This is a genomic window from Paenimyroides aestuarii (genome assembly GCF_024628805.1).
Taxonomy (GTDB): Bacteria; Bacteroidota; Bacteroidia; order Flavobacteriales; family Flavobacteriaceae; genus Flavobacterium; species Flavobacterium aestuarii_A.
This window is the reverse complement of the sequence record NZ_CP102382.1, coordinates 1,267,172-1,382,514: the sequence shown is the minus strand read 5'-3', so window position 1 is coordinate 1,382,514 and position 115,343 is coordinate 1,267,172. Positions and strand designations below refer to the sequence as shown.

Here is a 115,343-nt window from a genome sequence, read left to right as displayed (position 1 = left end):
TGTGTAAATAATCAGTTTTTTACAGATTATAAATCAAAATAAAATGACTAAAAAGTACCCGTAATGCATTATAGAATTGCCACAGATGCACAGATTATTATATTGCTTTTAGCAAATCATAAAAATAATATATCTTTAATAGAATGTGTTGCATTCAATTATCTGTGAACATTCATACATAGTAGCATTAATTTGTAAAATTACATCTGTGTATCTGTGGTATCAAAAACAAATATCTGAATATCATTTTGTTATGTTTTTTTGGAGTAATACAATACGAGCTAAAAAGGTTTAAAAATTAAATTGTTAAATGCTGTTAAAATCAATTTAATATAATATTAACATTAATTAGTTCGGTAACTGCCGAACTAAAAGTATTTTTGTAAAAATTTATTCAACATGCGGCAGCTTTTAGCGTTAGATCTCTTTAAAGAAATATCCGAACATTATGAGGTTTATTATAAACTACCGCCTTTAACTGCCCGTATTTACACGCTTTTTATCTTTAACAATTGCAAAGACGGCTTAACTTTTGATGAGCTTGTAGAGATTTTTCAAGCAAGCAAAAGTTCTGTTTCTACCAGTTTAAATGTTTTAATAGAACACAATTATATCGAACAAATAAAAAAAGAAAACGAACGCAAACGTTATTTTAGAAGCAACCGAAATTTATTTTTAAAACGTTTAGATGATGTTTTAAAACGCTTAAAAAACGAAAAAGAAATCAATATAAAATTAAAAGAATACCGACAGTCAACTTGCAGAGATTTGTTCAAACAGGAAGCTTTTGATGTGTATATTGACCATTTAAGCGACGTGACCCAATCAATAGAGAAAACAATTCAAAACCTAAAACTCCATATTAAACCAAATGAAGAATAATTCCCTAAAAGCCCTATTTATGGTGCTAATTGGAACAGCAACAATTGGTTGTTCCAAAAAAGAAGAAGCGCCACAAGCAGCTGCCCCTGCTTTGGATGTGGTTGCTGCAACTACCAAAGATGTGGTTGGATACACCACTTTTCCGGCTACTATACAAGGAAAAATAAACAACGATGTTCGTGCAAAAATTCAAGGTTACATTCAAGAAGTCTATGTACATGAAGGACAAGCGGTGAGCAAAGGACAACCATTGTTTAAACTAGAAGCCAATATGTTGGCTGAAACAGCAAACGCAGCCAAATCGGGCATTGCGGTTGCTCAGGCAAATGTAAATGTAGCTCAAGTTGAGGTTGATAAACTGATTCCTCTGGTTCAAAAAAACATCATTAGCAATGTGCAGTTGGAAACGGCTAAAGCCAATTTGGCGTCGGCAAAAAGTGCGTTGGCACAAGCAAAAGCTAACTATGGTAGTGCAAGTACCAATGTTGATTATTCGGTGGTTCGCGCACCAATAAGCGGAATTGTAGGACAATTACCACTAAAAAAAGGAAGTTTAGTAGGCCCAACCGATCCAACGGCTTTAACCACCATTGCAGACATCAGTTCGGTTTATGCTTATTTTTCTATGAATGAAAAAGAATATTTTGAGTTTTTAAATGCAACCCCCGGAACTTCTTTATCCGAAAAGATTAAAGATTTACCGGAGGTGGAATTGCAATTAGCAGACGGAAGTATTTATTCTGAAAAAGGAAAAATTGAAACTGTGTCGGGGCAAATTGATGCCGCAACTGGAACGGTCCAATTCCGAGTAGCCTTTTCAAATCCCAATAAATTATTGAGCAACGGAAACAGCGGCACCATTCGTTTACCTAAAAAATATACTAATGTTTTGGTCGTGCCTGAAGTAGCCTCGTACGAACAACAAGGAAAGGTGAATGTTTACAAAGTGGTAAACGACACTGCTGTATCAACAGTGATTGATGTGGTGGATCGTGTGGATAACATGATTATCGTGAATAAAGGCATTAAAACAGGCGATGTTGTAGTGGTGAGCGGCGTGGGAACTTTAAGAAACCAAACAGCCATTAAGCCTAAAAAAGCCAATTTCGACACTATTGTAAATGCTATAAAACCTGTTTTTTAATAGAAAAATATCATGCTAAAAACTTTTATTGAAAGACCCGTATTATCTACGGTTATTTCTATCCTAATAGTCATTTTGGGTGTTTTGGGTTTGACCGTTTTACCGGTTACTCAATACCCCGATATTGCACCACCAACTGTTCAGGTAGCGGCTTCGTATCCAGGAGCAAACGCCCAAACGGTTCTAGAGAGTGTTATTGTTCCCATTGAGGAGCAAATTAATGGTGTGGAAGGTATGGATTACCTAACTTCTACTGCTAGTAACGATGGTTCGGCATCGGTTCAAATTGTTTTTAAACAAGGTATCGATCCTGATATTGCTGCCGTAAATGTTCAAAACCGGGTGGCGCGAGCAACGCCTTTATTGCCTGCTGAAGTTACGCGATCGGGTGTTACCACTCAAAAACAGCAAACTTCATCGTTGATGTTTTTGTCGTTTTATTCTGAAAATGAAAACTACGATGCCACTTATATTCAAAATTACATGAATATCAACATTATACCCGAACTTAAAAGGGTAAATGGTGTGGGCGACGCAACTGCTTTTGGGGCAAAAAACTATTCCATGCGTGTGTGGTTAAACCCTGTAAAAATGGCTGCTCACGGTTTGGTACCTGCCGATGTGAGTGCAGCAATCAACGAACAATCATTAGAAGCTGCAGCGGGTCAGTTGGGGGAAAACTCTGGAGAATCGTTTCAGTACATCATTAAATACAGCGGTAAGTATAAAACCGAAACGCAATATGAAGATATTGTGATAAAATCAATGGATAACGGCCAAGTGCTTCGTTTAAAAGATGTGGCTGATATTGAATTGGGTGCACAAACCTATGGCGGATATTCAGAATTGAACGGAAATCCGGCGGTTGCAATGGCAATTTATCAAACACCGGGATCCAATGCGCAAGATATTATCAACGAGATCAAAAAAGAATTAGCTACCATTGAAAAAAATCTACCGGAAGGCATTAAATACAAAATCAATTTAGACTCCAATGAATTCTTAGATGCATCAATCGAAAAAGTGGTGCACACCTTAATCGAAGCATTTATTTTGGTATTTATTGTGGTGTATATCTTTCTACAAGATTTTAGATCTACTTTGGTGCCTTTAATTGCGGTACCGGTATCAATTATTGGAACTTTTTTCTTTTTGAATTTGTTTGGATATTCCTTAAACCTTTTAACGCTGTTTGCGCTGGTGCTCGCCATTGGTATTGTGGTGGATGATGCCATTGTGGTGGTAGAAGCTGTGCACGCAAAAATGGAAGAAACTGGCGAAGATGCCACAACTGCTACAACAAATGCAATGAGCGAAATATCGGGGGCAATTGTTTCCATCACCTTGGTAATGTGTGCGGTGTTTATTCCGGTTACGTTTATTACCGGACCAACAGGGGTTTTCTATAAGCAGTTTGGAGTAACGCTAATTGTAGCAATTGCTATTTCGGCTGTAAACGCTTTAACATTGAGTCCGGCGTTGTGTGCTTTGTTTTTAAAACAACACACCGATGCGCATGGCAAAAAACAAAATTTTGTGAAGCGATTTTTTACTGCCTTCAATAATGCGTTCAATGCAATGACTAATAAATATGGTAAATCGTTTCAATTTTTGTTCAAACACAAATGGGTGACTTTTATCATTTTGGCAGCTTGTTTAGGCGGAGCATACCTTGCAAACAAAACCATGCCGGCAGGATTTGTACCAAGTGAAGACCGCGGATTTATTATGGGTAATGTGGAATTACCCGCAGGTGCGTCGGTTGACCGTGTGTATAAATTAGAACGAGAATTTAGTAAACAAGCCGAAAAAATTCCGGGTATTGAATCGGTAACTGTTATTTCAGGTCGAAGCATTATTTCTGGTTCAGGATCTAACTATGGTTTTATGTTGATAAAAATGGAACCTTTTGCAAAACGTACTACAGATGATAAAGCAACTGATGCAGTAATCGGTAAATTGTTTGGGTTAGCAGGGAAAAACTTCCCAGAAGCCAAAATGATTTTCTTTCAACCACCAAGCATCCCCGGATTTGGTTTTTCAGGTGGATTTGAATTGAAATTACTAGACAAATCGGGGGGTGATTTAAAAGAATTCGATAAAACTACTCAGGCATACATCAACGCGCTGATGCAACGTCCGGAAATTATGTATGCACAAACACCTTTCAACACCAATTATGCACAATACGAAATTAAGTTAGATATTGTTCGTGCCAAACAATCGGGGGTATCGGTGAGCAACATATTTTCTGCTTTGCAAGGATACATTGGTGGTAATTACGTGAGCGATTTCACCCGTTTTGGTAAACAATACCGCGTGATGTTGCAATCATTGCCTGGCGATCGTAAAAATATTTCCAATCTAAACGGAATGTTTGTTCGTACGGCTTCTGGGGCAATGGCACCTTTAAGTCAGTTTGTAACCTTAGAAAAAGTATATGGTCCGCAATCGGTCAATCGTTTTAACTTGTTTACATCGGCAAACGTATCCGGAGCACCAAAGCCTGGTTATTCTTCGGGCGATGCCATCAAAGCCGTTCAAGAAGTTGCCGAACAAAATTTATCAACCAATTACGGAATAGATTTTACTGGATTAACCCGTGAAGAAATCAATGCCGGTTCACAAACTATCTTAATTTTTGCCTTGTGTATCGTTTTTGTTTATTTCATTTTGGCTGCACAATATGAAAGTTATATGTTGCCTTTTGCGGTAATTTTATCGTTGCCAACAGGTATCATGGGTGCTTTTATATCCCAAAAAATCGCTGGTTTAGAAAACAACATCTATTTCCAAATTGCACTGGTCATGCTCGTGGGATTGCTCGCCAAAAATGCTATTTTAATTGTAGAATTTGCGTTGCAGCGAAGAAAACACGGCGAAACTATTTTACAAGCAGCTATTGATGGAGCCAAAGCACGTTTACGCCCGATTTTAATGACCTCATTTGCCTTTATTTTAGGGTTGATGCCATTGGTTTTTGCAGGCGGTGTGGGATATATTGGTAACCGTTCTATTGGAACCGGTGCCGCATTTGGTTTGTTGATAGGAACTGTTTTGGGAGTGTTTGTCATTCCGGTTTTGTTTGTAATTTTTCAAGCATTACAAGAGAAAATTAAACCTGTAAAATTCGATCAAAAAGCAATTCAAGAATAATCATGAAATCGCACTAAAAACTTAAAGTTTGCGAAAGCAAACACCATTAAGAAATAGCGATTCCATATGATCCAAAAAAAAATAATATTTTTCATATGAAAATTATATATAAAACAACTTTTGTGGCAATTACGGCTGTTTTGTTGCAGTCTTGTATCGCTACAAAAGAATACCAAAAACCAGAAGTTTGGAACAACGCCTCGTTCAATACAAACGAAGTGGTGAAAGACAGTGCGGCAGAAAGTGTAGTGCCATGGCAACAGGTTTTTACCGATGCATTGCTGCAACAGCATATACAAACTGCTTTAGAAAACAATTTAGATATTCGTGTGGCGTTAGAAAACATCAATCAAGCGCAATCGTACCTTTCGCAAGGCAGAATGGGTTATATGCCCACATTTACCATCGGCACAAACTATACCCATTCGGTAAACTCGATCAATACACAGTTTGGTAGAATTTTAGGGCAACGTCAGCGATTGGATCAGTTTGATATTACCGGAAGCTTAGGCTGGGAAGCCGATATTTGGGGGAAAATTACCAGCAAAAAATTGGCTGCCGAAGCCACCTATCTGCAAACGGTATCGGCACACAAAGCTGTGAAAACGCAGCTAATCGCTATGGTTGCATCGACCTACTACAACTTATTGGCTTTGGATGCACAAAAGCAAGTGGCGCTGCAAACCATTGAAAACCGCAACAAAAGTTTAGAAACCAATAAAGCGTTAAAAGACGCCGGTCGCGTAACAGAAGTTGCCGTGAAACAAACCGAAGCACAAGCGTTAAGTGCGCAAGCTTTGTTGTTGGATATTGAGAACAACATCAAGCAACAAGAAAATTCGTTGAGTATTTTAAAAGGTATGTTTCCTCATGCCATTGAGCGTGCTGCTTTTTCAGATTTGCAATTAAATGTAAACATAACCGAAGGTGTTTCTATTCAAACATTAAATAACCGTCCTGATGTGGTGGCTGCCGAACTAGGTTTTAGAAACGCTTTTGAGTTGACAAATGTTGCTAAAGCCAGTTTTTATCCAACATTAAAATTAACGGCAAGCGGCGGATTACAATCGGTTGAGTTTGAAAAATTGTTTGATCCTACGTCGTTTTTTGCAAGTATTGTTGCCGGAATTGCACAACCTGTTTTAAACGGCAGACAAATCCGTACGCAATACGAAATCAGTTTGTCTAACCAAGAAAAAGCTTTTTTAAATTATAAGCAAACGGTTTTAGATGCCAGCAAAGAAATTTCAGATGCGCTGTATGCCATTGATATCAACAATAAAAAATTAGTTTTAAAGCAGAAAGAAGCTGAAGCTTATTCCACGGCTGTAAATTACTCGCAAGAATTGTTGAACAATGGTCTGGCAAGCTATTTAGAGGTTTTAACCGCAACAGAAAGTGAATTGAATGCGCAGTTGAACATTATTACTACGCAATACAATCTATGGAATGCCAACATACAGCTATACAAAGCGATGGGGGGTGGTGTAGAGTAATTTTTTCTATTTATATAAAGTGATTAATGCAGCTAATTTTGGCTGCATTAATTTTTTTTGAACATGCTACAAAGGTTGAATTTTATGTTTTTTTGTTTTTGTATCTTTGAAAGAAAACAACATGCGATTTCTTTTGTTTTTATTATTTTTTCCTTTACTCGCTTTTTCGCAAGAAACATTCTCGTATAAAAGTAATAAACAACAGTTTTTTAACCTGCGTCCGGGCACCGATAAAACATTTCATTACATTCAAATGGATAAACAAGATATTACAAACAATACGCTGTTTGTGATTGATGAAACAACAGAAAAATTAGTAATTCCCGAAAATGGATATTATGAAATATCGGCAACATTTCATTTTAATCCAAGCACAAGTATGATAAAGATGAATAGAGGAGGTGTGAATTTTGGCGTTGTTCAAATTTTCAATGGGGTAGAAGCATACGTTGCAGCAACCCGAAAATCGTTTGACCAAGACAATCAAGATGAGTTTTCGCGGATAAACGTGTACCCAACCATAGTTTATCTGCAAAAAGATGCGGTGATAGCAGGTGCAATTAGCGCTGGATTGTTAGGAAACCCGTTGCTGAGCTGTGAATTGGGTTGCAACCGAAAAAATAAAAATTGCACCTCGTTTGCAATGACTATAAAATTAATAAGCGATCAAGATGGATTTCAAAGATATTATTAAGTTTTTTATTTTGTTGGTTGGATTTAACGGATTTGCACAAGAAAAATCGTTTTATATTCGAAGCATCCGAAGCATTCATCTGGAAAACACGCCGTCGGTTCTGCAACAATTAAAGTTTCAGCCGGTTGATGTGGTGTACAATAAAATTACCCAATTTTTAAACGATAAAATTACTATTTCGTCATCGGGTACGTTTGAAGTTTCTGCCTTTGCAAACATCAATCCGGGTGTAATGGGCAGTTCGTCTAAAGACAGTATTCACATGGAATTGTATCTGATTAAGAATGCACAAATGCCCACCGAAGAAATTTTGGGTAAAACCGAATTTAGATTCAGCTACGGAAATTTTGATGTGGCAGCCGGACTTTTAATCGTCCCAACCGAAGTACAACTGCAAAAAAACGATGAAATTTCCCTTTGGGTTCAGATTCTACCAACATCAACTATCGATATCAATAAAAGTCCGAAATACGATCACGTAACCAAACCCACCGGAATGCAACAAATTGCGGGAATGCGGATTGAGAAGCTTTTATAACAAAGGCGACAGCAACCTGCAAATCGAAGCAAATGCTTTGTAATACCATTTTTCATTTTTCCAGATTTCGGCTGTAAACAGTGTGCTTCCTAAAATATCCTTTTCAAATTGCTGGGTTAATTGTTCGGCAATGGTTTTGTCTAAAACAACCGCCGAAAGTTCGAAATTAATTAAAAAACTGCGTGCATCTAAATTGGTGGTTCCAACGTAGCTTAACAATCCATCGATACATATTGTTTTGGCATGAATAAAGCCTTTTTCGTACAAATAAACCTTCATGCCACGATTCAAAAATGGTTTAAGGAACGATAATGATGCAGCCTGAACTATTGCGGAATCACTTTTGGAAGGAAGCATCAACGAAACTTGTACTCCTTTTGAAACAGCCACCAACAAAGCGGTTTTAAAGGATTCGGTAGGAATAAAATACGGCGTGCACAGCTGGATGCTTTTTTGTGCTGCCAAAATACTTAATATCATAGCTTCCATCACATACGGAGGCGTATCACCGGGCGATGAAAAAGCAAACGTTACGGGCAATTTTTTTTCAAAAACGGTTTGAACTTTTGGCAGATAGTTATCATTCAAAGCAAACGATTTTTCTGAAATACTTTGCCAATGCAGCCAAAATTGGGCTTGCAGCATTTTAGTTGCATCGCCTTGAATTCTTATCGCCGTATCACGCCAATACAGGTTAAATTTATTTGGATTGATGTATTTATCTGAAATATTAATGCCCCCAACATATCCGATAACTCCATCAATAACAATGATTTTTCTATGGTTGCGGTAATTGCTGTTTGCCAAAGACGAAAAGCGTACAGGCAGAAAAACTTCCAATTGAAGGCCTAATTGCTGATAAAAATTTTGCTTTTTTGCCAAATCGGTCGATCCAAAATCATCAATAATTACACGAACTTCAATACCTTGCTGTGCTTTATCAACCAAAATATCTAAAATTTGCTTGCCGATTTGATCTTCCTCAAAAATATAATATTCTAGATGAATATGATGTTTTGCTTGTTGCAGATCCGCCAACAAAACAGCAAATTTTTCTTCGCCGTTTGTCAAGAGCGCTGCTTGGTTGTTTGATGTAGGAATTGATGTTTTTGTGTGCACCAAATATTCAAACACATCATTCAAATGATTGTCATAGGTTTCGGTAAGTTTAATTTCGTTTGAGATAAAAGGGGCTAAATCGCTCCAGCGTTCTTCAAATCGATTTTTATAGCGACTGTCTAATCGCTTAAAATATTTTTCTTTTTTAAATTTCTGTCCGAAAAAGTAATACAACAACACCCCACCAAGCGGAATAAAAACAATGACCATTAACCACGCAATCGTTTTTTCGGGTTTGCCGTTTTCTATTAAAATGGTGATAAACGCAGTGGTGTTTAACAAAGTTAACGGAATCCAATACCATTCTTTAACAAATTCCCAAATTGTAAGTAAGTTTTCCATAACTTGTTGTTGTTTTATTCTAAATTAGCTAATTGTTAATACATTTGCAATGAATTTTTTTACAAAATGGTTTAAAAAACCTACAACAGAAAGCAACACACATCAAATGAAAAAATATTTAATTGTAGGCCTAGGAAACATTGGTGCCGAATATGTGAATACGCGCCACAATATTGGTTTTAAGGCAGTAGATTTTATGGCAAATGAAGCCGGAGCGGGTTTTGAAACCGTGAAATTGGGAGCTTTGGCACAGATTAAAGTAAAAAACAAAATTTTACTTTTGCTAAAACCCAACACATACATGAACTTGTCGGGTAAAGCGGTGCAATATTGGATGGATAAGGAAAAAATTGCCAAAGAAAATGTTTTGGTTATTACAGATGATTTAAATTTACCATTTGGAACCATACGCATTAAAGCAAAAGGGTCAGATGGCGGACATAATGGTTTGAAGAATATTCAGCTGATTTTGAATAGTTCAGAATATCCGCGTTTGCGTTTCGGAATTTCAGATGAATTTAAAAAAGGACAGCAGGTTGATTATGTGTTGGGCGATTGGACCGATGAAGAAACAACTGCATTAAAAGAACGTTTAAACGTGGTTTCGCAAGCGGTGAAAGAATTCGCTTTGGCGGGTTTAAACAATGCAATGAATAATTATAATGGCAAATAAAAATGAAAAAAATTTTATCACTACTTACAATCGCTGCTTTGGCAACAAGTTGTAACACTGTAAAAGGCGTAGAATCTACCAATTGGTTAGGCAAAAAAGTAACGATGGTTTCTGTTGCGCCCGAAAATGGAAAAGTATCAGCAACACGCGAATTTGAAAAAGGCTTGAATTTGAATGGCTTTGAGCAGTTATATCCGCAAACTAATTTCAACCCTGAAACGGTTTTGATACAATACAGCTACGATCGAAACAAAGCCAAAGAAAATTATGCCGACGATTTTTACAAAGAAGAATTGTTTATGGAAATTCCGGCAAAAGCCTTTAAAAAAGAATATAAAGACGAGGATTTGCAAGATGTAAAATTAGTTTATGGCAAGCATTGTTATTGCAAAGGCGAAGCAGGATATTACAAAATAACACAAGGCACGTTGAAAGTAGATCATGCAGAAAAACACACCAAAGTGAAATTATCTTTCAAAGCACCTCACAGCTCTGTAATAGAACAAGTTGAGTTTGTTGTAGAATAAGTTCTAAAGTGTCTGGAAAAGACACTTTTTTTTATCTTTATCTTTATGAAAAAAATTGTTGCACTTTTTATAATAGGATTTTCCTGGGCAGGATTTTCTCAGACTACTCCTGAGCCAATAGTCAGCCAAACAGACTTTTTAGATGAAAAAGAGCCTGAGAATCAGAATAACGACAGCATTTTGATTGGAAATACTGATGAATACTTAACAACTACCGGCAAAACCATACAGCGATTTGTAGCCGACAATTTCAGCTATCCAGACCAAGCTTTAGATGAAGGAATTACAGGGACAATTTACGTAGATTTTGTAGTAGAAAAAAACGGTACCGTTCAGCAAGCTACTATTAGCAAAAGCGTTTGTAAAGAATGCGATTTGGAAGCGCTTCGCGTGGTTAAAAAAATACGACTGAATCCCATCTTAATTAATGGAAAACCAGAACGTGTTCGGTTCAGAATTCCTATTCGATTGGCTTTAGAATAGTTTTTTAAGAAAATATAATGTACCTTCGCAACCATAAAGAGAGGTGTCCGAGTGGTTGAAGGAGCAAGCCTGGAAAGTTTGTATGTAAAAAAATCTCATATCTATCTAGTTTAGTCCATTTGGAGACCAAATAAAGGCATAAAACAAACCTAAAACGCACATTCAAAAAAGATTATAATTGATGTGATATACTTATAACGACTTTTCAGTAGGGATGAAATAGTTTGGAGAGCTGTCTTTCAACGCAAAGAAGATAAACGTGTTTTAACTTATCCATAATTCATCTGAAAAGATAATCGAGGTGTCGCCAAGCAATGAAAATAGAAACATTTAAAAATCAAATATAAAAATATCTTAAAAAAAAGCTCTCTAGAAAATATACTATTCTCATATTTCCAACTTTGAATCTATAAATCAAGACCGATTTATTTAGCTTTTAATATTTAAACAATAGACGAGCAAAAGATTTGACTTCAAAATCTTAAAGCTTTTTGGCATTTTTAATTAAACACTTTAAAATGAAAAACAAGTTTTTACTAATTGCCCTAATAACATTATTTGTTTTTTCTTGTAACAAAAACAAGACAATGAATAGTCAAGAAGACTTAGTAATTGATAAAAGATTTAAGGTTAATCTAAATATAAAAAAGGATACTGCTTTTAAATTTCTAAATACTTTACCTGAAACATATAACTTTTTAGATAAGGTAATACCTAATGCAAAAAAATCAAGCAACGTACATTTTAATTGTGGCAAAGATGTTGAGGCGACTGAACATTATTTCTCAGTACTAAATAAAGTTGACGCTTTTAAAAAAGGAAATGATTCTTTGTATATTCAAATAGGTACCGCAGATGGTTATTCAGGTTATGGATTAAATTTGGTAATAAGTGGTAATTCTTACACATCAAGGTATTATAAATTCTCTGATATGCTTGCCTATGATGATAAAGAACCTCAACACAAAACACTTTATCAAAACCTTGTTTTGGACAAAGCGAAATATAATTTAAATGACAGTATTTACGGATTTATCAGTTTTAAGTCACGATATATCGATGAACGTAACGACACTTTGTATGTAAGCGCAAAAGGTCATTTTAGAGGAATAGTTAGAGAAGGTGAATTTTAATTGAATACTCATTTTTTAAACTCTGTTTGTTTTTCACTATTTTTGTAGGCTGAAAACCATAGAGTCATGATTCAAAATCCAAAACGATATACCATTACGGCAGCTTTGCCATATACCAACGGACCGATACATATTGGGCATTTGGCGGGCGTTTACGTTCCTGCCGATATTTATGCTCGTTTTTTGCGCCAACAAAATAAAGATGTTGCTTTTATTTGTGGAAGCGACGAGCACGGTGTGGCTATTTCCATGAAAGCCAAAAAAGAAGGCATTTCTCCGCAAGAAGTGATTGATAAATACAACAAAATCATTAAAGATTCTTTTCAAGAATTTGGAATTTCGTTTGATAATTATTCGCGTACTTCGGCTAAAATTCATCACGATACGGCTTCTGAATTTTTTAGAAAATTGTATGACGAAGGAAAGTTTATCGAAGAAGTTACTGAGCAGTTGTACGATGCCGAAGCAGATCAGTTTTTGGCAGATCGTTTCGTAACCGGAACATGCCCAAAATGTAACAGCGAAGGTGCATATGGCGATCAATGCGAAAAATGTGGAACATCGTTAAACGCAACCGATTTAATCAATCCAAAATCAACCATTACGGGCTCTACTCCTATTTTAAAGGAAACTAAGCATTGGTTTTTACCTTTAGACCAATACGATGCGTTTTTGCGTGAATGGATTTTGGAAGGGCATAAAAACGATTGGAAGCCAAATGTGTACGGACAAGTAAAATCGTGGTTAGACGATGGTTTGAAACCACGTGCTGTGACCCGCGATTTAGACTGGGGAATTGACGTGCCTGTGGACGGTGCCGAGGGCAAAAAATTATATGTTTGGTTTGATGCGCCTATTGGCTATATTTCATCGACCAAAGAATGGGCTGCCCGAGAAGGAAAAGATTGGGAACCTTATTGGAAAGATCAAGATACCAAATTGGTGCATTTTATTGGAAAAGACAACATTGTGTTTCACTGCATTATTTTCCCGGCAATGTTAAAGGCAGAAGGCAGTTATATTTTACCTGATAATGTTCCGGCAAATGAGTTTTTAAATTTAGAAGGAAATAAATTATCTACTTCTAAAAATTGGGCTGTTTGGTTGAATGAATACTTGGTTGATTTTCCGGAAAAACAAGATGTGCTGCGCTATACTTTAACGGCAAATGCGCCAGAAACCAAAGACAATGATTTTACATGGAAAGATTTTCAAGCAAGAAACAACAACGAATTGGTTGCTATTTTTGGGAATTTCATTAACCGTGTGGTGGTTTTAACCAATAAATATTACAACGGAATTATTCCTACACCAAATGCATTTAACGAGGTTGATGAACAAACATTGGCTGAATTAAAAGCGTATCCAGCAGTGATTGAAAGCTCGATTGAGCGTTACCGTTTCCGCGAAGCTTTGGGCGAGTTGATGAATGTAGCTCGTTTAGGAAACAAATATTTAGCCGATGAAGAGCCTTGGAAACTGATTAAAACCGATGAAGAGCGTGTGAAAACACAAATGTATGTAGCGTTGCAAATTGCTGCTGCATTATCTACTTTGGCAGAACCTTTCTTACCATTTTCGGCAGCGAAATTGAAAAATATGTTGGGTGTTTCTGAACCGATTGCTTGGAAGAAAATTGCAGAAACATCAGATCTAATTCCGGCAGGTCATCAAATTGGTCAGGCAGAATTATTGTTTGCGAAGATAGAAGACGAAGAAATACAAAAACAAATAGATAAATTGGAAGCTACAAAATTGGCAAATGCAGCCGAAGCAAAAACTGCTGAACCCCAAAAAGAAACTGCGCAATTTGAAGATTTTACAAAGATTGATTTGCGTGTAGGAACGATTATCGAGGCTGAAAAAATGCCAAAAGCTAATAAATTATTAGTTTTAAAGGTTGACACGGGTATCGATGTGCGTACGATTGTTTCTGGAATTGCAGAACATTTTACACCAGAAGAAGTAATTGGCAAGCAGGTTACTGTTTTAGTGAACTTAGCACCAAGAAAGTTGCGTGGTGTAGAAAGCGAAGGAATGCTTTTATTAACCGAAACCAAAGAAGGTAAATTGGTGTTTGTAAACCCAGATGAAGCCGGTGTTTATAACGGAGCAACGATTGGATAGCATTCCATCATCAAAAACACAAAAGCCGTCTCTCACTAAAAATTAGAGGCGGTTTTTTAATGCGCTTTTTAAATACTTCCCTCGTTTTATAATAACAAACAATGCTTTTCAGCTCAGAATGCACTTTACAGATTTCGACTACCTTAGTTGCTTTTGTAGTGATTTTAAAGTACAAACTACTTCTTAAGAAGAAAAAAGCCAACTTATGCAGTTGGCTTTCTCTTTAATTTGCTAAGATATTTATCTTATTGTCTTTTAATTCTAATGTTCCCGATTTAATTGGCAAGTAAAAAGTATTATTGTCAATTTTTTCAAATCGGTTTTCAAATTGTGGTTCAAATTGTAAATTGTTACCAGCAATTTTAATTCTTCCTTCGATTAATAAAGAAACAATTGGTGCGTGGTTATTTAGCATTTGAAACTCACCATTTATTCCCGGAACCGACACTGCGGTAACTTGACCTTTAAATAGTGTAGCTTCTGGAGAAACAATTTCTAAAATCATATTTTTTAGTTTTTAGCTTTTAGTTTTTGGCTCTTAGTGGCTGTGCACTGCAAACTTTCTACTAAAAAAATTATTATGATTCAGCTAACATTTTTTGACCAGCTTCAATTGCATCTTCAATTGAACCTTTTAAGTTGAAAGCTGCTTCTGGTAAATGATCTAATTCACCATCGATAATCATATTAAATCCTTTAATTGTTTCTTTAATATCAACCAACACACCAGGAATACCAGTAAATTGTTCTGCTACGTGGAAAGGTTGTGATAAGAAACGTTGTACACGACGTGCGCGGTGAACGGCTAATTTATCAGCTTCTGATAATTCTTCCATACCTAAAATCGCAATGATGTCTTGTAACTCTTTATATTTTTGTAAGATAGCTTTAACGCGTTGTGCACATTCGTAGTGCTCTTTACCTAAGATTTCAGGAGTTAAAATACGAGAAGTAGAATCTAATGGATCTACTGCCGGGTAAATACCTAGCTCAGAAATTTTACGAGACAATACCGTTGTTGCATCTAAGTGGGCAAAAGTTGTAGCAGGCGCCGGATCTGTTAAGTCATCCGCAGGAACGTAAACCGCTTGTACCGATGTAATAGATCCTGTTTTTGTTGATGTAATACGCTCTTGCATTGCACCCATTTCAGTTGCTAAAGTTGGTTGGTAACCTACTGCAGAAGGCATACGACCTAATAATGCAGACACCTCAGAACCAGCTTGTGTAAAACGGAAGATGTTGTCAACGAAGAATAGTACGTCTTTACCTTGACCGTCACCAGCTCCGTCACGGAAATACTCAGCAATTGTTAAACCAGACAAAGCTACACGTGCACGTGCACCAGGTGGTTCGTTCATTTGTCCGAATACGAAAGTTGCTTTAGAATCCATCATTCCGGCTTTATCAACCTTAGTTAAATCCCATCCTCCATTTTCCATAGAGTGCATGAAATCATCACCATATTTAATAATACCAGATTCTAACATCTCGCGCAATAAATCGTTTCCTTCACGAGTACGCTCACCAACACCAGCAAATACAGATAAACCTCCGTGACCTTTTGCAATGTTGTTGATCAACTCTTGAATTAATACGGTTTTACCTACACCGGCACCACCAAACAAACCAATTTTCCCCCCTTTTGCATAAGGTTCGATCAAATCAATTACTTTGATACCTGTAAATAAAACTTCAGATGATGTGGATAAATCTTCGAATTTTGGAGCAGGACGGTGAATTGGCAAACCGTTTTCACCAGTTTTTGGCAACGCTTCTAAACCGTCGATAGGATCACCTACCACGTTGAATAAACGCCCGAAAACTTCTTTACCAATTGGCATTTGAATTGGCGAACCCAATGCCACAACCGTGGTTCCACGGCTTAATCCGTCTGTTGAATCCATAGAGATTGTACGAACGGTATCTTCACCAACGTGCGATTGAACTTCTAAAACTAATTTTGATCCATCGGCTTTAGTAACTTCTAATGAATCGTAAATTTTCGGTAATGCAGCAGATGTAGTATCAAAAACTACGTCAACTACTGGTCCGATAATTTGTGCAACTTTTCCTGTAACTTTAGACATTGCTTATGTATTTATTTAACAGCTAATTATCAATTGTGAAAAAACAACTTTTTTCGATGTGCAAAGATAGTTTTTTTTTGGAATAATTAAAATGTATTTCGGGTTTTTTACTTTTGCTTTTTAATAGCTTGAAAACTGGCTTTTTAATTGCCACTAAAATAGCTTCTTAACCTTAAAGCCAGCAAGTGCATGCCACTCGTTTCAAAACAGTATTTCTTTTTAAAACATTTGCTGTAAAACTATATGAATATATGTTCCTTTTTAATAACTAACCGTATAAACCTCGTTGGTTGTAGAACCGTTTTCATTATAATTTACCGACATCCGAGTTGGGTAGCCATCGATAATATGTGCTATCGGATATGAATAAGTTTCAGAGGAATTGTATGTTGTTCCATTGAAAACAGCAACTTCTGTAACTGTGATGGGATTGTTTTCGCCAAAAAAATGCAAATCGAAATCGCTTAATAACAACACCCACTTTGGCGAAGTTATTCCGCTTAAAACACCTTTATCACTATTATAACTCGCTGTGGTTGTGGTATTTTCATCGACAATTTTCACGACATTGCCTTTATTGTCGTAGGTAAACGTAGTTAAATCCCCATAAAAATTAAAATTTAAAACTTGCCCTTTATCGTTAAAATTCACCAAAATATAATCATTATCTTCATCGGCTACTTTTGCTTGGGTAGCACTTGGATAGGTAATTGTATAGGAATTGGTCTCCGTGCTTATTGGGTCATTATAAATCGTCACAAACTTAGTTACCTTTCCACTGCTGTCATAGGTAAAAATGGTTTCGGTGTATGCTGTTTCAGAATCTTTATCAATAACTTTCACCAATTGTCCGGTGGTACTGTATGAGAACGATAAATTGGTATCTACACTAGTTATTGATTTGGGTAATTTTTTTACTTCTGCAATATTGTCATCGTTTTTACACGAAACAAAAATTGCAGCGGTCATTAAAACAGCGGGTACTAAACTCTTTTTCATAAATAATTTTATTCTGTTGCTGGATATACTAAGCGAATGGGTTTGTAATAAGTAGTAACGCGTTGGTTGATATCCGCTGCTTTTACTTCAATAATATAATCGCCCTCGGCATAGGTTTCGGCAGCTGATTTCGCAGGTAAAATCACAGTTTGCATTTGATCTATCTGTGTATAATAACCTTGCAAGTCGAAATGTTTTTGCGGTACGGTAAACTCTTGCGGTAGAAAATCTTTTGAGTATATTTCATACGCATATTCATACACACCTGTTTGATCTGTAAACAAGAAACGCATTGTTAAATCTTCTCCAAATTTGAATTCCTTATTATCCGGAATATTTGTAATTTCGATCGTTGGTCCAACTGTATCAGGATCTTCCCTGTCGCAGCCTACAAGCGTAAAAATAGTTGCTAATAAAAAGACTAGACTTATTTTTTTCAAAAATTTCATAATATATTTCATTTAATCTTCAAAGATAAACGATTAATTTTATTTTTTTTATTCTTTGGGAAAGAATAGTAGGTAAAACAAACAACTGCTACATTGTTGTAAATATATTATATTAGACGACAAAAATAACGTTTTTACTTGTTCGTCGATTAATTTTTTTAGTGTGACTATCTTTTAAAACATTGTTAAATTTATACCAATTTTATGTTACGAATTTATTGTCTGACTAATTCATGAGTATATTGGTTTACCTCCCTTTTTTTAATAGAAATTTGTATTAATATTAGGCATTTATGATGAGCAAGAAAAATCGTTGTTATAGAATTTCAAGTATTCGTATATGTTGCGACAAATGTATTCATATCTTGTAATGCACTTAATTGCTCTTTTGCGGTTTCCGAACCACTCCTCCCTTATTATTAACCTGAGTTCGATTAATCAGAACATTGTTAACTGATTTGTTTTTAGTTCATTATATTGTATTGAAGGTTTTTTAGGAAAAAATGAATAAGCAATTAGACCCGAAATAAGGTTTGTAAGAAAGTTTCCTATAGATCTATGTCTTGAATGTTCAATTTGACACATATTTTTCAATTCATCGTTAACTGTTTCAATAACAGAACGTTTTCTCAATAGTATTTTGTCAGACAAGGTCATTAAACAGTTTTTCATATTGTTTTTAAGTTGTGTGATTAGATGAACACCATCAACAAATAATATGTCTGCAATTTTTTTAGAGATATACCCTTTATCTGCAAAGAGTTTTCCGAAAATCCCTTTGAGAAATCCTTCATTTTTAAGAGGTTCACGGTCATCTACATTGGCTTGTGTAATAGTAAAGCTTAGAATTTCACCCTTTTCATTGATAATTAAGTGAAGCTTGAACCCATAGAACCACCCCATAGTGGACTTGCCTACGGTAGCTATATCTTTGAACACTTTATTGTTTTTGATTCGCTTGTTTTTACAAACCCTTACTGGAGTGGAATCAACAAATGAAATACCTGTACAATTGCCCATACAGCAGGTTTTTAAAAACATTGTGAGCGGAAGTATGTTGGATTGCATAAGCTCTGTAAATCTATTGTAAGACACTGTTTTAGGAAACTCAGCTTGCATATGTTTTTGAATATAGAAAATGTAAAAGTGCTTAAAGCATCTGAAACCGCTCAAATGAAAAAGAATCATAATACTTATTATTTCACTGGGTGACATCATTGGGGGTCTTTTAGATTTGTTTCCAATACTGTTTTTTTCAAGAAAAGGAAAAAATTGCTGGCAAAATTCATCAACAAGACAAAAAATTTCTGTAATTTTATCGAAATTAATCATAAGAAATAGTTGTTTAAATGTTTAACAATCAGATAATTAAATATACAACTATTTCTTTTTTTATACAATATATTTATCCTAAATAATAATAATCGAACTCAGGTTATTACATTCAGTCATATGATGATAAAACCTTTTTGAAACAACTTTATTTTTAACAAAAAAGATACGTCTGTTTACTTTATTTTTTTGTTGATACCCAAACAACGATTGATTTTCCCGGATGTCTGCTTAACCATTTTCCCATATTTTTCTTTTCAAAATAGTCATGCGTATAAAAAGAATATTGAAAAGGCTGCGGATGTTTCTTTGTACGGGCATTTTTGTAAACACTACTACCACTGTAATATGCAAAATCTTCTGGTTTATAGTTATTTAATTTTTCGTTGCTTACATTTACATCGTCAATCCAAATGGCATATTTGTTTTTATTTTTATATTGTTCCAATTCTTTTTTGCTGATTTTCATTTTATCAAATCCTTCTTGTTGTTTAAAAAGAAAATCATATTGTTGCAATTCTTCTTTGGTGAAATCTTGATATTTTTTAGAAAACAGTATTACATCATTAATATTTTCTACAGCTCTAAATCCGTCATCTAAACTTCTTTTTGTTTCATAAACCGTAATTTCTACATCTTTAAAATATTCGGCATCACTAACTTTTGTATCAACAGAAGTAAAACTGCGGTTAACATCTTTTTTAACTTGAAAGGGATTTAAGTTTTTGCCCACATTGTTAAACTGCGATACATTGTATTGTTTAGTTGTGTTTGTTTCATTTACTTTTGGTTCTTGAAAAGCAACTTCTTCTTTCACACAAAAAGAGTAGAATAAGAAAGCTGATAATACAATCGCTCCCGCCACAAAAAAGGTGCTTTTAATTTTCGATTTGGTTTTGTTCATCATAATTAATCGGTTTTTAATGAGTAAAAAATTAAAGTTGCTTGCCAAATAACTGTTTTTAAACAAGCTTTCTTTTTGCAACAACAAATATTGATACTTTGTTTTATTGCTTATACTATTCAATGTAGCTTCATCGGCTAAAAATTCGTGATTTAACTGAATCGCTTTTTTGTACAGATACAGCAAAGGATTAAACCACATAAAACAAGTAAGTGTTTCTACAAAAAGAATGTCAATAGAATGTTTTTGTTTGATGTGATGGTATTCGTGCAGCAATAATTCTTCTTCAACTTCGTTATTTTCGAACTGACTTTTATCTACATAAATTGTGTTTAAAAATGAAAACGATGTGTTTAAATTTTCAACCAAAACAACTGATACATTTTTATAATTTGATGTGCTATTTTTTGATTTTAATCGACTGAAATAAAGCAAGTTTCTAACAAATCGAAAGGCAAAAAAGATAAAACCTGATAAATAGATAAAACCTAAAAAATACGGTAAATAATTGATGCCATTTTCTGCAATCTGATTGTTTAAAATGATTTTCTGTGGTGTAAAACCGTTTAAAATTGGTTGTTCAATTAATGATTCAGCAGAAATTACGGTTTTGTATGTATAGGTGTAACTACCATAAAAAAAAGCAAGTACAATAGACAGTATTAAATACCAACGATTAAAATAGAACGCCTTTTCTTTTTTTAAAAACAGTATGTAAAAAATGTAAAATGAAGCAAGAGCCGTTGTTGATTTTATAAAAAACTCGATCATTTTTTCTTCTTTAAAAGTTCACTATCTATGATTTTCTTTAACTCTTCTAATTCTGCTTCAGATAAATTGGTCGATTTTGTAAAGAACGACGCAAACTGCGAGGCCGAATCATTAAAAAAATTCTTTATCAAGCTGTTTACATGTTTGGAAAAATAATCTGTTTTTTTTACCAACGGATAATATTCGCGTGTTTTGCCCACTTCGTTGTACGCAACAAACTTTTTATCTATCATACGTTTTAAAAGCGTAGCAACTGTTGTGTTTGCAGGTTTTGGATTTGGATATTCGTTTAAAATATCTTTCATAAAGGCTTTTTTAAGCTTCCATATATATTCCATTAATTGTTGTTCGGCATTGGAAAGTGTCATTGTAAACTTTTTTTATATCTACAAATGTAGAACAATATTTCAATTCTACAAATGTAGAGATGTAAAATTTTTATATAACACAATAAAGCTGTTTAATCACAAATAGTCTTTATCTTTGTACTTTAAATAAAACGTTATGGGGAAAGAAACGAAAGAAGGTTTATACCAAGGAATCATTGAAAAAGATGAAAAAGGAAATTATTTCTGCGGGCCTTATTTGTTGGATTATAAAATGGTGGAAGCAGATTTTAAATTGGGCGATAAAATCAGTATTAAAAAATTGATTAACAACCCAAGCCACATGAGTTCTGAATTGTATCCAAAAAAATCAATAAAATTTTCGCTTGCAAACGGCGATAAACCAAGTAAATAAAAACATCCATCGCGCAAACGATGGATGTTTTTGTTTGATCTTTATGCTTAAAATTTTTCTTCTTTAATTAAATTTCCATTTTCGAAATATCTCTTTTTGATTAATTTTCCTGATTCATCAAAGATTTCCCAGATACCTTCTGGAGTTTTATCAATTAAATTACCTTTTGTTGAAATTTTGCCATTTTTATGATAACCATAAATTTTGCTTTTTAATTGTCCGTTAATATAATTCCCATCAACCTCTAATTTACCATTGTCTTTCCATTGCTTAAAAGATCCATGTAAAATATCATCAACATAAAACGATTCTAATTTAAGTTGGCCATTTTCATGCCATACTTCGCTTTTTCCTTGTTTTTTTCCTTCTTTAAAATTTGATCTACCTTGCATTTGACCATTTTCATAAAAATATGTAAATAAACTGTCTTGCAAACCATTTTTCCAATACGAAACTTCATCTAAATTACCGTTCTTAAACCAATGTTGCACTTTGCCTTCTGTTTTTCCATTTAAACGATAAGATAGTGAAGAAACATTTCCATTTTCAAAAAACCAAGTTATTGCTCCGTTACCATTTATAAAATCTTGAATAAATTCTGTTTGTCCATTTTTATAATATCGTTCCCAATTATCATTAAAAGTACCATTTGTGAGTTTACCATTTTGATAGATCTTCCCATTTTGATATTTCTCAATATAATCACCATCTTTTAAATAAACATGCAAAATAGTATCTTTTTGATGGATACTATATTTGATAACATCTCCCATCTCATTATATTTAAAAACAGTATCTACGTGAACTTTATTCTTTAATCTACCCTTTTCAAAAAGTTTTCCATTTGTATAAAATAAGTGGTAAACCCCATTTTCCACGGTAGTTTCATCAGTTACTGGAATCCAAGAAGCTTTACCTGAATCTTCATCAATCCAATACGCCCAATTCTCATTTCTTTTAGATTCATCATTAATATCAGCCTTACTACAACCAATAAGAATATAAACCGTTAATAAAAATAATATATTGTATCTAAATAAATTCATCATATTACTAATTTATTAAAAAACACCTACAAGAATGAATATCTTGCAGGTGTTTGATAAGTATAATGTTTGAAACTACAACTCCGTAACCCCCATATTCCAAAGGGTAAACGCTTGGATATCGGCATTTTCGTTAATGGTTTGTTGTACCGATTTTCCTGCGCCATGGCCTGCATTTACATCAATACGGATAAGCATGGGGTTGTTGCCGGCGTTTTTTTCTTGCAATTCTGCTGCAAATTTAAAACTGTGTGCCGGAACCACGCGGTCATCGTGATCGCCTGTGGTAATCATTGTTGCTGGATACGAAACGCCTGTTTTTACGTTGTGTACCGGTGAATATCCTTTTAAATACTGAAACATTTCGCTGGAATCTTCAGCCGTTCCGTAATCATAAGCCCAACCTGCACCTGCTGTAAATGTGTGGTAGCGCAACATATCCAACACGCCAACTGCTGGTAAAGCTACCTTTATTAAATCTGGGCGTTGTGTCATGGTGGCACCAACTAATAATCCACCGTTTGATCCACCGCGGATTGCCAGTTTTTCGCTAGATGTGTATTTTTCTTTAATTAAATATTCGGCAGCTGCAATAAAATCATCAAACACGTTTTGTTTTTGCATTTTGGTTCCGGCATTGTGCCATTTTTTACCGTATTCACCGCCTCCACGCAAATTCGCTACGGCATAAACGCCGCCATTTTCTAACCAAACAGCATTGGCCACACTAAAACTTGGTGTTAACGAAATGTTGAAACCTCCGTAAGCATACAACATGGTTGGGTTTGTTCCATCTAGCTTGGTTCCTTTTTTATAGGTAATCATCATGGGCACTTTTGTACCGTCTTTTGATGTATAAAAAACTTGTTTGGATTCGTAATTGCTTGGGTTGAATTTTACTTTTGGTTGTTGATACACTTGCGATGTTCCCGCAGCAATATTCATTTTATAAATGGTACCTGGAGTAATGTAATTGGTGAACGAATAGTACAATTCTGTGGCATCTTTTTTATCGCTGAAACCACTTGCGGTTCCCAAGCCGGGCAATTCAATGGTACGGATAAATTTCCCCGAATAATCAAATTGTTCTACCACCGAAACGGCATCTTTCATATAATGCGCAAAAAAATAACCTCCGGCTTTTGATAAATCCAATACATTATTTGCTTCTAAAATGAGGTCTTCCCACGCATCTAAGTTCACAATTTTTACTGCTTCTACCACCATTAATTTTCTGTTTGGAGCATTCAGGTTGGTTTCAATATAAATTTTTCCATCTTTTGAATCAACTACTGAATAATCATTATCAAAACCTGTGATAACGGTTTGAACTTGGCTGTTTGCTTTAGTAAGATCTTTAATATACAATTCGTTGCCCGATGTGGCATTTGCAGCTGTAACAATTAAGTATTTCTGATCGTTTGTAACATACCCGCCCACATAACGGCGTTTGTATTTTTCGCCAAAAACCACTTGATCGTTTTTTTGAGGTGTATTTAATTGATGGTAATATAATTTGTGTTGATCGGTTTTGGCAGAAAGTTCGGATCCGGTTGGTTTGTCGTAGCTTGAATAGTAAAAACCTTCGTTTTTGTACCAGCTGATTCCCGAAAATTTCACATCGACTAGTGTATCACCAATTACCGATTTGTCTTTTGCATTTAAAACAATGATTTTGCGCCAATCGCTTCCACCTTCTGAAATGGCATAGGCCACTAAGCTTCCATCTTCGGTAAACGAAACATCGGCTAATGAGGTGGTTCCATCTTTAGAAAATGTATTTGGATCTAAAAAGATTTCTTCTTTGCCCGATTGGTCTTTTCGATACAAAACGGATTGATTTTGCAAACCATCGTTCTTAAAATAATAGGTGTAATCGCCTTCTACAAAAGGGGCGCCAATTTTTTCGTAATTCCATTTTTCGGTTAATTGTTTTCGCAATTGATCGCGATAGGGAATTTGATCTAAATAAGCAAAAGTTACTTGGTTTTGCGCCGTAACCCAAGCAGCAGTTTCGGCAGAGCGGTCGTCTTCTAGCCAACGGTACGGATCTGACACTTGGTTGTTAAAATAGGTGTCTATAACTTCCTTTTTTGCAGTTTGGGGATATTTCATTGTTTTATTTTGGGCATTTACGCTTTGTGAAAAAATAACTGAAGCGATAAAAATAGAACATACTAATTTTTTCATGATGGTATTGTTGATGTTCTGCAAAATAAAAAAACTTGCCGAATTGGGCAAGTTTTTGAACTTTATTTGTTGTACTGTATGGTCATTATACTACCCGAAATCATCATTTTTGTAGGATAGTTTGCGACGTTATATTCATAAGTTACATTGTATTCTTCGTTATCTTCAGGAGATTCATCATCGGTATAACTTACTTTCGTAGCATTATTTACATAAAACGATTCAAAATCTAGGAAATAATCCATCACCCAACGCGGTGTTTTGATGTTTTTTAAGAATCCGTTTTTAGTGTCGTATTCATATACTGTTCGGTAATCATCGCCCGCTAATTCTGTTAAATTTCCTGCAGCATTGTACGTGTACACTTCCCATTCGGTGTTTAATAAATATCCTTGATTGTTGATTTGAATGCTTTCACTTCCTTCGCTTGTTTCTCCATTAGAAGTGCGCGAATAATTTAAAGTAATTGTGTTGCCTGATTTTGCAAATGTGTAAACTGTGTTGGCATTGGTTTCAGAGCCATTAAAATTTGTATAATCTGTTTCAACCACTTTAGAAATTTCATTTCCTGTATATTCAAAACTATAAGTGGTGTTGCTTGAAAACTTGAAGCTTCCTGTATCTACATCGGCTGTTTCAGTAACCTTCACCAATCTATTTTGAGCATCATACATAAAATCGTATCCGTTTGATTCTTCATCAATGGTTAAACTCATTTTAGCAGGCAGGTATTCAGCTGCTGATGCATTATCTGCTACGTTGTCATCGTTGTTACAAGATGTAACTGTTAATCCGGCTAGTACTAAAGTTGATAATACTATTTTTTTCATAGGTATTTGTATTAAATGAATTAAAATTATTTTTTAAGGTATTCCACTTTTATGTAATAATCTTCGTTTGAAAACAATATTTTTTCGGGAAAATTATCACTGTTGTATGCATAAGCAATTGTTTGGATGCTGGTTTCTGATGATTCCAAATCTTTATAGTCGATTTTTACACAATTGTTAACCAAATATAAAGAGTGCTCTTCAAACAGATACATATACAACCAATGTGGTGTTTTTACATTTTTAAACACACCGTTTTTTGTGTCGTATTCAAACGCATATTCATCGAAAGGATTGTTTACTTTCTTTATATTTCCTGCAACATCATAAGAAATCGATCCACCCTCATAGGTTATTAGCCTACCTTTGTCATCAATTGTAAAAGCATCTGTAGGCTCTGTATCATCGCCATAAGAAATCATTACATTATTTCCTTGATATGTAAAGCTGTAATTGGTTGTATAGGTATTTTCAGTGGTTACTTCTTCTACTTTTGCCGAAGTTACTGCATCACCGGTATAGTTTATAGTGGTAGTAATGGAATAGTGCGTACCGCCTTCTTTCACCTGCGTGATTCTGTTTTGAGAGTCGTAGTTAAAAGTGACAGGTCCGCTCTCGCCATATATTTTTTCAGGAAGATAAACAGCAGTTGTTGTTGCTTCTTCTTCCTGATCTTTTTCACAAGAAGTAAATGCAAAACCAGCTAATAGCAGTAGCGAAAGCATTAATTTTTTCATAAGTATATTTTCTAAATTTGGTGCAAATATAAAACTCCTTTCTAAATAAACAAGAAAGGAGTTGGTTTGTACATCAAAAAAATTACTTAAACACCAATGCGATACGGTTTTTAATCTTTGCCAAAGTTGTTTTAAAGCTACAGAAAAAAACTACTTTTTCACCAGTTTTTTAACCGCTGTGCCTTGATGGGTTTGCAAATGCAGCATATACGTGCCACTTGCTAAATGTTCTACGTTTAATTGTATGTCGGTTTCGTTGTTGTAGGTTTGGGTGCTTAATTGTTTGCCTGCCACATCATACACCGTGATTTGCTGTATCTGCATATTTTCGGTGTTGGTGATGTTTACAACGCTGCTTGCCGGGTTAGGGTATAGATTAAATTTTGAAGCTAACTGCTCGATAGTACTCAACGCAATTACCTCTGGGGGCACCACACTCATTGCCGTAATTTTGATGTTATCGTATCTTTGTGAAGAATATCTGTTAATAGTACTGTTACCAATAAAAGTTTCCAACACCAAACGTTCTAACTTATAATCTTGCATTAACTTGGTTGATGTAGGGTTGGTTACCAAGCCACTGCTGGAAACCTTGTTAAATTGTGGTATATGCATATAAATTTTATTGTTGGTATAATCTAAATACATAATAAGCGTTACCCAAGTATTAAACGGAAAATTAGAATATTGCGCAAAAATTTGGCTATTGTAAGGATTGTCTCTATCTGTAGCCGCGTTAAAAGTACCATCATCCTTACTAAGTTGTATAAATATAAATTCATCTTGTGGTTGGTAAAGCGACATGTCTTTTAACAACAATCTTATATTACTTATAGCGTGTGCACCTGGAATTTTATTACCTGTAAAATAATCTATTTCTATTTTAATGACATCGTTGCCTGCGGTGCGGTTGTCAATTAACGTATTCAAATGGGGTTTAATTAATAAATAACGCCCTTGAACCATAGAGTAAGGCGTAGTAAAATCTAATACCTTGCCCCTGTTGGTTTCGTTTACTATGGTAAAAACACTGTTGTGTTGTGCGAACACACCTTCTGTTAACCAACCGCCTTGCCCTGGTATTTGACCCGTGGGGTCGGTACCTACATTACCCCAGTTGTAACTGTCAAAGGTTTCATTATACAATACTTGAGCGGTTAATAATGTGTGGTATAGTAAAAGAGTGCCAATAATTAAAATCTTTTTCATAAAGAATATTTTAACAGTTACTTATGTAAATATACGCAATCATTTTACATTTTTTTATGATAACCCAAAAAAAGAAACCAATACAAATTGGCTGCTCTGAGTGTTTTTAATCTTTGCCAAAGTTCCAAACTTTGGCAAAGTTTTTTTAAAGTTACTCGAGTACAGATTGCTATTTTTACAAAAATTTATTTTACATTCTACAGCAATACAAAATACATTATACAGAAAAACAAAACTATTTCTTCACCAGTTTTTTAACCGCTGTGCCTTGGTTGGTTTGCAAATGCAGCATATACGTGCCGCTTGCTAAGTGTTCTACGTTGAATTGTATTTCGGTTTCGTTGTTGTAGTTTTGGGTACTTAACTGTTTCCCTGCAACATCATACACCGTGATTTGCTGTACCTGCATATTTTCGGCGTTTGTGATGTTTACGACACTGTTTGCTGGGTTGGGATATAAATTAAAATTTTCTGCCAAGAAATTCTCTGCAGTTAACAAGTGTGGTGGCACGCTTTTTAATGCCGTTATTTTGATATTATCAAATTTTAAAAAGGAAGGTTGTTCTTGAACAGCATCTATATTTTTTCCTATATCAAGATTTAGTTCGGTTGGCGGATAATTACTCATCGTATCTGGTGAGGTTAGCTTATCAAAAACATCTACTTTTTTTACAATTCCCAATTTAGGTATCTCAACATACGCTTTGTTATTATCATAATCAATAAAAAAAAACAGTTGATACCATTGGCTATCAGGTATATACAAAAAATTATTAGTTGGGGTCAAATGAAACGGAGAGTACGATACTAATCCATTTGAGCTTACACCCCTTAAAAGCCCGTCAAAATGATTATAAAGAAACCCAGCCAAAATTTTTGGTTTTGTGGTATAAAGAATTATTGTGCTAACTACCGCAAAAGGGATTGAAGGATTACCCGGATAGTTTGGTACAAATATTTCAATTTCAAACTTCAATACATTATTCCCTTGCGTACGCTGGTTCCAAAGCACATCAAAATCTTTTTTGAACATTCTGTTACTACCATGGCTACCTACCGGTCCAGTTATAATGGTTAACACTTTTCCTTTATTGGTTTCGTTTTCTATTTGAAAATTTGCTGCTGTAGCATTTGTGTTCAATGAGCCAAATAAAGTATGCCATCCGCCTTGACCAGGCGTCTGACCAGAAAAATCTGTTGCAACATTTCCTAATGTGTAGTTATCAAAGTTTTCGGTGTATAAAACTTGGCCATCTATATAACAACTATAAACAAACAGTATTATTGTGAATAGTATTTTTTTCATACTAGCATTTTTAAATTAAATAACAAATGAGGCTGTCCAAAAAGTTTGGGCAGCCCTTTTTTTGTTGTGTTTTCTCTAAAAAATTCGTATTTTAGAGTTGAACAAAAAACCCAACTATGGCTAAGGTAACATTTAAAAATCAAACAGGCAACTCTCCAGAACTTTTCCCTATCAATATTTTTGATTTGATTCCAGAAGACCACCCCGTTCGGTTGGTGGATTCGGTGGTTAATCAATTGGATATCAGCGATATTACAAATCTTTACTTAGGCGGAGGTTGCTCTGCATATCATCCGAGAATGATGATTAAAGTGTTGTTTTACAGCTATTTGTCCAACATTTATTCGTGTAGAAAAATCGCCAAAGCCCTTACCGAAAACATTCATTTTATGTACATTTCGGGAAATTCTACGCCAAATTTTAGAACCATCAACGAATTTAGAGGGAAAATTTTGAAGGAGAAAATCAAAGATTTGTTTGCCGAAGTGGTGAAAATGCTGGTAGAATTGGGCTACATCAGCCTTGATATTCAGTATATTGACGGCACAAAAATAGAGGCAAAATCCAATAAATACACCTTCGTTTGGCGGGGTTCTGTGGAAAAGTACAAAGAAAAATTAGAAGTTAAAATCAATACGATTCTTTCAGATATTGAAAACAGTATTCAATCAGATAATCAAGAACTTAACAAGGAAGAACTGCCCAAAAAAATCAATTCCGAAGAACTAAAAGAGAAGTTATCTGAATTGAACAAAAAACTAAAAGAACCTACCAAAAAACAGGCAAAAGAGCTACAAAAACTTCAGGATGAGCATCTTCCAAAATTAGAAAAATACGAAAAAGACCTAGAAACTTTAGGCGATAGGAATTCTTACAGCAAAACCGACCCCGACGCTACTTTTATGCGGATGAAGGAAGATCACATGAAAAACGGACAGCTTAAACCGGCTTATAATACGCAGATTTCAACTGAAAACCAGTTTATTACACACATCTCTATCCATCAAAAACCTGGTGACACCACCACTTTAGAATCTCATTTGGAAGGTTTTGAAAATGCTTACAAAAAACAAAGCAAAGAAGTGGTTGCCGATGCAGGATACGGAAGTGAGGAGAATTACGAAATGCTTGAAAATAAGAGCGTTACAGCGTATGTGAAGTATAATTATTTTCATGCAGAACAGAAAAAGAAGATGGAAAACAATCCGTTTTTGGTTCAGAATTTATTCTATAACCAAGAACAAGATTTTTACGTTTGTCCGATGGGTCAACGAATGGAAAATATAGGCAAAGGCAAACGAATTTCGAGCAACGGATACGAATCGCAAGTGTCTTATTATCAAGCTAAAAACTGCAACAATTGTCCGCTTCGAGGGGAATGTTTCAATGCAAAAGGCAACCGAAAAATAGAAGTCAACCACCGATTAAATGAATTAAAACACAAGGCTAAAACATTATTAACTAGCGAAGAAGGTTTAAAACACCGAAGCAAACGCCCGATAGAAGTAGAAGCTGTCTTTGGTCAACTCAAAAGCAATAATAAATTTAACAGATTTACATTCAAAGGATTAGAAAAAGTAGAATTAGAATTTCTACTGATGGCTCTTGGACATAATTTTAGAAAAATGGTGGCTAAAGGAGCGACTTCTAAGAAAATTGTTGTAAAAACCGCAAAACGAGGTTCAAAAATGATTTTTGAAATTGAAATTTTCATTTTTAAGCATCAAGAATTTTCTTCAACTAAAAATAATCATCAAAATTTTCACTATCAAAAATTAGCCGCATAAAAAAAAGACTGCCCTTTTTGGACAGCCTCATTATTTTTTTATAAGCCTATAGATATAACATGACCAGATGTCATCCATAAATTGGCACCCATTCCCATATATAAATTAATTTTATGCGATGGGTAACCAAAGAAATATTCTTCATGAGACCACTCAAATTCATAGTCCACCTCGCGGGAATCGCACCAAGTACCAGGACCGCCATTCTGCACCCAAAATGTAAAAGGTGATGGTGCAATTGAAGGATCAGTTTCATGGTAATAACGCAATTTACCAACGTTTCCTTTACCAGGAACAAAAGCATTGGTTACAAATGTGTCCTCCCAATAAGTATAAACCGACGGATCTTGAATTGTTTTGTTTTGCACCTGAATAAAGCCATTGCCCACAACACTTCCGTTTGATTTTAATATTATTGTATATTCATAAAAAAACACTTTGCCATAACGCGCTAAAACCGCTTGTTCTTGAGGTGTGGCATTATTCGAAATATCAAAAAAACGGTTTTCGGGATTCCAACCTGGACTTGACCCTGGGGTGTGAGGATTCACTGGACAATGATCTGCATAAGAGCTTATAGATACTTCGGAATGATTTATAGAAGAACCGTCTAAAATAATAGGTTCTGCCGCAATTAATTCACCAATTTCATTACCGTTTTGGTATAGGTTGGGATAGTTGCCGTTTGTAAAATCGGCTACTAACCCAGGTGGGTTTAGTGATGCTTGGTAAGCATCATGATATTGACCGTCATTAACACCATCATAGTATGCCACACCAATATAAGGGGTTAAATGTAACTCAAAAATACTATAACCCTCACCAGCTGTATGATTCGATATTGTATAAGTTGGTATAACATCATTACGGTGTTTAATATCCCACGGAGAATAATAATTATCACCTACTATTGCTGGAATTCCAGATCCTGGATTATAATACCCCGGATTATTAGGATTATAACTATTAGTTTGGTATTGCGAACCTGTTTCAGCATTTTGCTGATCCAAATCGTCAACAATTGTGTCGGTTGTACATGCCGTAAGGGTTAGTCCTATTACCCCCCCCCCACAAAATTTTGCTTAATTTTGTCATAATTTCTATATTTTTAATTAGTTAGATTGTAAATATAACAAAATAATTAACACCTTGTTAAATAAAACAAAAAAAAGCTAAAAATTTCTTTTTAATTTTTTGAGTATTTTTGATGGTTTATTAATGGAAACGCTGTATAAAAGAGGCTGTCCAAAAAGGATAGCCTCTTTTTTATACTACTAACTTTTCAACATCATCAATAAAGTTAATTTTTTGCTTTTCTTGAAATAAAGACCGCTGATAGCATCTAAATTCGACAAAAATGACAAGTTTAGAACCAAAAATACGGCGTTTGAATACCGTTTTTCTTCCCTCAACTGCTACTGCCACCATTTTTCTAAAATTATGCCCAAGAGCCATCAGTAGAAATTCTAATTCTACTTTTTCTAATCCTTTGAATGTAAATCTGTTAAATTTATTATTACTTTTAAGTTGACCAAAGACAGCTTCTACTTCTATCGGGCGTTTGCTTCGGTGTTCCAGCCCTTTCTCGCTCGTCAATAAATTTCTCGCTTTTTCTTTAAGCTCATTCAAACGGTGATTGACTTCTATTTTTCGGTTGCCTTTCGCATTGAAACATTCCCCTCGAAGCGGACAATTGTTGCAGTTTTTAGCTTGATAATAAGACACTTGCGATTCGTACCCGTTGCTCGATATTCGTTTGCCTTTGCCAACATTTTCCATTCGTTGACCCATCGGACAAACGTAAAAATCTTGTTCTTGGTTATAGAATAAATTCTGAACCAAAAACGGATTGTTTTCCATCTTCTTTTTCTGTTCTGCATGAAAATAATTATACTTCACATACGCTGTAACGTTTTTATTTTCAAGCATTTAGTAATTTTCTTCGCTTCCGTATCCCGCATCGGCAACCACTTCTTTGCTTTGTTTTTTGTAAGCATTTTCAAAACCTTCCAAATGAGATTCTAAAGTGGTGGTGTCACCAGGTTTTTGATGGATAGAGACGTGGGTAATAAACTGATTTTCAGTTGAAATCTGCGTATTATAAGTCGGTTTAAGCTGTCCGTTTTTCATGTGATCTTCCTTCATCCGCATAAAAGTAGCGTCGGGGTCGGTTTTGCTGTAAGAATTCCTATCGCCTAAAGTTTCCAAGTCTTTTTCGTATTTTTCTAATTTTGGAAGATGCTCATCCTGAAGTTTTTGTAGCTCTTTTGCCTGTTTTTTGGTAGGTTCTTTTAGTTTTTTGTTCAATTCAGATAACTTCTCTTTTAGTTCTTCGGAATTGATTTTTTTGGGCAGTTCTTCCTTGTTAAGTTCTTGATTATCTGATTGAATACTGTTTTCAATATCTGAAAGAATCGTATTGATTTTAACTTCTAATTTTTCTTTGTACTTTTCCACAGAACCCCGCCAAACGAAGGTGTATTTATTGGATTTTGCCTTTATTTTTGTGCCGTCAATATACTGAACATCAAGGCTGATGTAGCCCAATTCTACCAGCATTTTCACCACTTCGGCAAACAAATCTTTGATTTTATCCTTCAAAATTTTCCCTCTAAATTCGTTGATGGTTCTAAAATTTGGCGTAGAATTTCCCGAAATGTACATAAAATGGATGTTTTCGGTAAGGGCTTTGGCGATTTTTCTACACGAATAAACGTTTGACAAATAGCTGTAAAACAACACTTTAATCATCATTCTCGGATGATATGCAGAGCAACCTCCGCCTAAGTAAAGATTTGTAATATCGCTGATATCCAATTGATTAACCACCGAATCCACCAACCGAACGGGGTGGTCTTCTGGAATCAAATCAAAAATATTGATAGGGAAAAGTTCTGGAGAGTTGCCTGTTTGATTTTTAAATGTTACCTTAGCCATAGTTGGGTTTTTTGTTCAACTCTAAAATACGAATTTTTTAGAGAAAACACAACAAAAAAAGGGCTGCCCAAACTTTTTGGACAGCCTCATCGGGCTTTTTTTTACTTTAAAATATTTGGCGAATTTGTTCTATAACCTCCCTTTGATTCGTCTGATGTTCTTATTATATCCCCCCATTTATTGTCAAAAATTACCCAATATGCTTTTTCATAAAAAACAGTATTAGATAAGGTAACTTTCCTTTTACTATTTAGTTTTTCTAGTAAATCTTCATTACAACATTCTCTTACCGAAAAAACCTGATCTAAATCACTTAATAGAGGGTATAATTTTTCATCAATATATAGATATCTATTTGTATTTTTAACAAAATAATTATCATTAAAAATATAATTATCCAAGTCACAAAGCATTAATTTATAGGCTTTACTGTTGTCTGTTTCCATGGAACTAATTATAAAATATACATCATCTTTATTTAATAGATTTGGGGATTTAATTACATTCCTAAACCAAAGCTGAACTGTATCAGGTACTACATAAATTATTTTTTCTTCATTGATTTCTTTTTTTAAAGATACACAGCCATTTACTATAATTGCTATAAAAATTAAATATACAATATTTTTCATTTTGGTTTATTTAACTTAATATAATCATCTAAAACTTGTTGTCCTATTCCACTCGTGTCATTTGTTGTACCAACATTTACTCCACATTCATTATTTGAATTCGTCATATGTATAGCATTTCCTCCTTCTTGACTTCCTTGATAAGAATCAATTGCATAAATATTAAAACTTCTATCTTTTGAAACATTATAATCAGCCTCCGAAGTACCAGGTAAGTTTGTTCTTCCCGTTTGGTCTAAATTATGAGTATGAGCTTGTCTTAACAATAACTGATCATTTTCGAACCCAGGTACCTTAGGGGGTAAATCTACCTCTCCATTTCTACCAGGTTCTCCAATTATAGTAGATAATTCTCCTTCTGCATAACCATTTATATCTTCAGAACGATTTAACTGGAAAAGTACCTGTCTCTCTTTTGTTTGATCATTGATAGTTTCTCTGTTTATAGTATTTAAGTCGGTATTAATTTTATTATTATTTATTTTAACTATTCTACTTTCTGCTTGTAATTTATTTGTTGCTGACTGAGACATTGTTCCTCCTTCAGAATTTTTTATTTGTGCCCAAGATTGTCCTTTTATTATTCTAACATTATTAGTTTTTGCACCATCTTGTCCCAAAACAATACCAGTTCTCCAATCAATATACCAATCATCAGGTTTCATTCCATCGGGGTCAACAAAATAAATAGGATTATTAAAAGCGTATACGTAGGGACTAAATCTTCTCATCTGTTCCGCTAACGGATCCACATTCAACCAACGCCCAATTGCTGCATCGTAATTACGTGCGCCAAAATCATATAAATCTAATCCTAATTCATCGTTTAACTCTTTACCGCCGTAAGCGTATTTATATTTGTTTACAACGCTGTAATCAGGTAAATCGTCTCCTTTTTGTTTTAAACCAAGAGGATAGTAATTATTCTCTTCGATAATCTCATTCGCCGGATTAATTGTTCCGTCTTTGTTTAAATCGGCATATACCAACCTATTGTTGCCCAAATGGTCTTTGTAAATATAGTGATAAACATAATTACCACCATTGTTTTTAACATATCCTTCTGCATGCGGAAGATTCCAATGTTTTTATAAAACAGCCTCAATACGTTTGTAAAGAGGCTGTTGTTAGTTTAATGGCACGGATTGCAAATCCGCGCGATCGGGTATAATACAGCCTCCATAGGTTTGTAAAGAGGCTGTTGGTGATTTATTTGTTACACTTTTTAATATTTTTAATTATGTAATCAAAATACTTTTTAGATTGCTCTGATTTTACATTACTATATCCAATGTTTATAATAGTATCTGTATAATTATAATAATATCCATTTTTGTCTTTACCTTCGATTATTGTTGGAAGTCTATTATTATAAAAAAAATCATTCAGGTACACAGAATCACTATTTATTTTCTTCATAATACTATGATAATTTTCTCCTGGAACCCCACTATCATTTGTTAAATATAAATACTCTTTATTAAAGTGAAATTGGTATATATTATATTCAACTCCATCAAGTGATTTAATTTTAACTTTTTTATTATAAAAAATTTTATAACATATTTTACCTCCTCTATCTTCGTATCTAATACTTTTAAAAGTATTGCAAGAGATAAATAACAAGCTTAAAATACTTAAAACATATTTATTCATACCAATAAGGTTTTATTATTTCATTATTTGGACCTAACATCTTTGAACCTGCTGGCCCCAAATATCTACCGGTTTCTGCCTCTCTCTCGCGTCCATAATGTGTTCTTAAAGGCAAACCTAATTCACTTCTTATTAAATTCTCTCTATAAACTGCCTGCCATTCACTTTTCTTTATACCATTTTCTAACGTCCTATCTAGTTTACCCCTATTTGAGTCCAAAGCATGCCCCATTTCATGTCCAAAAATAATTTCTTTTGAGGTTAAATCTGAAGTTGTCGCCGGTATGAGCATATCTTTTTGGTTCCAACTAATAATACCGCCTGAACCAATTCTACCTAGTTCATTCATTTTTTTTGAAGATTCAGTTGCTTTACTTGGATCTGCAAAAGGTTCTAAGGTAGGTGTAAATTTATTATCATCACCTGCTTGTATATAAAAATTGTGATTAGAATGATCTAATTCTTCAATCATTGCAGCAGCTGTTTGTGACGCTTGTAAGGTTTGCATAGCCTGTAAAGCTGATTTAATAAACTTATCATTACCTGTATATTTAGTTTCTTCATTATAAGTATAGGATTCTTTTGTCCCTCGAATAATAATGGTTTCTGCCTGCATTCCATCAGGATCAACTAAATAAATAGGATTGTTATAAGCATAGTTATAAGGTGTCCATCTTCGTGAGTTCTCTGCTAACGGGTCAATGTTCAACCATCTACCAATAGCCGCATCGTAATTACGTGCGCCAAAATCATATAAATCTAATCCTAATTCGTTGTTTAGCTCTTTACCGCCAAATTTGTATTTATATTTGTTTACAACGCTGTAATCAGGTAAATCATTTCCTTTCTGCTTTAATCCAAAAGGATAATAGTCACTCTTTTCAATAATCTCGCTTACTTGTATAACACCGTCTTTTGCATATTCTAATGTAGGGTGGTTTCTAAAACCATCACGGTATGTTAAACGTACGTTTCCTAAATGATCTTTGTATTGATAGGTATAAAGGTATTGATTATTTTTAAATTCTACATAGCCTTCAGGGTGTGGAAAAAACTTTAACACATTATCTGTATATTGAAATCCTTTTACATAATCGGTAGTTACTAACGCACCACCGCTGGGTTGTACTTGCTTTTTTAATCTGGTGCCTATGATATAACAACAATGAGTATTTTATTATAAAACAGCCTCAATACGTATGTAAAGAGGCTGTTGTGTTTTTAAAGGCACGGATTGCAAATCCGCGCCATCGGGGGCAGCTCTATATGGTCCAAACGCAGGAAGCGTTACAACCGTAAATATTCCACTTATGTAATTATACATTGTTTCTTTGGCTCTGGCAGTTTCACCAGTTGCATTTATTTAAAGGCACGGATTGCAAATCCGCGCCATCGGGTGTAACAACAATGAGTATTTTATTATAAAACAGCCTCAATACGTATGTAAAGAGGCTGTTGTGTTTTTAAAGGCACGGATTGCAAATCCGCGCCATCGGGTTTCTTCATTGCGGCAACTATTGGCAATATCGTTATTTTAAAGGCACGGATTGCAAATCCGCGCCATCGGGTTTCTTCATTGCGGCAACTATTGGCAATATCGTTATACCCTTGGTGCTGTAACCCAAACGGGTAATAGTTATTCTCTTCCAGTATTTCGGTTGCAGGGTTAATTGTTCCGTTACCGTCGCAATCTGCATAGCTTAACCTTACACTCACTACGTTCGGGTCTCTTCACCGAAAGCTTTCTAAAAGCTTTGTCTCGTGAATCTAAATGATCTTTATATTGATAAACGTAAAGATACGAATTTGTTCCGTTTGGTTTTACATAACCTTCTGCATGCGGAAAATTTCAATATTTTGTAAAATAGCCTCAATACATTTGTAAAGAGGCTTTTGGTTATTATTATTGCACGAGCAATATACTAGAGCTAGTGAAGGTTGCTTATTCATAAACTTTTCCTTCACATTCCCAATAATAAGTTAAAATAGTGTCTTTTTTATGGATATTAAAAGACAGTTCTCCACCTTTTTTAATAATTGTATCTCCTATTGAAATATCCTTATAATAAGTACAAAACCATCGATTTTCTTGCTTATATAAAGTGTCGTTACCTGTTTTCAAACTCACACCTTCAATATCAAAATTATAAACTGATAACGAATCATTCATTTTTTTTACAATCAATAAGCATTCAGGCTTTCGATAACTTTTTGCCAATGAACTACAGTCAACTTTTTCGCAAGAGAAAAAGATAACAAAAAGACACATAAAATAGTATTTCATAATCTATTAAAATTTAAACTTCTTAACATAGCCTTTAGATACACCCGTACCTCCTCCCCATCCGAGACCTAATCCTATACTTTTAGTTGAGACACCAGATGCCTCAAATCTATATCCTTGCGGTGTCAATCTAGCGGATTTTGAATAACTTCCTGTAACTCCTAAACCGCCAAAATAGCTTTTATTTGTTCCTCCTAATCCCCCTAAAACGTCAGTATTACCTCCGTAATTGTCATGAAAATCAAATGAACCTCCTATACTAATCCTTGGCTTTCCTAACTTACCATTAAACCCAAAATCGGCGCCTCCACCACCAAAAATAGCAAACTCATCTTCTTTTCCATTACCAACAGCAAAACCTGCATTAATATAAAAACCTCCAAACAATCCAGTATTTACACTAGCATTTATTGACATACCCATAGCATCAGGTATCCAAGGTCCATATTCCCCAGAACCATAACCTGTAACAGCTGAGTTGTTATATAGAAAATCATAAATCCCAAAATCTACATTGCGGTTCCACCATTCAACAGCATGCCTAAATCCAGAACTTGAGTAAGCATTTGTTAAATCAGCGGATAAATTACTTTTCCAGCCTGATTCAGCTCCACCGCCTCCGCCTCCAGCATTAGTTTGTTGCATGTACATAACGCCTTCCATCATGTACATTCTATTTATTTTTTTTCCAACTTGAGTTATTGTTGAATCGCCATCAATAATTTTCCACAAGTTAGAATCACCATCAAACTCGATAGTTGCTCCAAATAACTTATTTTCTTTTCTATATTCCTCAGCAGCATCCCAAGTTTCAAACAATCCCGACGGATCGCTAAATAACACCGGGTTATTAAACCCATAACGGTACGGTGTAAAGTCAGGTGCCAGTTCAGCCAATGGATCAATCACGTTAAAACGTCCTAACGCACTGTCGTAGTGTCTGTAATCAGTTTCGGTTACATTAAGCGCAAAACTGTCTTCGTATTCTTTGTTTAAGAACTTATATTTATACCCCTCTCCCGGTAAATTGTTGTAGCCTTCGTGTTTTAAACCAAATGGGTAATAGTTATTCTCTTCTACAATTTCATTCGCCGGATTTATGGTTCCGTCGTTATTTAAATCGGCATATACCAATCGGCTACTCACTACGTTCGGGTCTCTTCGACGAAAGCTTTCTCAAAGCTTTGTCTCGTGAATCAAAATGATCTTTGTATTGATAGACGTAAAGATACGAATTTGTTCCGTTTGGTTTTACATAACCTTCGGCATGCGGAAAATTTCAATATTTTGTAAAACAACCTCAATACGTTTGTAAAGAGGCTGTTGTTAGTTTAATGGCACGGATTGCAAATCCGCGCGATCGGGTTAATATGCATCTCCTTCAGTTCCTAATACAGTTTTGTTATAATCAGGACTCACTCGATATATGGTTATATTTGAACTATCTATATCATAGGATCTGATTCTAAAATAATTATATTGATTTATAGCTGACTTATTCTTTTTTTGAAAATTAGATGCTAAATAAATATAAATGTTTTCTGATGCTGCTTTGTTCTTTAAACTTGAACATCCAAAAAGAAAATATAGTAAAATTAAAATTAATAATTTACCTTGTTGTTGTTTTAAAGACACCTTTTTCATTATATTGTTGATTATATTTTTTGCTATAAATAAAATGCGGAATTTTTTTGTAAGATGCATTTGCTTCATCATACTCACTAGATAAGGAGTTGTCTGGATGTCCATGATAGTGATATTTAGCATACCTACTTTTACCTAGGTATGGTTGTGTGCTTCTTAAATGTTGCCAACGTATTAACTCATTTTCATTGTATCTAACAGAATTTGATGTATCAAAAGTATTCCCTTTGTGGGCTTCAACTAAAACGCCTGTAACTTGATTACTAAATGGTTTCTCTGTTAATCCATATCCCGTAACCTCAACCCTCACTAAATGAATATAGTCAACTATAAAATTCTGAAAATCTGTTTCAGTAGGTTGATTTGTTCCATTGACATGAATTACATTATTGTTCTGTTCAAAATTTATTCCATCTTTTAAAATACCTTTGGCTATATTATCAATCAATACATCTTTAATGTTTCCTTTTTTATCTAATCTTACAATTCTGTCAGTATTATTATTAATATTTTCATTATCTACAACAGTAAGCGATCCGTCTTTATTTTTCTTATAGTCAGTTTCAACTCCATCCGCATGCGGACTCACAAAATCTTCATCAATAAAATTTTCCCAATAGGCTTCCCCACTGGTCATTCCCCAACTTGCAATTGCCCCCACACTTACAAGATCTCTACCGTAACTGTCAAATCCCCATGACTGCATTCCGTCAGGGTCAACAAAGAATATCGGATTGTTACTTACATACAAATACGGTTCCATAGTTTGTTCCGCCAGCGGATCTACATTCAACCATCTTCCAATTGCAGCATCGTAATTACGTGCGCCAAAATCATATAAATCTAAGTCTAATTCGTCGTTTAATTCTTTACCGTCAAACTTATACTTCTCTGCTGCTTCGCTTCGGTTACTGTTTACAACTTCGTTATACCCTTGGTGCTGTAATCCAAATGGATAATAGTTATTCTCTTCTACAATTTCATTCGCTGGGTTTATGGTTCCATCGTTATTCAAATCGGCATATACCAATCGGCTGTTGCCTAAATGATCTTTGTATTGATAAACGTAAAGATACGAATTTGTTCCGTTTGGTTTTACATAACCTTCTGCATGCGGAAAATTTCAATATTTTGTAAAACAACCTCAATACGTTTGTAAAGAGGCTGTTTGGTTTTTATTACTTACCACACGAAAGATTCGTGCGGTAGCGGGGTTATATGCACGGATTGCAAATCCGCGCCATCGGGTAAACATAATTACCGGCATTGTTTTTAACATATCCCTCTGCATGCGGAAAGGTTTGTATTACTTTTGGGAAAACAGCCTCCATATGTTTGTAAAGAGGCTGTTGGTAAAAGTGAACTACTTATTTTCAAAACTTAATTGAATAGTTTTTATCAGATTTCCATCTAAATCTAATGCGTATATTAAATCTTGTTTTTGTTCTGATACAAATAACTTATTAAGTTGCTTAGAATATGAAAGATTACTTATATGATTTCCAGACTTACTTTTATAAATTTTTTTTGAAGTACCTTTTCTAAAATCCACCAAATTAACTTGATAATAAGAACTATAAACTAATTCAGTGTCATTAATGTAATCTGCTTTTGAAAAACCGTTTAGACTTTTCAATGAATCATTTTTAAAAGTTATCATACTAGTATTTTTTACCAGATCGTCATAAAGAAAAACACCATCTTTTCCATCTAAAAATGAACTAAAAGTAAATTTATCTTTCTGCATATAATTAAGATGGTTCATCTGATATGCATTGAAATTTGTAAGTCTCTTAATAAGATTATTTTTAATATTTAATTCATAAATATCAAAACCGTGTGGGGCTTTCCTTCCAATTGAAGAATAGTTGCCATACTCCTTTGCTCCTAAAAAAATCAATTTGTTTCCAGCCGGTGATAAAACAGCTTCTGTTTTTAATAGCGAATCAGTTACAATTAGCTTACCGCTGTTTTCTTTAACATTCCACACACCTATAGAAGTTAACAAAGAGTTAGGGTAATCGGTAGCGATAAAAACTATTGAATCTCCTTCTTTACTATATCTGGGTGCATAATATGACAATGAATCATTCTCTAATATTTTTTTTACATTTTTTCCATCTGTATCACATTTGTAAATAGATGTTTTATCATCTGTTTTCCAAGAAAAAACTAAATTGTTACCCAAAGGGTCAATATCGAATGTTACTAAATGTCCTATTTCTTTAGTATCTGAATTACAATTAAACATTGTAAAACAAATAAGTAACATCACGATTTTTTTAATATTTTTTTTCATATTAGTATCTTATATTAGTCATTATAATATGCAGAACTATTGTTTTTTTAAAAACACCTACCATCCTCCATCTGCTCAAAATCTCCCGGCTTTGAACATATACCTTAAACACCGAGCATAATTTTCCATCATTCATCTTTGCATTGCTCAAAGTAACTGATCCCTGATCCACTTTGTACAGCTGATACCCAAAAAATAAAAACATCTTAAAAACAAAAAAGCCCTACATTTCTGTAAGGCTTTTTGTTTGTTGCTCCCCCTCTTGGGCTCGAACCAAGGACCCTCTGATTAACAGTCAGATGCTCTAACCAACTGAGCTAAGGAGGAAACTTAAATTTTAAGTTTCTATTTGCAATAAAAAGAAGTGTTGCTTTTGCAACTTTGCTCCCCCTCTTGGGCTCGAACCAAGGACCCTCTGATTAACAGTCAGATGCTCTAACCAACTGAGCTAAGGAGGAAGGTGTGTTACCTTTATTGCGTTGCAAATATAGAACGATTTTTCGTTTCTACAAACATCTTTTTAAAAAAAATAGCATTTTTTTTATTTGCCTGTTATGGCTTTAAAAATGTCGTTTCCGTTTGCAAACAACAGCAAAGCAATAAGTATAACAAAACCAACTGTTTGTGCATATTCTAGGAATTTATCGCTTGGTTTTCTGCCCGAAATCATTTCGTATAATAAAAACAATACATGCCCACCATCTAACGCTGGAATTGGCAATAAATTCATTACACCTAGCATTATGGAAAGAAATGCGGTGATGCTCCAGAAGTATTCCCAACTCCATGTGTTTGGAAAAACATCATAAATTGCTTTAAAACCTCCCACACCTTTATAAGCACCGGTATCAGGGTTCACAATCATTTTTAACTGCTTACCGTAACTTACTAATTTGTCTTTTCCTTTTTCTAAGCCTATAGGAATAGATTCCAATAAACTGTAATGATCTGTATTTAATTTATAAAGTCCCAATTTTTCAGCATTTTCTAAACTAATCATCGGTGCATAGGCAATGTTTAGTTCACTGTTTGCGTTCACTTTCAACTGAATGGTTTCAGGTTTTTCGTTTCTTAATATTGTTGCTGGAATTGTTTGGTTTTTATACTTACTTAAAATGGGTTTTACTTGATCGGCAAATTTTATTTCTTCGCCATTAATACTTGTTATGAAATCTTTTGGTTTTAAAACCGCTTCATTTATAGAACCATCTTCAACTGCTGACACAATAAAAGGAACCCTTGGCAATACAAAGCCTTTTTCTTGTTCGGATTTATTTTTTATCATTTGGTTGATAAAATCAACTGGCAGCACAATTTCTTTTTCTTGTCCGTTTCGTTCTACTAGAATTTTTTTTGCTGTGGTTAACTTTTCATTTACTTCGTTAAAACGGTCAAATCGTTCTCCATCAATAGAAATGATTTTGTCTCCAGAAACCATTCCTGCCTTTAATAATGGATCTGAAACAACCCATACACCATCTTTTAAATCTTCATTTGCAATATATTTATCGCCATAGAACCATGTCATTCCAATATAAATCATAAATGCCAATATAAAGTTTACAGTGACACCACCCAACATGATTATTAAACGTTGCCATGCTGGTTTGGAACGGAATTCCCATGGTTGTGGTTCTTGTTTTAGTTGGTCGGTATCCATACTTTCGTCAATCATCCCTGCAATTTTCACATAACCGCCCAAGGGCAACCAGCCAATTCCATAAACGGTTTCGCCTATTTTCTTTTTGAATAATGAAAATTTCACATCGAAGAACAGGTAGAACTTTTCTACTCGGGTTTTAAATAATTTTGCCGGAATAAAATGTCCCAGCTCATGCAATACAATTAATAATGATAAACTCAATAAAAACTGTGATAACTTAACTAATATGTCCATTAATTATAATACTTTTCTATTTTTTGATGCACAAATGTAAGCTTTTCGCTGTAGTATTTTGCACACATTTGGTTCATTTTAATTTTTTATAATTTTTTTATGATAGGTTTTTTCGGGTGTTTGAATTTCTAACAGATAAGTACCACTTGCCAATTGCTCGGAAGGATAGGGATTGCTGATGTTTTTTGCTACCAATTTTCCGTTTATCGAATAAATATTCATCGCCAAAACCGTTATATCTTCGGGAATGGCTACTTCAAATGATGTTTTTGATGGATTGGGATACACTTTTATTTCAGTTGGTTGCGGATTTTCGGCAGTAGTTAACCGCACGGTATTGTCTTTTGAAACAATATCATTGAACGGATTGATTGTAACCAATTCAATCATGCCTACGCTGGTATCTACAATAAACTGTTGGTTGTTTTGTGTGTGTTGCAGCACCACTGTTTCGGTTGCGCCATTGTTGCCTGTGAATTCTAGGGTTACGGGCATTTCAAAAAAAGGAACGCTTGCGTGTGATGTGGTTTGGTTTAATGTGATTTTGGTTTGTGTAGTTGATAATCTTTCGGCATCTACCTGATACGAAGGATAGCCCTGACCATAAATCCAATCGTTAAAAAACTCCGTAAGATCTTTGCCTGAAACCGCCTCTAGATGTTGTTGCACTTGGGTGGTAACTGCATAATTATACGCAATTGCAGGATCGTTTAAAAAATTGCGCATTCCTTGAAAAAAATCTTCATCGCCCAACACATAGCGCAACATGTGTACTGCCATTGAACCTTTATTGTAGGTTAATCGTCCGCTGAAAATTCGGTTGGCATCTAACGCTTGGTTGTTGGTTAAATATACATTTCCTTCGGGAGATGATGTGATGCTGTTTATTTTATTGCTTTTCCAATTGGTGAATGCGTTGGAACCGTCTAGTTCTTCTACAACCAAACCTGCCATGTATTCTGCAAAACCTTCGTTGATCCAAATATCATTCCAACTGCCACACGTTACTTTGTTTCCAAACCAATGGTGTGCCAATTCGTGGGCAATTAATCCGCGCGAAAATCCACCCATAAAAGAAACCGTGGTGTGTTCCATGCCGCCGCCCCAACTAAACTCTGCATGACCATATTTTTCCGTATGAAAAGGGTATGTTCCAAACAACCTTTCAAACAAATTCATAATAGGAATTGTAACTGCCAATTGGCTCACGCTTGTTGAATAATTCTCTGGATACAAATAGTTTACCACCGGAAATATATTGGGTGCTGTGCCTGCAGATTGATTATAAATTTGATAATCGGTTACCGCGATTGCCACCAAATAGGCCGGAATGGGGTAATTGTGTTTAAAATGCGTGGTTTTGGTGCCGTTGGAATTGCTAACTTGCGACTGCTCTACCCCGTTTGCCACTGCCACCATGGCTTCTGGAGCGGTGATATACACATCAATCGAATCTACTTTATCGTTTAGCGATTGTTTGCAAGGCCACCAATCTCTGGCGCCAAAAGGTTCGGAAAGCGTCCAAATAATGGGTGTGTTGTTGTGATAGCTCTGCGTGAAAGCTTCGTTGCCCGTGGGAGGAACGCCCGAATAGGTAATTTGCACTTCGCTTGTTGTGCCAGCCGCAACGGTTTGTGGCAATTGAATCACCAATTCATTGTTTGCTTGGCTAAAAGCAGCTGTTTGCGTACCTTGCGTTACCGCACTCACCGTAAGTGCATGGCTTAAATCGAACACAATGGTTTGCAAATTTTGGTTTGCCACAAACTGGGTAGTTACCGTTCCACTGATGTAGTATTGTGTGGGATCCACAGTAAATGCTAATGTATGATGCTTTACATCGTAATTCAGCGTATTGGGATTTTGCTTGAAAGCCAAACGTTTTTCTGCTGCTTGTTTTTCATACAAGCGGTATTCGTCTTGCGTATTTGCTGCTATTTGAGCCACCGCAGACATGGTAAACAAACCAAATGCCAGAGCAAAAAATGTACTTTTCATAGTTTTTATATTTTTAAGAAAATAAGTGTTTAATATCGGCAACGTTAAACGATTTTTGTTTTTCATCGATAGAAATTATAGCACTTGCCACTGATTTCTTTTTGTTTTGTAAAGTAACTATTTTTTCTTCAATTGTATCCTTACAAATCAAACGATAAGCCATTACTTTTTTCTGCTGTCCTATTCGATAACTTCTGTCTATTGCTTGATTTTCTACCGCTGGATTCCACCATGGATCTACAATAAAAACATAATCGGCCTCGGTAAGATTTAGTCCGGTTCCACCTGCCTTTAGACTAATAAGAAAAACGCGCACCTCTTGGTTGTTCTGAAAACTTTCTACTTTTTCTTGACGGTTTTGGGTGCTTCCGTCTAAGTATTCATAAACAATTTGTTCGGAATCTAAACGTTCTTTAATCAATTGAAGCATTCCAACAAACTGTGAAAACACTAAAATTTTGTGGTTACCTGTTTTTTCTTTTATCGTTTCTGTGAGCGTGTCTAATTTAACCGAATAATTTCCATAGCTTTCTTCTTCATTGATCAAGGCTGTTGAATTACATATTTGGCGCAGTTTGGTTAACCCTTCTAGGATATACATTTGCGAGTTAGCCACGCCGTTTTCTTCGATTTGATTTAAAATATATTCTCTGAATCGGTTTTTAAAGGCGTCGTAAACTTTGCGTTGTGCGGTATCCATTTCGCAGTAGATTACACTTTCAATTTTTTCAGGCAATTCGGGGGCTACTTGTTCTTTTGTTCTTCTTAACACAAATGGGTTTATAATTCTGCTGAGTGTTTTAGAAACTTCCGCATCGTTTTGCTTATCAATATAATCTGAAAAATCCTTTCGAAAATGAGTCATTGTACCTAACAAACCCGGATTTACGAAATTTAGTTGCGCATATAAATCAAAGGTATTATTTTCGATTGGGGTTCCTGTAAGCACTAATCTGTTTTTGGCATTTAATAAACGAACAGCTTTGTATCGTTTAGACGCCGGATTTTTAATTGCCTGGCTTTCGTCTAAAATAAGATAATTAAAGTTGATCTCTTTTAAAAATGTAACATCATTTAACAAAGAACCGTAGGTAGATAAAACTATATCGTATTTTTCAATATCTTTTCTGTGTTCCATTCTATTACTCCCCACAAAAGCTAATGCTTTTAATGACGGGCAAAACTTTTTAATTTCACTTTGCCAGTTAAAGATAAGCGAGGTTGGGGCAATAATCAACGTGGGCGCTGCTTTTTTGTCTTTGTTTTTTAAATATTGTAAAAAGGTAATTGTTTGCAGTGTTTTTCCTAAGCCCATATCATCGGCCAGACAACCTCCCAATTTGTTTTCATCTAAAAAAGCCAACCAATTTAAGCCTTCGTGCTGGTAATGGCGCAGTGTGGCTTTGATTTCTTTTGGAACCTTAACATTGGGAATGTTTTTTATGTTTAAAAGGCGTTGCTTTTTTTGATAAAGCTCTTCAAAAAACGCTGGCTTGTTGTGTAATTCGTTATAAAGTTCATCGATAATTCCAAATTGATAATTTGATAGCTGAATACTGTTTTTCTTTACTTCTCCTGTTTGAAAATACAGTGCAAATTTCTGCATCCACTCTTTAGGCAGTATGCCTGTGGTGCCATCTTTTAACAACACGTAATTGCTTTGTTTTATAAATGCTTTTTGCAAATCTTTTAAGTTTACAGATTGTTCGCCAAATTTCACGTCTATTAGCACATCAAACCAATCGATATCTGATTCTAAACGAATAGAAATAGTGGGTTTATGCACATTAAACTTAAATGATTTTAAATTATTGGCACCAAAAACAAGTATATCAAGACTTTTCATTTTTTCAACCACTGTCATCAACCAATAATTTTCTAACAATTGTTCTGGTTGCAGATAAAAAACAGCATCTTGCTGTGCAAAATCGGGATGTAGTTTTCTAAGTTCTTCTAAGAAATTATCTTCAAAAGCTTCGTTGCGACTAATTTTTTTTAATTGACCTCCTTCGGTTCGAATGATTGCTTCGTTGGAATACAAAGGAATTAAATCGTCGTTATATTTCACAAAAGGTTTAAAAACCACATATCCTTCTGCGATATCATTGATATACAGATGCTTTTCAAGGGTTTCTTCGGCTATTTTTATCTTTGAATTTGTTAATTCACTAAACGATACATGGTAATCTTTGCTTAAAGGTAAAACAATTTCTTTGTAAAAATAATCCCCATTTTTTTTGTAGAATTTCATTTCAGGATGCTCTGCAAAGTGCATTAAATCGAAAGACAATTTAGGGGTTTGTATTGGATACACTTTAGTTTCTAAAATAACAAACAACGGTGTTACGAGAATTTTGGTGCTGTTTATTTTATATTTTGTTCCTGAAAGTTCAACTTTCACCTGTAGTTTGTATTGTTTTTCTTCAGAATTGGCCTGAAAATGAAGCTTAATGGGATCTGAACAAATTTCTAAAGGCGTTAAATTTTTTCGGGCATACGAATCTAATTCGTGGCGTAAAAAAAACAAAGGTTTGTTGCTGTCTTGAAAAAACGAGTTGAAAATCTCTATTGCCTGTCTTCTTGAACCAATGTTTCGTTCGTTTAACAACCTTTCTGTTCTAATGGCATCCATAGCAAACTGAAAGTCGCTACTTCTTGGAAATTCATCGATGATATGCTCTAAATCCTCAGAAAAAAGCCTTTTAATTTTAGCTGTAAAATCAGTTTTTTCTTTATTGAATTTCCCTTTAATACCGTAAAAGCTTACATAATTTTTTTTTGAGTAGTACGAATTATAATCTACACACAAAGCTAAGCCCGTGGGCTCTTCCTGAATATTTTGCGCTGGTAAATTTAAACGAGCTGCTGTTTCTGCATCCTCTGCATATCTAACAAGGGCATTGCTGTATTTATCAATTTCAACAAACGGTTTTGGCTGTAAGAACACACCATTTGAAGAAAGTTTTACATCAAAAAATTCTTGGTAATCATCATTAGTTGTAAGTCCGTACAAAGTTAATTCTTTTTCTATTTTTTGATTGATAAAATCATCGCTAAAAAAATTAACTCCGTACTTATTTGCAAGATCTTTAAAAACTAAAAGCAAATGCTCGCAAAACACTTGTTGTTTGGTGCAATTACAAGTGGTTTTTAATTTATTTTGATCTTTAATCAAAATGATTTCTTGTACGTATTTGCTGGTGTTCCAAGAATTTATTTGAGTTTTTATATGGTAAAAATTCAAATCGATATAATGAACCCATCCATTTGACATGGTGTTTTTTGTAACTCTTTTTTTAAGCTCTTCTAAATTAAAGGAACCTTTGGTAAGCGTCACATCTGCATGTTCTAACTCTTTAGCATTTTCTTCAACGTTTAAAAAAACTGTTTTAGTAGATAAAGAGCCGCTATCTAGTCGCTGTGCCAAATCTTCAATACTCGCAATAATGTGCTTGCAAATACCTTCATAATCATACGGGCACGAACATTCTACGCGGTAAATATCATTCATTTCATTCAACTCAATTTCTATCACATAAGGATAATTTGAACCACCTAAATATTCATAAATAAAACAATCATCTTGTTGTGCTACAAAATCAGGTCGTACGTAAAATGCGTTATTTCTAGAAGCATCGGTACTGAAAACTTGGATAAATTTTGCGAAACTGTTCCTATACATTTTTTAATTCTTAAATAAACAAAGGTATTAAATTGTATTACACATAGATATTTTATATTAAAAGAGTTTACAACCCACACATTTTTTATAAATTTGCCTTTTAACAATTTTTTTACTTATGTTACAGATAGCTTATATTAGAGAAAATCAGGAGAAAGTGGTGAAAGCCCTTGCAAAAAGAAATCTTGATGCTGCTGAAATGATTCAAAATGCAATCAACCTTGATGAGGAAAGAAGATCTACCCAGGTTGAACTAGACAACATCTTGGCCGAATCCAACAAGCTATCCAAAGAAATTGGCGATTTAATGCGCAATGGCGAAAAATCTAAAGCCGAAATCTTAAAGGAAAAAACCGCACAGCTAAAAGATAAAACTGCCGATTTAAAAGAGCGTTTGCAAACGGTAACAAACGATTTAACCAATCAATTGTACCAAATACCCAACACGCCAACCGATATAGTACCTGAAGGCAAAACACCTGAAGACAACTTAACCGTTTTTGAACAAGGCGAAATTCCGGTTTTGGCAGAAGGAGCTTTACCGCATTGGGAATTGGCAAAAAAATACGACATCATCGATTTTGAATTGGGTGCAAAAATTACGGGTGCAGGTTTTCCGGTTTACAAAGGAAAAGGTGCCAAATTGCAACGCGCCTTAATCAGTTATTTTTTAGATAAAAATACCGAAGCAGGTTATAACGAAGTGCAAGTGCCGCATTTAATTAACGAAGCGTCTGGTTTTGGAACGGGGCAATTGCCCGATAAAGAAGGACAAATGTATCATGCTGTTGCCGATGATTTGTATTTGATACCAACTGCCGAAGTGCCTGTTACAAACCTTTACCGCGATGTGATTTTAAACGAAAGCGAATTGCCTATTTGCAACACGGCATACACACCTTGTTTCCGCAGAGAAGCTGGAAGCTATGGTGCACACGTACGTGGGTTGAACCGTTTACACCAGTTTGACAAGGTGGAAATTGTGCGTATTGAACATCCTGAAAAATCGTATGAAGCCTTAGACGGAATGGTGGAACACGTAAAAAACATCTTAAACGAATTAAAATTACCCTACCGCATTTTGCGTTTGTGCGGGGGCGATATGGGCTTTACATCGGCCTTAACGTATGATTTCGAAGTGTTTTCAACCGCACAAGATCGTTGGTTGGAAATTTCATCGGTATCAAATTTTGAAACCTTTCAGGCAAACCGTTTAAAATTGCGCTTTAAAGGCAAAGACGGAAAAACACAGTTGGCGCACACTCTAAACGGTTCATCGCTGGCATTACCACGTGTTTTGGCAGGTATTTTAGAGAATTACCAAACACCAGAGGGCATTGCAATACCCGATGTGTTAAAACCATACTGTGGATTTGATAGAATTGACTAATTAGCCACAAAATAATATCCGTTTAAGAGTACTTTCTTAAACGGATATTTTTGTTTTAAAGGATTTTGTTAAGTTTGAATCACTAATAATTACGTTACCACTCTACTGGCTTTCTATAAGTTTTCCCATCTACTTCAACAACATTTTCCATAAGCGCCTTGTTCCATTTAGGTTTGTGTTTTTCCATTTGAAGATAGTTAATATTCAATTGCACAATAGAATTTGTGTACTTGGTAGGTGGAAACATAACTAACAATTCTTTTTTATATATATTTTTGATTAGTTTTAATGGTGGTAAAAAGTCTGAATCACCTGAGATTAAAATAATTTTTTGACACTCATCATAATGACAATTTTCAATCATCTTTATAGCCAAATTAACATCCGTTTGTTTTTCTTCCCAATGCATAAATGTTTTTCCACAGCCGTCATCAGCTCTGCAAATAATGGGTTTATCTTGATATTTTCCGTAATGAATTTTTAATTTTTCACCATTTATTGCTTTATTACATCCCATCAACATATTTTGCCTTGTCATTTTACCTTTATTCTTTGGTCTAGCAGTAAAATAATGAACCTCAAAAATTTCTTCGTCTTCCTTTAAAAATTCGCCACAAAGCTTTACTAAATCAATCCAGTAAAATTTTCTCCAGTCGGGCTTATGTTTTGACATTTCTTTTATACCGTAGTAAAAGTTAAATCCATCAATATAAAAACTTACTTTTTTCATAATTATACAAATATAAAAAAAGCCTCTTTAAGGAGGCTTTGGGCCGAAATGATGAAACATTTCGGGATGCGTTATCATTACATATGAATGATGATGCAAATATAGTAAAAAAAAATAAATTAAAGAAATGTTTTTTATTTTTTGTAACCACTGAAAAACAATCATAGTTAAACAAAACTTGCTGATATTGAAAATATTATTGTATAGTTCCTAATTTAAATGATTCTTCAGCCACTGACACCGATACTATAATATTTTTGTAATCTATTTTGGTTTGGTTTTGAAGTAAATGCTCACACATAATGTATATGTGATATAGCTCTATAATTTATTTCAAAAAATATTCCACAACCTTTATGGATATGTAAATAAAACTTTCTCTTTCCAAACAACCAATAACCACTTCAAAAAAAACGCCACTCAGAGTAAATATAGTTTTTTGTACCTTTGCCAATAAGTTATACAACAAACCATGATTATTTACAACGTTACCATAAATATAGACGAATCGGTTCACGACCAATGGCTGAACTGGATGCAAACCAAACACATACAAGATATGCTGAACACCGGTTGTTTTAAATCGGCACGTTTGGTGAAGGTTTTGGTTGATGAAGACATGGGCGGTGTTACCTATTCTGTGCAATATCTCGCTGAAACCAAAGAAGCATTAGCCGATTACAAGGAAAACCATGCGCCGCATTTACGCAATGAAGGATTGCAACTTTTTGCCGATAAAATGCTTGCTTTTCGTACCGATCTTGAAATAATCAGCGAACATGAGTAGTGCGGATAACGTTCGGGCAAAGAAACATTTAGGACAACATTTTTTAAACGACGAAAGTGTAGCTAAAAATATTGCCGATGCTTTAACGCTAAACGGATACACAAAAATACTCGAAATTGGTCCTGGAATGGGCGTATTAACAAAGTATTTGTTAGAAAAACCTGTGGAAACATTTGTGGTTGAAATTGATACCGAATCGGTGGTTTATCTGGAAAAACATTATCCAAAATTGCACGGACATATCATTGGCGAAGACTTTTTAAAATACAATTTAAAGAAAGTTTTTAACGAAGATCCGTTTGCCATCATCGGAAATTTCCCTTACAATATTTCCACTCAAATTGTTTTTAGGGTTTTAGAAATGCGCGATCAAATACCGGAATTTGCCGGAATGTTTCAAAAGGAAGTTGCCGAGCGTATTTGTGAGAAAAAAGGCAGTAAAACCTACGGAATATTATCGGTTTTGGCACAAGCGTTTTACGACACCGAATATCTCTTTACTGTATCGGAACACGTATTCACACCGCCGCCAAAAGTAAAATCGGGCGTAATGCGTATGATTCGCAAAGAAAATTACAGCCTGCCGTGCAGCGAAAAACTGTTTTTCACAGTGGTAAAATCGGCGTTTAACCAACGCAGAAAAACCTTGCGAAACAGTTTAAAAAGTTTTATATCAGAAGAAATAAAAAACGATGAAGTATTTAACCTTCGTCCAGAACAATTAAGTGTAGAAGCATTTATTGCACTCACTCAAAAAATAGAAGCGTATGGAATTTAAAATCAGTAAAGAATTTATCCAAGAAATTGAAAGCTTAATCGCCGAAAAAAACGAACGCGAAGTACTTCGCCGTATCGAGGATATTCACTTTGCTGATGTTGCAGAGCTCATCAACGAATTAGACGGCGAAGACGCTGGCTATCTTTTCCGTATTATTGAATCGGAAGTGAGTTCTGAAATTCTATTAGAGCTTGATGAGGAAGTTCGTGAAAAAATCTTAAACAACCTTTCTGCTAAAGAAATTGCTGAAGAGCTCGACGAAATGGATACCGATGACGCGGTGGATATCATTTCCGAACTTTCGGAAGAGATGAAAGACGAGGTAATTTCTGAGTTGGAAGATTTTGAACATGCCAAAGACATTGTAGAGCTTTTGCGCTACGACGATGATACCGCGGGTGGATTAATGGCGAAAGAATACATCCAAGCAAATGAAAATTGGAATGTGTTGACCTGTATTCAGGAAATTCGCAAACAGGCAGAAAACGTTTCGCGTGTACACTCTATTTATGTGGTTGATGATGAAGACCGATTAAAAGGTCGTTTGTCTTTGAAAGATTTAATTACCTCATCTACCACCACACAAATCAAAGATATTTACATCCCAAAGGTTGATTTTGTAAAGGTGGATACCGAAGACACCGAAGTTGCCCGCATCATGCAGAAGTACGATTTAGAAGCAATCCCGGTTGTTGATGAAACCGGACGTTTAGTTGGGCGTATTACCATTGACGATATTGTGGATGTGATTAAAGAAGAAGCTGACCGTGACTACCAAATGGCGGCGGGTATCTCGCAAGATGTTGAGGCTGATGACAGCATTTGGGAATTAACAAAAGCACGTTTGCCTTGGTTGCTATTGGCTTTAATTGGAAGTTTTATTGCCGTAAACGTTGCTCAAAGCTTTAGCGATGCCATGGATAAATACCAAACTTTGTTTTTCTTTACCCCTTTGGTTGCCGCAATGGCAGGAAACGTGGGTGTGCAATCATCGGCAATTGTGGTTCAGGGTTTGGCAAACAACAGCTTGTCGGGTTCGCTGTGGAAACGCTTGGGCAAGGAAATGCTTTTGGCCATGCTAAACAGTACCATTTTGGCTGTTTTACTATTGTTGGCAACGCATTTTATCATGGGAACCACTTATGAAATATCTTCAACCATTGTATTGGCATTGGTAACTGTAATGATTCTTGCCAGTTTAATTGGTACGTTTATTCCGATAACATTGGATAAATACGGCATTGACCCCGCTATTGCAACCGGACCATTTATCACCACCAGCAACGATATTTTTGGTATTTTGATCTACTTTACCATTGCAAAAATGATTTTAGGATTTTAGTAAATCTTTTACCACAGATGCACGGATTAAAATAGATAAGAAATAACAATCCCAATGGTTTATTTCATTGGGATTGTTTTGGTTTACTGATGAACCATTGGTGATTGGCTGGCTTTGCGTTTTCCTCTGAAAAAGAAATAGAGGTTTATAAAAAGCATCACACCTAAGTAAATAGAAAAAGCACCAATTTTATAACTCAGTTTTTCAACCAACAACTGATAGGTGTCGTTGTAAAGGTTCATTTGTAAAATCATTAATGCAAAACCAATATTCAGCAGATAAAACCCGGTTTCAAACAATTTGTTGGTGGCAAAAGCTATTTCTTCTCTGCCTTTAAAAATATCCAACATATAAATTTTGCTATTTTTAAATAATGTTTTCGATACATAATAGGTTAAAAATAATGCTATTGGCAGATACACTGCGTAACCAATTAAAATTTTAGTAGTTTCCATAATTTCAAGTTTTAAATTAATTTTTTAATATAATTTGTGAGTAAAATAATGTTCAAATAATGCATACCGGCAATAATCAATACAATAAGTGCTGTTTTTAGGCTAATGATTTCTACTAATTGCGAAAAACGCTCTATTTTTTCCCAAGAAATAATCGTCATGGTGCAATAACCAATGTTTAGCAAATAATAACCAATCAACAGTAAATGATTGATTTTTTTACACAAGTCTTCGTGGTTTGGAATTAATTGTGCCACAAAAATATTTCCGTTTTTATAGCAAATATGCCCTACTTTAATAATGATAAAAAAAGTAATTGCGAAATAAATGCAATAGGCAAGAATGTTGTAGTTCATAACAAAAGATTTTTAAAGGCTTTTTCCAAATTATGATATTCAAACGTAAAGCCATTTTCGGTTAAGCGTTTAGGAATTACGTTTCTACTTTTCAAAACCAATTCCGGTTCGGTTTGAATGATCTTTGCCCCAATTTTCAACATAGTTTTCGAGATTGGAATTCCAAATGGAATACCAACTGCTTGCCGAAGTTTCTTCATAAAATCGATATTTCGTTCGGGTTTGGGAGCAACCAAATTGATGTTTCCTGTCAACTCTTTATCGATGATAAAAGCGATTGCTCTGGCAAAATCCAATTCGTGAATCCAACTAACAAATTGATTGCCGTTTCCAAGCTTTCCTCCAAATCCCAACTGCGTTAATCTTTTTAAAGGGATAAATGCACCGCCTTTTTTGCCCAAAACAATTGATGTTCTAACAGCGGTTTTCAACGTTTTATTGGTTTCAACATCGTAAAAAATTTTTTCCCAAGCCTTGGCAACGTTCATTGAGAAATCATCGCCAATTTCTCCGGAATATTCATCCATCTGTTTGTCTTCGGAATGTCGGTAAATAGTCGCTGTTGATGAATTTATAAAATGCTTTGGAGGGTTTTCACACTTTAAAACTGCTTCGTTCAACGCCTTGGTACTATCAACACGTGAAGAAAGTATCGCCGCTTTATTTTCTAGAGTGTATCTGCAATCAACTGATTTTCCTGCTAAATTTATCAGCACATCGGCGTTTTCCAATACCATTTCCCAACCTGTAAGCGACTTCGCATTCCAATGAACATATTCTATATTATTTTTTTGCTCAGATTTTCCACGCGTTAGCACTATAATTTCTGCATACGATTCTTTGAAAAAATCTATTAATACGGTTCCTAAAAAACCGGTTCCAGCTGCAATGACCATTTTTTTCATATCAAAAGTTTTTATTGTGATAGTTCATTATTTGAACGACTATAAATTAGTATAGATAAATACACTGCCAAACAAGGTGGAACACTGAACAAAAAATATGAAAAGCTATCTTGAAAATTTAATTCACTGCCTATAAACCATAGGGCAAAATACCCAACTACTGCCGTTAAATAAATTTGATAATGCATATACTTTGGGAATTTTATCAGTAGAAAAATACCTAAAACAACTTGTACAAAACCAGTAAACATCGTAGAAAGTAATGCATACATGGCGAATCCCCCATCCCTAATAATCATTTCCATTAAAAGAAGCACCAACGGCGTTCCTATTGCTATGGTATTAATAATTTTTATTGCTTTCATAATTTATATTATTTTAAAGTTTCAGAAATATTTGAAAGTTCTATTTAAAAAAAATGCTTTGTTTTACTTCATAATTTTAACCACCAACTTTGCCAACCAATTGTCTTTGTATTCGGTCATTTTATCTAATACGTTATCAGCTTTCAACACAAAATCGTACAATTTACTGGTTTGTTCCACAAAGTGTTGTTCTTCTTCTGATGTATTCGTTTTGATAGTAGAAACATCTTTTAAAACTTTTAAGGCGGGTTTCACTTCCCTTTTACTGCGCTCCTTTGCAATTTTCACTGCCAATTCGTCTAAATCTTTCTCGGCAATAAAAAACTCTTTGCGTTCGCCCGGTTTGTATTCTTTGTAAACAATGCCCCAATCCATTAAAGCTCTTAAATTCATTGATGCATTACCGCGCGAAATCTGTAATTCTTCCATGATGTCTTCCATAGAAATGGGTGCCACAGAAATCATTAACAGCGCATGAATCTGTGCCATGGTTTTATTAATACCCCATTGCGACCCCAAAGCGCCCCACGATTGCACGAATTTATTTTTTGCTTCTTTGAATTCCATGGTTCAAATGTACAACAAAGTTTTTAAACTTTCAAAAAATAATGAAAGTTTGCTTAAAAAATATTTTAAATCAATTGAATGAAATTTTTTGTCTAATTTAGTTTGATAAATAAAGGATTAAATACTTAATGAAAATACTACACCTTGATAAAAACCATCCGTTGTTGATTGAACAATTAACAATTGCTGGTTTTCAGAACGATGAAAACTACTACGCCCCAAAAGATGCTATTGAACAAATAATTCATCAATACGATGGGATTGTTTTGCGCAGTCGGTTTAAAATTGATCAGACGTTTTTAGATGCAGCTACCCATTTAAAATTCATTGGAAGGGTTGGTGCCGGTTTGGAAAATATCGATTGTGAATATGCCGAAAAAAAAGGCATAAAACTAATTGCAGCACCCGAAGGCAACAAAACTGCTGTTGCTGAGCACGCTTTGGGAATGCTTTTAAACCTTATGAACAAGTTGTCGTATGTAGATAAAGAAGTGCGCAGCGGCATTTGGAAACGCGAGGAAAACCGAGGTATCGAAATAGAAGGCAAAACCGTAGGAATTATTGGTTATGGAAATATGGGAAAAGCCTTTGCCCAACGTTTAAAGGGTTTTAACTGCAAGGTGATTTGCTACGATATTAAACCAAATGTTGGCGATGCCCATGCAAAGCAAGTTTCGCTAGATTATTTACAAACGCATAGCGATATTTTAAGTTTACACACGCCCGAAACGCCCGGCACACATCACCTCGTTAACAAAGAATTTATAGCTGGTTTTGCAAAATCGTTTTGGTTGATCAACACGGCTCGGGGAAAATCGGTTTGTACTGATGATTTAGTCGATGCTTTAAAATCGGGCAAAATTAAGGGTGCTGGTTTAGATGTATTGGAATATGAAAAATCATCGTTTGAACATATGTTTTCTGACAACGAATTGCCCGATGCTTTTAAATATCTTATAAGTGCTGAGAATGTGTTGCTATCACCACATATTGCCGGCTGGACTATTGAAAGCAAAGAAAAGCTGGCTCAAGTGATTGTTGATAAAATTATTGATTCGTTCCCAACTTCTAAAAATCTTGAAAACACAATCAATCAAAAGGAGTTAAAGGAAAACGAAGAAAAATGGCATACCGGACCAAGTACTTCTAACACATCGACCAATTACCACCAACGGCAATATGCATCTAAGTACCATTCACCCAACCAATACCATCAAGAAGCTTACAACAAAAAAATTCTCGCAGGTGTTTTAGCCATAATTTTAGGACATATTGGCATTCATAAATTTGTGTTAGGATATACCACAGAAGGCATTCTTTTGCTTGTTTTGGGCTTAACAGGTTATATAACTACTTGTATGTTTATTGGCTACTATATGCTGCTGATAGCCTTTATAATTGGTCTTGTTGAAGGCATTATTTACCTTACTCATACCGATAACGATTTCTATGAAACCTATATTCTGAATAAAAAACCATGGTTTTAAACGAAAAAAAGGTGTTTTGAAACACCTTTTTTTAATCATCGCTGCTGCGTGCACCTGTTAAAATCATTATGTAGTAAAGCAATGTTCCTATTGATGCCAATGCGGCTACGAGGTATGTTCGGGCAGCCCATTTTAAGGAATCTTTTGCGCCGCTATATTCTTCTCTACTTACCATGTTTTTAGTTTCTAACCACTTCAGCGCTCGGTTACTTGCATCGTATTCTACCGGCAAGGTGATAATAGAGAAAAGTGTGGTTAATGAAAACAAAACAATACCGATTATCAATACCGTTGGACTGTTGTATAACTGCAATAGGAAAATTCCACCTAATAAAACCCATTGCACCGCATAAGAAGCCACGTTTACCACAGGTACTAATTTAGACCGCATGGTTAACCAACTGTAAGCGGTTGCATGTTGCACTGCATGCCCCACCTCGTGTGCTGCAACTGCGGCTGCGGCTGCATTGCGCTGATTATATACTGCTTCACTCAAATTAACGGTTTTGTCCATTGGATTGTAGTGATCGGTTAACCTACCTGGTGTAGAAATTACTTTTACATCGTAAATACCGTGATCGTGCAACATTTTTGTGGCAATCTCTGCCCCACTCATTCCATTACGCAAATGAATGCGCGAATACTTTTCAAATTTATTTTTTAGCTTCCACCCTACATACCAACTGGCAAGCATGATGATACCCATTAATAATAATCCCATATCTTTTTGTTTTTAATACATCGTTTATAGAAAATATACTAGCAAATTCTGAGCCAAATACAGTAGCTGTCAAAATGACAAAAGGAGCCTAAGGCTCCTTTATCAAATATTTAACTTTTACGAATTATTTCAACGTTTTCTTAACTTCCACTTCTTGGAATCCTTCAATAATATCGTATTCTTTGATATCGTTGTAGTTTTTAATCTGGATACCACAATCATATCCTTTCGAAACTTCTTTCACATCGTCTTTAAATCGCTTCAATGCATCAAGAACACCTGTATAAATTACAACGCCTTCACGAATTAAGCGGATTTTAGAATTGCGGTAGATTTTTCCATCGGTAACCATACATCCTGCAATTGTTCCCACTTTTGATATTTTGAATGTTTGACGGATTTCTGCTGTACCGGTAATTTCTTCTTTCAATTCTGGCGACAACATACCTTCCATTGCATCTTTAATATCATCGATGGCATCGTAAATGATCGAGTATGTTTTGATATCGATTTCTTCTTTGTCTGCAATTGTTTTGGCATTACCCATTGGGCGAACGTTGAATCCGATAATAATCGCATCAGAAGCCGAAGCCAACAATACATCCGACTCGGTAATTGCTCCTACGCCTTTGTGAATAATGTTGATTTGAATTTCATCGGTTGATAATTTAGAGAATGAGTCAGACAATGCTTCCACAGATCCATCCACATCTCCTTTTAAGATGATGTTCAACTCTTTAAATTCTCCTAAAGCAATACGGCGACCAATTTCTGCCAATGTAATGTGGCGTTGTGCACGAACTGATTGCTCGCGGATTAATTGGGTACGTTTTGCTGCAATGGCTTTTGCTTCACGCTCATCTTCAAACACACTGAACTTATCACCTGCTGTTGGCGCGCCATCTAATCCTAAAATGGATATTGGACGAGATGGACCTGCCTCTTTTACAGAGTTTCCACGCTCATCGTGCATGGCTTTAATTTTACCGTGGTTTTTACCTGCTAACAAGTAATCGCCAATCTTCAATGTTCCGCTTTGTACCAAAATGGTCGAAACATAACCGCGTCCTTTATCCAAGAATGCTTCTACAACGGTACCAACTGCCATTTTGTTAGGATTTGCTTTTAATTCAAGCATCTCTGCCTCTAACAATACTTTTTCTAACAATTCCGGTACACCTTGTCCAAATTTTGCAGAAATATCTTGTGATTGATAGGTTCCTCCCCATTCTTCAACAAGAAGATTCATTGCTGCTAATTTTTCTTTAATTTTTTCTGGATTTGCTGTTGGTTTATCCACCTTATTAATTGCAAAAATAATAGGAACACCTGCGGCTTGTGCATGCGATATGGCCTCTTTTGTTTGTGGCATGATATCGTCATCGGCAGCTACTACAATAATTGCAATATCGGTAACTTGAGCTCCACGTGCACGCATCGCAGTAAACGCCTCGTGACCTGGTGTATCTAAGAAGGTGATTTTCTGACCACTTTCTAGGGTTACTCCGTATGCACCAATGTGCTGCGTGATACCACCCGACTCACCTGCAATTACGTTTGCTTTACGAATGTAATCTAATAAGGATGTTTTACCGTGATCTACGTGCCCCATCACCGTTACAATTGGTGCGCGTGGTTGTAAATCTTCCGGTGCATCTACTTCTTCCACAATCGATTCTTCAATATCGGCTGTTGTAAATTGCACTTCATATCCAAATTCATCGGCAACAATTGTTAAGGTTTCCGCATCTAAACGTTGGTTCATTGTTACCATGATACCCAACGACATACATGTTCCGATTACTTGGGTAATTGGCACATTCATCATTGTTGCTACCTCGCCAACTGTTACGAATTCGGTAACTTTTAATACTTTTAAATCGTCGTCTGCGCGTGCTTCTTCCTCTTTTTTACGGTGCAATTCACGCTTGTCTTTACGATATTTCGCAGCTTTGGATTTGTTTTGTTTTCCTTGTAAACGCTCTAAGGTTTCTTTGATTTGGTTTTTTACTTCCTCATCTGTAGGCTCTACTTTTGCAACCGGTTGATTTTTGTTGCCAAAGTTTCTGTTTCCACCACCGGAGTTGCGGTTGTTGTTAAATTTAGAATTTCCGCCTTGGCCGCCTCGGTTTCCGCCTTGTCCTTGACGATTCTGTCCGCCTGGTTGCCCTGGTTTGTTTCCACCACCTTGTGCGGAAGCACCAGCAGCTGTTCCTGGTTTTTCGATTCGCTTGCGTTTGTTTTTGCTGGCATTGCTATTTGCACCGCCCGCTTTACCATCTTTCTTCGCGTCTTCTTTTTTCTTTTTAGGCTTATTGAATTGCGATAAATCAATCTTTTGCCCTGTGAAGGTGGTTCCAGAAAGTTTTTGGTATTGTGTTTTAATTACTTCAGACTCTTGTGTTTCATCGGTCGAAGTATTTTCAGCTTTATTGGTAGCAGCCGCTGCTGGTTTTTCTGAAGCTTTTTCAGCAGTTTGTTCTGTTGCTGGTTTTGCTTCTTCGGTTTTTGCTTTTGGCTGTTGCTTTACTGGTTTTTCGCTTGCTTTTGGTTGTTTTTCTTCTTTTTCAGAAGGTTTCACAACGTCTTCAGCTTTTGTTTTTGGTGCACTAACAGGATCTTTCTTGTCTTCAGAAGGTGTTTTTGAATCGGCCGTAGTTGCTTTTTTAGATGTTCCTTCTAAATCAATTTTTCCTACGGTTTTAATAGCAGTTACTTTAGCAGCTTTTGCTTTAATAACTTCTTGTTCGCGTTTTTCTTCTTCTTCTTTTCTACGTTTTTCCTCTTCTTCTTTTTTACGCTTGTCTTCTTCTTCTTTTTTGCGTTTTTCTTCCTGCTCGCGCTCTATACGTAGTTCTTCTTTTTCTTTTTTCTTTTCTTCGCTTACTTCTTTCGAAGCTTCTTTTTTCCCTTTATCGGCCGAGAACTGCTTGTTTAAAGCTTGATATTCGTCATCGGAAATCTTTGCATTTGGAGAGGCTTCAATTTCAAAACCTTTCGTTTTCAAAAACTCCACGGCTCTATCGAGAGAAATATTTAATTCTCTTAAAACTTTGTTTATTCTTATTACTCTTTTTTCAGACATACGATCCTTTTAGTATATTTTTTGTGCGTTGTGTTGTTGTTTGTGTGTTTAGTTAGTCTTCAAATTCAGCGCTTAAGATGTTTAAAACTTCTTCTACGGTTTCTTCTTCTAAATCGGTTCTGCGAACCAATTCTACCACGCTATGTTTTAATACGCTTTTTGCAGTATCTAAACCAATTTTAATGAATTCATCGATAACCCATGCGTCAATTTCATCAGAAAACTCGCGTAATTCCACATCATCTTCTTCTAAAACTTGTGTTCCTTCTCTAATTACATCTATTTCGTAACCTGTTAACAAACTTGCCAATTTTATGTTCTGACCGCCTTTACCAATTGCCTTTGAAACTTCGCTGATATCTAACAATACATTGGCGCGTTTTGTTTGCTCGTTTATTGATATATTGTTTATTCTTGCCGGGCTTAATGCACGTTGAATATACAATTCTGCGTTGTTGGTGTAACTGATTACATCGATATTTTCGTTTCCTAATTCGCGCACAATTCCGTGGATACGTGAACCTTTAACGCCCACACATGCACCCACTGCATCAATGTTTTCATTATAGCTATCAACTGCTACTTTTGCTTTTTCGCCTGGTATGCGCACTACTTTGTGAATGGTGATGATACCGTCTGCAATTTCGGGAATTTCTTGCTCAAATAATTTTTCAAGAAACAATTCCGAAGTTCTGCTCATGATGATTTGCGGCTTGTTGCCTTTCAACTCTACGCTTTCGATGATTCCTTTTACTGTTTCGCCTTTTTTGAAATAATCCGATGGGATTTGCTTCTCTTTTGGCAAAATAATTTCTTTGTTATTTTCATCGATCAATATCACTGCTTTTGGGCGCACATGGCTTACTTCGGCCACATACACTTCGTTCACCATGTCTTTAAATTGCTTGTAAAGGTTGGTGCTGTCGTGTTCTTGAATTTTGGTAATAAGGTTTTGGCGTAATGCTAAAATAGCACGGCGACCCAATTGAAACAATTTTACTTCTTCTGAAACCTCTTCACCCACCTCAAAATCGGGTTCAATTTTCTGTGCTTCTTTTAAAGATATTTCTGAATTTTCGTCTTCAACTTCTCCATCGGCAACAACAATTCGGTTTCTCCAAATCTCCATATCTCCTTTGTCGGGGTTGATGATGATGTCGAAATTATCGTCTGACCCAAATCTTTTTTTCAATGCATTTCTAAAAACATCTTCTAAAATTGCCATAAGGGTAACTCTGTCTATATGTTTAAAATCTTTAAATTCAGAGAACGAATCAATTAATGCAATATTATCCATGAAATTATCTATATTTTTTTAAAATGATATAACTACTACTGCTTTTTTGATGCTAATGTACGGAATTTCAGCGGTTTTAACAACGGTTTCTTTACCCTTACCTATTTTTTTAGGCTCGCGTGCTTTCCACTCTAATTGTACTGCTTCTTCGTTGGCATTCATCAACTTAGCTTCTATTTTTTTGTCGTCATCGGTGGTTATTTCCAATGTTCTTCCGATGTTTTTTTTATACTGGCGTGGAAATTTCAATGGTGCTGTGGCACCTGCCGATGCTACTTCTAACGAAAAATCCTGTTCTTCACGGTCTAAATTATGTTCTATACTGCGGCTTACATCGATACAGTCTTGCAAATTCACACCGTTATCGCCATCAATCACCACCGAAATTTTATAATCTGCCGAAATAGAAAAATCTATTAAAAAAAGCTCTGGATGTGCTGCCAAACCTTGTTCTAATAAATCGTTTACTTTGCTTTTAAAATCCATGTTTTGTATAAAAAGAGGGGACAATTACGTCCCCTCATTATTTAGTTTAACAATAAATAACCTTGCAAATATACAAATTTTATTTAAGTTATTCATTTTTTTCTTATTTATTGATATTTTAAGTATATTTATAAATTGAAGAAAACGATTTATTAACCCTAATAACTTACCAAAATGAAAAAGATTTTAGTTCCCACCGATTTTTCTGAACAAGCGGCTATTGCCTTAAAGGCAGCTGTTGGAATCGCAAGAAAGTCGAACGCTGAAATTATTTTATTACATATCATTGATTTGCCACATGAAACCATGGATATGATTCAGCCTGGCTACGATTTGCCCGAAATTATGTTTTTTAAAGAACATGCCGAAACAAAACTTACGCAAACATCGCTTTCTGAAGAATTAAACGGTTTAAATGTTTCACAAATTTTAAAATTGGGCCGCACTTTTAGTGAAGTCACCGAAGTGGCAAAAGCCAACAATATTGATTTAATTGTGATGGGCTCACACGGTGCAAGTGGTTTTAAAGAATTTTTTATTGGATCGAACACGGAAAAAGTTATTCGTACATCAGATATCCCCGTGTTGGCAATTAAAGGAAATGATACCGAAATTAGTTTCGACAAAGTAATTTTTGCAAACGATTTTACAGAAGAATCTACTGCAGGTTTTCAAAAAATTATTGATTTCTTAAAGTTGAATGGTTCTACTCCGCACTTTTTGATGGTGAATACGCCGAACAATTTTAAACCAACCCATGTGGCCGAAGAAATGGCGCACGACTTTCTAAAACAATTCGATTTAGAGAATTATGAGTTCTCGATTTATAACGATATAGATATCGAAAAAGGAATTTTAAATTTTGCCGAACGTACAAATGCCGACTTAATTGCAATGGGAACCCACGGCAGAAAAGGCTTTGCACGATTATTGAACGGAAGCATCAGCGAAGATTTAATGAACCATTCGCCAAGATCGATCATTACTTTTAAATTGTAATATCACGAAATATAAAAACCAACACAAACTATTAATTATCAATGTGTTAATTCATCACAAATGCAGTATAAACACCTTGAACAACCAAAACAAATGAGTTGCTCTGAATGTTTTTAATCTTTGCCAAAGTTCCAAACTTTGGCAAAGTTGTAGTATTACAGAAAACAAAAAAAGCTAAAAATTCATTTTAGCTTTTTTTGTTCTTGTATAAAATCTTATTTCATTTTCTGCAACCAATTGCGCATAGAAACTTCTTCGTTGATAATGTTTCGCAATTCAGCAATTGCCACACGGTCTTGCTGCATGGTATCGCGGTGGCGAATGGTTACAGTTTTGTCTTCTAATGTTTGGTGGTCAACCGTGATGCAAAACGGCGTTCCCAAGGCATCTTGGCGGCGGTAACGACGACCAACAGCATCTTTTTCATCATAAGCCACATTGAAATCCCACTTTAATTCTTCAATAATTTCGCGGGCAACTTCTGGTAAACCGTCTTTTTTCACTAACGGTAAAACTGCTGCTTTGGTTGGTGCTAAAACACTTGGTAGTTTTAAAACGGTACGCGTGGATCCGTCTTCCAAAGTTTCTTCTTGCAAAGCTTTTGAGAAAACTGCCAAAAACATGCGATCTAGTCCTACCGATGTTTCTACTACATACGGCACATAAGACGAATTGGTTTCATTGTCAAAAAACTGCAACTTTTTGCCCGAATGTTGTTCGTGTGCTTTTAAATCGAAATCGGTACGCGAATGTATTCCTTCTAATTCTTTAAATCCGAATGGAAAATTAAATTCAATATCGGTTGCTGCATTGGCATAATGTGCTAATTTTTCATGGTCGTGAAAACGGTAGTTTTCGTTTCCTAAGCCCAATGACAAATGCCATTTTAAGCGGGTTTCTTTCCAATAGTCATAGTGTTGCATTTCTTCGCCTGGTTTTACGAAAAACTGCATTTCCATTTGTTCAAACTCGCGCATACGGAAAATGAATTGGCGCGCTACAATTTCGTTGCGAAACGCTTTACCGGTTTGTGCAATTCCAAACGGAATTTTCATACGTCCGGTTTTTTGCACGTTCAGAAAGTTCACAAAAATTCCTTGTGCTGTTTCGGGACGCAAATACAAATCCATCGCCGTATCAGCAGAAGCACCTAATTTGGTGCCGAACATTAAATTGAATTGGCGTACATCGGTCCAGTTTTTAGAACCTGTTTCCGGATCGGCAATTCCCAATTCTTCAATCAAGGCTTTTACATCTTCTAAATTACCTGAATCTAATCCAGCTGCCATGCGTTCTAAAATGGTTTTCTTTTTGGAAAGATACTCCACCACACGCGGATTGGTTGTGATGAATTCTTCCTCGTTAAAAGCATCGCCAAAACGCCCTTTTGCTTTTTCGATTTCTTTTTGAGCCTTCTGCCATAATTTCTCGCAATAGTCTTCGATCAACACATCGGCACGGTATCTTTTTTTGGAATCTTTGTTATCAATCAACGGATCGTTAAAGGCATCTACGTGCCCAGAAGCTTTCCATGTGGTGGGATGCATAAAGATCGAGGCATCAATCCCCACAATATTTTCGTGCATTTGTACCATTGATTTCCACCAGTACTCGCGAATATTCTTTTTTAACTCTACTCCGTTTTGTGCATAATCATACACAGCACTTAATCCATCGTAAATTTCGCTCGACGGAAAAATGTATCCGTATTCTTTTGCGTGCGAAATTACATTTTTAAAAATGTCTTCTTGTTTTGCCATAGTGCAAAAATAGTAAAATTGAAGTTTATTAAAAATTTGTGCAACAATTCGTTGAACACAATTGTTTTTTATCGTATTTTAACGCAAAGGTACATAAACTTGTTGGTAATGTGGGCAATTATCGATGTTTTTGGTTTATTTTATCCGCAACTTTGTTATGGTTGTGATGCTGTTTTGCAGAAGCAAACCGATATTTTGTGTCCTTCTTGTTTGTTGCATTTGTCTTTGGTTCCGGCGAGTGTTTCTAGTTCCAACGAAATGAAACGCAGGTTTTATGGCAAACTGTTGGTGGAACATTGCGCGGCGGTTTTATATTTTTCGCAAGAAAGCATTACTCAAAAACTGCTTCACGAATTAAAATACAGAAACAAACAATCCATTGGCTTTTTTATGGCGCAATTGGCTTTAAAACAGCTAAAAAATCAAAGCATTTTTAATGAAGTTCAGGCTATTGTGTGCATTCCTTTGCATAAAACGAAAGAACGCAAACGCGGTTATAATCAATTAACGGTTTTTGGAACCGCATTAAGCAAACAACTAAACATTCCGTTTTACAAAGATTTTTTGATTAAAACCACTAAAAGCAAAACACAAACCAAGAAAAATATTTTTCAGCGCGCTAAAAAGAAAGCCGAATTTAAGGTGAACCCAAAATATCATCGCTTAGAACAGTTGCATCTTTTGTTGGTTGATGATGTAATGACCACCGGAGCAACTTTGCAAAATGCGGGAAAAACCATACTGCAAAATTCCAACCATAAAATAAGCATTCTAACAATGGCATATACACGCTGAAAAAATCAAATAAAAATAGTTACTTTGCAGGGTAAATTTAAGTACATGAAATTGCTACGATATTTTTGTTTTTTTTCGATACTAACATTGGTGCTTTTTACCAATTGCGCAAAACGCGGAACCATTAGCGGCGGTCCGCAAGATTCGTTGCCTCCGGTGATTTTATCCTCTTCGCCCGATAATTTCAGCACGCATTTTAAAGAAAAAATCATTCAAATTAATTTTGACGAATATGTGAAGCTGAACAAAGTAAACCAACAGTTGATTATTTCGCCACCAATGGACACACAGCCCGAAATTACTCCGATGGGCTATCCCAGCAAATTTATTAAAATCAAGATTTTTGATACTTTAAAACCAAACACCACCTATAGTTTTAATTTTGGCGAAAGTATCCAAGACAATAACGAAGGGAATCCGTACACGAATTATAAATATGTTTTTTCTACTGGAGATTATATCGATTCGTTAAAACTTGCTACTACTTTTGAAGATGCTTACAACCGAAAATCAAAAGGTTTGGTGAATGTTCTTCTATACGAAAAAGAAGGATTTACCGATTCTACTATTTATAAAAAGAAACCTTTGTATGTGGCCAATGCAAAAGACAGTGTTTCCCAAGCCGATTTGGAAAACTTGAAAAGTGGCAGTTATTATCTTATTGCTCTGCAAGAAAAAAACAGCAATTATAAGTTCGACCCTAAATCAGATAAAATAGGTTTTTATCCAACGCCCATCACCTTACCAACAGACAGTGTGTATCATTTAAAATTGTTTTCAGAAGTAAAGCAAACCACTGCCTATCGACCGTCGATGGTGAGCCAAAACAAATGGTTGGCGGCTTATGAGGGCGATACAAAAAACTTAGAAGTGGCGGTAAAAGGTAACAACCGCACCATTGCCTCGCGTTTTAACAAAGTGCCCGGAAAAGATTCTCTTTATATTTATACTCCACTAGAAAAATATGACTCGTTGCAGTTTCAATTCAAATCGGGCATTTATGAAAAAACACATACCGTAACGCAGCGAACCGTGAAACCAATTGATACACTTCAGATAAAATTCACTAAAACAGGAACTATTCAATTTAGAGATACGATTTCGTTTACCACCAACACACCTTTTAAAAACATTTCAAAGGATTTAATTCAGGTGATAGGCAAAGATTCGCTTCAGATGCCCTTTTCGATTAAAACCGATAGTTTAAACAATGCCATACAAATTTTGTTTGATAAGGTGGAAGATGAAAAATATACGGTGTTTTTAAAACCAAACAGCGTTACTGATTTCTATGATAATGCTTTAAAAACCGAAATGGCGCAACGTTTTCAAACTGGAAAATTAACCGATTATGGCAATATTGCTTTTACACTTTCGGGAACAGTCAACTATCCTATTATTTTTGAACTGTTAACCAAAGATGAAAAGTTGTACGATTACCTTTATATAACCGAAGAAAGCTCGATTGAATTTCGAGCCATTGAACCCGATAAATATTTTGTGCGAATTATTGAAGATGCCAATGGCAACAAAAAATGGGACACCGGAAACTACCTTGAAAAACGCCAACCCGAAAAGGTTATTAACTTTCAAAAAGAATTTGACATACGAGCCAATTGGGAATTAAACGAGACATTGATTCTTCCATAAAATAAAGCCCCAAATAGTTTTTAACTTTTGGGGCTTTTTGCTTGTTGCACTGCTCTTTTTAAAAATTAATATCTGGTTAAGGCAGCAAAACCATTAAATTCAGTGAGACTTTCTTTGGGAAGAAAAACCACATCTCCTCCAAAACTGCTATTCAAATCAATTAATTCGTCATAAAGATCATCAACTACATTGGTGTTTTCTTGTGTATCGTTTGAAATGTATGTAATTTGATCATCAACAATGAGCGCTGGTTGAAATAAGTTTTTTTCGATGTATAAGGTTTGCACTCGGCCTTCTTTAATGGCACGGTAAATTTCATTTGTATCGCTTATGAAGCGGTTAGATGAAACTGCCTTTTGCAAATCAGCCTTTCGCTTTTCATTTTGCTCGGAAACATATTGCTCCATGAGCTCCCAAGCATCTTCTACAATAGCATGAGCACTTTCAGAAGCTCTGCTTCTAACCAACACTTTTGGAACAATTATTTGCGGTTTATCTGCTATTTTTAAATACTCGTGATAGTTTGGTTCATCGGTTGAAATTAATACCGGCAATGCATTTTCTTTCTGCACATCGTTTACCGCTTTGTCCACCTGGTTAAAAAATTCGGCAATAAGATTATCTATTTTACCAGCATCGGAAGGTTCGGCATTGTTTGATGTTTGCAAAAGCACATTTTCAAACGGGAACGGTGCGTCCCATTCTTTAACAACTTTATCGTTTGATGCTTCTATTAATCGGGCGTCTTCTTTGCTTAACACCAACACATAATAGTTCACTTGGTGGTGTATGTTCCGGATTAAATCGCGCATGGCAAATCGGTTTCCTACCGCTACACGGTCTTCTACATCAATGGGCAACCTTATAAATTCTGCTGTTTGGTGGTTTACAAACAATATCAAACTTTCTAGGTTTTGCCTGTGATCAACACTATTTGCCAAATCATGTATGCGATCGACTAATTCATCCACTTGTTTTTTAGGAGCAATTTCGAGTAATTTGCGTTCCGCTTCTTTGATTAAGTTTTTAAGAACCAACGGATCTTGTTCATTTTCAGGGAATGTTCTGTGGGTGTTTAGAAGAATGGTTACACAATTTTCTGCATGCACATTTCTTAATTGTTTCAATTTCGTTTCCATAGGCTTATAATTTTTCATTTATCCTAAATTTACGAAATTCTTTTTAAGCACACATTATCATTCAATTAAAATATTGAAAATCAAATATATATTTTAAAGCATAATGCTTTATTTCATTTCAAATTTGTCGGCATCATTTAAAAAAGCAAATTTTACTCTCGCTTTTTGCAAAGATTCTTTTTCAAGAATTGCTGTTTTTGTATATTGATCTTCAAATGGCTCTACCACCATATTTCCCATACAATCAATGATTTGTGAATGCCCAGAATAGTACACTCCTTCCGGATCGGTTCCGCAACGGTTTACTGCCACCACATAACTCATGTTTTCAATAGCACGAGCTTTCAGCAAGGCATCCCAAGCATTGATTCTGCGGTCGGGCCATGATGCTACATAAACCAATATATCATAATTTTCACCAACGATTCTCGAAAATATAGGAAAACGCAGGTCATAACAAACCAACAAACAAATGTTCCAACCTTTGTAGGATACAATTAATTTTTCATTTCCTGCCGTGTAAACCTTTTCTTCTCCCGCAAGGGTAAACAAATGGCATTTATTGTAAGTTTTATAAGATCCATCGGGGAAAACAAAAAACAAACGATTGTAGTACTTGTTGTTTTCTTTAATCACCCAACTACCGGTGATGGCAGTTTGCTTGCTCATGGCTAATTTTTGAAGGGTTTGGAATGTGGTTCCTTGCTCCTCTTCGGCCACATGTTCAGGTTTCATGGTAAACCCAGTAGTAAACATTTCAGGGAGTACTATTAAATCAATATCTGTTGGCATACTTAAAATTTCAGTCTGCACAAAGTTTAAATTGGTTTGTTTGTCTTCCCAAATGGTATCAAATTGTAGTACGGCTGTTTTCATACTTAAAGATACAGCTATTTTGTAAGTTAAACAATCGTAAGTGTAAAATAAAAAAATCCGAACTATAAAGTCCGGATTTCGTATTAAAACATTTATTATTTAATTATTTTATAGATGCAGATAAGTATTCACGGTTCATACGTGCAATGTTTTCTAAAGAAATTCCTTTAGGGCATTCTACTTCACAAGCTCCGGTGTTTGTACAGTTACCAAAACCTTCGTTATCCATCGCTTCCACCATGTTTAATACACGTTCTGTTGCTTCAACGCGACCTTGTGGCAGTAAAGCAAACTGCGAAACTTTGGCAGAAACAAACAACATTGCCGATGAGTTTTTACAACTTGCCACACATGCACCACATCCAATACATGTAGCAGCATCGAATGCTTTGTCTGCATTGTCTTTACGAATAGGTAATGCGTTGGCATCTTGCGTGTTTCCTGATGTATTTACAGATACGAAACCACCTGCATGCTGAATACGGTCAAAAGAACCGCGATCAACCACTAAATCCTTAATTACAGGAAATGCTTTAGCACGGAATGGCTCGATATAAATAGTATCGCCATCTTTAAACTTACGCATGTGTAATTGGCATGTTGTTACGCCACGATCGGGACCGTGTGCTTCTCCATTGATAAATAATGAACACATACCGCAAATACCCTCACGACAATCGTGATCAAAAGCTACAGGATCATCTCCTTTTTCAACTAATTCGTTGTTTAAAACGTCTAGCATTTCAAGGAATGACATATCAGGTTCAATACCGCCGATTTTATAATCGACCATTTGACCTTTATCTTTTGCGTTTTTTTGACGCCAAATTTTTAATGTAAGATTCATCTGATTCGAATTTTTACAATAGAGTACGATAAAAGACCTAAATCTTTCATCGTTACTCCAATATTATTTATAACTACGAGTTACCATTTTAATGTTTTCATATACTAAAGGTTCTTTGTGAAGCACTGCTTCGCGCGGATTTCCTTTGTATTCCCAAGCTGCCACATACGAAAAGTTTGCGTCATCGCGTTCTGCTTCTCCTTCTGCAGATTGGTGCTCTTCACGGAAGTGACCTCCACATGATTCTTCGCGGTGTAATGCATCTTTTGCAAATAATTCGCCCAATTCTAAGAAATCGGCAACGCGTAATGCTTTTTCTAATTCTTGGTTGAATGATTCTGCAATACCTGATACCTTCACGTTTTTATAGAAATCTTCACGAAGTGCGGCAATTTCTTCCATTGCTTCGTTTAGTCCTTTTTCATTACGAGCCATACCTACTTTGTTCCACATAATTTTTCCTAATTTTTTGTGGAAGTAGTCAACCGAATGTGTTCCTTTATTGTTCATAAAATGATCAATCATAGCACGTACATTGTTTTCTGCTTCTACGAATTCAGGTAAATCGGTAGAAATTTTTCCTGTACGAATGTCATCTGCTAAATAATCGCCAATGGTGTAAGGCAATACAAAGTATCCGTCTGCCAAACCTTGCATTAAAGCCGAAGCTCCTAAACGGTTGGCACCGTGGTCAGAGAAGTTTGCTTCACCAATACAGTAACATCCTTCTACAGTTGTCATTAAGTTGTAATCAACCCAAACACCGCCCATTGTATAGTGAACTGCTGGATAAATCATCATTGGAGTTTTGTATGGATCTTCATCAACAATCTTGTAGTACATTTGGAATAGGTTTCCGTATTTGTTTTCTACTACTTTTTGTCCTAAATCATACACCAATTTTGCATCGTTTTCGTCTAAATTGTGAATACGTGCTTGTTCTTTTCCGTAACGCTCAATTGCAGCGGCAAAATCTAAATAAACCGCTTCACCAGTAGCATTTACACCAAAACCTGCATCGCAACGTTCTTTAGCCGCACGCGAAGCTACGTCGCGAGGTACTAAGTTTCCGAATGATGGGTAGCGACGCTCTAAGTAATAATCTCTATCTTCTTCAGCAATTTGAGTTGGTTTTAATTTTCCTTCGCGAATTGCTTGTGCATCTTCTAATTTTTTAGGAACCCAGATACGACCGTCGTTACGTAATGATTCAGACATCAACGTTAATTTTGACTGATGATCACCTGTAACCGGGATACATGTTGGGTGAATTTGCGTGTAACAAGGATTTGCAAAGTAAGCTCCACGTTTGTGTGCCTTCCAAGCTGCTGTTACGTTTGATCCCATTGCGTTGGTAGAAAGGTAGAAAACGTTTCCGTAGCCACCTGTTGCAATCACCACTGCGTGTGCAGAATGACGCTCTATTTCGCCAGTAACCAAGTTACGAGCAATGATTCCGCGGGCTTTTCCATTCACGATTACCAAATCAAGCATTTCGTGACGGTTGTACATTTTTATTTTTCCACGGCCAATTTGGCGGTTCATTGCAGAGTAAGCACCTAACAATAATTGCTGCCCAGTTTGTCCTTTAGCGTAGAATGTACGTGAAACTTGTGTTCCACCAAATGAACGATTGTCTAACAAACCACCGTATTCACGAGCCAACGGCACACCTTGCGCCACACATTGATCAATAATGTTTACAGAAACCTCTGCCAAACGATGCACATTTGCTTCGCGCGCACGGTAATCTCCTCCTTTTACGGTATCGTAAAACAAACGGTAAATAGAGTCGCCATCACCTGCATAATTTTTTGCGGCGTTGATACCACCTTGTGCAGCAATAGAGTGTGCACGACGAGGTGAATCTTGGTAGCAAAATGCTTTTACGTTGTAGCCTAATTCGGCTAATGTTGCTGCAGCAGAACCACCTGCTAAACCTGTACCAACGATAATAACGTCAATATTTCTTTTGTTAGCCGGGTTTACTAATTTAATATGATTTTTATAATCAGTCCATTTTGATGAAATAGGACCTTGAGGAATTTTATTATCTAATGCCATAATCAATCTTCTTTATATGATTATTTAATGAAGTGAATGTAAATTGGAATAATTGCAAACAATAAAGGAACAATGATTGCAAAAAATTTACCTAAACCGTTAATTAATCCGTTGTATTTAGGATTGTTCGCTCCTAATGACTGAAATGCACTTGCAAATCCGTGTAATAAGTGAAAGGCCAAAACTGCCATTGAAAACACATAAAACAAGGTAAAGATTAATCCATAAGAAGGATCTTTGAAAAAATCGATGGTGATTTTGTATAAATCTTTGTAACCTTCGGCAAACTTTACATCGGTATCTTTAATGTAGAATTCTTTGTTGTTTCTAACTTCAAATTCACCGCCTTCTACTTGCTGTTGTGCAACAAATCCACCGTTTGTAGTATTGTAAACCACCACTTCCATTTTTTGACCGGTCATTGGCACGGTTTGCGAAACGGTTTGTTGTTGTAAAGGCATTTCAGAAAAATGCATTTTTGCCCAGAAATTTACCATGTGCGTGGCAATAAAAACAAGTAATAATGTTCCTAAAACCGCCATGTTTCTAGATTGCCATGTACTATTTGCTGCTGCATTGTTTTTTACATATCCAATTGGACGAGCCTTTTTGTTTTGGATGGTTAGCATGATACCATCAATCGCGTGGAATAAAATTGAAAAATACGTTACGTAAGATAAAATTTTTACCGCCGGATTTGTAGTCATAAAGTATGCATATTGATTGAACTGTAAATCGGTTCCAAAAATCAATTGCAAGTTACCTGCTAAGTGACCCACCAAAAACAAGCATAAAAATAACCCTGTAAGAGCCATCCAGTATTTTTTACCGATAGACGACTTTAATAGTGCAGATTTTGCCATAATGTAATGTTACTAGTTGTTTTCTTCTTAAAAAATCACACAAAAATACAGCTATTTATAAAAACAAAAAACATGTTAATTGTTTAATTTTACTATTTATAATCAATTTAAACAATTTTGACGTTTGTGTGAAAAGGTTGCTATTCGTAGGTTTTGGGCATATCAGCATCTACCACAACAATAAAATCTGCTTTTTTGAGATGCTCTTTATCTACCTTTTCTATATTTTCTTGTTCTACTACGCTAATTGTTAGTACTTTTTTGTTGGGATTGTATTGATTGATATACCATCCAATTCCTTCAAAATAATCGCTGTGATATGATCCGTTTAAATGCAAAAAAACAGTGTTTGCTTTACTTTCTTGCAATAAGAAATGAGCCATTGTTGCATCTTTTATGGCTTGTGATTTTGGGAAATTTTCGTTTGCATGCATGCTGTCATCAAACATTTTTAGCATTTTAACGTAGCCAGGCAGATTTTTATCATACGGAAAAGGCAAAGGCGCTATCCACGATTTTTCTTCTGCTGACAACGTATCCAAAGCTTCTGCTCCTTTTTTGAAAACCATGCTGGCATAGCGGCGCGGAATATTTGTTGCGATGTACTTAATTTTATTTTCTTTAGCGAAATTCAACAGCGGTTTGTAATCGGTTTTATAATTATTCCACAAACGCATTTGTTTTTCAAACGCTTCTTCATCAAGCTTTCCTTCTACATAATTTTTAAGAATTTCTGCCTGATCGCGTTCAAACATTTCAGCGCCAATGATTAATTTTTTAGATTTATCGGCATGTAAACTTTTTGCCACTTTTACTTGCAAATAATGCGCAATGGTATTGTTGTGCAATTCGCCAAACAAAACCACATCTGCTTTTTGAAGTTTTTTACTCATTTTTTTGAAAGATACTTCTTTTCCTTCTGAAGAGAATATCTTGTAAGGTTGCACTTGGGCGTTTATGGTTGCAACAAATAAAATTGCAGCGATGGAAAGAATTTTTTTAATATACATAATTTACAAATGATTTTTTACAAAAGTAATCATATTAAAACCTTAATCAATTTGTTTGCAGATAAACCTTACTTTTTCTGTACCACAAAATAATCGTTTAAACTGTAACAAGAAGACAAATCGTTATAATATTCCGGAAATTCTTTTTTTAATTTTTGGAATTTAGATGGATACCCATCAAAAGCAAGCTCTTCCATTCTTAAACACAATGCTTTAAACTTATCGTTTCGGGCATTTTGATATGCCTTTTTATAATATTTTTGTGCCAGCAGTCTGTTGCGGTATTCCACCTCATCTATGTAAGATTCTTTTTCATAGTCTTCGCCCCAACCAAAAGAGCGCGTAGAAGAAAAACGTCGCATCATCCAAGAATTCCCCTCATCTGCCATATTGTAATAGCAAGTGGCAATTATAAAATAATAATAATCGCGATCGGGATTTTGATTATCATTTGCCAATTTTTCAAATTTTATTAAATGATCTACAACCGATAATTTAGAAACAATGAATTTTTCTTTATGTAGGATAAAATTTGGGGTATATTTAAAATCATAAAACGGATTTTGATCAAACATATAATATCCTTCATCAAAGCTGCTACGTTCCCAAGCGTTGTAATTTTCTTCCCAATATGTATCGCCCATGCCTTTAAAAATATTGTAAGCTTGCTGTAAATTATTTTCGCGCAGAAATTTTGTTCCCAGCAAGTCATTTAACTTCATATAATCGGTTTTTAGAACGCTGTATATTTTATCATTGTACGGTGTAGTGGGTTTGGTATTAACGTTGTTAAGAACTTGTTGCATTTGGTTGGTATCAAAAACAAAGTCTAAATAATCAAAGTAGCTGTAAAAATAATCTAAATTCCCGGATGTTTTTAAGCGGTTTCCACGCCAAAAAGGTTTATCATAATACATATTGTTTTCATCTGCAATTTTATCGGCATATGAAATCAAAGCTAAACCGTCGGTAAAATTATCTTTATATTCTAATTCTCTTCCCAAAGCAAAAAGAAATTTTACGTTAAAAAGCTGATTTAAAACAATGTTTTCTATTTCTTTTGTAACAACTGCTTTTCCTTTTTTTTGAGCAGCAATCAAACAAAGTGCTTTAATTTGCATTAATTCTTCAACAACTTTTTCGTTAGGGTGCTTTTTTTGAAAAACAGCTATTTTATTTAAACATTCATTGTAAGCTTTTGTCATAAAAAGTAGCTGAATTTCGGCAGCTTTCCAAAGCAATGGATCGTGTACTTTGTTGGCATTTGCGTTTTTAACAAAACTTAAAACTTCTTTTGCGTACAATCTATCTTTTTCAGACCTTGCAAGCAATGTGTTCATAGTTTCTTTTTGTACATTCTCTCCCCAAAGATTATATTGTGTTGATGGCAAATAATTGGTGTAATAAGGCGTATAGATCCAATCTTCCAGCTTGTTTATTTCTCTTAATAATAAGGCTTCTAAAGATTTAGATGTAGGGTTTAGTTTGTAAACAGCTTTTAAATTTTCTAGATTTCTATCCACCTTTTGAATGGATGCATACGCGTAAATAGCTGCTTTCTCTGTATTGCTTTTTGCTTGATTTAAAGCTTCGTTAAAATTAAACTGCTCTTTAAAATAATAATATGAAGCATATCTTTTCCCTGCAGAATTTTCGAAAACATTTGCTATATCTACAAAAGTACATTTGCTTGTAAAACAGTAGAAATACAAACTCCAATAATACAAATAGTCTTTTTTTGCGGTTTTAAAATAGGTATCAAAAAGGTTTTCAATTTTGTGCAAATCACCATCGTAATACGCCAATCTAACTATCAAAAAAGCATATTTTTTCTGCAAAGCAGCGTCTTTCTCTTTTTGTAATTCTTTTTCAAGTTTATTTATAAGTAAACTTCGTTTTGATTTTATTTCTTGATGTTGCAATTCCCAAGGATCACTATCGAACAAAACACTATTAAACGGCTCTGCCATTTTTGCGTTTCTTAAATAGTTTAAAACATTGAACTGCTTATTCTTGTATAAAAATTGAATAAACTGGTTGGTTGATTTTTCGTTTATATCATGATAATCACTTTCTTGTAAAAAAGATGCTATATGTGGAATAGCTACTTTTTCACCTGTAAAACCATACCAATCTAGTACATTTTCAGTATAAACATTCTTTGAATCTTCAAATGATGTTAAATTAGAATGATAGCAGAACGATTCGTAACCCGGAACATTGACGTAAGTTGGCAAGAAAAGAGAAAAACGAATATCCTCGCCGTAAGGAGAAAATCCACAAGCCCACGTTTTTAAAACGCAACTAAAGAAAACGATTGTAAAGAGCTTCCAATTCTTCATCTTTTCTGTTTATAAAAGTTTCGCCATTCAAATCGAACAACGTAATGGTGGTATTATTTTTTATCTTCAAATACTTTTTTAATAAATCTGCTGCTTTGTTTAACTGTTCCAAGGTAACGGTTTCACACTTCACCTGATCACCTTTTCTAAAATAAGTATCATAATTTACAACAGTGTCTTTAGTAATTTCATACCACATTGGTTCGGTTTTCTTTGCGAATTTGGCAACGGTTTCTTCGTTTATATCAATTAAACCTGCAAACCTATTGTTTTTATAAAGTTGTGTCCATCCAAAAATAGGCAAAGCAATATCGGTATGTAAAGGATATTCTTTTTTGTTCTTTAAATACTTTTCTAGTTCATTGGTATCTAAAATAGCGTTTTTACTTTTCTCTTCTAGTGGTTTTATAAGGTTATAACACATCAAAGTTACTTTATCTACTGGTGGCACGCCCATAATATCGGGATAAGCATAAGGATACAACCTTAAAGTACAACTTACTGTTTTTTTAGATTTGGTTTTGATTTGTTTTAGCAGATAAAAATATTTGTCTTTGGTAGATTTTGTCCAATCACAATCGATTTGAATTTCATTAAAAGTAATATCAGGCTTTTCGTTGAACGATTCTTTTAAATATTTATCTACCAGAAAAACAATATTATCTGCCAATTTATCTAAATCTTTTTCGGTATTGTACTGATAAATTTCATTTTTTATAAAAATAGTAGGTACAACGGTTAAAGAATCTTCAGTAACTCTACTACCTAAACTTGGGCGGTTCTTGCTATATGGGAAGTTACCCACGGTTTCACTATAATCAACCTCAAAAAACTTAAAGTAGATTTTTTTAGCGTCTAGTTTTTTTACTTTTTCAAAATCAATGTCGTAACCTGCATCATTTCTCCAATAATAAAAAGCTCGTTCCATTTGTCGTTTCTCATTGCACGATATAAATAAAACCAAAACCCAAAAAAATATAATTTTTTTCATAAAGACGCCTCGTTGTATCATTCAAAAATAATAAAATTTGTCAAGCGATTTTAAGTTGCTCGTAAAACTTTGTATCTTTGAGATACAATTATTTAAAAAAATCAATCATAATGAAATATCATCAAATAGACCGCAACCTTTTTATAAAAAACCGTAAAAAGTTTGTGGCTCAAATGGCTCCTCAAAGCATTGCCGTATTTAATTCGAACGACATTTATCCGGTTTCTGCCGATTCTACTTTACCTTTTGCACAACATCGCGATATTTTTTATTTATCGGGCGTAGATCAAGAAGAATCTATATTGGTGCTTTTTCCTGATGCATTTGAAGAAAAACACCGCGAAGTGTTGTTTTTGCGTGAAACCAATGAACATATCGCTATTTGGGAAGGTGAAAAACTAACTAAAGAGCGTGCTTTTGAAGTGTCGGGCATCAAAACGGTTTATTGGTTGTCTGATTTCCCTACTATTTTTAGAAAAATGATGGTGGAAGCCGAAAATGTGTACATTAACAACAATGAACATTACCGTGCATCGGTTGAAACGGAAACGCGCGAGGATCGATTCATAAAGAAATTAAAAAACGATTATCCAGCACACCAATATATGCGAGCGAACCCTATTTTACAGCGTTTGCGTTCGGTTAAAGAGCCACAAGAAATTGCCTTGATTCAGCAAGCTTGCGATATTACCGAGAAAGGTTTTCGCAGAATTTTAGGTTTTGTAAAACCTGGCGTTTGGGAATACGAGATTGAAGCTGAATTGGCACACGAATTTTTACGTAATCGCTCTAAAGGATTTGCTTACACGCCTATTATTGCATCAGGCAACAACGCCAATGTATTGCACTATATCGAAAACAACCAACAATGCAAAGACGGCGATTTAATTTTGTTTGATACCGCAGCTGAGTATGCGAATTATTCTTCAGACTTGTCTAGAACTATTCCTGTAAATGGTAGATACACACCTCGTCAACGCGAAGTCTATGATGCGGTTTTGCGTTGTAAAAAAGCGGCTGAAAATTTATTAGTTGCTGGAAACAATTGGTACGATTACCACAAAGAAATGGGCAAGATTTATACCTCAGAATTATTAGGTTTAGGCTTGTTGGACAAAGCCGATGTGCAAAACGAAAACCCAGACTGGCCGGCTTATAAAAAGTATATGATGCATGGAACGTCTCACCACATGGGACTTGACACGCACGATTACGGTATTTTGACTGATAAATTTGTGGAAGGTATGGTGTTTACAAACGAACCTGGTTTTTACATTCCTGCGGAAGGTTTTGGCATTCGTTTAGAAGATGATTATGTGATTCAGAACCAAGGATTACCATTGAATTTAATGAAAAATATTCCGTTGGAAGCTGCCGAAATTGAAGATTTAATGAATAGATAGTTTTTAAACTGCAATTTATAAACCAAACTCCGACAGAGTTCAGAACTCTGTCGGAGTTTTTTATTTTCAACATATCAAAACAAAAAAATCCCGATGACTTAGTAACCAGCATCGGGATTTCAACTTAAAAAATAAATAGTTATGTTATGACCAGCGTTTGTTTCCATAAGCTTCGTATTGGTATGCATAAATTCTACTCCATTTATCGTACTGAGATCTGCTTAACAGATTTTGAATTTTACGATCGTATTCGCGGTCTAGCATACGCAATTTTTGCTGTGGATTTCTATATTTTCTGATAATGTATCGTTCTTCGTTTTGTTTGTCTTTTAATAAATCTACCAACATGCGTTCTTGGCGATTTGATAAATCTAAACGAGAAAAACTATAGTTTCCGTATCTGTTGTTATATTGTTGGCTGTAACGGTTTTCTTGATATCTGTGATCATCGGTTCGTTCCATTTGGCGTTGCTGTGCAAAAGTGCTTAAACTTAGTGTTGCCAATGCTATTGTAAATATTGCTTTCATGATTTCTATTTTTTTATGATTAAACTTGTTGTTTGCCTTGCATATCCCAATTGCTGTGCCAAAGTTTAAATTTATTGGTAAATATTTTTTAATTTATTGGTAAACAGTGTTTTATAAACCAAAAAAGCATCAGAAATCTGATGCTTTTAATGTATTTACGTTTTATAATCTTAATACGCTCTGGCGTCGTTACCTTCTACAAAGTTAACTTTACCAATTATTTTTTAATTGATATTTATTATCATCATAAAACTCTAAAACCTTTGTTTCTGCATTATAATGAAAATCATTTTCAGCAAATTTTCTATTTACCTTTTCATAAGACACCCAAAATGAAGCATTTGTTTGTCTACGAACTTTAACGTTTCTGATTACATAATCTCGTTCATAAAAATTGTAATAATCATTAACAGTATTTATAGCTTCTTGTTCAGAAAATGTTTTACTAGATAATGTTTTTCCTTTAGGTTTGTATTTAATTAACTCTTTTTCAATTTCCGATTTTTGCTCCTCTAAACGTTCTATTTGTTTTTTATAATTTTCAATATCTTGACTTTGTACTGCCAGGGTCATATTTTGATTATCTATTTCAAATTGAAGAGAATTATTTTCTTCTTCTAACTGTTTATATTTATCTTTTGGAACACAGCTAATTAGTAGAAAAACAAAAGGAATTAAATAAATTTTAGTATTCATTAATATTATTATTTTTTAAATTTACTTTCAATTATCTGAAACACTTCTTCCCAATCAATCCTATTTTCAGGAACTTCTTTTTGGACAATCTTTACAAATTCATACAATGTTTCTTTATCCGCCCAATTTTTTGATAAAAGTTGGTTTATCCATAAAGAAAAAACACCGTCATTTAATGTTGTGCCTAAATCATTTTTAGGAATTTGATAAATTGGAGTACTTCTTCCGTCTTTAAGAAAATCAACAGAATCATCATTAACTTCAATTGTTATCATACTTACCTTAACTTTTAGTAATTATACTTTTTTCTTTCGTTATAAATGCGAATATCTTCATTGTATTTGTTAATGGTTTCGTCAATATAAGCTGATGTTTGTCTTATTATTGTGTTAATTTCTGGATCTGCTAAATCATAATCTTCTGTAATTAACTTATATAATATATCGTTTATACCATTAATAGAAGGGTGGTATTTTTCCTGATTAATTTTAATACCTTCTTTTATTCGGTATAATTCTTTTCTTAAAGTTCGTATTTTTTCATAGTTTTCTTCAGCAATTTTCATTTTCATCAATGGTAATCTACTCATTTCATCTAATGAAGTAGCTTTAAAACCTGTATTTACAAAAGGTTGATTATTTATAAATCTTTGAGAATAAGTATAGTTTATGCTCAATACGGCAAAAATGATTAGGAAGTGTTTCATAAGAGGTGTGTGTTAAAATTATTTTTTAGTAAAAAGAATAATAAAATTGTTGGTGTCAATAAAAAATACTTTATCATCATAAATTTTGAATAAAACAGTTTTGTTTACATCTGCTTCAGCATATACATCAAGGTGTTTTTTGTCTTTTGGAATTGTAATTTTAAGTAATTTATAGATTGAGGATAAATTTGTAGAATACTCAAAATTAACTAACCTATTTTTTGTGTCAATAATTATTTTTGTAGGGTAATAAATTTTCTCGCCTGTTTTTATAAAATCTCCATTTTCTTTGAGAGCAATTTCTGTTGCATAAATGTTTTTTACAAAAATAGGCTCCTGTGCTCCTGCTTTAAAAGCAAATAGCAGTATAAGTATAATGAGTAGTTTTGTTTTCATATATAGTGAATTTATCATAATCACAAATTAACTCAAAAAAAACATCTAGGTTTCTTGTGTTTAGTTCTTAATTATGTATATTTGGTTCTAAATAAGAATTTTTATGAAAGCTGTAGGAAATAAAATCAGAAAAATACGCGAGTTAAAAGGTTTTACTCAAGATTATATGGCATCTCAATTGGATATTTCGCAACGTGCTTATTCTAAATTAGAAAAAGAAGAAATTAAACTGGATTGGCAACGCATTGAAAGAATATCAACTATTTTAGAGATAGACCCTATTGATTTGGTTTCTTTTGATGATAATCTGGTTTTTCACAATTCTACACAGTCTGGTAAAATAAATACGATCAACAATCATTTCCCTAATGAGTTAAAACAATCTTATGAAGACCGCATTAAACATTTAGAAGATGAAGTTGTTTTTTTAAGAAGTTTGATAAGTAATAAAGAAAATTAATTTTTGAGGTAAACAAAAAAGCATCAAGATTTTCACTTGATGCTTTTTTATAATTACTATGCGAAACCACATCTAGTGCGGTTTGACAAGGATTTTTTTATAATCTTAATACGCTCTGGCGTCTTTCCCTTCCACAAAGTTCATAAACGCTCGGTTCACAACGCGGTTTCCGCCTGCTGTTGGATAATTTCCGGTAAAATACCAATCACCCAAATTATCCGGACAAGAAATATGTAAATTCTCTACCGTTTGAAACATTACTTTTAAATCGGCTTTTACCGTTTCTGGGTGCAACATTTCAGAGATTTTATCAGAAATTTCTTCGTCGGTAAACGGCGCATAAATTTCTTTTACAAAATTCACCACTTCTTCATCGGGCAAATTTTCTTGCTTTTTACATTTCTGATACACTTCATCAATTACATGATACATGTTACGATCTTTCAACAATTCTAAAGTGGCGTTAAAAGCAATCAAAGTTTCCATTTTTGCCATGTCGATTCCGTAACAATCGGGATAACGAATTTGTGGAGCCGATGAAACTACGATGATCTTTTTAGGATTTAATCGATCCAACATTTTTACAATCGATTTTTTCAAGGTAGTTCCGCGCACAATACTGTCATCAATCACAATCAACGTATCGGTTGGTTTCACAACGCCATAAGTTACATCATACACATGTTCCACCATATCATCGCGGTTGCTGTCGTCTGTAATAAACGTGCGCAATTTGGCATCTTTTATGGTGATTTTTTCTGAACGGATGGTTTTTGATAAAATTTCGTTTATTTTTTCAGGAGACAATTCATCTTTTAAAGCTAAAATTTGTTCGGTTTTTTGCTTATTTAAAAATTCTTGTGCCCCTTCCACCATTCCAAAATAGGATACTTCGGCGGTATTAGGAATATAAGAGAACACGGCATTTTCTACATCGTTGTTCAATTCCTTTAAAATCATAGGCATCATGGTTCTCCCCAACATTTTTCGTTCTTGGTAGATCGATGCATCATTTCCGCGAGAAAAATAAATACGTTCAAACGAACAAGCTTTTCGTTCCAAAGGATCTAAAATTTGTTCAAAAGAAACCGCACCATTTTTCTTGATAATAATTGCTTTTCCGGGATCTAATTCTTTAATATCGGTAAAAGGAACATTAAATGCTGTTTGAATCACCGGACGCTCTGATGCTACGGCAACAATTTCATCGTCTTCGTAATAAAAAGCGGGACGAATTCCTGCCGGATCACGCAACACAAATGCATCGCCATGCCCCAACATTCCTGCCATTGCAAAACCGCCGTCCCAGTTTTTAGATGCTCTGCGCAAAATACGTGCAACGTCTAAACGCTCACCGATTACTGGTGATGCATCTTTTTTAGACAAGCCTTCTTTATCGCGAACATCGAAATACAACTCTTCTACTTCATCGTCTAAAAAATGACCAATTTTTTCCATCACCGTCACCGTATCTGCCATTTCCTTTGGATGTTGCCCCAAACGCACCAAATCATCAAACAAAACCTTTACGTTGGTTAAGTTAAAGTTTCCGGCCACAATAAGGTTGCGATGCATCCAATTGTTCTGACGCAAAAATGGGTGCACGCTTTCTATGTTGTTTTTTCCGAAAGTTCCGTAGCGTACGTGCCCTAAAAACACTTCCCCTAAATAAGGTATGTGTTTTTTTAGTGCATCTACATCGTTTGCCAACTCGGGCATTAATTCCAATTCTTCATTGATACGCCCGTTTATTTGTGCAAAAATATCTTGAATAGGCGACGTTTTGTTAGAACGCACTCGGCTAATGTAGCGTTCGCCTGGTTCCATATCTAGCTTAATGCTTGCCAAACCCGCACCATCTTGTCCGCGGTTGTGCTGTTTTTCCATTAGCAAATACATTTTCTGAATGGCATAAAAGCTAGAACCGTATTTTTCTTTGTAAAAAGAAAGCGGTTTTTTTAATCGTAAAAATGCAATACCACATTCGTGTTTTATAGCGTCGCTCATATATGTTGTGTGTTGTTGTTAAACCAAAAAAAGCCCACAATTTGGGCTTTCTGTTGTTATTGTGTTAGTTCTATATCGAACTGTGTTAACATTTTAAATTGTTGCAAACGTGCGTTTACTTCTTCTTTTTCTAATTGCTCCATGCGCTCGGTTCCGAATTTTTCAACACAGAACGATGCCAAATTGGAACCGTGAATAATCGCGTTTTTCATGTTGTGGAACGAAACAATTCCTTGCTGTGCTAAATAGCCTGAAAAACCACCAGCAAACGTATCGCCTGCTCCGGTTGGATCAAACACTTCTTTCAAAGGCAGTGCCGGTGCAAAAAACACTTGGTCATTGTTGAAAAGTAAAGCGCCGTGTTCACCTTTTTTAATCACCACGTATTTTGGTCCCATTTCGTGAATAATTTCTGCTGCTTTCACCAATGAATATGCTCCTGAAAGCTGGCGTGCTTCTTCATCGTTAATGGTAAGCACATCTACACGTTTTAAAACTTGTTTTAGTTCTTCCAAAGCACAATCCATCCAAAAATTCATAGTGTCTAAAACAACTAATTTGGGTTTTGCGGTTAACTGATCTAAAACACTGATTTGAATGTTTGGATGCAAATTTCCCAGCATGATTACATCAGAATTTTTAAAATCTTGCGGAACCACCGGATTAAAATCTGCCAAAACATTTAATTGTGTATCCAACGTATCGCGCGAATTTAAGTCGTTGTGATACAAACCACTCCAAAAGAATGTTTTGCCATCTTTTACTACTTCAATTCCAGAAATATCAATATTTTTGCTTGATAATAAATCTAAATATTCTTGCGGAAAATCGTTCCCAACTACAGAAACGATGGCTGATTTTACATTAAAATGTGCGGCTGAAAGTCCGATGTAAGTTGCAGCACCTCCAAGAATTTTGTCGGTTTTGCCAAAAGGTGTTTCAATCGCATCAAAAGCAACCGTTCCTACAATCAATAATTTGTTCATATAGTTGTTTGTAAATGATGATGCAAAGATAATACGAAACCTACGAATACGCAAACCTGTTTGTTATTCATTAACATAGATTAATCATTGTTTTCTTCATACCATTCATCAATCAACAATTTAGTTTCTTTTGATGCCTGAACCGCCAAAAAATCGCAGCGTTCGTTCATTGGGTGGTTGTTGTGCCCTTTGATCCATTGAAAGCTCACTTTATGTTTGCGGTACACTTTTAAAAATCGTTGCCATAAATCGGGATTTTTCTTCCCTGCAAAGCCCTTTTTTTCCCAACCAAAAACCCAACCTTTTGCAACAGAATCTACCACATATTTAGAATCAGAAACCACCAAAACCGTTAAATTGTCTTTTGTTAATGCTTCTAATCCCACGATTACCGCCAACAATTCCATGCGGTTGTTCGTGGTTGTGCGATATCCTTTTGATAGTTCTTTGTAATGTTTGGTGTTGTTTAAATGAAGGATCACACCATATCCACCCGGTCCCGGATTGCCTCGTGATGAACCATCGGTATATAAAAGAATTTCGGGCTGCATGTAATTTAGTTTGTTGCAAAAATACAATTCTATTTTGGCATTTTTTTTGTTAGTTTTGATAAAAATTTCTTTATGAAAACACTTCTAACACTCATTACACTTCTAAGTTTTTCTTTAGGCAACGCCCAATATTTGCAAAACGACACCATTTATTTTGATATACCAAATGATACCATTGCCCGACTTTGGGACAGCAATGATTACAATCACACCGATATCGATCTAAAAAACAAACGAATTATTAACGATTATTATGTTTTTGAAGAGGATCTTATTTTTGCGGTTGATGATTCTTTATCGTTTGAAATTGGCAGTTACAAAAGAAACGATTTGTATTTGGAAAAACACTACAAATTATCAAAACCATTATTTAACCGATTAGAAATAACCGAAGTTGAAAGTAAAAAATCGGCAAAGATTCGCACAAAAACCGATCACCTTATTTTTGATGATCCACACCATATTTTAACCGATGTGGTGAAACTTTGGGCTACCGAAAAGTGTATTCGCCGCTTGCTGAACCGCGAAGAAGCCGAAGGTTTTATAGGGGAACTACTTATTGGTGTGGGTTCCTCGTTTTAATCATTCAGCAGCTTTTCAATCACTTTTGGAAAATGTTCATACTCTAGTTTATGTACTTTATTGGCAATATCTAAAGGGGTATCGGTTACCACAACCGGCGTTTTTGCCTGAAAAATCACAGCACCTTCGTCGTAATGTTCGCTCACATAGTGAATAGTGATGCCTGTTTCACTTTCTTTATGGGCAACAACCGCTTCGTGTACAAACGACCCATACATGCCTTTGCCGCCAAATTTGGGCAACAATGCCGGATGAATATTTATTATTTTATTAGGATACAAAGCCACAATTTCGGCAGGAAACAATAATAGATATCCAGCTAAAACAATTAAATCGGGCTTTAATTCATTGATTCTATCAAGCAAAACACCCTCCTCATTTTGTTTTTTTGTAATTACTTCGGCAGGAACATTTAATTTTTTGGCACGTTCCAAAACAAAAGCATCCTTTTTATTGGTAATGATATGAAAATTGCACAAAATATTTTTATCTCTAAAAAAACAAATAATATTTTCAGCGTTACTACCCGACCCAGAAGCCATTAAAACAATGTTTTTCATACAATTACAAAAATTTTTATTGTGTTTTAAAAATAAAATAATTAAATTAACCACCACAAAAGTCGAAAAAAATATCCAAATAAAAATTATTTTTTTAACTTCGCAGTTACAAAAACAATTAAATGTGTGGTTATAAACGAAAGTTTTATATTTTTGCCACAACAATTAAACTTAAAAAATAGAAAAGATTATGTCAGACATTGCATCAAGAGTAAAGGCAATTATCGTTGACAAATTAGGAGTTGACGAAAACGAAGTTGTAACAGAAGCAAGCTTCACAAATGATTTAGGAGCTGATTCATTAGACACTGTTGAGCTAATCATGGAGTTTGAAAAAGAATTTGATATTCAAATCCCAGACGATCAGGCTGAAAACATTGCTACTGTTGGTCAAGCTATCTCTTACATCGAAGAGGCTAAAAAATAATAACTAATAAGCCTGCGTGGTACTATTATTGCGCAGGTGTTATTATTTACCTTTTTTTGGTTAAGATTAAATTTTAGATTAAAAATCTATAAAATTATAGCAACCCAATGTTTCCATTATCCTGAAACTTGGGTTTTATTTTTTTAATTAAAAATACAAAGTATATGCAATTAAAGCGTGTTGTTGTAACGGGTCTTGGAGCATTAACTCCTATTGGAAACAATCTTCAAGAATATTGGGACGGCCTTGTGAACGGAAAAAGTGGCGCTGCCCCTATTACTTATTACGATACTGAAAAGCATAAAACCAAATTTGCTTGTGAGGTAAAAAACTTCAATGTTGAAGATTTTATCGACAAAAAAGAGGTGCGTAGATTGGATAAATTTGCTCAATACGCAATTGTTGCCAGTGACGAAGCCATTAAAGATGCTGGAATTACATTGGAAAATGTAAACAAATACAGAGTGGGCGTTATTTGGGGAGCAGGAATTGGAGGTTTGCAAACTTTTCAAGACGAAGTGATGAATTATGCCGCTGGTGATGGAACACCGCGTTTTAATCCATTCTTTATTCCAAAAATGATTGCTGATATTGCTCCGGGACACATTTCTATGCGAAATGGTTTTATGGGACCAAATTACACTACCGTTTCTGCATGTGCTTCTTCGGCAAATGCATTGGTAGATGCTTTCAACTACATCCGTTTAGGAATGTGTGATGTGATTGTTTCAGGTGGTTCAGAAGCAGCTGTAACCATTGCAGGTATGGGCGGATTTAACTCTATGCAAGCATTATCAACCAGAAACGAAAGTCCGGAAACCGCTTCAAGACCATTTGATGCTACTCGCGATGGATTTGTTTTAGGCGAAGGTGCAGGTGCTTTGGTATTAGAAGAGTACGAACATGCTGTTGCTCGTGGTGCTAAAATCTACTGCGAAGTTGGCGGTGGTGGTTTATCTTCTGATGCGTATCACTTAACTGCGCCACATCCTGAAGGAATTGGTGTTATTGCCGTAATGGAAAACTGTTTGCGCGATGCCGGTTTAAAACCAGAAGACGTGGACCATATCAACACACACGGAACTTCAACACCGCTTGGAGATGTTGCCGAATTAAAAGCAATTAAAGCAGTTTTTGGCGATCATGCTAAAAACATCAACATCAACTCTACTAAATCAATGACTGGTCACTTATTGGGTGCTGCTGGTGCTATTGAAGCAATTGCTTCTATCTTGGCGATGCAAAACGGAATTATCCCTCCAACGATTAACCACACAACGGTAGATGAAAATATCGATCCATCATTAAACCTTACTTTAAACAAAGCACAAAAACGCGATATTAAAGTAGCCATGAGCAATACTTTTGGTTTTGGTGGGCACAATGCTTGTGTTTTATTCAAAAAAATATAAAAAACAAACCGTGAATTGGCTTAAAAAAATAATATCAAAAAAATCCCCTATGAACAATAGTGGGATTTTTTGTTCTGCCATCACCAAAATAATCGGGTACAAACCCAAAAAAATCATATTGTTTGAAACTGCGTTTACCCACAGGTCTTTAAACAAAACCACCCTTACAGGCGATGCGCTTAATTACGAACGTTTAGAATTTTTAGGCGATGCTATTTTAGGCTCCGTCATTGCTGCTTTCTTATACAAAAATGCCCCAAAAGGCGATGAGGGCTACTTAACACAAATGCGCTCCAAAATTGTGAATAGAGCGTATTTAAACAGCGTTGGCAAAAAGCTGCAATTGATTCATTTAGTGCGATCTAAAGCTAATGTAGCCAATTTTGGAGATAACATCAACGGAAATCTTCTAGAAGCTTTAATTGGCGCTATTTATATTGATGCCGGATTTGCCGTTTGTGAAAAATTCATCTATAAAAACATTTTAATAGATTTTAAAGATTTAGGCTATCTGGAAAACAAAATCACCAGCTACAAAAGCTTATTCATTGAATATTGCCAAAAAAATAAATGTACGTTTAGGTTTGAAAACTGCGAAGACAATGGCAAAGACCCAGTAAAACATTTCTGCATAAAATTATACTTCAACGATGTAGAAATTGCACGTGCACGTGCAACCAGCAAGAAAAAAGCAGAAGAAAAGGCTGCCCAACGGGCGTTTTTTGCATTGCAAAAAGAAATGCAGTAATTGCTAGAAGCGTTAAGCACTATTTTCGCAAACAAAAGCCACTACTCCATCTCGCACTTTATTATGCATAAAAAGCATTTTTTTGATGTTTTTCAGCAATTCATTTTGTTTTCCGCTAAAAAACAATAATTTAGCGATACATAAAAACAAAATCTTATGAAAAACACTCTGCTTTTTTTAGTTACTATCGCATTGTTTATTTCTTGTAACAAAGACGACCAAGCACCACAAAAAGCAGCACCGCAACAACAAATACCACCCCAACAAACAGCTCCGGGAATGAAAGGAAAACCAAAACCAGCAAACCAACCACCAGTTCAACGTTGCGATATTTCGGTTGGTCAACCATTACCATAATTAAGTTTTAGGCTTTAGCTATAAGACAGATTTATAATTATAACCTGAGAGGTTTTAAAAACCTCGTATGTTTTTTTGTTATATTATATGCATTTAAAAAAAATATTCGGATATCTTTTTATAGTAATTGCAATTGTTTTTACTTTTACCTTCATTGCACTTCTGCCTCAATTTATGAAGGTATTATTTACTATGTTTAAAGCTGAATCTAATAGTTATGAAATTGGACACAGCGTAGGACACATTGCTTTTTCGGTTAAACCGTACTTTTATGGAGCATTGGAATTCGTTGGACTAAACAACCTTAACAAGGGTAATTTTCAACTTCGCTTGCGTTAGGGATTGCAGCGGCATCCTTTTATCGGTGGCTGAGGCACTCGAAGCCCCGATAAAAGATATAGCGAAAAGCCCGACCGGCTCACTAAAAAGCCGGGAACGCCTAAACACAAACATCTTTAGCAATATGAAATTATAGTTGTTGGGAAACATCTACTCTATCTATTAAAAGTATTTAAGCTTTTTATTTTAGCGAATTAATTAAACTGTTTGTACAAAACACTATCTTTATAGACCTTATTCATATAATCTGATAACATTTTAATTACACAAGCGATGCGTTGGTCGTTAAAGCAAAATCCCGATTCTCAAATAATTCAGCATTTAAAATCCACATTAAATGTAAGTCCGCTTATAGCTACATTGTTGGCGCAGCGAGGTGTGGACTCTTTTGAAAAGGCCAAAAAATTTTTCCGACCAAACTTGGCAGATTTGTACAATCCGTATTTAATGAAAGATATGGATAAAGCCGTGGAGCGAATTGAAAAAGCTATTAAAACCAACGAACGTATTTTGGTTTTTGGTGATTATGATGTGGATGGAACTACGGCGGTTGCATTGATGTCTTCGTATCTGAAAAGTTTTTATCCTGATGTGGACACCTATATTCCCGACCGCTATGCCGAAGGTTACGGAATTTCAAACCAAGGAATCGACTATGCCGAAGACAACGGAATTTCGTTGATAATTGCGTTGGATTGTGGTATAAAATCAATCGATAAAATAGAATATGCCAACCAAAAAGGAATTGATTTTGTAATCTGTGACCACCATTTGCCCGGCGATGAGGTTCCAAATGCGGTTGCGGTTTTAGATCCCAAACAAAAAGATTGCAATTATCCGTTTAAGGAATTGTGCGGTTGTGGTGTGGGTTTTAAGTTGATACAGGCTTTGGCAGCAAACCGAGGCGAAACCATTGAAGATTTAATTCCGTATCTAGATTTGGTGGCAACAGCCATTGCAGCCGATATTGTGCCTATTGTAGATGAAAATCGAATTTTGGCTTATTTTGGTTTGCAGGTGATCAACAGCAATCCGCGACAAGGTATTTTGGCAATGAAAAAACAATTTGCCATTAAGGAGTTCACCATAACCGATGTGGTTTTTAAAATTGCTCCGAGAATTAATGCTGCCGGACGTATAAAACATGGTAATTATGCGGTTCGATTACTCACAGAATTTAATTTAGAGGAAGCCATTGAGTGTGCCAAAGAAATTGACGAATTTAATAACAACCGGCGCGTTTTAGATCAACAAATCACCGAAGAAGCCTTGCAACAGATTCTTGAAAACAAGGAAGAAAACACTTACACATCAGTTGTTTATCATGAAAGCTGGCACAAAGGTGTGATTGGTATTGTGGCTTCCCGTTTGATTGAAACCTATTATCGTCCTACGTTGGTTTTTACGAAAAGTGGCGATTATCTGGCTGCTTCGGCAAGATCTGTTAAAGGTTTTGATGTGTATGAAGCATTAGAGAAATGTTCAGAACACATTGTTCAATTTGGTGGGCACATGTATGCAGCGGGTTTAACGATTAAAGTTTCTGAATACGAAAATTTCAAGGTGAAGTTTGAAGAAGTTGTGAAATCAAGCATCACAATCGAACAAAAATCAGAAGAAATTGAGATTGATGCCATAGTTGATTTTAACGAATTTGACGAAAAAACACTTCGTATTTTGAAACAGTTTGAGCCGCATGGCCCTGGAAACATGACGCCTGTCTTTTTTACATCGAATGTTTTTGATACAGGAAATGCGCAATGTATCGGTAAAAATAACGAGCATTTACGAATGTTTGTAAAGCAAAATCACACCCAAGCTTTTCCTGCAATTGCCTTTAAAAAAGGAGATATGATTGATGCCATTCGCAATTTAAAATTGATGAATTTGGTGTATTCATTGTCGGAAAACCATTGGAAAGATAAAATTTTTGTTCAATTGCAAGTAAAAGATATCAGAACCCAATAAATTCGTAGAAAACTATTCAAATTATTACCTATTTTTGCAACTGCAAATTTTTAATCTTAAAACAAATTTATCTATGAGAGTAGCTGTAGTTGGCGCAACCGGAATGGTTGGCGAGGTCATGCTGAATGTTTTGGCTGAACGTAATTTTCCTGTAACAGAATTAATTCCGGTGGCATCTGAAAAATCGGTTGGTAAGGAAATAGCTTTTAAAGATAAGAAGTATAAGGTGGTAAATTTGCAAACAGCCGTTGAAATGAAACCCGATGTGGCATTGTTTTCAGCAGGTGGAGAAACATCGCTGGAATGGGCACCAAAGTTTGCCGAAGCGGGCACAACTGTAGTCGATAATTCATCGGCTTGGAGAATGGATCCCTCCAAAAAATTAATTGTTCCAGAAATTAATGCAAACGAATTAACCGCAACCGATAAAATCATTGCCAATCCAAACTGTTCCACTATTCAATTGGTAATGGCGTTGGCTCCGTTGCATAAAGAATACAAAATTAAGCGTGTGGTTGTATCAACCTATCAGTCGATTACCGGAACGGGCGTAAAGGCGGTTCAGCAGCTAGAGAATGAATACAAAGGCGAAAAAGGCGAAATGGCTTACAAATACCAAATTCATAGAAATGCGATTCCTCATTGCGATAGTTTCTTAGATAACGGTTACACCAAAGAAGAAATGAAACTGACCAACGAAACCAAAAAAATCATGGGTGACGACAGCATTAAGGTTACGGCTACGGCAGTTCGTATTCCGGTTGTTGGCGGGCACAGTGAAGCAGTGAATATTGAGTTTGAAAACGATTTTGATGTAAATAAAGTACGTGCTTTACTGCAAAATACACCGGGAATTATGGTACAAGATAATTTAGATACTTTTACTTACCCAATGCCGTTGTACGCGCAAAATAAAAACGAGGTTTTTGTAGGAAGAATCCGACGAGATGAAAGCCAAGAAAACACTCTAAATATGTGGATTGTTGCAGATAATTTACGAAAAGGAGCAGCAACCAATACCATACAAATTGCCGAATATTTGTTAGAAAACCAATTAATAGGTTAAAATATGTTAATCCCATATAAAAAACTCTTGATTCGTCAAGAGTTTTTTTTCCTTATACAAGCCTAAATATTTTATAGAATTAACTATTTTTTTAAGATTAATGAAATATGTTTGTCACTTCACACTTTTTTTAGTTGCTCTTTAAAAAATTCACTACGTCTTCTGTCCACTGGTTTCGGTATTTTTTCAAATAGTTTTCGTGACCAGCAGATGAGTAGGTCTTTAATTTTTTAGACCCTGCTAAATTATTATATATTTCATCGATTTCTTTTTTACTGACATTTTTATCCTTTTCACCAAACAAAAGCAACGTTGGGCAGCTAATATGTTTCGCATATGTAGCTGGGTTGTGGCTAAAAGCCCAAAAATTATTTTGTACGCCACCCCAAAAAACTAATAACCCTGCCATTGGAAATGTTGGAACATTCATATTAGAAAAACGTGCAGCCACAGTATCATACATTGTTCCAAAAGGACATTCAAGGATTATTGCTCTTGGTTGCATATCATAATCTTTAATGGCTTTCATAATAGCTACTGCCCCCATTGAAGTGCCAAAAAGATAAATTTCCTTTTCTCCTTTTGATACAAGATAATTGTATGCGGTTTTAACTTGTTCGGCTTCTTTAAAACCAATTGTTGTTGTGTTTCCCTCAGAACCACCACTTCCCATAAAATCAATAAGAAATGTATTGTAACCTAAACTATCAAAAATTGCAGCTTTATCAAGCATCGATGACTTTTCACCGCCGTATCCATGAAATAGAATTACCGTTCCTAGTGCTGCTTCTACGGGGCAGTACCAACCTTCCACTTTTTTATTGCTTTGTAATTGAACCGTTTTAAATTTTAGAGGTTTTGTATCGTTTGTTGGTCTTGGATTATTTACACCAAAAAATAGTATCTTTAATTTTTGATTGAAACTTAATTGATCTGGCCTTTGCGTTTTTTCGAAGTGGGCATCTGAAAAGTGCGTAAATTTATAAGAATGAACAATTGCTATTAAGTTCATCACAACAAAAACAATAATAGCACCCCATCTTAGTTTCTTTCCTATTTTCATTATTCTTATTTTTCAAAAAAATATATTCAATGGTGAAATGTAGGAAAAAAATCGATCAAATGAAAGTTGTTGATTTATTTAAAAATCACACCTCATTAACCCTTCTTAAAGGAATCAACAGGCAAAGGAACAAAGTCGGTTTCGCCGGGTATTTTAGGAAATTTCTGCTTTTGCCACATTTCTTTAGCTGTTTCTATTTTTTCTCGAGAAGAAGAAACAAAATTCCAATAAATAAATCGTTCTTCTGGAAGAGGTTCCCCACCAAACAAATAAACTGTTGAACCGGCTGTAATTTCAAATTCACATAAATGGGCATCTTTCGTAATAAGTATTTGTTTAGAACCAAAATTGGTATCATGATGGGTTATGTTTCCTTCTAAAATATACAAGCCGCTTTCCCCATACAATCGGTCTTTTAAATGAACTGTTTGGTTTTTGTTGGCTTTAATCTCTATCATATACAGTTTACTATACACGGGAACCCCCGACTTTTTGTCTTCAAACTCACCTGCTATCAACTTAAAATCTAAATCATTTTCTTGCCAAACGGGTAAATCCTTAGCTTCAATATGCACAAAATTGGGGTCCATATCTTCTAAATGCTTTGGTAGGGCAATCCAAATCTGCAAACCGTGCATTGTTTTATCAATTGTTCTCATAAAATCGGGCGTTCTTTCGGAATGCACCACACCTCTACCGGCAGTCATCCAATTCACAGCACCAGGCTCAATCACAATATCGTTACCCAAACTGTCTTTATGCTTCACAGCACCTTCAAATAAAAAAGTCAACGTGGATAAACCTATGTGCGGATGAGGTCCCACATCTAAATTTTCATCGGCTTTCATTTGGGCAGGTCCCATGTGATCGATAAAAACAAATGGCCCAATGTGCCGTTTTTGTCTAAATGGCAATAATCTTCCAACTAAAAAATTACCGATATCGGCTGCTTTTTCTTCAAAAATAAAATCTATGTTTGACATGTTCTTTAAAATTCTTTTCATAAAGATACCAAAATTCAGCGGTATCATTTGTTAATCTGTATTAAGATTAGGTACAAGGTTTTAATAAATCTACAAAAAGCATTAATTTTGCATAAAATTTCATGGAATGATTAAAATAGGAAAAATAGAATTGCCCGAACATCCGCTTTTATTAGCGCCTATGGAAGATGTGAGCGATCCGCCTTTTCGCCGTTTATGCAAAATGCATGGTGCTGACATGATGTATTCAGAATTTATTTCTTCAGAAGGGTTGATTCGTGATGCCATGAAAAGTAAAATGAAATTAGATATTTTTGATTACGAACGCCCAGTTGGTATTCAAATTTTTGGGGGTGATGAAGAAGCGATGCAACTTTCAGCAAAGATTGTAGAAACCGTACAGCCCGATTTGGTAGATATTAACTTTGGATGCCCGGTAAAAAAAGTAGTTTGCAAAGGTGCAGGTGCCGGTGTTTTGAAAGATGTTGATTTAATGATTCGGTTGACCAAAGCGGTTATCAGCGGCACCAACTTGCCTGTTACAGTTAAAACACGATTAGGCTGGGATGAAACATCGATAAATATTGATGAAGTGGCCGAACGTTTGCAAGATGTGGGTGTGCAAGCTTTAACCATTCACGCCCGAACTCGTGCACAAATGTATAAAGGACACAGCGATTGGACACATATTGAACGAATTAAGAACAACCCACGTATTAAAATTCCGATTTTTGGTAATGGAGATATTGATTCGCCCCAAAAAGCAAAAGAATATAAAGAGCGTTTTGGACTAGACGGAATGATGATTGGGCGCGCTGCAATTGGTTATCCTTGGATTTTTAATGAAATAAAACATTACTTAAACACGGGTGAAATTTTGGCTCCGCCAACAATGAAAGATCGCTTGGAAGCTGCAAAAAACCACTTGATTTGGTCGATGGAATGGAAAGGGGAACGCTTGGGAATTGTAGAGATGCGCCGCCATTACACCAATTATTTCAAAGGCATTCACGGATTTAAAGCACATCGTCAACGGTTGGTTACAGAAGATGATCCGAGCCAGTTACTTAAAATTTTCGACGAAATTGAAGATTTTTATAAAGATTATATAGTGGAACTATTATAAAATGTCTCGATATTTAAACTTTGCCAAAGTTTGAAACTTTGGCAAAGTTGTTTAAAACTCTACCGTTTAACTGCTTCACAGCAGTTGATTAACACAAATTACTGTGGTTCACACCAATTTATTTCACATTTTACAACAATACAAAATACATTATACAGAAGAACAAAACTATTTCTTCACCATCTTCTTAACCGCTGTGCCTTGATGGGTTTGCAAATGCAACATATACGTGCCGCTTGCTAAGTGTTCTACGTTTAATTGTATTTCGGTTTCGTTGTTGTAGTTTTGGGTGCTTAATTGCTTGCCTGCCACATCATACACCGTGATTTGCTGTATTTGCATATTTTCGGCGTTGGTGATGTTTACCACGCTGCTTGCTGGGTTAGGGTATAAATTAAATTTTTCTGCCAACTGCTCGTTTAAGCCAACTGTTACAACAGGCACGGTATTTTGTGCCGATATATTTATATTATCAAACCTTGTGGTTGTAGCATTTACTGGGACAACATCTGGATATTTAGATTTAAGAAACATTAACTCTACAGGGCTGTCATCATGCTCTACACCGCTTAAATCAAAATTATAACCGGCGTTTTCTACCACCGTATAGTTTATAGAAGGTATGCTAAAATATATTTTATTGCTGTTATAATCTATATAAACTTCTAAAGTAGTCCACGTATTAACAGGTAATTGAATAGGGGTTTTGTTTAACATAAAAACCGACCCTACAGCACCAATACTATTATTATTCCTATTACCAATACTACGAGAAATGTACCCCACCTCAGGGTTTATTGCATAGGTTACCAACCTGCCTTCTTTACTAAATAAATGTATACGGATGATTGTCCAGTCATCAAAACTTGTGCAAAAAACATCAAACGCCAGTTTCAACACATTGTTCCCGGGGGTACGCTGCTGCCAATAGGTTTTTAAATCGGTTCTATACAAAAAACGTTGCCAGTCTCCCACCAAGTTCATTGGCGGAATTTCTACTACATTTCCTTTATTGGGTTCGGCTATTATTTGATAATCGGTATTTGCCCCTGCAGCAGGGTTAGGGCTAAAACTACCTATTACACTTTTGGTGTACCAACCGCCTTTACCGGGTATGGCACCGGTAATATCGGTACCTACATTACCCCAGTTGTAACTGTCAAAGGTTTCATTATACAATACTTGGGCAGTTAGATTATAAACGCCTAATAAGGTGGTTATAATAAGCAGAAGCTTTTTCATAAAGAATGTTTTAACAGTTACTTATGTAAATATACGCAATCATTTTACAATTTTTTATGATAACCAAAAAAAAGCAACCCATACGAAGTGGTTGCTTTGAATATTTTTAATCTTTGCCAAAGTTTGAAACTTTGGCAAAGTTGCTTTAAAACTCTACCGCTTAACTACTTCACAGCAGTTGATTAGCAGAAACTGCTGCGGTTCACACAGATGTATTTTACATTTTACAACAATACAAAATACACTATACAGAAAAAAAACTACTTTTTCACCAGTTTTTTAACCGCTGTACCTTGGTTGGTTTGCAAATGCAGCATATACGTGCCACTTGCTAAGTGTTCTACGTTTAATTGTATGTCGGTTTCGTTGTTGTAGTTTTGGGTACTTAACTGTTTCCCTGCAACATCATACACCGTGATTTGCTGTATTTGCATATTTTCGGCGTTGGTGATGTTTACAACACTGCTTGCTGGGTTAGGGTAGAGATTAAAGTTTTCTGCTAACTGCTCGGTGGTAGCTAAAGTAGGTACCGTGTTTTGAGCTACTAAATTAATGTTATCTATTTTTGGGGTGTAAAAAGTACCATCAACATCGCCGGACTTCATGTAAAAAAACTCTAATTCAACAGGGCTGTCATCAGGCAAGGGGTTGCCCTCGGTATCTAAACCACCCAACTCTAAAGTAAATGCAATGTTTTTAACATTCGTATAGTTTAAAGTTGGTATGCTGAAATACGCTTTGTTGTTATCATAATCTATATACATTTCCACAGTAATCCAACTGCCCATTGGTGGCGGTTGCAAGGGGTTACCAGGACTTACCACTATTGCTTCTTGACTTCCTCCAAAATTAAAATTACCCCTAGAAAAATCAAAACCAGCCATAAAACGATGATGATCAGGATGATATGAAAACCTGGTCAACCCTCCTTCCTTGCTGTATAAACTTATACATATTGGATCAGATGGAGGAGTGGAACTTATATAACTATCATCTACATACAAATCAAAACTGCACTTAAAAACATTATTACCTGCCGTGCGTTGTTGCCAATAGGTGTTTAAATCGGTACGGAATAAAGTACGTGTCCATTCGCCTTTTTTGGTAAGGGGTCCTATTTGTGCAACATTCCCTTTGTTGGCCTCGGCTACAATTTTATAGTCGTTATTGGTAAGCGGCGTATTGTAGATAGGTTTATTTTCGGATTTGGTAAACCAACCGCCTACACCAGGTACCGTGCCGTTATAATCGGTGCCTATATTTCCCACAGGATAATTGTTAAAATTTTCGGTGTAGAGTACTTGGGCAGTTAAGTTATAAACGCCTAATAAGGTGGTTATAATAAAAAGAATCTTTTTCATAGTTCTACGTTTTTAACAGTTATCTATGTAAATATAAGCAATCATCTGCTATTTTTATAATGACTTACAAAAAAGCAACCAATACAAATTGGCTGCTCTGAGTGTTTTTAAACTTTGCCAAAGTTTGAAACTTTGGCAAAGTTGCTTTAAAACTCTACCGCTTAACTACTTCACAGCAGTTGATTAGCAGAAACTGCTGCGGTTCACACAGATGTATTTTACATTTTACAACAATACAAAATACACTATACAGAAAAAAAACTACTTTTTCACCAGTTTTTTAACCGCTGTACCTTGGTTGGTTTGCAAATGCAGCATATACGTGCCACTTGCTAAGTGTTCTACGTTTAATTGTATGTCGGTTTCGTTGTTGTAGTTTTGGGTACTTAACTGTTTCCCTGCAACATCATACACCGTGATTTGCTGTATTTGCATATTTTCGGCGTTGGTGATGTTTACAACACTGCTTGCTGGGTTAGGGTAGAGATTAAAGTTTTCTGCTAACTGCTCGGTGGTAGCTAAAGTGGGTACCGTGTTTTGAGCTACTAAATTAATGTTATCTATTTTTGGGGTGTAAAAAGTACCATCAACATCGCCGGACTTCGTGTAAAAAAATACTAATTCAACAGGGCTGTCATCTGGCAAGGGATTGCCCTCGGTATCTAAACCACCCAACTCTAAAGTAAATGCAATGTTTTTAACATTCGTATAGTTTAAAGTAGGTATGCTGAAATACGCTTTGTTGTTATCATAATCTATATACATTTCCACAGTAATCCAACTGCCCATTGGTGGCGGTTGCAAGGGGTTACCAGGACTTACCACTACTGCTTCATAAATTCCTCCTTCATAATTAAATCTACCCCTAGAAAAATCAAAACCGGCACGAAAACGATGATGATCAGGATCATATAAAAACCCGGTCAACCCTCCTTCCTTGCTGTATAAATTTATACGTATTGGATCAGATGAAGGAGTGGAACTTATATAACTATCATCTACATACAAATCAAAACTGCACTTAAAAACATTATTACCTGCGGTGCGTTGTTGCCAATAGGTGTTTAAATCGGTACGGAATAAAGTACGTGTCCATTCGCCTTTTTTGGTAAGGGGGCCTATTTGTGCAACATTCCCTTTGTTGGCCTCGGCTACAATTTTATAATCGTTATTGGTAAGCGGCGTATTGTAGATAGGTTTATTTTCGGATTTGGTAAACCAACCGCCTACACCAGGTACCGTGCCGTTATAATCGGTGCCTATATTTCCCACAGGATAATTGTTAAAATTTTCGGTGTAGAGTACTTGGGCAGTTAAGTTATAAACGCCTAATAAGGTGGTTATAATAAAAAGAATCTTTTTCATAGTTAACTGTTTACTCTATATATATTTTTACTCCACGAGGTTGTCTGTTAGGTTTTGGCACCCAAGGACCGGTAAGAGCCGGAATTTGAACCCACTCATCATAAAAAGGTACGGTAGTTATTTTGCGAATCCCAGTGCCGCTGCCTGGGGTAGCAGTACCGAACAACTCTCTAGACATTTTGCGATGTTGAGGATCTGGACCTGTAAACGTATCGGGATTAACAACAATTTCTTTTGTGCTTACACCACCCGGTATATCGTGATATAATAAAACGCTGCCAAAAGGCATATCTGAAAGTCCCATTGGAGACCAATCTCCATTCGCAGTAACATTATTTTCTAAGGCTAATACATAATAAGCATCGGGGTCAAAATTATACATATCGGTACCAAACTCTACTTTGTAATAAAACACTTTGCCATACGCGCGCAACAAACGTTCTTCTGCACCCGTGCCAGGAGGTGGCGGCGCAGGTAATGGATACCCTAACTGCATAGGTTGTACAATATTGTTGTTTACAATATCAAAACCAATACTGTTTAAATTATAATTAATACCAACGGGTATGTTTACTAACGGGCAATGATCTTCATCGTGGTGCACCCACAACTCGTGTGTGTACCAACCTATTCTAGGCACTTGTGTTAATACAATAGGATTTGCTTGTACATAATCGCCGTATTCATTTCCACTGGCATAGAGATTGGGATAGGCACCACTTGCCAAGTTATAAATACCTGAGGGAGTGTTATAAACACCATCATTCGCATTATCATAATATGCCAAACCTATATAAGGAGTTACCCGAACATGTACACCGTCGTTCATAGCACCGCTGTATAATTCGTACTTAACTTTATACAAGGAATCGATGTCCCATGGCGACTCATAAGAATCAGACATGCTATAAGTTGCATACTGTGAACCGGGATCAGAAGGATGCCCTGAAGCGCTTGCATGACCATTGTCCTCAAATACGCTGTCGGTTGTACATGCCGTAAGGGTTAGACCTATTACCCCCCCACAAAATTTTGCTTAATTTGCTCATAATTTCTATATTTTTAATTAGTTAGATTGTAAATATAACAAAATAATTAACACCTTGTTAAATAAAACAAAAAAAAGCTAAAAATTTCTTTTAGCTTTTTGAATATTTTTGATGGTTCATTACTCCTGCTTTTCGTTCATTTTTCGTTCCAGTTCCAATTGCAATTCTTCAATCACTGGGCGAACGGTGCTTTCGGGCAAATCGGCAATTCGTATATACATTAATCCGTCAACCGAGTTGTTAAACAGCGGATCTACATTAAAAGCCACTACCCGTGCGTTTTGCTTGATGTATTTTTTTATTAAAACCGGCAAGCGCAAACCGCCTGGTTCTACTTCTTCAATCAGCTTGTCGAACTTATTCAAATCGGCTTCGGCTTCGTTAAAAACAAAATCTTTGTCGGCATCTTTCAACTGTACTTTGTATTCCATTTTGGGCTGCACATATTGCGCCACGTAAGGATCATAAAAATGCGATTTCATAAATTCAATCATCAATGATTTACTGAAATCTGAAAATTGGTTGCTAATGCTAACTCCACCAATCAGGTATTTGTGTTCGGGATAGCGCAAAGTGGTGTGTACAATACCTTTCCACAATAAAAACAGCGGCATGGGTTTTAGCTGGTATTCGCACACAATAAACGCACGACCCATTTCTATTGATTGTTCCATCATGCCGTATAATTCGGGTTCAAAACGAAACAATTCGGTTAAGTAAAATCCATTAATACCGTGCTTGGCATAAATATCTTTTCCAATCCCCATGCGGTATGCACCTGCAATACACTTGGCATCATCGTCCCAAAGGAACATGTGTTTGTAAAAGGTGTCGTATTTATCTAAATCAATCGATTTATTAGTACCTTCGCCCACTGCTCTAAAGGTAATCTCGCGCAGCCTGCCTATTTCTCGCAGAATATTTGGTATTTTTTCGGCATCGGTCAAAAAAACCTCATAATTTTTGCTTTGCAGCAAACGTTCATCGCCCGTGCGAAGTGCTTCAATTTCTTGAACCATTAAATCTTGCAACACCGGGCGTTCTATTTCTTTGGGCGGCGGCGTGGGCAATTTAAACGATGGAATCTTTATATATTGCTTTTTATCATCTTTGGTGGTGTTGGCCAAAAGATAAGTTTTGGTACGCAAAAATTTACCAAAATTTTCTATCGAATCACCATGCTCGTTTTGTTCGGCAACCGTAATAGGCTTGCCAATTCGCACACGGATCACTCGATCTTTTTGGGTTAATAATTCCGAAGGAAGTTTTGCTGTTTGCAACGTTGGGTTGATTTTAGACAACATATAGAACAGCTTACTATTTTTAGCATGAAAATAAATAGGCACCACTGGCACCTGCCCTTTTTTTATCAATTTCAAAGCACCTTCTTCCCAAGGTTTATCAACAATTTTATCGTCTTCTTCAAAATTAGACACTTCGCCTGCCGGAAAAATTCCCAATGGTTTGCCTTCGCTTAAATGGCGCAATGTTTCTTTTAATCCCAATACGCTCGACTTTGAATCTTTGTGATTTTCAAACGGATTCACAGGCAAAACATACGGTTTTAAAGGTTCAATACGGTGCAATAAAAAATTGGCAATAATCCTAAAATCCGGATCGCGCTCCCGCATTAATTTCAACAATAAAATACCATCGATGCCGCCCAACGGATGGTTCGATATGGTTATATAGGGCCCTTGTTTGGGTAAACGTTTCAATTCTTCCGGGTCAATTTCAAACTCTATCTGAAATTCTTCTAAAATAGCGTTTAAAAAGGTTACGTCTTTTAAGTGTTTGTTTCGGTTATATATTTTGTTGAGTTGAGATATTTTTAACACCTTCATTAATAACCAACCAGAAAAAGTACCAATAAACCCGTACTTATCTAATTTTATTACGCGCGCAATTTCTTTTGCGGTTACTAATCCCATTTAACTATTTTTTTGCAAAGATAACAATTCATTTCACACCTTTTTAAAACCTGATTATTTATCAGTTGGTTTTAAATTTAGGTTAAGGTTTTAAATATACTAAATTTTTCGTGATGATTTTTTATTTTAGGAGCAAGATAATTCTTTCACAAAAACAAAACAAGTCGTTAAATATGTTTTTCTTCAAAAATGAAATATGTAATTTTGGCAAAACACCTACTTATATATGAAGATTTTATCATACAACGTAAATGGTATTCGGGCAGCTATTTCTAAAGGATTTTTGGATTGGTTGCAGGCTGCAAACCCTGATATTATTTGTTTACAAGAGATTAAAGCCACGCAAGACCAAATTCCGGTTTTAGAAATCACAGCAGCGGGATATCCGTATCAATACTATTTTTCGGCAGAAAAAAAAGGCTATAGTGGTGTGGCTATTTTATGCAAAACCGAACCTAAAAATGTGGTTTTTGGAACAGGAATCGATTATATGGATAAAGAAGGAAGAAATGTTCGGGCCGATTTTGATGATTTTTCGGTGATGTCTTTGTATTTGCCGTCGGGAACAAACAGTGATCGTTTAAGCCATAAATTTCAATACATGGCCGATTTTCAAAACTATGTAAACGCTCTTAAAAAAGATATTCCACAGCTGATTATTTGCGGCGATTACAACATTTGCCATCAGGCAATTGATATTCACGACCCTATTCGCAACGCAAAAGTTTCGGGTTTTTTACCAGAAGAACGCGAATGGCTAGATACATTTATGAAAAATGGATTTTTGGATTCGTTTCGAATGCTAAACCCTGAACCACATCATTACAGTTGGTGGAGCTATCGTGCCAATGCCCGAAACAACAATAAAGGTTGGCGTATTGACTATCATTTAATTACCGAAAATATGAAAGACCGTTTAAAGCGTGCTTATATTTTGCCCGAAGCAAAACATTCAGACCATTGTCCGGTTGCTATTGAAATTGATTAACAAAAACATTTAGAAATTATGAAAAAAATAATCTTGGCAGCATGTTGTTTGCCTTTTTTAACAAGTTGCGTTACCCGAAAATTGTATAACGAGTTAGACGCCAAATATAAAAATTGTGCCGAAGAATTGGAGCGATTAACTGGCGAAACTACCGATTTAAAAGCACAATCGTTTGATTTGGGCACCAAAAACCAATCTTTGCAAGCACGTTTAGAAGAAGCTGTTGCCGAACGCGACAGGCTAAAAGTGACCTACGAGCAATTGCAAAAAGACTATAACAGCTTAGAAAAAAACAGTGACCAAGCAATTAAAGCCGAAATTGAACGTTTAAACAATCTGAAAAAAGAATTAGACACCAAATCATCGCGTGTTGCAGAGCTAGAAGGAAAATTGGCTGCCCAAGATAAAAATCTTCGCAAATTAAAAGAAACACTTTCAAAAGCTTTGTTTGAGTTTGAAGGTAAAGGATTAACGGTGGAACAAAAGAACGGCAAAGTATATGTATCCATGGAAAACAAATTGCTATTTCCGTCGGGCAGTTGGACCGTTAGCAACGAAGGTAGAAATGCAGTGGAACAGTTAGCCGAGGTTTTAGCAAAAAATCCAGACATTAGTATTTTGATTGAAGGACACACCGATAACGATAAAATTGTTGGAAATTTGGGCGGTGGCGTTACCAACAACTGGGATTTGTCAACCAAGCGTGCCACAGCAATCGTGAATATTATTGAACAAACCAGCGGCATCGATAAAAAGAATTTAACCGCAGCCGGACGCAGTGAATATGCACCAATAGCCACTAATTCATCTGTGGAAGGCAAATCTAAAAACCGACGTATCGAGGTGATTCTAACTCCAAAATTAGACGAAATATCTAAATTATTAAACGAATTATAAACAGAAATCCCGGACTTTAAACCGGGATTTTTTACAATTATTTTTCATGAACGAACTACAACAACACTTTCAAAGTACTATTTATTCATTTGGATTTAATCTTTTGGAAAAAACCGGATTAAGCAGCCAAGCAGCCCATTATGTGAATACGCTGTTACTGCTTATTATTTTTTCAATTGTTTTGTATGGTATTGATTTTTTACTCCGTAGAATTTTAATGATTATACTGATAAAAACCATCCGCAAAAGCAAAACCCGCATCGATGATTTTCTAATTCATAACAATGTACTTAAAAATCTTACGCATTTAATTCCGCTGATTATAGCAAAGCAATCATTACCGCTTATCTTTACAGGTTTTCCACAAATTACATTCTTCACTATTAAAATAGTAGATGTGCTTATTATCATAACCTTTACGGTGTTAATAAAATCTATATTTTATACCTTAAAAGATATATTACACAGCCGCAAACGTTTTTCAGACAAGCCTTTAGACAGTTACTTTCAAGTAATTGCGATTTTGCTTTATATGATTGGTGCCATTTTAATCTTTTCAGAACTTACCGGGAAGAATCCAACAGGTTTGCTAACCGCATTAGGAGCTGCATCGGCAATCATCATTTTGGTTTTTAAAGATACTATTTTAGGTTTTGTAGCCAGCATTCAGGTTTCATCAAACGATATGGTTCGGGTGGGCGATTGGATCGAAATGCCAAAATATGGTGCAGACGGGGATGTACTTACCATTAACCTTAGCACGGTGAAAATACGCAATTTCGACAATACAGTTACCACCATTCCTACCTACGCTTTAATTAGTGATTCGTTTAAAAATTATCGAACCATGCAAAAGTCGGGCGGTCGTAGAATCAAACGGTCACTGAATATAAAAATGGGGTCGATTCGCTTTTTAGATTCAAACGAAATTGAAGATTTAAAACGTATCAAACTTATTAAATCATACATCATTGAACGCCAGCAGGAAATCAACACCTATAATCTGAACCACGTTGATGATCCCACAATGCTTGTAAATGGACGCCGAATGACCAATATTGGTTTGTTTCGGGAATATGTGAAACGCTATTTATTGAACAACAGCAATATCCATAAGCAATTTCATTTAATGGTGCGCCATATGCAACCCACCCAACATGGTTTACCCATTGAAATATATGCGTTCACCAACACGGTTGATTGGTTAAAATACGAAGGCATTATGGCAGATATTTTTGATCATATTTTGGCGGTGGTGCCCTATTTTCACTTAGAACTTTTCGAACTACCAAGTGCCGCAGATATACACGAGGTGCTTTTAGCACAAATTAATGAAAACAAAAATGGTTAGGTGGTATTAAAAAAAACAAAGCGGGGAAAAATCCCCGCTTTTTTTGCCTAAAACATAATGTTTTAACTTTTACTATTATGGTGATAAACTTATCGTTTTACCACTTTAATGAATTGTGATGCTTTTGCAGTTTCAACCTTCACTAAATACGTTCCTGAACTTAGGCGCGATAAATCGGTGGTTACTTCAATAGCATTGAACTCATTGCTTATCACTTTTTGCCCAGTTAGGGTAAACACTTCTACCTTGGTAATAGCTTCGTTGTAGCTAATATGCAACGCGCTATCAACCGGGTTTGGATAGTATTTCAAATGGGTTAAGTCTAACTCTTGCGTGCTTACAGAAAGTATAACTGTAACTGCTGTAGGCGCACTTCCACAATTGTTAGGGTTTACAATAATTCCATAATAGGTAGTATTGCTCATCAAAAAGGTGCTTGGAGCAAGCTCGTTAATCATTTCCATGGCATCATTTGCAGATGCGTACCATTTCACATTCGGTTGGTTCATTACCAGATCAGATACCTTTGCCGGGTAAGGAAACGTTTGTGTTGTTTGACCTGTTGGGCTGTTTGGCACCGGGCTCACATTCACAGCTACATTGGTTCTTGTTGATATACATCCTGCATTTTCTCGTGCAATGTAATATGATCCTGAGGTTAACACAAAACTATTTGGTAATGGTGTGGTAGCTGTATTGCTTACATACCATACATAAGTTGTGGTTGGTGTGTTCAAATCGCCAATCTGCGTGCCATTACAAGCAGTGATAGAGGTCATCGTTGGTGCGGTAACATTTACTACTTGAACAGGAACAGCTACGCGTACCGATTCACAATTGCCAATAACTTGCTGTACATAGTAAGTACCGTTTGATACTTGCGTAGTTCCTGACAATGGAATCATTGATTGTAATGAACTGTACCAGTTTAAACTTGCAGAAGGATCTTTTCCTACTACTAAATCGTTCAACGTACTGTTGCCACATACTGTTTGGGCGGTTGCCGTTGGTGCAGGTACTGCTGCCGCTACCGTTACTTGTACTGCTTGGCGTGGTGATTCACACGTTCCTGTTAACGAGCTAATGTAATATGTTCCCGTTGCCAATAATTGGCTTGCCGGTAATTGTATCGCACTTGTTGGGCTGCTGTACCATTTTAATTGGGTGTAATTGAACCCGTCTATGGTCATGTTTTGTACACGGGTGTTGCTACACACATTTAACTGTGTGGTGGTTAACGGGGTTCCTTGGTTCAAAGTAATTTGAACTGCCGTACGTGTACTGCTTTCGCATGTCCCAACGGTTTGTGAAGCATAGTAAGTAGTACCATTTGTTAATACGGTTGTTGCAGGCAACAACATACCTCCTGTTGAAGCACTGTACCATTTGATAGTACTTCCGGTGATTACAACATCTGCCAATGTTGCATTTTGACCAATACAGAAGCTTTGGCTTACTGCTACTGGAGGGTGAACAAACGCCGGTTCTACAATAGTATATGATTCTGTTTTAGAACATCCGTTCGCATCGGTAACAGTTACAATGTAAGTTCCTTTAGCTAAACTACTTAAGCTGGTGCCGCTTTGACCATTTGACCATAAATAGCTATAAGGTGCTACAGCACCACTCGCTGAAACGGTAATCGCTCCATCGTTTTGTCCGAAACAACTGATGTTTGTTGCTGTTCCAGTGATTGCCAATGCCGTTGGTTGTGCGATAGAAACACTTGCGGTTGCTTTACATCCGTTGGCATCGGTGATGCTTACCGTATAGTTACCCACGTTTAAGTTGGTTGCCATATTGCTCATCATTCCGTTTGACCATAAGTACGTATATGGTGCGGTTCCCCCGGCTACGCTTACTGTAGCTGTTCCGTTGTTTGCCCCGTTACATGTAATGTCGGTTTTTGAAACAGTTCCAACTATCGGAGCAGGTTCGGTGATGGTAAAGTTCTCGGTGATGGTATTTCCTGTGTGGTCGGTTACTAACACACTATACATACCTGCCGAAAGTCCTGTTGCGGTAGCAGCAGTTCCTCCACTTGGTGACCATTGGTACGTGTAAGGTGCATTTCCACCTATTGCTACGATGCTTGCGATTGCGTCTGATCCGCCATTACAACTTACGTTGGTTTGAGATACAGACTGAACCATCAATGGAATAGGTTGTGTGATTACAAAATCTTCTGTTGCGGTACAACCATTTGCATCGGTTACTGTTGCAGTGTATGTTCCTGCAGTTAAGTTTGTGATTGCTGCGGTGGTTGCTCCATTGCTCCACATATATGCATATGGTGCTGTTCCGCCACTTGCCGCCACAGTTGCTGAACCGTCATTACCTCCAAAAAGGGCAACATTGGTTTGTGCAGCGTTTGTTGCTACCAAAACGGTAGGTTCTGTAATAACAAAATCTTCTGTTGCGGTACAATTGTTGGCATCTGTAATGGTTAAGGAATAAGTACCCAGCGCTAAATTGCTTACAGAAGTACCAGTGTCTCCTGTAGTCCACAGATAGGTGTAAGGAGCCGTTCCGCCTGTTGGCGTGATATCAATTGTTCCATTGTTTGAACCATTACAACTAATGTTGTTTACAACTGCGTTTGAAAGTAAAGCATCAGGCTCGGTGATAGTAACTGTCTCGGTAACCGTACGGCTTATTCCATCGGTTACTGTTACGGTGTAAGTACCTGAAGCCAACCCTGTTAAAGTTGGAGTGGTATCTCCGGTATTCCATAAATAGGTTATAGGAGCTGCGCCGCCAGTTACTACAACTGATGCCATTCCCGTAGTTCCACCCGGACAAATATTATTACTTTGTGTAGTTGTTAAAGTAGGTGCAGGAATGTCTTCGTAATATACGTCGTCTATAGACACACTAGACCCCGTAGTACCCCCATTATATGCCAACCTAAAACCAAAATAATCATTAGTTCCTGCTGGTAATGGCACAATATATTCTTCATAAGCAACTTGATTGGGCGAAAATGTTGCTAACACAGTTGCTCCTGAAGTTGAAGTATTGCTTGGCATAGAGAGAATTTCAAGCGTGTTAACATACGTAGTAGCGCTTGTTCCGTAAGTCTTAACTGAAAAGCGTATTTGTTTAGCTCCGTTTCCTAAATTATTCGTTTCAGGTGAAATCATAACAAGTTCTTCCGCAGCATTTGTTGTAGAATTTGTTCTGTACATTCTAAGATAATTTGCACCTGACTGAGGTGCGCTTGATGCTAAGTTGTGGGTATAAAGATAACCCGTCGAACCTACATCATCAATAAAACTCCAACAAACTGGAATAGAAGGATTTGTAGTTGATCCTACGACAGTGGTATCGAAGTTTTCATAAAAATCATTCACATAGATATCACAAAGTGTTTGGAATTCTCTAGGAAAAGTAGTCCAAATTCCTGAAGATGTTCCACAGATACTTCGAACATATACAATATAATTACTTGCAGATGTTAGACCTGTTATATTTACACTAGTTCCTGTGCCCGTAGTTACACCTGTTTTTTCCAATCCAACTGTTCCTGAACCCGGTGCCCCAGATGTACGAATCTCGTATTCATAACCTGTTACTCCCGTAGCTAAAGAAGCATCCCATGAAATTGTCGCAGTTGTAGCTGTGATGCTATTAACCTGAAGATTGATTGGGAAAATACAAGGAGATAAATTTTCATAATGAACATCGTCTAAATTAATATCAACGGATGTTGTGGTATTATTATGAGCTAATCTAAAACCAAAATAATCATCAGTTGTTACCGGTAAAGGAACTATATACTCTTGATATCCTGTATGGTTTACAATTACTTCTTGAAGAACCGTGTAAGTAGAAGCGGCTGTAGTTCCGTTAGATCTTACTATTTGCAAAATATTGCTCGCATTCGTATTAGTAGCCATTGCAGAAAAACGCAACTGTCTAGTACCATTACCTAAGTTAACTGTTTCAGGTGAAATCAATACTACGTTTTCAGGTGCGTTCGTAGTTGAATTGGTTCGATACAATCTAAATGAATTAGGGGCAGATTGTGCTGTAGCCGCTTCTACATAGCCATAACCTGTTGTTGTTACCTCGTCTAAATAACTCCAGCAGCTTGGGATTGAGGTTGTAGTTGTGCTACCTGCAGGTGTTGTATCAAAACTTTCCGAAAGCTGTGTACTTACAATTCCACATAACGTATAAAATGTAATAGGTATTGGTGTCCACTTTCCGTTTGCTGTACCGCAAATACTACGAACATACACCGTATAGTTTAACGATGGATTTAAACCGGTTGCCGTTACTGAGGTTGTTGTTGCATTTGGTGTTGTACCCGTTGCTCCTAGCCCTACTGCTCCAGAGCCTGGAGCTCCTGATGTTCGCACTTCATATTGGTATGCTGTCACAGAACTTGAAGTAGAACCTGTCCAAGATATATCGGCTGAAGTCTGTGTGATATTTGATGTATTAACACCCGTAGGGTAAAGACAAGCGTCAAAATCTTCATAATATACATCATCAATATTAATATCAACAGTAGCTGTTGCGCCATTATGAGCCAACCTAAAACCAAAATAATCATCAGTTGTTACCGGTAAAGGAACTATATATTCTTGGTATCCCGTATGATTAACCACAATGCTTTGTATAATTGTAAATGTTGAAGAAGAAGAGGTTCCGTTTGATCTAACAATCTGTAAAATATTAGTAGCGTTGGTATTAGTAGCCATTGCATAAAAACGAAGCTGCTTGGTTCCATTTCCTAAATTATCAGTTTGTGGTGAAATTAAAACCAAATTCTGAGCATTATTTGATGTTGAATTTGTTCTATAAAGCCTGAATGAATTTGGTGCAGATAATGCTGTTGCAGCTTCCACATAACCATATCCAGTAGTTGTTATTTCATCAATATAACTCCAGCAAGAAGGAATACTAGCGTTTGTTGTGCTACCTGTTGCTGTAGTATCAAAATTTTCTGATAAATTGGCTATTGCCGCTTGTGAGACATTCACCACATTTGTTGTCGCTGTAGCGGGCCCATTTGCACATGTTACAACAAATCTATAAAAAGTTGTTGCCGTTTGATTGGTTACTGTATGATTTGCGCTATTTGCACCTGCAATATCAGTCCAAGGTCCAGTTGCAGAAGGCGCACTTTGCCATTGATAGGTGATTCCACCTGCTTTTGTAGCACCTGTTGCAAATAACGTAAAAGGGTCGTTAATACAAGTTCTTGTGGTAACTGTTGCCACCCCTGAACTTGGTGTTCCCGTACAAGGTGCTAAACTAGTTATTACCACTGTACCGTTACCGGTAACGTCTGGGTTTGAAACAAAACCAGGTTCACCAAACATAAGGGTAACACCACTTGTTACACCTCCGGTATACGATGAGCCGCCGCCGCCGCCGCCAGCACATGAACCACCTCCAGAACCGCCGCCGCCGCCATAATAGCCACCGCCGCCGCCTGCTCCATTTCCAGTTCCAGTGCCACCAGCACCCCCGAAGCCTAAAGTTCCAGGACTTCCATTGCCATGAGTAGTATCAGTACCACCAGCACCGCCTGCTGTTTGGGTACCACCCTTACCTCCTCTAGTAGGGTAAGAGAATGGATCAGGAATACCTCCTATTAAACCACCACCGTTACCACCAGCAATAACATTAGCGACACCATTACAGGCTTCATAACCTGCAGCGCCACCGCCGCCGGCAACTATCACTCTGTCTGTCAATGCAGTACCTCCAATTCGAATATCTGAAGCACCGCCACCGCTACCACAAACAGCACCACTACTACTTCCAGAATTTCCTCCACCATTAAATCCTCCAGGAACGTTAAGACCTTCTAATGCTCCTTTACCCCCTACGTACACATTTAGTATAGTTGTTGTAGTTAACACTAAATTTCCTTTACTATACCCTCCTTTACCTCCAAGTTTAGCAACAGGAGCAGCAGAACTCGTACCGGTGGTTCCTCCTCCATCAGCCCCCCACATTTCGATTTCATAAGTTCCAGCTGGAAGTGTAACCGTTTGTACCGCACCGGTATAAGAGTACGTTTGTGCTTGCGCTTGAAATAGTTGGAAAACAAAACCCAATAGCATAATTATAGAAGTTTTGCTTCTAGGCCATGGAATTTTTAATCTTGATAATTGCGTATTTTTTTTCATTTTATTGGATTATTAATTTTTAATTAAAATAACCCTCAAATATAATAAAAAACAATACCTGAAATACTTCGAAGCACTATTTTTATATTTTTAACATTTTTGCGCAACATATTTGAAATTAAAAACAAAAAAGCGGGGAAAAACCCCCGCTTTGTTTGCTTAAAACATAATGTTTTAACTTTTGCTATTATGGTGATAAACTTATCGTTTTACCACTTTAATGAATTGTGATGCTTTTGCAGTTTCAACCTTCACTAAATACGTTCCTGAACTTAGGCGCGATAAATCGGTGGTTACTTCAATAGCATTGAACTCATTGCTCATCACTTTTTGCCCAGTTAGGGTAAACACTTCTACCTTGGTAATAGCTTCGTTGTAGCTTATATGCAACGCGCTATCAACCGGGTTTGGATAGTATTTCAAATGGGTTAAGTCTAACTCTTGCGTGCTTACGGTAACTTCTACCGTAACGGCTGTTGGATAACTACCACATCCATTATTACTTACCAAAATTCCGTAGTAAGTAGCCCCTGTTTGCAATAGTGTACTAGGTGATAACTGTCCTACTTGGTCTATCGCATCATCATAGCTTGCAAACCAGCGCACATTTGGTTGATTCATCACTAAATCAGACACTTTGGCTGCAAAAGAGAAACCTTGTGTGGTTTGACCCGTTGGGCTGTTTGGACGTGCGCCTACATTTACAGATACTTGTGTTCTTGCGGAAATACATCCCGAATTTTCTTGGGCAATGTAATATGTTCCTGAGGTAATCACAAAAGTGTCTGCCAAAGGCGTTGTACTTACATTGTCGGTGTACCATAA

Annotated in this window: 100 protein-coding genes, 2 tRNA genes and 2 pseudogenes (1 of these 104 cut by a window edge); 36 read left to right on the top strand and 68 right to left on the bottom strand. The window is 35.7% G+C overall.

Annotated features, from left to right (window positions below; translation table 11 throughout):
* Nucleotides 1-399: 399 nt before the first annotated feature.
* The 6 genes from NPX36_RS06510 (at nucleotide 400) to NPX36_RS06485 (ending at nucleotide 7,910) form a co-directional block, all read left to right on the top strand.
* The gene (locus tag NPX36_RS06510; RefSeq protein ID WP_257500603.1) at nucleotides 400-882 is read left to right on the top strand and encodes a GbsR/MarR family transcriptional regulator; all 483 of its coding nucleotides are present in this window, start codon (nucleotides 400-402) and stop codon (nucleotides 880-882) included.
* A complete protein-coding gene (locus NPX36_RS06505) occupies nucleotides 872-2,026 on the top strand; it encodes an efflux RND transporter periplasmic adaptor subunit (RefSeq protein WP_257500602.1) in 1,155 nt (384 codons plus the stop codon). Before NPX36_RS06510 ends, NPX36_RS06505 begins: the two co-directional genes overlap by 11 nt.
* Before the next feature lie 12 nt (nucleotides 2,027-2,038).
* A complete protein-coding gene (locus tag NPX36_RS06500; RefSeq protein ID WP_257500601.1) occupies nucleotides 2,039-5,182 on the top strand; it encodes an efflux RND transporter permease subunit in 3,144 nt (1,047 codons plus the stop codon).
* Nucleotides 5,183-5,277: 95 nt separating this feature from the next.
* Nucleotides 5,278-6,678 carry an efflux transporter outer membrane subunit gene (locus NPX36_RS06495; protein WP_257500600.1) on the top strand — a complete coding sequence of 467 codons (1,401 nt, stop codon included), beginning with the start codon at nucleotides 5,278-5,280 and terminating at the stop codon, nucleotides 6,676-6,678.
* A 133-nt stretch (nucleotides 6,679-6,811) separates the two neighbouring features.
* Entirely contained in the window at nucleotides 6,812-7,372 is a 561-nt protein-coding gene (locus tag NPX36_RS06490) for a hypothetical protein (RefSeq protein ID WP_257500599.1), read from the top strand.
* Nucleotides 7,350-7,910, top strand: coding sequence for a hypothetical protein (locus NPX36_RS06485; protein ID WP_257500598.1), 561 nt, complete (start codon nucleotides 7,350-7,352; stop codon nucleotides 7,908-7,910). The genes NPX36_RS06490 and NPX36_RS06485 overlap by 23 nt, the downstream gene beginning before the upstream one ends.
* Here the strand turns inward: NPX36_RS06485 and cls are convergent.
* The gene (cls, locus tag NPX36_RS06480; protein ID WP_257500597.1) at nucleotides 7,905-9,371 is read right to left on the bottom strand and encodes a cardiolipin synthase; all 1,467 of its coding nucleotides are present in this window, start codon (nucleotides 9,369-9,371) and stop codon (nucleotides 7,905-7,907) included. The two genes, NPX36_RS06485 and cls, sit on opposite strands and share 6 nt — an antisense overlap.
* Nucleotides 9,372-9,477: 106 nt before the next feature.
* Here cls and pth point away from each other — a divergent pair, with 106 nt between their 5' ends.
* From pth to metG, 5 genes are all read left to right on the top strand, one after another.
* Nucleotides 9,478-10,044 carry an aminoacyl-tRNA hydrolase gene (pth, locus tag NPX36_RS06475; protein WP_257500596.1) on the top strand — a complete coding sequence of 189 codons (567 nt, stop codon included), beginning with the start codon at nucleotides 9,478-9,480 and terminating at the stop codon, nucleotides 10,042-10,044.
* A 2-nt stretch (nucleotides 10,045-10,046) separates the two neighbouring features.
* Nucleotides 10,047-10,571 (top strand): hypothetical protein, encoded by a 525-nt coding sequence (locus NPX36_RS06470; protein WP_257500595.1) that lies wholly within the window; start codon nucleotides 10,047-10,049, stop codon nucleotides 10,569-10,571.
* Between the two features lie 45 nt (nucleotides 10,572-10,616).
* Nucleotides 10,617-11,054, top strand: a complete 438-nt coding sequence (locus tag NPX36_RS06465) for an energy transducer TonB (protein WP_257500594.1) — start codon at nucleotides 10,617-10,619, stop codon at nucleotides 11,052-11,054.
* Between the two features lie 587 nt (nucleotides 11,055-11,641).
* Nucleotides 11,642-12,187: a hypothetical protein gene (locus NPX36_RS06460; RefSeq protein WP_257500593.1), complete on the top strand. Its 546-nt coding sequence runs from the start codon at nucleotides 11,642-11,644 to the stop codon at nucleotides 12,185-12,187.
* A gap of 66 nt (nucleotides 12,188-12,253) precedes the next feature.
* The gene (gene metG, locus NPX36_RS06455; RefSeq protein ID WP_257500592.1) at nucleotides 12,254-14,314 is read left to right on the top strand and encodes a methionine--tRNA ligase; all 2,061 of its coding nucleotides are present in this window, start codon (nucleotides 12,254-12,256) and stop codon (nucleotides 14,312-14,314) included.
* Nucleotides 14,315-14,537: 223 nt separating this feature from the next.
* Here metG and NPX36_RS06450 read toward each other — a convergent pair whose 3' ends face one another.
* The 7 genes from NPX36_RS06450 to NPX36_RS06420 all read right to left on the bottom strand — a co-directional run bounded on the left by NPX36_RS06450 (nucleotide 14,538) and on the right by NPX36_RS06420 (nucleotide 21,227).
* Nucleotides 14,538-14,819, bottom strand: a complete 282-nt coding sequence (locus tag NPX36_RS06450; RefSeq protein WP_257500591.1) for a F0F1 ATP synthase subunit epsilon — start codon at nucleotides 14,817-14,819, stop codon at nucleotides 14,538-14,540.
* A 73-nt stretch (nucleotides 14,820-14,892) separates the two neighbouring features.
* Nucleotides 14,893-16,404: a F0F1 ATP synthase subunit beta gene (gene atpD, locus NPX36_RS06445; RefSeq protein WP_257500590.1), complete on the bottom strand. Its 1,512-nt coding sequence runs from the start codon at nucleotides 16,402-16,404 to the stop codon at nucleotides 14,893-14,895.
* A gap of 261 nt (nucleotides 16,405-16,665) precedes the next feature.
* A complete protein-coding gene (locus NPX36_RS06440; protein WP_257500589.1) occupies nucleotides 16,666-17,403 on the bottom strand; it encodes a hypothetical protein in 738 nt (245 codons plus the stop codon).
* An 8-nt stretch (nucleotides 17,404-17,411) separates the two neighbouring features.
* Nucleotides 17,412-17,852 carry a hypothetical protein gene (locus NPX36_RS06435; protein ID WP_257500588.1) on the bottom strand — a complete coding sequence of 147 codons (441 nt, stop codon included), beginning with the start codon at nucleotides 17,850-17,852 and terminating at the stop codon, nucleotides 17,412-17,414.
* A gap of 438 nt (nucleotides 17,853-18,290) precedes the next feature.
* Nucleotides 18,291-19,184, bottom strand: coding sequence for an IS982 family transposase (locus NPX36_RS06430; protein WP_257498814.1), 894 nt, complete (start codon nucleotides 19,182-19,184; stop codon nucleotides 18,291-18,293).
* 181 nt (nucleotides 19,185-19,365) lie between these two features.
* Nucleotides 19,366-20,859, bottom strand: coding sequence for a M56 family metallopeptidase (locus tag NPX36_RS06425; protein ID WP_257500587.1), 1,494 nt, complete (start codon nucleotides 20,857-20,859; stop codon nucleotides 19,366-19,368).
* A complete protein-coding gene (locus tag NPX36_RS06420) occupies nucleotides 20,856-21,227 on the bottom strand; it encodes a BlaI/MecI/CopY family transcriptional regulator (RefSeq protein ID WP_257500586.1) in 372 nt (123 codons plus the stop codon). Before NPX36_RS06420 ends, NPX36_RS06425 begins: the two co-directional genes overlap by 4 nt.
* A 136-nt stretch (nucleotides 21,228-21,363) precedes the next feature.
* Between NPX36_RS06420 and NPX36_RS06415 the strand changes: the two genes are divergently transcribed.
* Nucleotides 21,364-21,600, top strand: a complete 237-nt coding sequence (locus NPX36_RS06415; RefSeq protein WP_257500585.1) for a hypothetical protein — start codon at nucleotides 21,364-21,366, stop codon at nucleotides 21,598-21,600.
* A gap of 47 nt (nucleotides 21,601-21,647) precedes the next feature.
* Here NPX36_RS06415 and NPX36_RS06410 read toward each other — a convergent pair whose 3' ends face one another.
* From NPX36_RS06410 to NPX36_RS06385, 6 genes are all read right to left on the bottom strand, one after another.
* Nucleotides 21,648-22,649, bottom strand: coding sequence for a toxin-antitoxin system YwqK family antitoxin (locus tag NPX36_RS06410; protein WP_257500584.1), 1,002 nt, complete (start codon nucleotides 22,647-22,649; stop codon nucleotides 21,648-21,650).
* 72 nt (nucleotides 22,650-22,721) lie between these two features.
* A complete protein-coding gene (locus tag NPX36_RS06405) occupies nucleotides 22,722-24,836 on the bottom strand; it encodes a prolyl oligopeptidase family serine peptidase (protein WP_257500583.1) in 2,115 nt (704 codons plus the stop codon).
* Between the two features lie 62 nt (nucleotides 24,837-24,898).
* Nucleotides 24,899-25,666, bottom strand: coding sequence for a hypothetical protein (locus NPX36_RS06400; RefSeq protein ID WP_257500582.1), 768 nt, complete (start codon nucleotides 25,664-25,666; stop codon nucleotides 24,899-24,901).
* A 26-nt stretch (nucleotides 25,667-25,692) separates the two neighbouring features.
* A complete protein-coding gene (locus NPX36_RS06395) occupies nucleotides 25,693-26,403 on the bottom strand; it encodes a hypothetical protein (protein WP_257500581.1) in 711 nt (236 codons plus the stop codon).
* Nucleotides 26,404-26,553: 150 nt separating this feature from the next.
* Nucleotides 26,554-27,612 (bottom strand): T9SS type A sorting domain-containing protein, encoded by a 1,059-nt coding sequence (locus NPX36_RS06390; protein WP_257500580.1) that lies wholly within the window; start codon nucleotides 27,610-27,612, stop codon nucleotides 26,554-26,556.
* A 235-nt stretch (nucleotides 27,613-27,847) separates the two neighbouring features.
* On the bottom strand, nucleotides 27,848-28,918 hold the full coding sequence (locus NPX36_RS06385; protein WP_257500579.1) for a T9SS type A sorting domain-containing protein: 1,071 nt from the start codon (nucleotides 28,916-28,918) through the stop codon (nucleotides 27,848-27,850).
* Between the two features lie 116 nt (nucleotides 28,919-29,034).
* Here NPX36_RS06385 and NPX36_RS06380 point away from each other — a divergent pair.
* Nucleotides 29,035-30,609, top strand: a pseudogene (locus NPX36_RS06380) (IS1182 family transposase); the annotation flags it as partial.
* Between the two features lie 134 nt (nucleotides 30,610-30,743).
* Here the strand turns inward: NPX36_RS06380 and NPX36_RS06375 are convergent.
* The 17 genes from NPX36_RS06375 to NPX36_RS06295 form a co-directional block, all read right to left on the bottom strand.
* Complete coding sequence (locus tag NPX36_RS06375) at nucleotides 30,744-31,715, bottom strand: hypothetical protein (RefSeq protein ID WP_257500578.1); 972 nt, start codon at nucleotides 31,713-31,715, stop codon at nucleotides 30,744-30,746.
* A 256-nt stretch (nucleotides 31,716-31,971) separates the two neighbouring features.
* Entirely contained in the window at nucleotides 31,972-32,634 is a 663-nt protein-coding gene (locus NPX36_RS06370) for a transposase (protein WP_257500577.1), read from the bottom strand.
* Nucleotides 32,635-33,642 carry an IS1182 family transposase gene (locus tag NPX36_RS06365; protein ID WP_257500576.1) on the bottom strand — a complete coding sequence of 336 codons (1,008 nt, stop codon included), beginning with the start codon at nucleotides 33,640-33,642 and terminating at the stop codon, nucleotides 32,635-32,637.
* 101 nt (nucleotides 33,643-33,743) lie between these two features.
* Nucleotides 33,744-34,274 carry a hypothetical protein gene (locus NPX36_RS06360; RefSeq protein ID WP_257500575.1) on the bottom strand — a complete coding sequence of 177 codons (531 nt, stop codon included), beginning with the start codon at nucleotides 34,272-34,274 and terminating at the stop codon, nucleotides 33,744-33,746.
* The gene (locus NPX36_RS06355) at nucleotides 34,271-35,278 is read right to left on the bottom strand and encodes an RHS repeat domain-containing protein (protein WP_257500574.1); all 1,008 of its coding nucleotides are present in this window, start codon (nucleotides 35,276-35,278) and stop codon (nucleotides 34,271-34,273) included. The genes NPX36_RS06360 and NPX36_RS06355 overlap by 4 nt, the downstream gene beginning before the upstream one ends.
* Nucleotides 35,279-35,483: 205 nt before the next feature.
* A complete protein-coding gene (locus NPX36_RS06350) occupies nucleotides 35,484-35,930 on the bottom strand; it encodes a hypothetical protein (protein ID WP_257500573.1) in 447 nt (148 codons plus the stop codon).
* Complete coding sequence (locus tag NPX36_RS06345; RefSeq protein WP_257500572.1) at nucleotides 35,923-36,993, bottom strand: M91 family zinc metallopeptidase; 1,071 nt, start codon at nucleotides 36,991-36,993, stop codon at nucleotides 35,923-35,925. The genes NPX36_RS06350 and NPX36_RS06345 overlap by 8 nt, the downstream gene beginning before the upstream one ends.
* Before the next feature lie 356 nt (nucleotides 36,994-37,349).
* On the bottom strand, nucleotides 37,350-37,646 hold the full coding sequence (locus NPX36_RS06340) for a hypothetical protein (protein ID WP_257500571.1): 297 nt from the start codon (nucleotides 37,644-37,646) through the stop codon (nucleotides 37,350-37,352).
* 226 nt (nucleotides 37,647-37,872) lie between these two features.
* Nucleotides 37,873-38,100 carry a hypothetical protein gene (locus tag NPX36_RS06335; protein ID WP_257500570.1) on the bottom strand — a complete coding sequence of 76 codons (228 nt, stop codon included), beginning with the start codon at nucleotides 38,098-38,100 and terminating at the stop codon, nucleotides 37,873-37,875.
* Between the two features lie 120 nt (nucleotides 38,101-38,220).
* Complete coding sequence (locus NPX36_RS06330; RefSeq protein ID WP_257500569.1) at nucleotides 38,221-39,360, bottom strand: RHS repeat-associated core domain-containing protein; 1,140 nt, start codon at nucleotides 39,358-39,360, stop codon at nucleotides 38,221-38,223.
* Nucleotides 39,361-39,823: 463 nt separating this feature from the next.
* Complete coding sequence (locus NPX36_RS06325; RefSeq protein WP_257500568.1) at nucleotides 39,824-40,888, bottom strand: RHS repeat domain-containing protein; 1,065 nt, start codon at nucleotides 40,886-40,888, stop codon at nucleotides 39,824-39,826.
* A 333-nt stretch (nucleotides 40,889-41,221) separates the two neighbouring features.
* The gene (locus tag NPX36_RS06320) at nucleotides 41,222-42,157 is read right to left on the bottom strand and encodes a TolB family protein (protein ID WP_257500567.1); all 936 of its coding nucleotides are present in this window, start codon (nucleotides 42,155-42,157) and stop codon (nucleotides 41,222-41,224) included.
* 253 nt (nucleotides 42,158-42,410) lie between these two features.
* A tRNA-Asn gene (locus tag NPX36_RS06315) sits at nucleotides 42,411-42,484 on the bottom strand.
* Between the two features lie 57 nt (nucleotides 42,485-42,541).
* A tRNA-Asn gene (locus tag NPX36_RS06310) sits at nucleotides 42,542-42,615 on the bottom strand.
* 83 nt (nucleotides 42,616-42,698) lie between these two features.
* Complete coding sequence (rseP, locus tag NPX36_RS06305) at nucleotides 42,699-44,054, bottom strand: RIP metalloprotease RseP (protein ID WP_257500566.1); 1,356 nt, start codon at nucleotides 44,052-44,054, stop codon at nucleotides 42,699-42,701.
* 78 nt (nucleotides 44,055-44,132) lie between these two features.
* Nucleotides 44,133-46,052: a M1 family aminopeptidase gene (locus NPX36_RS06300; protein WP_257500565.1), complete on the bottom strand. Its 1,920-nt coding sequence runs from the start codon at nucleotides 46,050-46,052 to the stop codon at nucleotides 44,133-44,135.
* Nucleotides 46,053-46,065: 13 nt separating this feature from the next.
* Nucleotides 46,066-49,734: a DEAD/DEAH box helicase gene (locus NPX36_RS06295; protein ID WP_257500564.1), complete on the bottom strand. Its 3,669-nt coding sequence runs from the start codon at nucleotides 49,732-49,734 to the stop codon at nucleotides 46,066-46,068.
* Between the two features lie 118 nt (nucleotides 49,735-49,852).
* Between NPX36_RS06295 and serS the strand changes: the two genes are divergently transcribed.
* Nucleotides 49,853-51,124, top strand: a complete 1,272-nt coding sequence (serS, locus tag NPX36_RS06290; RefSeq protein WP_257500563.1) for a serine--tRNA ligase — start codon at nucleotides 49,853-49,855, stop codon at nucleotides 51,122-51,124.
* Between the two features lie 94 nt (nucleotides 51,125-51,218).
* On the opposite strand, the gene NPX36_RS06285 is transcribed toward serS, so the two are convergent.
* Nucleotides 51,219-51,854: an NYN domain-containing protein gene (locus tag NPX36_RS06285; protein ID WP_257500562.1), complete on the bottom strand. Its 636-nt coding sequence runs from the start codon at nucleotides 51,852-51,854 to the stop codon at nucleotides 51,219-51,221.
* Nucleotides 51,855-52,326: 472 nt separating this feature from the next.
* Between NPX36_RS06285 and NPX36_RS06280 the strand changes: the two genes are divergently transcribed.
* From NPX36_RS06280 to mgtE, 3 genes are read left to right on the top strand one after another with little or no spacing between them, the layout of a single operon-like run.
* Nucleotides 52,327-52,641: a DUF4286 family protein gene (locus NPX36_RS06280; RefSeq protein WP_257500561.1), complete on the top strand. Its 315-nt coding sequence runs from the start codon at nucleotides 52,327-52,329 to the stop codon at nucleotides 52,639-52,641.
* Entirely contained in the window at nucleotides 52,634-53,419 is a 786-nt protein-coding gene (gene rsmA / locus NPX36_RS06275) for a 16S rRNA (adenine(1518)-N(6)/adenine(1519)-N(6))-dimethyltransferase RsmA (RefSeq protein WP_257500560.1), read from the top strand. Before NPX36_RS06280 ends, rsmA begins: the two co-directional genes overlap by 8 nt.
* Complete coding sequence (gene mgtE, locus NPX36_RS06270; protein WP_257500559.1) at nucleotides 53,409-54,761, top strand: magnesium transporter; 1,353 nt, start codon at nucleotides 53,409-53,411, stop codon at nucleotides 54,759-54,761. The genes rsmA and mgtE overlap by 11 nt, the downstream gene beginning before the upstream one ends.
* Before the next feature lie 83 nt (nucleotides 54,762-54,844).
* On the opposite strand, the gene NPX36_RS06265 is transcribed toward mgtE, so the two are convergent.
* The 5 genes from NPX36_RS06265 to NPX36_RS06245 all read right to left on the bottom strand — a co-directional run bounded on the left by NPX36_RS06265 (nucleotide 54,845) and on the right by NPX36_RS06245 (nucleotide 57,409).
* Nucleotides 54,845-55,216, bottom strand: coding sequence for a hypothetical protein (locus NPX36_RS06265; RefSeq protein ID WP_257500558.1), 372 nt, complete (start codon nucleotides 55,214-55,216; stop codon nucleotides 54,845-54,847).
* 11 nt (nucleotides 55,217-55,227) lie between these two features.
* On the bottom strand, nucleotides 55,228-55,572 hold the full coding sequence (locus tag NPX36_RS06260) for a hypothetical protein (RefSeq protein WP_257500557.1): 345 nt from the start codon (nucleotides 55,570-55,572) through the stop codon (nucleotides 55,228-55,230).
* On the bottom strand, nucleotides 55,569-56,477 hold the full coding sequence (locus tag NPX36_RS06255; protein ID WP_257500556.1) for a TIGR01777 family oxidoreductase: 909 nt from the start codon (nucleotides 56,475-56,477) through the stop codon (nucleotides 55,569-55,571). The genes NPX36_RS06260 and NPX36_RS06255 overlap by 4 nt, the downstream gene beginning before the upstream one ends.
* 11 nt (nucleotides 56,478-56,488) lie before the next feature.
* Nucleotides 56,489-56,842 carry a hypothetical protein gene (locus tag NPX36_RS06250; protein ID WP_257500555.1) on the bottom strand — a complete coding sequence of 118 codons (354 nt, stop codon included), beginning with the start codon at nucleotides 56,840-56,842 and terminating at the stop codon, nucleotides 56,489-56,491.
* A 63-nt stretch (nucleotides 56,843-56,905) separates the two neighbouring features.
* Nucleotides 56,906-57,409, bottom strand: a complete 504-nt coding sequence (locus NPX36_RS06245; protein WP_257500554.1) for a GbsR/MarR family transcriptional regulator — start codon at nucleotides 57,407-57,409, stop codon at nucleotides 56,906-56,908.
* Between the two features lie 128 nt (nucleotides 57,410-57,537).
* Here NPX36_RS06245 and NPX36_RS06240 point away from each other — a divergent pair.
* Together NPX36_RS06240 and NPX36_RS06235 are read left to right on the top strand one after the other, a co-directional pair.
* A pseudogene (locus tag NPX36_RS06240) lies at nucleotides 57,538-58,473 on the top strand (2-hydroxyacid dehydrogenase); the annotation flags it as partial.
* Nucleotides 58,456-58,896 (top strand): TM2 domain-containing protein, encoded by a 441-nt coding sequence (locus tag NPX36_RS06235; RefSeq protein WP_397376467.1) that lies wholly within the window; start codon nucleotides 58,456-58,458, stop codon nucleotides 58,894-58,896. The pseudogene NPX36_RS06240 and the gene NPX36_RS06235, both read left to right, overlap by 18 nt.
* A 31-nt stretch (nucleotides 58,897-58,927) precedes the next feature.
* On the opposite strand, the gene NPX36_RS06230 is transcribed toward NPX36_RS06235, so the two are convergent.
* From NPX36_RS06230 to rimP, 4 genes are all read right to left on the bottom strand, one after another.
* Nucleotides 58,928-59,617, bottom strand: a complete 690-nt coding sequence (locus NPX36_RS06230) for a zinc metallopeptidase (RefSeq protein ID WP_257500553.1) — start codon at nucleotides 59,615-59,617, stop codon at nucleotides 58,928-58,930.
* A 124-nt stretch (nucleotides 59,618-59,741) separates the two neighbouring features.
* Nucleotides 59,742-62,702: a translation initiation factor IF-2 gene (infB, locus tag NPX36_RS06225; RefSeq protein ID WP_257500552.1), complete on the bottom strand. Its 2,961-nt coding sequence runs from the start codon at nucleotides 62,700-62,702 to the stop codon at nucleotides 59,742-59,744.
* Between the two features lie 52 nt (nucleotides 62,703-62,754).
* The gene (gene nusA, locus NPX36_RS06220) at nucleotides 62,755-63,999 is read right to left on the bottom strand and encodes a transcription termination factor NusA (RefSeq protein ID WP_257500551.1); all 1,245 of its coding nucleotides are present in this window, start codon (nucleotides 63,997-63,999) and stop codon (nucleotides 62,755-62,757) included.
* 18 nt (nucleotides 64,000-64,017) lie between these two features.
* Nucleotides 64,018-64,485 (bottom strand): ribosome assembly cofactor RimP, encoded by a 468-nt coding sequence (gene rimP / locus NPX36_RS06215; protein WP_257500550.1) that lies wholly within the window; start codon nucleotides 64,483-64,485, stop codon nucleotides 64,018-64,020.
* Between the two features lie 174 nt (nucleotides 64,486-64,659).
* On the opposite strand from rimP, the gene NPX36_RS06210 reads away from it, so the two are divergent.
* Entirely contained in the window at nucleotides 64,660-65,484 is an 825-nt protein-coding gene (locus NPX36_RS06210; protein WP_257500549.1) for a universal stress protein, read from the top strand.
* Nucleotides 65,485-65,699: 215 nt separating this feature from the next.
* Here the strand turns inward: NPX36_RS06210 and NPX36_RS06205 are convergent, their stop codons facing one another.
* Complete coding sequence (locus NPX36_RS06205) at nucleotides 65,700-67,244, bottom strand: glycine--tRNA ligase (RefSeq protein WP_257500548.1); 1,545 nt, start codon at nucleotides 67,242-67,244, stop codon at nucleotides 65,700-65,702.
* Between the two features lie 108 nt (nucleotides 67,245-67,352).
* Here NPX36_RS06205 and NPX36_RS06200 point away from each other — a divergent pair, with 108 nt between their 5' ends.
* Both NPX36_RS06200 and NPX36_RS06195 read left to right on the top strand, forming a co-directional pair.
* Complete coding sequence (locus NPX36_RS06200) at nucleotides 67,353-68,039, top strand: ComF family protein (RefSeq protein WP_257500547.1); 687 nt, start codon at nucleotides 67,353-67,355, stop codon at nucleotides 68,037-68,039.
* Between the two features lie 45 nt (nucleotides 68,040-68,084).
* Nucleotides 68,085-69,689 carry an Ig-like domain-containing protein gene (locus NPX36_RS06195; RefSeq protein ID WP_257500546.1) on the top strand — a complete coding sequence of 535 codons (1,605 nt, stop codon included), beginning with the start codon at nucleotides 68,085-68,087 and terminating at the stop codon, nucleotides 69,687-69,689.
* 65 nt (nucleotides 69,690-69,754) lie between these two features.
* Here NPX36_RS06195 and NPX36_RS06190 read toward each other — a convergent pair whose 3' ends face one another.
* The 8 genes from NPX36_RS06190 to NPX36_RS06155 form a co-directional block, all read right to left on the bottom strand.
* A complete protein-coding gene (locus tag NPX36_RS06190) occupies nucleotides 69,755-70,846 on the bottom strand; it encodes an AOC03_06830 family ribosome hibernation factor (RefSeq protein ID WP_257500545.1) in 1,092 nt (363 codons plus the stop codon).
* A gap of 90 nt (nucleotides 70,847-70,936) precedes the next feature.
* Nucleotides 70,937-71,704 carry a nitrilase family protein gene (locus NPX36_RS06185; RefSeq protein WP_257500544.1) on the bottom strand — a complete coding sequence of 256 codons (768 nt, stop codon included), beginning with the start codon at nucleotides 71,702-71,704 and terminating at the stop codon, nucleotides 70,937-70,939.
* A gap of 103 nt (nucleotides 71,705-71,807) precedes the next feature.
* Nucleotides 71,808-72,551 (bottom strand): succinate dehydrogenase/fumarate reductase iron-sulfur subunit, encoded by a 744-nt coding sequence (locus NPX36_RS06180; RefSeq protein ID WP_257500543.1) that lies wholly within the window; start codon nucleotides 72,549-72,551, stop codon nucleotides 71,808-71,810.
* 63 nt (nucleotides 72,552-72,614) lie between these two features.
* Nucleotides 72,615-74,615 carry a fumarate reductase/succinate dehydrogenase flavoprotein subunit gene (locus NPX36_RS06175; protein ID WP_257500542.1) on the bottom strand — a complete coding sequence of 667 codons (2,001 nt, stop codon included), beginning with the start codon at nucleotides 74,613-74,615 and terminating at the stop codon, nucleotides 72,615-72,617.
* Between the two features lie 20 nt (nucleotides 74,616-74,635).
* The gene (locus NPX36_RS06170; protein WP_257500541.1) at nucleotides 74,636-75,478 is read right to left on the bottom strand and encodes a succinate dehydrogenase cytochrome b subunit; all 843 of its coding nucleotides are present in this window, start codon (nucleotides 75,476-75,478) and stop codon (nucleotides 74,636-74,638) included.
* Nucleotides 75,479-75,618: 140 nt separating this feature from the next.
* A complete protein-coding gene (locus tag NPX36_RS06165; protein WP_397376466.1) occupies nucleotides 75,619-76,482 on the bottom strand; it encodes a ChaN family lipoprotein in 864 nt (287 codons plus the stop codon).
* Nucleotides 76,483-76,556: 74 nt separating this feature from the next.
* Nucleotides 76,557-78,830 carry a hypothetical protein gene (locus NPX36_RS06160; RefSeq protein ID WP_257500539.1) on the bottom strand — a complete coding sequence of 758 codons (2,274 nt, stop codon included), beginning with the start codon at nucleotides 78,828-78,830 and terminating at the stop codon, nucleotides 76,557-76,559.
* On the bottom strand, nucleotides 78,793-79,821 hold the full coding sequence (locus NPX36_RS06155; protein ID WP_257500538.1) for a hypothetical protein: 1,029 nt from the start codon (nucleotides 79,819-79,821) through the stop codon (nucleotides 78,793-78,795). Before NPX36_RS06155 ends, NPX36_RS06160 begins: the two co-directional genes overlap by 38 nt.
* A 110-nt stretch (nucleotides 79,822-79,931) precedes the next feature.
* On the opposite strand from NPX36_RS06155, the gene NPX36_RS06150 reads away from it, so the two are divergent.
* Nucleotides 79,932-81,224 (top strand): aminopeptidase P family protein, encoded by a 1,293-nt coding sequence (locus NPX36_RS06150; protein ID WP_257500537.1) that lies wholly within the window; start codon nucleotides 79,932-79,934, stop codon nucleotides 81,222-81,224.
* Nucleotides 81,225-81,368: 144 nt separating this feature from the next.
* Here the strand turns inward: NPX36_RS06150 and NPX36_RS06145 are convergent, their stop codons facing one another.
* The 5 genes from NPX36_RS06145 to NPX36_RS06125 all read right to left on the bottom strand — a co-directional run bounded on the left by NPX36_RS06145 (nucleotide 81,369) and on the right by NPX36_RS06125 (nucleotide 83,550).
* Entirely contained in the window at nucleotides 81,369-81,752 is a 384-nt protein-coding gene (locus NPX36_RS06145) for a hypothetical protein (protein ID WP_257500536.1), read from the bottom strand.
* 210 nt (nucleotides 81,753-81,962) lie between these two features.
* Nucleotides 81,963-82,448 carry a DUF3450 domain-containing protein gene (locus tag NPX36_RS06140; RefSeq protein WP_257500535.1) on the bottom strand — a complete coding sequence of 162 codons (486 nt, stop codon included), beginning with the start codon at nucleotides 82,446-82,448 and terminating at the stop codon, nucleotides 81,963-81,965.
* Between the two features lie 8 nt (nucleotides 82,449-82,456).
* Nucleotides 82,457-82,723: a hypothetical protein gene (locus NPX36_RS06135; RefSeq protein ID WP_257500534.1), complete on the bottom strand. Its 267-nt coding sequence runs from the start codon at nucleotides 82,721-82,723 to the stop codon at nucleotides 82,457-82,459.
* A 14-nt stretch (nucleotides 82,724-82,737) separates the two neighbouring features.
* Nucleotides 82,738-83,154, bottom strand: coding sequence for a hypothetical protein (locus tag NPX36_RS06130; RefSeq protein WP_257500533.1), 417 nt, complete (start codon nucleotides 83,152-83,154; stop codon nucleotides 82,738-82,740).
* Between the two features lie 18 nt (nucleotides 83,155-83,172).
* Nucleotides 83,173-83,550 carry a hypothetical protein gene (locus NPX36_RS06125; RefSeq protein WP_257500532.1) on the bottom strand — a complete coding sequence of 126 codons (378 nt, stop codon included), beginning with the start codon at nucleotides 83,548-83,550 and terminating at the stop codon, nucleotides 83,173-83,175.
* A 103-nt stretch (nucleotides 83,551-83,653) separates the two neighbouring features.
* Between NPX36_RS06125 and NPX36_RS06120 the strand changes: the two genes are divergently transcribed.
* Nucleotides 83,654-84,010, top strand: a complete 357-nt coding sequence (locus NPX36_RS06120; protein ID WP_257500531.1) for a helix-turn-helix domain-containing protein — start codon at nucleotides 83,654-83,656, stop codon at nucleotides 84,008-84,010.
* A gap of 105 nt (nucleotides 84,011-84,115) precedes the next feature.
* Here the strand turns inward: NPX36_RS06120 and NPX36_RS06115 are convergent, their stop codons facing one another.
* From NPX36_RS06115 to rnhA, 3 genes are all read right to left on the bottom strand, one after another.
* A complete protein-coding gene (locus NPX36_RS06115) occupies nucleotides 84,116-86,017 on the bottom strand; it encodes an amidophosphoribosyltransferase (protein WP_257500530.1) in 1,902 nt (633 codons plus the stop codon).
* Nucleotides 86,018-86,073: 56 nt separating this feature from the next.
* Nucleotides 86,074-87,003: a PfkB family carbohydrate kinase gene (locus NPX36_RS06110; RefSeq protein WP_257500529.1), complete on the bottom strand. Its 930-nt coding sequence runs from the start codon at nucleotides 87,001-87,003 to the stop codon at nucleotides 86,074-86,076.
* An 80-nt stretch (nucleotides 87,004-87,083) separates the two neighbouring features.
* Entirely contained in the window at nucleotides 87,084-87,554 is a 471-nt protein-coding gene (rnhA, locus tag NPX36_RS06105) for a ribonuclease HI (RefSeq protein WP_257500528.1), read from the bottom strand.
* Nucleotides 87,555-87,626: 72 nt separating this feature from the next.
* Between rnhA and NPX36_RS06100 the strand changes: the two genes are divergently transcribed.
* On the top strand, nucleotides 87,627-88,136 hold the full coding sequence (locus tag NPX36_RS06100) for a hypothetical protein (RefSeq protein ID WP_257500527.1): 510 nt from the start codon (nucleotides 87,627-87,629) through the stop codon (nucleotides 88,134-88,136).
* On the opposite strand, the gene purN is transcribed toward NPX36_RS06100, so the two are convergent.
* The gene (gene purN / locus NPX36_RS06095; RefSeq protein WP_257500526.1) at nucleotides 88,133-88,696 is read right to left on the bottom strand and encodes a phosphoribosylglycinamide formyltransferase; all 564 of its coding nucleotides are present in this window, start codon (nucleotides 88,694-88,696) and stop codon (nucleotides 88,133-88,135) included. The two genes, NPX36_RS06100 and purN, sit on opposite strands and share 4 nt — an antisense overlap.
* Nucleotides 88,697-88,886: 190 nt before the next feature.
* On the opposite strand from purN, the gene NPX36_RS06090 reads away from it, so the two are divergent.
* From NPX36_RS06090 to NPX36_RS06060, 7 genes are all read left to right on the top strand, one after another.
* Nucleotides 88,887-89,123, top strand: coding sequence for an acyl carrier protein (locus tag NPX36_RS06090; protein ID WP_007137004.1), 237 nt, complete (start codon nucleotides 88,887-88,889; stop codon nucleotides 89,121-89,123).
* Between the two features lie 164 nt (nucleotides 89,124-89,287).
* Nucleotides 89,288-90,535, top strand: coding sequence for a beta-ketoacyl-ACP synthase II (gene fabF / locus NPX36_RS06085; protein ID WP_257500525.1), 1,248 nt, complete (start codon nucleotides 89,288-89,290; stop codon nucleotides 90,533-90,535).
* A 49-nt stretch (nucleotides 90,536-90,584) separates the two neighbouring features.
* Nucleotides 90,585-91,283: a ribonuclease III gene (gene rnc, locus NPX36_RS06080; RefSeq protein ID WP_257500524.1), complete on the top strand. Its 699-nt coding sequence runs from the start codon at nucleotides 90,585-90,587 to the stop codon at nucleotides 91,281-91,283.
* Nucleotides 91,284-91,439: 156 nt separating this feature from the next.
* On the top strand, nucleotides 91,440-91,640 hold the full coding sequence (locus NPX36_RS06075) for a hypothetical protein (RefSeq protein WP_257500523.1): 201 nt from the start codon (nucleotides 91,440-91,442) through the stop codon (nucleotides 91,638-91,640).
* 174 nt (nucleotides 91,641-91,814) lie between these two features.
* Nucleotides 91,815-91,979 carry a hypothetical protein gene (locus NPX36_RS06070; protein ID WP_257500522.1) on the top strand — a complete coding sequence of 55 codons (165 nt, stop codon included), beginning with the start codon at nucleotides 91,815-91,817 and terminating at the stop codon, nucleotides 91,977-91,979.
* A 273-nt stretch (nucleotides 91,980-92,252) separates the two neighbouring features.
* On the top strand, nucleotides 92,253-93,947 hold the full coding sequence (recJ, locus tag NPX36_RS06065) for a single-stranded-DNA-specific exonuclease RecJ (protein ID WP_257500521.1): 1,695 nt from the start codon (nucleotides 92,253-92,255) through the stop codon (nucleotides 93,945-93,947).
* A 73-nt stretch (nucleotides 93,948-94,020) separates the two neighbouring features.
* Nucleotides 94,021-95,013, top strand: coding sequence for an aspartate-semialdehyde dehydrogenase (locus NPX36_RS06060; protein ID WP_257500520.1), 993 nt, complete (start codon nucleotides 94,021-94,023; stop codon nucleotides 95,011-95,013).
* 130 nt (nucleotides 95,014-95,143) lie between these two features.
* Here NPX36_RS06060 and NPX36_RS06055 read toward each other — a convergent pair whose 3' ends face one another.
* Together NPX36_RS06055 and NPX36_RS06050 are read right to left on the bottom strand one after the other, a co-directional pair.
* Complete coding sequence (locus NPX36_RS06055) at nucleotides 95,144-96,076, bottom strand: alpha/beta hydrolase (protein WP_257500519.1); 933 nt, start codon at nucleotides 96,074-96,076, stop codon at nucleotides 95,144-95,146.
* Between the two features lie 95 nt (nucleotides 96,077-96,171).
* Nucleotides 96,172-97,059, bottom strand: a complete 888-nt coding sequence (locus tag NPX36_RS06050; RefSeq protein WP_257500518.1) for a pirin family protein — start codon at nucleotides 97,057-97,059, stop codon at nucleotides 96,172-96,174.
* A gap of 127 nt (nucleotides 97,060-97,186) precedes the next feature.
* On the opposite strand from NPX36_RS06050, the gene dusB reads away from it, so the two are divergent.
* Nucleotides 97,187-98,185 (top strand): tRNA dihydrouridine synthase DusB, encoded by a 999-nt coding sequence (gene dusB, locus NPX36_RS06045; protein WP_257500517.1) that lies wholly within the window; start codon nucleotides 97,187-97,189, stop codon nucleotides 98,183-98,185.
* A 168-nt stretch (nucleotides 98,186-98,353) separates the two neighbouring features.
* Here the strand turns inward: dusB and NPX36_RS06040 are convergent, their stop codons facing one another.
* The 5 genes from NPX36_RS06040 to NPX36_RS06020 form a co-directional block, all read right to left on the bottom strand.
* The gene (locus NPX36_RS06040) at nucleotides 98,354-99,427 is read right to left on the bottom strand and encodes a T9SS type A sorting domain-containing protein (RefSeq protein WP_257500516.1); all 1,074 of its coding nucleotides are present in this window, start codon (nucleotides 99,425-99,427) and stop codon (nucleotides 98,354-98,356) included.
* 260 nt (nucleotides 99,428-99,687) lie between these two features.
* Nucleotides 99,688-100,788, bottom strand: coding sequence for a T9SS type A sorting domain-containing protein (locus NPX36_RS06035; protein WP_257500515.1), 1,101 nt, complete (start codon nucleotides 100,786-100,788; stop codon nucleotides 99,688-99,690).
* A 261-nt stretch (nucleotides 100,789-101,049) separates the two neighbouring features.
* Nucleotides 101,050-102,153, bottom strand: a complete 1,104-nt coding sequence (locus NPX36_RS06030; RefSeq protein WP_257500514.1) for a T9SS type A sorting domain-containing protein — start codon at nucleotides 102,151-102,153, stop codon at nucleotides 101,050-101,052.
* A gap of 10 nt (nucleotides 102,154-102,163) precedes the next feature.
* Complete coding sequence (locus tag NPX36_RS06025; RefSeq protein ID WP_257500513.1) at nucleotides 102,164-103,057, bottom strand: hypothetical protein; 894 nt, start codon at nucleotides 103,055-103,057, stop codon at nucleotides 102,164-102,166.
* A 264-nt stretch (nucleotides 103,058-103,321) separates the two neighbouring features.
* Entirely contained in the window at nucleotides 103,322-105,133 is a 1,812-nt protein-coding gene (locus tag NPX36_RS06020; protein WP_257500512.1) for a lysophospholipid acyltransferase family protein, read from the bottom strand.
* 226 nt (nucleotides 105,134-105,359) lie between these two features.
* On the opposite strand from NPX36_RS06020, the gene NPX36_RS06015 reads away from it, so the two are divergent.
* Genes NPX36_RS06015 through NPX36_RS06005 form a run of 3 tightly spaced genes read left to right on the top strand, consistent with a single transcriptional unit; the run spans nucleotide 105,360 to nucleotide 108,369 of the window.
* Entirely contained in the window at nucleotides 105,360-106,121 is a 762-nt protein-coding gene (locus tag NPX36_RS06015) for an exodeoxyribonuclease III (protein WP_257500511.1), read from the top strand.
* Nucleotides 106,122-106,139: 18 nt separating this feature from the next.
* Entirely contained in the window at nucleotides 106,140-107,018 is an 879-nt protein-coding gene (locus tag NPX36_RS06010; protein WP_257500510.1) for an OmpA/MotB family protein, read from the top strand.
* 46 nt (nucleotides 107,019-107,064) lie between these two features.
* The gene (locus NPX36_RS06005; protein WP_257500509.1) at nucleotides 107,065-108,369 is read left to right on the top strand and encodes a mechanosensitive ion channel family protein; all 1,305 of its coding nucleotides are present in this window, start codon (nucleotides 107,065-107,067) and stop codon (nucleotides 108,367-108,369) included.
* Between the two features lie 89 nt (nucleotides 108,370-108,458).
* Here the strand turns inward: NPX36_RS06005 and NPX36_RS06000 are convergent, their stop codons facing one another.
* Together NPX36_RS06000 and NPX36_RS05995 are read right to left on the bottom strand one after the other, a co-directional pair.
* Nucleotides 108,459-114,518: a glycine-rich protein gene (locus tag NPX36_RS06000; protein WP_257500508.1), complete on the bottom strand. Its 6,060-nt coding sequence runs from the start codon at nucleotides 114,516-114,518 to the stop codon at nucleotides 108,459-108,461.
* Between the two features lie 201 nt (nucleotides 114,519-114,719).
* Nucleotides 114,720-115,343, bottom strand: the final stretch of a protein-coding gene (locus tag NPX36_RS05995; RefSeq protein WP_257500507.1) for a glycine-rich protein. The gene runs 4,647 nt beyond the window's last position; only the last 624 of its 5,271 coding nucleotides appear in the window; its start codon lies beyond the right edge, outside the window; the stop codon is at nucleotides 114,720-114,722.

Excerpts from the sequence above, each read along its gene's own strand:
- NPX36_RS06510 (WP_257500603.1), top strand. The coding sequence starts at position 400 with ATGCGGCAGCTTTTAGCGTTAGATCTCTTTAAAGAAATATCCGAACAT.
- NPX36_RS06505 (WP_257500602.1), top strand. The coding sequence starts at position 872 with ATGAAGAATAATTCCCTAAAAGCCCTATTTATGGTGCTAATTGGAACA.
- NPX36_RS06500 (WP_257500601.1), top strand. The coding sequence starts at position 2,039 with ATGCTAAAAACTTTTATTGAAAGACCCGTATTATCTACGGTTATTTCT.
- NPX36_RS06495 (WP_257500600.1), top strand. The coding sequence starts at position 5,278 with ATGAAAATTATATATAAAACAACTTTTGTGGCAATTACGGCTGTTTTG.
- NPX36_RS06485 (WP_257500598.1), top strand. The coding sequence starts at position 7,350 with ATGGATTTCAAAGATATTATTAAGTTTTTTATTTTGTTGGTTGGATTT.
- cls (WP_257500597.1), bottom strand. The coding sequence starts at position 9,371 with ATGGAAAACTTACTTACAATTTGGGAATTTGTTAAAGAATGGTATTGG.
- pth (WP_257500596.1), top strand. The coding sequence starts at position 9,478 with ATGAAAAAATATTTAATTGTAGGCCTAGGAAACATTGGTGCCGAATAT.
- NPX36_RS06470 (WP_257500595.1), top strand. The coding sequence starts at position 10,047 with ATGAAAAAAATTTTATCACTACTTACAATCGCTGCTTTGGCAACAAGT.
- NPX36_RS06465 (WP_257500594.1), top strand. The coding sequence starts at position 10,617 with ATGAAAAAAATTGTTGCACTTTTTATAATAGGATTTTCCTGGGCAGGA.
- NPX36_RS06460 (WP_257500593.1), top strand. The coding sequence starts at position 11,642 with ATGAATAGTCAAGAAGACTTAGTAATTGATAAAAGATTTAAGGTTAAT.
- metG (WP_257500592.1), top strand. The coding sequence starts at position 12,254 with ATGATTCAAAATCCAAAACGATATACCATTACGGCAGCTTTGCCATAT.
- NPX36_RS06450 (WP_257500591.1), bottom strand. The coding sequence starts at position 14,819 with ATGATTTTAGAAATTGTTTCTCCAGAAGCTACACTATTTAAAGGTCAA.
- atpD (WP_257500590.1), bottom strand. The coding sequence starts at position 16,404 with ATGTCTAAAGTTACAGGAAAAGTTGCACAAATTATCGGACCAGTAGTT.
- NPX36_RS06440 (WP_257500589.1), bottom strand. The coding sequence starts at position 17,403 with ATGAAAAAGAGTTTAGTACCCGCTGTTTTAATGACCGCTGCAATTTTT.
- NPX36_RS06435 (WP_257500588.1), bottom strand. The coding sequence starts at position 17,852 with ATGAAATTTTTGAAAAAAATAAGTCTAGTCTTTTTATTAGCAACTATT.
- NPX36_RS06430 (WP_257498814.1), bottom strand. The coding sequence starts at position 19,184 with ATGATTAATTTCGATAAAATTACAGAAATTTTTTGTCTTGTTGATGAA.
- NPX36_RS06425 (WP_257500587.1), bottom strand. The coding sequence starts at position 20,859 with ATGATCGAGTTTTTTATAAAATCAACAACGGCTCTTGCTTCATTTTAC.
- NPX36_RS06420 (WP_257500586.1), bottom strand. The coding sequence starts at position 21,227 with ATGACACTTTCCAATGCCGAACAACAATTAATGGAATATATATGGAAG.
- NPX36_RS06415 (WP_257500585.1), top strand. The coding sequence starts at position 21,364 with ATGGGGAAAGAAACGAAAGAAGGTTTATACCAAGGAATCATTGAAAAA.
- NPX36_RS06410 (WP_257500584.1), bottom strand. The coding sequence starts at position 22,649 with ATGATGAATTTATTTAGATACAATATATTATTTTTATTAACGGTTTAT.
- NPX36_RS06405 (WP_257500583.1), bottom strand. The coding sequence starts at position 24,836 with ATGAAAAAATTAGTATGTTCTATTTTTATCGCTTCAGTTATTTTTTCA.
- NPX36_RS06400 (WP_257500582.1), bottom strand. The coding sequence starts at position 25,666 with ATGAAAAAAATAGTATTATCAACTTTAGTACTAGCCGGATTAACAGTT.
- NPX36_RS06395 (WP_257500581.1), bottom strand. The coding sequence starts at position 26,403 with ATGAAAAAATTAATGCTTTCGCTACTGCTATTAGCTGGTTTTGCATTT.
- NPX36_RS06390 (WP_257500580.1), bottom strand. The coding sequence starts at position 27,612 with ATGAAAAAGATTTTAATTATTGGCACTCTTTTACTATACCACACATTA.
- NPX36_RS06385 (WP_257500579.1), bottom strand. The coding sequence starts at position 28,918 with ATGAAAAAAATACTATTCACAATAATACTGTTTGTTTATAGTTGTTAT.
- NPX36_RS06370 (WP_257500577.1), bottom strand. The coding sequence starts at position 32,634 with ATGCTTGAAAATAAAAACGTTACAGCGTATGTGAAGTATAATTATTTT.
- NPX36_RS06365 (WP_257500576.1), bottom strand. The coding sequence starts at position 33,642 with ATGGCTAAGGTAACATTTAAAAATCAAACAGGCAACTCTCCAGAACTT.
- NPX36_RS06360 (WP_257500575.1), bottom strand. The coding sequence starts at position 34,274 with ATGAAAAATATTGTATATTTAATTTTTATAGCAATTATAGTAAATGGC.
- NPX36_RS06350 (WP_257500573.1), bottom strand. The coding sequence starts at position 35,930 with ATGAATAAATATGTTTTAAGTATTTTAAGCTTGTTATTTATCTCTTGC.
- NPX36_RS06335 (WP_257500570.1), bottom strand. The coding sequence starts at position 38,100 with ATGAATGATTCGTTATCAGTTTATAATTTTGATATTGAAGGTGTGAGT.
- NPX36_RS06320 (WP_257500567.1), bottom strand. The coding sequence starts at position 42,157 with ATGAAAAAAAATATTAAAAAAATCGTGATGTTACTTATTTGTTTTACA.
- rseP (WP_257500566.1), bottom strand. The coding sequence starts at position 44,054 with ATGGACATATTAGTTAAGTTATCACAGTTTTTATTGAGTTTATCATTA.
- NPX36_RS06300 (WP_257500565.1), bottom strand. The coding sequence starts at position 46,052 with ATGAAAAGTACATTTTTTGCTCTGGCATTTGGTTTGTTTACCATGTCT.
- NPX36_RS06295 (WP_257500564.1), bottom strand. The coding sequence starts at position 49,734 with ATGTATAGGAACAGTTTCGCAAAATTTATCCAAGTTTTCAGTACCGAT.
- serS (WP_257500563.1), top strand. The coding sequence starts at position 49,853 with ATGTTACAGATAGCTTATATTAGAGAAAATCAGGAGAAAGTGGTGAAA.
- NPX36_RS06285 (WP_257500562.1), bottom strand. The coding sequence starts at position 51,854 with ATGAAAAAAGTAAGTTTTTATATTGATGGATTTAACTTTTACTACGGT.
- NPX36_RS06280 (WP_257500561.1), top strand. The coding sequence starts at position 52,327 with ATGATTATTTACAACGTTACCATAAATATAGACGAATCGGTTCACGAC.
- rsmA (WP_257500560.1), top strand. The coding sequence starts at position 52,634 with ATGAGTAGTGCGGATAACGTTCGGGCAAAGAAACATTTAGGACAACAT.
- mgtE (WP_257500559.1), top strand. The coding sequence starts at position 53,409 with ATGGAATTTAAAATCAGTAAAGAATTTATCCAAGAAATTGAAAGCTTA.
- NPX36_RS06265 (WP_257500558.1), bottom strand. The coding sequence starts at position 55,216 with ATGGAAACTACTAAAATTTTAATTGGTTACGCAGTGTATCTGCCAATA.
- NPX36_RS06260 (WP_257500557.1), bottom strand. The coding sequence starts at position 55,572 with ATGAACTACAACATTCTTGCCTATTGCATTTATTTCGCAATTACTTTT.
- NPX36_RS06255 (WP_257500556.1), bottom strand. The coding sequence starts at position 56,477 with ATGAAAAAAATGGTCATTGCAGCTGGAACCGGTTTTTTAGGAACCGTA.
- NPX36_RS06250 (WP_257500555.1), bottom strand. The coding sequence starts at position 56,842 with ATGAAAGCAATAAAAATTATTAATACCATAGCAATAGGAACGCCGTTG.
- NPX36_RS06245 (WP_257500554.1), bottom strand. The coding sequence starts at position 57,409 with ATGGAATTCAAAGAAGCAAAAAATAAATTCGTGCAATCGTGGGGCGCT.
- NPX36_RS06230 (WP_257500553.1), bottom strand. The coding sequence starts at position 59,617 with ATGGGATTATTATTAATGGGTATCATCATGCTTGCCAGTTGGTATGTA.
- infB (WP_257500552.1), bottom strand. The coding sequence starts at position 62,702 with ATGTCTGAAAAAAGAGTAATAAGAATAAACAAAGTTTTAAGAGAATTA.
- nusA (WP_257500551.1), bottom strand. The coding sequence starts at position 63,999 with ATGGATAATATTGCATTAATTGATTCGTTCTCTGAATTTAAAGATTTT.
- rimP (WP_257500550.1), bottom strand. The coding sequence starts at position 64,485 with ATGGATTTTAAAAGCAAAGTAAACGATTTATTAGAACAAGGTTTGGCA.
- NPX36_RS06210 (WP_257500549.1), top strand. The coding sequence starts at position 64,660 with ATGAAAAAGATTTTAGTTCCCACCGATTTTTCTGAACAAGCGGCTATT.
- NPX36_RS06205 (WP_257500548.1), bottom strand. The coding sequence starts at position 67,244 with ATGGCAAAACAAGAAGACATTTTTAAAAATGTAATTTCGCACGCAAAA.
- NPX36_RS06200 (WP_257500547.1), top strand. The coding sequence starts at position 67,353 with ATGTGGGCAATTATCGATGTTTTTGGTTTATTTTATCCGCAACTTTGT.
- NPX36_RS06195 (WP_257500546.1), top strand. The coding sequence starts at position 68,085 with ATGAAATTGCTACGATATTTTTGTTTTTTTTCGATACTAACATTGGTG.
- NPX36_RS06190 (WP_257500545.1), bottom strand. The coding sequence starts at position 70,846 with ATGAAAAATTATAAGCCTATGGAAACGAAATTGAAACAATTAAGAAAT.
- NPX36_RS06185 (WP_257500544.1), bottom strand. The coding sequence starts at position 71,704 with ATGAAAACAGCCGTACTACAATTTGATACCATTTGGGAAGACAAACAA.
- NPX36_RS06180 (WP_257500543.1), bottom strand. The coding sequence starts at position 72,551 with ATGAATCTTACATTAAAAATTTGGCGTCAAAAAAACGCAAAAGATAAA.
- NPX36_RS06175 (WP_257500542.1), bottom strand. The coding sequence starts at position 74,615 with ATGGCATTAGATAATAAAATTCCTCAAGGTCCTATTTCATCAAAATGG.
- NPX36_RS06170 (WP_257500541.1), bottom strand. The coding sequence starts at position 75,478 with ATGGCAAAATCTGCACTATTAAAGTCGTCTATCGGTAAAAAATACTGG.
- NPX36_RS06160 (WP_257500539.1), bottom strand. The coding sequence starts at position 78,830 with ATGAAGAATTGGAAGCTCTTTACAATCGTTTTCTTTAGTTGCGTTTTA.
- NPX36_RS06155 (WP_257500538.1), bottom strand. The coding sequence starts at position 79,821 with ATGAAAAAAATTATATTTTTTTGGGTTTTGGTTTTATTTATATCGTGC.
- NPX36_RS06150 (WP_257500537.1), top strand. The coding sequence starts at position 79,932 with ATGAAATATCATCAAATAGACCGCAACCTTTTTATAAAAAACCGTAAA.
- NPX36_RS06145 (WP_257500536.1), bottom strand. The coding sequence starts at position 81,752 with ATGAAAGCAATATTTACAATAGCATTGGCAACACTAAGTTTAAGCACT.
- NPX36_RS06140 (WP_257500535.1), bottom strand. The coding sequence starts at position 82,448 with ATGAATACTAAAATTTATTTAATTCCTTTTGTTTTTCTACTAATTAGC.
- NPX36_RS06135 (WP_257500534.1), bottom strand. The coding sequence starts at position 82,723 with ATGATAACAATTGAAGTTAATGATGATTCTGTTGATTTTCTTAAAGAC.
- NPX36_RS06130 (WP_257500533.1), bottom strand. The coding sequence starts at position 83,154 with ATGAAACACTTCCTAATCATTTTTGCCGTATTGAGCATAAACTATACT.
- NPX36_RS06125 (WP_257500532.1), bottom strand. The coding sequence starts at position 83,550 with ATGAAAACAAAACTACTCATTATACTTATACTGCTATTTGCTTTTAAA.
- NPX36_RS06120 (WP_257500531.1), top strand. The coding sequence starts at position 83,654 with ATGAAAGCTGTAGGAAATAAAATCAGAAAAATACGCGAGTTAAAAGGT.
- NPX36_RS06115 (WP_257500530.1), bottom strand. The coding sequence starts at position 86,017 with ATGAGCGACGCTATAAAACACGAATGTGGTATTGCATTTTTACGATTA.
- NPX36_RS06110 (WP_257500529.1), bottom strand. The coding sequence starts at position 87,003 with ATGAACAAATTATTGATTGTAGGAACGGTTGCTTTTGATGCGATTGAA.
- rnhA (WP_257500528.1), bottom strand. The coding sequence starts at position 87,554 with ATGCAGCCCGAAATTCTTTTATATACCGATGGTTCATCACGAGGCAAT.
- NPX36_RS06100 (WP_257500527.1), top strand. The coding sequence starts at position 87,627 with ATGAAAACACTTCTAACACTCATTACACTTCTAAGTTTTTCTTTAGGC.
- purN (WP_257500526.1), bottom strand. The coding sequence starts at position 88,696 with ATGAAAAACATTGTTTTAATGGCTTCTGGGTCGGGTAGTAACGCTGAA.
- NPX36_RS06090 (WP_007137004.1), top strand. The coding sequence starts at position 88,887 with ATGTCAGACATTGCATCAAGAGTAAAGGCAATTATCGTTGACAAATTA.
- fabF (WP_257500525.1), top strand. The coding sequence starts at position 89,288 with ATGCAATTAAAGCGTGTTGTTGTAACGGGTCTTGGAGCATTAACTCCT.
- rnc (WP_257500524.1), top strand. The coding sequence starts at position 90,585 with ATGAACAATAGTGGGATTTTTTGTTCTGCCATCACCAAAATAATCGGG.
- NPX36_RS06075 (WP_257500523.1), top strand. The coding sequence starts at position 91,440 with ATGAAAAACACTCTGCTTTTTTTAGTTACTATCGCATTGTTTATTTCT.
- NPX36_RS06070 (WP_257500522.1), top strand. The coding sequence starts at position 91,815 with ATGAAGGTATTATTTACTATGTTTAAAGCTGAATCTAATAGTTATGAA.
- recJ (WP_257500521.1), top strand. The coding sequence starts at position 92,253 with ATGCGTTGGTCGTTAAAGCAAAATCCCGATTCTCAAATAATTCAGCAT.
- NPX36_RS06060 (WP_257500520.1), top strand. The coding sequence starts at position 94,021 with ATGAGAGTAGCTGTAGTTGGCGCAACCGGAATGGTTGGCGAGGTCATG.
- NPX36_RS06055 (WP_257500519.1), bottom strand. The coding sequence starts at position 96,076 with ATGAAAATAGGAAAGAAACTAAGATGGGGTGCTATTATTGTTTTTGTT.
- NPX36_RS06050 (WP_257500518.1), bottom strand. The coding sequence starts at position 97,059 with ATGTCAAACATAGATTTTATTTTTGAAGAAAAAGCAGCCGATATCGGT.
- dusB (WP_257500517.1), top strand. The coding sequence starts at position 97,187 with ATGATTAAAATAGGAAAAATAGAATTGCCCGAACATCCGCTTTTATTA.
- NPX36_RS06040 (WP_257500516.1), bottom strand. The coding sequence starts at position 99,427 with ATGAAAAAGCTTCTGCTTATTATAACCACCTTATTAGGCGTTTATAAT.
- NPX36_RS06035 (WP_257500515.1), bottom strand. The coding sequence starts at position 100,788 with ATGAAAAAGATTCTTTTTATTATAACCACCTTATTAGGCGTTTATAAC.
- NPX36_RS06030 (WP_257500514.1), bottom strand. The coding sequence starts at position 102,153 with ATGAAAAAGATTCTTTTTATTATAACCACCTTATTAGGCGTTTATAAC.
- NPX36_RS06025 (WP_257500513.1), bottom strand. The coding sequence starts at position 103,057 with ATGTCTGATTCTTATGAGTCGCCATGGGACATCGATTCCTTGTATAAA.
- NPX36_RS06020 (WP_257500512.1), bottom strand. The coding sequence starts at position 105,133 with ATGGGATTAGTAACCGCAAAAGAAATTGCGCGCGTAATAAAATTAGAT.
- NPX36_RS06015 (WP_257500511.1), top strand. The coding sequence starts at position 105,360 with ATGAAGATTTTATCATACAACGTAAATGGTATTCGGGCAGCTATTTCT.
- NPX36_RS06010 (WP_257500510.1), top strand. The coding sequence starts at position 106,140 with ATGAAAAAAATAATCTTGGCAGCATGTTGTTTGCCTTTTTTAACAAGT.
- NPX36_RS06005 (WP_257500509.1), top strand. The coding sequence starts at position 107,065 with ATGAACGAACTACAACAACACTTTCAAAGTACTATTTATTCATTTGGA.
- NPX36_RS06000 (WP_257500508.1), bottom strand. The coding sequence starts at position 114,518 with ATGAAAAAAAATACGCAATTATCAAGATTAAAAATTCCATGGCCTAGA.